We start from the raw sequence: 115,343 nt of genomic DNA, 5'->3' as shown, positions 1-115,343 counted from the left end.
CTACCGCTTTTACTAATGCCAATGCTTTTTTATTGGTTTCATCCCATTCTTTTTCTGGGACAGAATCAGCAACAACCCCTGCTCCAGCTTGAATATGTATCTCACCACGGCGCATCACCGCAGTACGGATAGCAATGGCCGTGTCCATATTACCATTCCAACCTAAATAACCTACTGAACCGCCAAACACCGTTCGACGTACTGGTTCTATCTCATCGATAATTTGCATAGCCCGGATTTTGGGTGCACCCGATAGCGTCCCAGCTGGGAAAGTAGCACAAAATACATCTAGTGCATCTTTGTCCGCTCGTATCGCACCCTCAACATTAGATGCAATATGCATCACTTGTGAGTAGCGCTCTATAAACATCTTTTCTGTGACTTTGACACTGCCATACTCGCAAACGCGGCCAATATCATTGCGACCCAAATCAATAAGCATCAAATGCTCGGCTGTTTCCTTCTCATCATTGAGCAGCTCTTGCTCAAGCGCGAGGTCTTCAGCCTCATCTTGGCCACGTTGCCGTGTCCCTGCTAGCGGTCTTACCGTCACTTTGCCATTTTCGATACGGGATAGGATTTCAGGAGAAGCACCGATAATATCAAAGCGTTTGTGATCGTCGAGTGTATAACCATGCACCAAGAACAGATACGGTGATGGGTTTAGGTAGCGAAGCGCACGATAGACGGCTAGAGAGTCGCCTGTATAGTCCGCTGTCAATCGCTGCGCTGGCACTACCTGCATGACGTCACCTGCAGCAATGTAATCCTTTATTTTATTGACATCGCTACAGTATTTTTCGGCACCTGTTTGCGATATAAATTTAGGCGTAGGCATTACAGGTGCGCGCAGGTTTGATGGCTCTGCTAGCTTTTCCTCGATTTGCTCTAGCTCACGAATAGCTGAACTGTAGCCATCCTCAGACTGGCAATCAGCATAGACGATGATTGCCAGCGTATTCTCTAAATTATCAAATACAATCACGCTCATCGAAAGCATCAGCCACATATCTGGCATCGACATTGGATTGGCCGCATCAGATAAGCCGACACTTGGCTCAATAACACGTACCATATCATATCCAAAGTAACCGACTAGACCGCCACTAAAGCTCGGCATCGTCGGCACATCTTCAGCGGTTGGCATATGATACTGCGCCATCAGCTCACGCAGGTAATCAAAGGGATTCTCTACTGACTCTATATCAATATGATCGTTTCGTTTAGTCGTCATATTGCCATCAGCGTACTGTAAAATCAGATCACTACCCAATCCAATCATGGAGTATCGTGCCCAGCGCTCACCGCCTACTACAGACTCAAACAGATAGGCAGAGCCATTTAGATCACGTACTTTGGAGAATACAGATACGGGAGTCTGCGCATCCATCAGACGCTTTTTTACTAGCGGTGCGTGACTAAAACCTCTATCTCTAAAAGCTTGGTATTCTTCAAAAGTCATCATAATAGCGCTCTCTTAGCACCTTATAGGCAATAACAAAACTATAAGCTGCTCTATAAAATATAGCGCCAATATTCGCTAAAATATCGACGCTATAATGAGTCATTTGTTTAAAAAACGGTACGCATAACAAGAGCCTCTGTCAAAAATTACGACAAAGACCTAGTGTAAAATTGAATTATGCACCGCCCATATTAAACAACCATAAGGCCAAACCGATAATTAGAATGGTCACAAATACCCATATGAACCAGCCGCCGCTCGCTTTTTTCTCTACATGACCTGCATGAGCAGGGTTGCTGATTTCTTGATCCATCGCATTATTGCCTTCGGTACCAAGATCGCGCGGCTGCCCTAAATTAGCCGTGCCTGAAAACTGGGCACTAGCTGCTTGTTTGGCTTTTAAAACTTCAGGGTCAGCTTCTTCTTGTAACTCTGTTTTTGTCGTTTTGTCGTGTTCGTCTTGGACTGCTGGCTCTTCATGCATTACTGGCTTTTCATGCATTACTGGCTCTTCATGCACTGCTGGCTGCTCTTCTACCACTGGCGCGCTATCAGTAGATGCTGCATGTGATGACTCTGTAGACGTCACAGCTTCTGTTTCAGTTGCTGTTGGTACAGATGTGTCATCTACCCCTTCTGTGGCAACTGGCGTTTCTTCTACAGGCGTAGGCGATGCCGCATCCGCGTCAGACAGTACTTCATCAATCCCTGTTTCTTTGACAACTGGCTCTGTAGCAACGGCTTCTTCAGTAGCTACCTCTTCAACAGCTGATTCTTCAAAAACCGGTTCTTCAACAACTGGTTCAACGGTTTCGTGCGTAGGGGTTACTGATTCTTCGGTCATATCTGAGCCGGCATCTACAGGTAAAGGCTCTACAGGTACAGTATCATCTGTAGCAGGTAACATTTCTTCGATGCCAGTTTCTTTGATCACTGGCTCGTTGCCTGTTTGCTCTATGATCGGCTCTTCTTCAATCAGAGTTTCTTTGCTCGCACTTTCTTCAAGAACGCTTTCTTCAACTATTTGCTCTTCAGTCACAGGCTCACTAGCAGGAGTTTCTGTCACGGCAGCAGCATCAACATTCTCATGTGTATCTGCTACTGGCTCTTCTGTGACTACTGGCGCTAGCGTGTCACTCTCCGACATTGTTATAGGTGCAGCAGATGCTTGTACTTGAAAGCTAAAACTTGCAAAGCCAAGCGTATCGTTTGCTTTTAGATGACTAGATTCATTGCCTGCAATACGTTGCTCATTGATAAACGTGCCGTTAGAAGAATCTAAGTCCTTCACATACAGCTGACCATCTAGCACACTGAGCACTGCATGGTTGCGAGAAACCTGCTTACTACCTAGCACTACGTCGTTATCACTACCACGACCTATAGATAAGCTATCACTAACTGTCAGTGTCAGGTCACCTAGCGCTTCCGTCAGTGCATTCAGCTGCCAAGTTGTACTTGCTGCCGTATTCATACTATCTGTCTCGTTTGTCATGTTATAACTCCTTATTTTTCTATTGAATATCCAATGATGCTAAAAATAATAACTCTAAAATATTACTGCCAATTTATGATAAGTATTGTCGCTATTTCTTTAATAATATTTGCCTAGCACAGTTTATTAAGTACTTTCCTCAAACACCATACAGTATTTACTTTGGTATAAAGTGAGGTTTTATAACTTTGTCGAGCTTGTTATAGGGGATATTAAGGACAGGCATACCGTAAGCATATGGGCCGATAGAATAATGCTGATAACGAATGCTAACGCCTGTATCTGTCAAGGTCACATTATCGCTTAACGTAAATGGCCAGTTTTTCTCATAACTGCTCACGTCTTCGGCAACCGTTTTAACCCACGTTTTATACGCATCATAGGCAAGCGCCTCAAAACGAGGTTTTTTACCTGAGATAAGCATGTCGTCAAGCGTGACTTGCTTCTTGGTACTTGGATCAAATATTAGGTACTCGCTGTAAGGCATGCCGTGAGCACCGCCAGTATAAACATAGGAGCTGATCTCAAACAGCTCAAAGTCATCGACATGACCTAGATAATTGGGCGCTACCATCAGACTATAACCCCATGACACATCATCAGGCATATCTTGAAATTGCGAGCTCACAAAGCTATCAAGAGCATCCGTAACTTCTTTTTCGCTGCTTTTACCCTTGATAGGTACTGACTCTGTCATTTGACTATTGACGACTAAGTTATCGATACGGGCATTGGCAATCTCATCTATCCAGTTTTGACTACTTTTGAGATATTTAACTTCAATCTCTGGACAGTTATCACGCTTGTCACATGTCTCTTGTATATTACTGGGTAGTTGATACGGTAGATATTCAGTGCTACTAAGAAAGCTTCCTGCATTTACCGACATACTAACGGCACTTAACAATAGGCTGCCAGTCAACATAGCAATTGAACGTCTCTGGCTTACCTTTATCGAAAATAGATTAGCCGATATAGATTTATCATCAGTTTGAGTCGTAGTGTGCATATGTCCTCTTTTACAAATATAAAATGCCATTCAATATTCTACCGTAACAATTGCAATGTATTGTAGGAAGACTGTTCACGTTTTTGAGGTGATGTAAGCAAACGGTTGTCTGACTTTTACTATTCGAGTCGTAAACACAGGCAATAAAAAAGACACGGCTGGCGTGTCTTAATCAATAAACGATATGAGCGTATAAATAAAATAAGCGTATAAATAAATTTAATGTTCGCGAGTGCTACTAAAAGTCACTTCTGGATAGCGGTCTTGCATCAGCTGTAAATTGACGCGTGATGGCGCAAGGTAAGTCAAATAACCACCACCATCTAATGATAATTGGTCATGGGCTTTTTTCTTGAACTTCGCCAATGCTACTTCATCATCGCAATGAATCCAGCGTACTGTAGCTATCGATACTGGCTCAAAGGTACACTGAACTTTATACTCTTCTTTTAGACGATGCGCGACTACTTCAAACTGTAGCACACCAACCGCGCCCAAAACCAAATCATTATTAATCTGCGGCATAAACACCTGCGTTGCACCCTCTTCACTCAACTGCTGTAGGCCTTTTTGCAGGGCTTTTGATTTAAGCGGATCTTTTAGTACCACACGGCGGAACAGTTCAGGGGCGAAATGCGGAATACCGGTAAAGCTCAACTCTTCGCCTTCAGTGAAGCTGTCACCGATGGAGATGGTGCCATGGTTATGCAAACCAATGATATCACCCGGATACGCTTCTTCTAGTGCCTCGCGGTCACCTGCTAAAAAGGTCAGCGCATCAGCAATACGTACGTCTTTACCCAGACGCACATGCTTCATTTTCATACCCTTCTCGTACTTACCAGAGCACACTCGCAAGAACGCAATACGGTCACGATGACGCGGATCCATATTGGCCTGAATTTTAAAAACGAAGCCCGTAAAATCTGTCTCGGTGGCTGATACTTCACGCTCAGTCGTTGGATGGGCTTTCGGTGGCGGGGCATATTTGACCAAGGTATCAAGTACCATGTTTACCCCAAAGTTACCCAATGCCGTGCCAAACAATACTGGCGTCATCTCGCCAGCCAAAAATGCTTCAACACTGAACTCTTCTAGCGCCATCTGTACCAGCTCAAGCGACTCTTCAAAAGCGTCAAACATTAGCTGTCCTAGACGTTCACGAATATCTGGATAATCGTAGCCTTCTCGGGTCTCAGAGACCGTCATCTTGCCGCCATTACCTTTTTCATAAAAGTAAGTTTTATTTTCAGTCAAATGATAGACGCCGATAAAGTCTTGCCCCATACCGATAGGCCAAGTCACTGGGATACATTTGATTTTCAATACTGCTTCGATTTCGCTAAGCAACTCAAGCGGCTCACGAATTTGACGATCTAGCTTGTTGACGAATGAGATGATAGGTGTATCGCGCATACGACACACTTCCATCAGCTTGATGGTTCGTTCTTCGACACCTTTTGCACCATCGACCATCATCAGCGCACTATCCACTGCGGTCAAAGTACGGTAAGTATCTTCACTAAAGTCGGCGTGACCTGGGGTGTCTAGTAGGTTGACCATATGGTCTTTATACGGAAACTGCATGACAGACGTCGTAATCGAGATACCACGCTCTTGCTCCATACTCATCCAATCTGAGGTTGCATGACGATCTGTCTTACGGCCTTTTACTTCACCCACTACCTGAATCGCTTGACCCCATAACAGGAGTTTTTCGGTCATAGTGGTCTTACCAGCATCGGGATGCGAGATAATGGCAAAGGTGCGGCGCTTAGCAACTTCTTTGTTTAATTTCTTTGGATCTACGCTCATAATTTTCAGCTTCAACAGTTATGTGATTTAGAAGTGACTCTAAATAAATAAAATAAATAATGGGCGTATTGTAGCGGATTTAGCATCAGGGTGCAGAATTAGCGTATAAAAAAAACACGCCTCGTTATTTAAACGAAGCGTGTTTTTGGGCTTTTAAATTGCGATCATTATGCTTAAGTAGCACGACTAATAGCCATCAATCCATCTCAATAGTAGCGTTCGATTTGCTCAGCTAAGAAGTCTCCAGCCACCTCATTGACGATTGTACAATCGACTACGTCAAAACGACTGTCCATATTCGGGTCAGTACTACCTTTGGCGACATAATTTGCCTCATAGACGTCCTTTCCGTACTCAACACCGCTATATTCATAAGCAGGCTGATCTTCGTACTCAAAAAACATAACTTGCGCGGCTTGTTGCTGATTGCCTACGCCCACTCCGAACTGAGAAGTTCTATGATCCCTATCTGCACTAAAGCGGGTTTTGGCCACTTCAATCCATCTCTCTATTGAAGCGTATCCAGTCTTGTTTTTCTCATTAAATGCCAAAAACGAACGCTCACTGGTTACCACAGGGATATAACAAACCGACCCTTCAGGAAAAGCAACATTGGTCGGAATTTCAGAATAGTTATTTAAGTCGGTAATAATACCGTATCTATTGTTCACGTTTGTACTAGCAACATAGCTGTTAGCACGCAAACCTGACAAATTGAGCGTCTTATAAGTGGTTTGGTAATCTAGCTGGTTGTTGGTGTTTTTTTCATAAATGGGGCGTTTGACCGTCCGATTATTAACCTCGATGTCTTTATTTTCAAGTCGACCCTCGAAGTCATCTGCCAGTACGGTTCTGTCTAAATCATTCAGGCTTTGATTGCTATAACTGTTGATAAGATTGGTTGTTTTGATCTCGCGCGCACCAGTACGGTACGTCTCATCAATTCGCGCAATCGCCGTAGCATTGGCTTTGCTATCATAACTATTAGCAAAACTTGTCAATGTAATCTCGCTACTAGCCGTCCCATAAGCGCCGTCTTCTTCCTCGCATCCTATCAAAGCAAGCGTCGTCAAAAAACAAACACTAGGTATCGCAATCCATCTATTCATCAAACAATGTCCTTATGATTCAGATTTCTATTATCCGTACTGATAACCTATATATGGCTCATTACCGCTATTGTACCTCTTCGACGGCTGTACGATAAGCTTGTAAATCTAAAAACGAATAAAACTGAGCTCGAAATCTCATTTACAAACTAGCAGTATATATTTACTCTCTATGCACTGAGCTGCGTGAGCGATTTGTTATGCTAGGTTTCATATTAAGATTTACCACTTAAATATAAACATAAAAACTCACAACAAAGGATGTGTCATGAAATCTCTATACTCTACCAAATCTACTGTTACTGGCGGCCGCATGGGTACAGCAACCTTAAGCGATAGCGATCTTGAAATCAACATGGTACCACCAGGCGCTAATGAAAAAGGTAATAACCCTGAGCAATTACTTGCTATGGGTTATGGTGCTTGTTTTGATGGCGCTTTGGGCGTAGTCAAAAAAATGGAAAGCGCAACATTTGGCTCAACTGTTGAGACCTCTGTAGACCTACTACAAGGTGACAATCACGAATATAAGCTTGCCGTAAAAATCCACGTCATCGCTGATAATACAGACCTATCTGCTGACGAGATCCAAAAATTGGTCGAAAAAGCGCATGAAGTATGCCCATATTCGAAAGCAACCAGCGGTAACATCGATGTTGAAGTCTCTTCAGAAGTAAAATAGCGCATCCAGAGACTCGTTATCAACGTCTATTAAATGACAAGTAGTCGATAGTCATCTAATACCAAAAGAACTCAGATTATCTGGGTTCTTTTTTTGTTTTTAGCAATTTATTTATCCTAGACATGAGATATCGAAAACTCCAATATAGATTTCAATAAAAAAGAACACGATAGAACATCTCGTAACGGTTAAGCAGTTCGGCACACGCTGATTTTATCGTTATAATAAGCGTATATATTTTTATCTAATAGCTGATAAGTGACTTTTATGACTGATGACATAGCTGACAATACCACCGATAACGACCACAACTCTCACCAAGCGCTTGACCCCAAAGCATTACCGAACTTCGATACCATGCCTAACGTGGCGCTGATGGATACCAGTCATGTAGACAAAGATCAGCCGCCTTTTATTTTGGTTGATGGCTCCTATTATCTGTTTCGAACTTATCATGCCCTACCAAAAACCATGCAAAACTCGCAGGGCCTAATCACCAATGCGATACGCGGTACACTCAACGCACTGCTCAAGCTGATGCGTCGCTATCACCCTACTCATATGGCTGTTTGCTTCGATACCAAATCACCGACTTTTCGCCATCATATGTCTGCTGATTACAAAGCTGCTCGTCCGCCCATCGATGTCGAGCTGGTAGAGCAAATTCCTTATATTCATCGTTTGGTTACTGCCTTAGGTATTCCACTGTTGCGTATCGAAGGTGCAGAGGCCGATGATATCATCGGTACACTTGCCCATCGCGCTGTCGAGCAAGGCCATCATGTGGTCATCTCAACGGGTGATAAAGACATGATGCAGCTGGTCAACGACTGCGTAATACTAGAAGACAGCTTTACGGGTAAAGTCACGGATACGCCAGCGGTAATCGATAAATTCGGTATTAACCCAAACCAAATGATCGATTTCTTAACGCTAATGGGTGATGCCTCTGATGGTATCAAAGGCGTACCTGGTATCGGTAAAAAGACCGCTAAAGACCTACTCGTTGAGTATGGTGATATCGAAAACATGCTCAAGCATATTGGCTTTATCAAAGGTCGCGGGGCGAAAGGTCTGATTGAACACGCTGATGATATTCCTTTTAATAGGAAGCTGGCTACCATCGTCACTAACTTAGCAATCGGTCAAGATTGGAATGACCTAAAAATCAATACTGACCCTTGTGCCCATATAGACGAATTGCGCGACTTATATAATGAGCTTGAGTTTAGAAATGAGCTGGCATCACTCGATCACCCGAATCACCCTGCCAATGGCTCTAAAAGTGTTGCTGATAGCCAAGCCAATACTGAGTCACAGGCACAGATGGCAAAATCGCTCCAATCCACCAAGAGCGACAACATCAAAGACAGTACTAACCATGATAAAGCGTGGCACACTGTACTCGACGAGCCAGCGTTTGATAGCTTGGTCGAATTGTTAGAAGCTGCTCCGCATTTTGTCATTGATACCGAAACCACTAGCGTTCATTGGCGTGATGCACAAATCGTTGGTTTATCCTTTGCGTTGCAAGCACATGAAGCCTATTACATTCCGCTTACGCATAGCCTAGAAGGTGATGAGCTGATAGCCAAGCAGCTTGATCGTGATACAGTATTAGCTCGCTTAAAACCTGTACTAGAGAATCCTAATATCGGTAAAATCGGTCAGCATCTAAAGTACGATGCGCACATCCTCGCTCACTACGATATCGACCTAGTTGGCGCCATACATGAGCAGCCAAATAACTGGGCAATGGATACGATGCTTGCCAGCTATGTCATCAATGCGGCAGCTACTCGCCACGGCATGGATGATTTGGCACGCCATTATCTGCAAACGCAAACCATCAGCTTTGAAGATGTAGCAGGTAAAGGCGCTAAACAAGTTACCTTTGACCAAGTGGCCATCGATATCGCGAGCGACTATGCTTGTGAAGATGCTGATATCACCTATCAATTATTTGACGTATTTAGCGTTGAGCTGGCTAACGATGCCAATAATGCCAAATTACTACACGAGTTAGAAATTCCAACGGCAGAGATACTTTGCCAAATGGAAGCGCATGGTATTTTGATTAAACGCTCCTTCTTAAACGAGCTATCAAAACGCTTTGATGAAGAAATTATCGCTCTAGAGAAGCGCGCCTATGAAGTCGCAGGGGAAGAATTTAACTTAGGCTCTCCTAAGCAGCTCGGTGAGATGCTGTTTGAAAAGCTAGGCGTTGCTGGTGGCAAAAAAACCAAGTCTGGTCAATACTCAACTGGTGAGGCGGTACTATCAAAAATCGATCATCCATTGGTCGACATTACCTTGGAATATCGCGGACTATCCAAGCTCAAAAGTACTTATACTGATGCGCTTGATAATGTCGCGGATAGCGAAACCGATCGCGTGCATACTAGCTACCATCAGGCATTAACGAGCACTGGGCGTTTGTCATCGACAGATCCTAACTTACAAAACATCCCAATTCGTACTGCGACTGGTCGTTTGATTCGTCAAGCCTTTATCGCCCCAGAAGGTCGAGTTATTTTAGCCGCCGATTATTCACAAATTGAATTGCGTTTAATGGCACATTTTTCAGGTGATAAAAACCTAACCCATGCCTTTAACGAAGGGTTAGATATTCATGCGGCCACCGCTGCCGAAGTACTTGGTAAGGATGTCGCAGACGTCACTTCGACTGAGCGTCGTAATGCTAAAGCCATTAACTTTGGTCTACTATACGGTATGAGCGCCTTTGGACTTGCCAAGCAGCTACAGATGAGTCGCGGCGAAGCACAAGACTATATTGATATGTACTTTGAGCGCTATCCAGGCGTCAAAAACTATATGATCAATACGCGTGCAAGTGCTTATGAGCAAGGTTATGTCGAAACAATATTGGGCCGTAAGCTCTATACGCCTGATATCAATCATAGTAACCGTATGGTCAAGCAAGGAGCTGAGCGCGCGGCGATTAACGCGCCACTACAAGGCTCTGCTGCCGATTTAATCAAGCTTGCTATGATTGCTGTTGATAAAGTGTTGCCAAAAGAACAAGCTAAAATGCTGCTACAGGTTCACGATGAATTGGTGTTTGAAGTAGATGCCGATAAAGTAGACGAAGTTAGCCAGCTAATTACTGATGCTATGCAAGATGTATTGACGACTACGGCAGTAGAAAAAGGCTGGAATGTCGACTTTGCAGTGCCATTATTGGTCGAGACCGATAGTGGTCAAAACTGGGATGAAGCACATTAATCACTCACTGCCATTTAATCAAGCATGTAAGGCACGATTATTTATATACCTTGCAGATATTAGAGTTTTTGATAACTGATACTACAATAAATCATTATATATTGTTTATATTAACAATCACTTATGACCAGTTAGTTATATTTCATAACAGTAATATCTAGGTACGGGGTTTATAATAGGTCATCTGTTAAACCCTAACTATTCGATATTTTTGCTTTAAAGTGAGCCTTTGGGCTCACTTTTTTGTTTTTAACACATTCTTTTTGATACGCAGGAGCCAGTTATTTTGAGTTCAGATGGCATCATTGAAGTCCCTGGCATTATACTTTTGATAATATGCCTATTGCGCAGTTCACAATATGTTATGAAAAGTCATGTCAAACAAATTAAGGCTTTTTGGCTAGCAGCCGTACTTATATTTGTCTCTGTCATTCGTCGAGAGTTGAACTATCTACCAGACTTACTGGTTCCAAGCGACTTTTCGATGCTTGGTCAATCTTATGACTGGTGGGAGGACAGCGTCCTTACCGTTATCTATCTCGTCGCGCTTGGTTTGCTGGTCTACTCAAGGCATTACCTATGGGCAGTGCTAAAAAACGTGCCCGTTTCGCTCTATCTTAGCGTTACTGTACTGGCTATCATTCAGTACATGGGCGAGAACGCTATTATGTTCCCGCATACATTTGGTGAAATTGTCGAAGAGCTGGCTGAGACTGCAATTTATGGTATTGCATTGACCTATTTATGGCGATTTAAACTGGCTGACTATGAGTCATGTCTGGTACAGAAGTTAAATTATAAGTTCGACCACGCCAATAATTAAAACTATAAGTTTGATTTCTTATGTAGCAATCTTGCTATCGTACAAAGACTTAGCAAAAATTTTATAAACAATTACGGCTACTCATCTTGAGTAGCCGTTTTGCGTTCTAATCATCGTCTTACATTTTTTGAACATCCTGTCACACCTTACTACTAGTGAAAAGTTGAATAAGCGTACAAACTGAGAAGCATATTATCCACGTTATCACGCACTATGCTCTGATAAATCAGTGCGATATTTTATTTCTAATGATGGCAACATCTAATAACTACAATAAGGAATTATTCATGGAAAACTCAAAAAACCCACTACCAGAAGAGATGGATCATATTAACGGTAATCGTCGTGACAATAATGACAACGTCGATAACTTAGATAATTTAGATAACAATAATCAGGATGAACAAGACAACCAATTGGTTGATTTGGACAATCCTATGCTGCATACCATTGATAACGATGATGTGATTGATAATAGTGCAGGATTTAATAACTCAGAAGTCGGTAGTGATGCGACCCAAGGACTAACACCTGCGCATCGTCAAAATATCGATGAGTCTCGTGTCGATGAGATTTTAGTTCAAGACAATCTTGATGACAGTGATTACCCAGATGCGATGGATATTGTTGATAGAGAAGCAGCCGAACGTAGCAACGATGATGATTTTTAGAACTTAATACGATTATTGTTCTACCCCTCTAAACCAGAAAAGTACGCTTAACTATATTAAGCGTGCTTTTTTATTCTACTATTCAACTCACCAATACAACTACGCTCGACTAACTAAACCCAGCCATCTAACGTGCCAGCCCAACCTTTTACCAAAGGCAAGCTCAACGCTTCAAGTAATTCAATATGTGTCTCATCAAGGTTTAATGCAGGGATATAATGATACTCTTGCCCGCCAGCATTAAGGAAGTTATCACGGTTTTCAATGGCTAGCTCTTCTAGTGTCTCTAGACAGTCTGCTGAAAACGCCGGACTGATTACCTGTACCGAGCGCACACCTGACTGACCCCAATCTTCCAACACCACATCGGTATACGGCTTGACCCACTCTTGCTTGCCAAAGCGTGATTGGAAACTAATAATCCATTCGTCATCGTTCAGGCCAAGTTCATGCGCCACTTGTGCAGCGGTACATTTACAGCGTTTAGGATACGGATCGCCTTTATCAGCATAAGGCTGCGGGATACCATGAAAACTAAACATCAATTTTTCAGGCTTGCCATGCTTCTCTTGAAAACGGCGAATAGAGTTGGCCAATGCTTGAATATATAGTGGATGGGCAAAGTAGTCTTTGACAATCGTATAATTTGGCAAGTTGCGTTGCTTGAGCGTCCACTTCGTCAGCGCATCATATACGGCACCGCCTGAAGAGGCGGAGTACTGCGGAAACAACGGCAGAATGACAAAGTGATCAACTCCTTCACCGCGTAGCGCATCCATGACATCAGGCAAACCAGGATTACCATAGCTCATCGCAGGATGCACAGAGACACGAAATGGTGCCACACTATCGGCTAAACGTGGTTCTAATAGCTCAACTTGGCTTTTTAGTATTTTACGAATCGGTGAATCACCTTCCCAGATACTGGCGTAAGCCTTTGCTACGCGCTTAGGACGACTTGGTAAGACAAATAGATTCAGAATAATAGCCCATAGGAATTTGGGAATCTCAATCACTCGTGGGTCTGACAAAAACTGTTTGAGGTAGCGACGTACGGCAGGGGCCGTTGGCTCATCTGGTGTACCAAGATTCACTAACAAAACGGCAATACGTGGGGGCAATTTAGGTTTCATAGCAGCACTTTATTAGCAGTAAGTTATTAAGGGTGAGGTCAAAATAATAAGAGACGATACTGTTAAGACACAGTTGAATAGACACCTCATTAGTGTAGCATTTTATCCATTAATGACGCGGGCTAAAAGCGCCGCTATACAATTTGATACGCAGTTGCTATTTATTAACTCTTGATTACTTGATGCTGGCAACGTATTCGTTATTCATTTATAAAGTATGTTCCATAAAAACTATGATCGATACGCTCGAAAGGCGCGCTCGATGGTTGTACTCCAACGCGCATCACCATACAATAGGCAGGCCCAGTTTATAAAAACCGTGTAGGTAAAATAGCCTTTTAGCAACGTGCCATTTTGCTTTTATTTTATTGATGATTGTAGTCTTGCGAGGTAGCTTTGAACGCACGCTCTGATAATACCAGTGACCAGCATCCTAATTCACAACCTCACCCTAATAGCTCAGCCAATATTGACAGTGCTATAGGGTCGGTGGGTGTCGTTACGCCTCAGAATTTTCATTTCGCTGAGCCCTTAACGTTAGAATGCAACCGTACCCTGCCCTCGTTTGACTTGATGGTAGAGACTTACGGTACGCTCAATAGCGACAAATCAAATGCAATTCTGATTTGCCACGCGTTATCGGGCAATCATCATGCAGCTGGCTTCCATAGCGCTGATGATAAAAAAGCAGGCTGGTGGGACAATATGATTGGCCCCAATAAAGCAATTGATACCAATCAGTTCTATGTGGTGTGTGTCAATAATATCGGCAGCTGTTTTGGTTCAACAGGGCCTACTACTATTAACCCCGATAACGTTGGTTCGGACAGCGTTGATTCAAATAGTAGCGATGAGCCGCAAGTGTATGGCCCTGATTTCCCGCTGATCACCATCAAAGACTGGGTAAAAACTCAAGCAATGCTCTCAGATCGTTTAGGCATCGACGTTTGGCACGCCATTGTCGGCGGCTCAATGGGCGGTATGCAAGCGCTACAATGGTCTGTTGATTATCCAGAGCGATTAAAACGCTGTGTGGTCATTGCCAGTACGCCAAAGCTATCTGCTCAAAATATCGCCTTTAACGAAGTGGCGCGCCAATCTATATTATCCGATCCTGACTTTAAAGACGGACGCTATATACAAGAAGGCACTTATCCTCGTCGCGGACTGATATTGGCGCGTATGGTTGGCCATATTACCTATCTAACTGATGACGCGATGAAAGCAAAATTTGGCCGTGATTTAAAATCAGGTAAATTCATGTATGGCTACGATGTCGAGTTTCAGGTCGAAAGCTACCTACGCTATCAAGGCGAGCGCTTTAGTGAAAACTTCGATGCCAATACTTATCTGCTCATGACCAAAGCCTTAGATTACTTTGATCCGACGCGCGACTACCCATCAACCGTAGTAAAAGACACTACAGAGTCGGCAGTGCAAATAGAAGACTCAATCGCGGCGTCAGTCGAATCTAGTAAAGCCAATGCACAGAGTGAGTTAGAAGATGCAGTAACGACGATTGAAGATATTGAGTCTGATCGTCAGCAAGAGCTCTCTGCGCTTAAAGCTGCCTTTGCTCATACACAATGCCAATATCTGGTCGTGTCATTCACCACTGATTGGCGCTTTGCACCTGAGCGCTCGCAAGAGATTGTCGATGCGCTAATGGCCACTGGCAAACCAGTCAGCTATATCAATATTGACGCGCCGCACGGACATGACTCCTTCTTGTTTGATATTCCTCGCTACATGGGTGCGGTTAAAGGATTTTTGACTGCGCCATTTATTACCCTTAGCCGCTCAGCCACAGGAGAACGCTCATGAGAATGGATCACCAACTGGCAGAGCGCTGGATTGCGCCGCAAGCACATGTACTGGACTTAGGTTGTGGTAATGGTGAGCTGCTTGCCCATTTACAGCAGAAACTAGGCGTGACAGGTTACGGACTAGAGATTGATGAAGACAAAATCAATGAAGCGATTGGTAATGGCTTATCAATTGTCGAGCAGGACCTCAACGATGGTCTAGCGCGTTTTGCTGATAACAGCTTTGACACGGTCGTCATGGCACGTGCCCTACAAGCAGTAAAAGCACCTGACGAGTTGTTGCTTGATATGCTGAGAGTTGCCCGTGAAGCAGTCATTACCTTCCCTAACTTTGCGCATTGGCAAAACCGTATTCATTTAGGGCTTAAAGGTATGATGCCTGTTTCTGAAGCGCTGCCTTACGAATGGTACAACACACCAAACATTCACCTATGTACTTTCAAAGATTTTGAGCTGTTATGTGCGCAGCATGATATTCATATTATTAATCGTTTTGCCGTTAGCGATTCTGAAAAAGGCCATACACCTTTGATGAAGGCGTTAATTAGGCAAGCGCCTAACTTGTTAGCAGACGTCGCTATCTATCGAGTGACCAAGAAATAGCCGCTAAATTCTCAGCTGTCTTTATATTTTATAGACTGCTAAACAGTGCCACATAAGTTGGTATCAACCTTAATAGATTGTTAACTTAATATAATTTTTTAGTAACTGTCTGATTTTGTTAAGGACAATCAGGTACAAACGTCTATGAGACCTTGTAATTAGTATTTGAGTTTCGTAAGTTTGGGTGTTAAGCTAGCAAAATATTGTCAGCCACCCCACTATTACGACCGTTTGTCTAATCAGTTAGGGTGAAATCTTTGATTTAGAGATGACAACCCCCTTTTGCTAATGATTAGGTAAGTTCATATCGCAAGAGTTCACCTAATTGTTATCGCCGTCTGACTGTCTTTAGCGAGACAATGTTTAGCGGTACAATTTTTTTGCTTATTAACTGCCTAATTTTGGAGCTGCTATGAAATTATTAAAAGCTGCGTTGTTTACTGCATTATTTTCTTGTGCTGGTTTAGCCAATGCTGAGTTAATATCAAACGTACCGCTTGATACCTCACGTTTTGAGCTTATGCCTGTGAGCGAGTTGTCTAGTCGTGCCGCTCAAGGTAACGATCACGCTCAGTTCTATTTGGCCAAGCGTTTGCAAAAAGGTGAAGGTATTGCTCAAAATACCCAACAAGCAATCCAGTGGTATACCAAAGCCGCTCAGCAAGGTGTTGCCCCTGCTCAGTTGAATCTTGCCATCATGTATTTGCGCGGTGAAGGTGTACAGCCTAACTTGCAACAAGCTCGTCTGTGGTTAGAAAAAGCTGCAATGCGTGGCGATAACCGTGCCAGTTACACGCTTGCGTTATTAGATGAAAAGCAAAAAAATCTGGTCGATGCCTATAAATGGTATGACTTGGCTGCCCGTGATGGCATGCTAGATGAAAAAGTCCGTAACAAAGCGCGCGGTAAAATTGGTCAGTTGGCATTAAACTTATCAAGTGATGATATCGCTAGTGCTCGTAGCAAAGCGGATACTTGGTTCCAGAGTAAATAGTATCTAACTTTCGTACTACGAATTGAATATAAAAAAAGCTCAGTATTTTACTGGGCTTTTTTATTTTTTATCATATTCATCAGTGGTCGAACGTTTTCCATAACATCAAGCCAAGCATTACAAACTATTCAAAACCCTAGCAAAATTTGCTACACTACGCGCGCATTAATCAATTCCACAATTGAGATAATGTTATACACCTATCTACTTTTTTATTATCATTGCACTAGGTTTGCGGCCTAGCCAGCAGGAGAAAGACATGAGCACCAACAAAGAAACTGCGATAACTGACAACAATTCAGCCCCTGTATACGATAGTGTAACTAATAATATCGTCGTTGCTGCACTATATAAGTTCACACGCTTTGCCGATTTTGAACAGTACCGTGAGCCTATCTTAAACACTATGCTCGATAACGATGTGAAAGGTACGTTGTTGCTTGCAAGCGAAGGTATTAACGGTACGATTTCTGGTACGCGTCAAGGTATCGATACCGTACTTGACTACCTGCGCAGTATTGAAGCAATTGGTACTTTTACCTTTAAAGAATCCTATACTGACGCACAGCCTTTTTATCGCACTAAGGTGAAATTGAAAAAAGAAATCGTCACCATGGGTGTCGAGAATATCGACCCATTGGAATCCGTTGGTCGCTATGTAAAACCAAGCGAGTGGAATGCGTTGATCTCAGATCCTGAAGTCACCTTGATCGACACGCGTAACGACTATGAAGTGCAAATCGGCACCTTCCAAAATGCAGTCAACCCAAACACTGAAACGTTCCGCGAGTTTCCAGAATACGTCTCAAAAGAGCTCGATCCAACCAAGCATAAAAAAGTCGCAATGTTCTGTACAGGTGGTATCCGCTGCGAAAAATCTACTGCCTATTTACGTGAGCAAGGGTTTGAAGAGGTCTATCATTTAGAAGGCGGCATCCTAAAATACCTCGAAGAAGTCCCTGCCAGTGATTCTATGTGGCAAGGTGACTGCTTTGTTTTTGATAATCGAGTTTCGGTCAACCACAACTTAGAAAAAGGCAGCTACGAGCAGTGTTTTGCTTGCCGTATGCCGATCACTGTCGATGATATGCAAAGCCCTGCTTATATCAAAGGTGAATCATGCCCACACTGTATCGACAAAGCGACTGATGAACAGAAAGCCCGTTTCCGTGAGCGCGAGCACCAAATGCAGCTAGCCAAAAAGCGTGGTGAAGCCCATATCGGTAGTGACGTGATGGATGTAATAGAAAAACGCAAAGCTGCTAAGACGGAAGCGCGTCTACAGGCAGAAGCTGCGAACAATACTAAAGCGGACTAAACTTAGCATTAGTACAATAAAAAAGAAGTGAAATAAAAAAGAGAGGCTCCAATCAATAGAGCCTCTCTTTTTTTATGACAAATCTTCAATGCGTATCAAAGCTATTAGCCCTGATAGTGTTAATCCAATTTTATAATGGATTAACTATATTAAAATAAGATACGTACGCGGATAGTCTCTTCTACATCTTTTAGTTGGTCTAGTGCAGCGGTCGAATCATTGTAATCGACATCCATCACTAGATAACCAACATCACCTTCTGTCATCAGGCTCTGCGCTAGGATGTTAATACCAGCTTCAGCAAATAGGCGGTTAATCTGAGACAGTACGCCTGGGACGTTTTTGTGAATGTGTAGTAGACGATGCGAGTTTTCTTTGAACGGAATAGAAACTTCTGGGAAGTTCACAGCCGTCGCCGTATCACCTTGGTCAGAGTATCTAACAAACTTATCTGCTACTTCCAGTCCGATATTGGCCTGTGCTTCTTGTGTTGAACCACCGATATGCGGCGTCAAAATCACATTATCAAACTTACGTAGTGGTGACTCAAACTCTTCGTCAGCTGATTTTGGCTCTTTCGGGAACACATCAATAGCCGCGCCCAAAATTTTACCAGACTCAAGCGCATCTGCCAGATCATCAATCTCAACACACGTACCGCGAGCCGCATTGATAAAGTAGCTGCCTTCTTTCATTTGAGCGAACTGCTCAGCTTTCATCATATAGCGAGTGCTTGGTACATCAGGTACATGCAATGTCACGATATCAGCCGTTGATAGTAGCTCTTCTAGGCTACCAACTTGTACCGCGTTGCCTAGCGGCAATTTGGTCACAACATCATGATAAATGACTTTCATACCGAAGCTTTCTGCTAAGACAGACAGCTGCGAGCCGATAGAGCCATAACCGACGATACCGATAGTCTTGCCACGTACTTCGTGTGAGTTGGTCGCAGACTTACCCCAGCCGCCGCGATGTACGGTTGCATTCTTTTCAGGAATACCGCGATACAGCATAATGGCTTCTGCCAATACTAGCTCAGCTACCGAACGAGTGTTCGAGAATGGCGCGTTAAAGACAGGGATACCAAGATCACGAGCGGCATCTAAATCTACTTGGTTGGTACCAATACAAAAGCAACCAATGCCGATAAGCTTGTGTGCGTGCTCAAGTACTTCACGCGTCAGCTGAGTACGCGAACGAATACCGATAAAGTGAGCATCTTTGATCTTTTCGATCAGCTCGTCTTGATCTAAGGCGTGACTGATATTCTCGATGTTGTGGTAACCAGCTCCTTCCAATACTTTTAGGGCATTGTCATGTAGACCTTCAAGCAATAAAAACCGGATTTTGTCTTTTTGTAGTGATAACGCCATATGAGAACTGTCCTATAATTGTTTTATAAGATTACCTGTTGGATAATCTATGATGGAGGAAACGAAAACAGTCCCGATATCTTACACAAAATTTGAGGTCGATGTTAGCAGATTAGATGAATTATTGGTTATCAAGCCTGAAAAATTTTTATGCTATAGTGAATTATTCTGTTTGAAACCGATCGAATCAATTATTTATTACTTACCTCTTCTTACAGGTAAAAATTATCATCCACTTATTACCTCTACGAGCTGACTCATCACTGAATTTATAGTTATTTCGCTATATAATAAGCAGTCCCAGCATCGTGCTTACGCCAATATTGAGATTTGACCATGACGCCAACTACCGCTCAGAACACATCCGAAACCAATGCCGTGCAAACCATCTTGAGCACGCTCACGGATACCCATGATTTCGACCCCAGCCAAATCAAAACCGATGCTGAGAGTTTAGAGCATTGGGGTAAAGACTGGACCAAACATTTTGCCCCTGCTGCTGCTGCCATCGTTTTTCCAAAGACCACTGAGCAAGTACAGACTATCGTACTGCTGGCCAATGAGCACAATGTTGTCCTGACGCCTAGTGGTGGTCGTACAGGACTCTCTGCTGGTGCTGTCGCTGCCAACGGTGAAATCGTCGTCAGCATGGATAAAATGAACTGCATCGGACAGTTTTATCCTGCCGATCGAATAGTTGAAGTCGAAGCCGGTGTGGTTACCCAACAGTTGCAAGAATTCGCTGAATCAAAAGACTTATACTACCCTGTCGACTTTGCCTCAGCAGGATCTAGTCAAATCGGCGGCAATATCGGTACCAATGCTGGCGGTATCAAAGTCATCCGCTACGGCATGACCCGTCAATGGATCATGGGTCTGACTGTCGTCACGGGTAAAGGCGATATCTTGCAGCTGAATCGCGGCATGGTAAAGAACGCCACCGGTTATGACCTGCGCCAATTATTCATCGGTAGTGAAGGCACGCTTGGCCTTGTTACTCATGCGCAAATCAAGCTTGAGCGTCAGCCACAAGACTTAAACGTCATGGTACTTGGCATGGACAGCTTTAACGATGTGATGAACGTACTCTCTGCCTTTCAAGCACAAATTGATTTGACGGCATTCGAGTTCTTTGACGATGTAGCGATTGATAAGCTGATGGCACATGGTCAAGTACAAGAGCCGTTTGAGTCACGTACCAAGTTTTATACGCTATTAGAGTTTGAAGCGCCTTATGAGCCAATCATGGACAAAGCCATGGCCATATTTGAGCATTGTATGGAGCAAGGTTGGGTCGTCGATGGGGTGATGAGCCAAAACCTCACACAAGCGGCAGAGCTGTGGAAGCTGCGCGAGTATATCTCAGAGACTATCTCGGTATTTACGCCTTATAAAAACGATGTCTCGGTGCTGATAAGCCACGTACCGACTTTTATCGAAGAGATTGATCACATTGTCAACAGTAACTATCCTGACTTTGAAGTCTGTTGGTTTGGTCATATCGGTGATGGCAATTTGCATCTGAATATTCTAAAGCCTGAGAATATGAGCAAAGATGATTTCTTTGCTGAGTGTCAGGTCGTCAATAAATATGTGTTTGAGACGGTACAGAAATATGGTGGTTCAGTGTCTGCTGAGCATGGGGTTGGTATGACAAAGAAACCGTACTTGCACTATAGCCGCAGTGAGACGGAGATTGATTATTTACGAGAAGTCAAAAAAGTATTCGATCCAAACAACATTATGAACCGTGGTAAGATTTTTGATATGTGATTAGATGTTTAACACTTATCTCAAATAAAAAGACGCTAAACCGAGAGGCTAGCGTCTTTTTTTTGGGTTTATAATTCGCAGAAACTACAATCTATAAATATAACAGTATTAGTGCAACGACCAGTAGTATGCTCAAAAACCCTTGAATAATCAGAAACGCCTGATGCGGTGCTGCGATATGACGCACCATATTACCCAATGCATTATAAGTAATACCTGCCGCCTTAATATGAGGTGGACTGTCGAAAGTTTTGATAATTTGCAAAAACTGTTCAGTCCGATCAGACGACCAGCCGTGCGGCGCAAATGGTAAAAACGGAGATAATTGTACGGCCTGTTTTTTGGTCGCGGGTGACCATAACCAACGCTCTAAAAACAGCAAGCGCATACGCCAGTCGGCAAAGCTGCGATGATTGATGACTTGTAATAGCAACACTTCTACATTTTTATGACGACTATCGACGAAGATTCGCTCTTGCAGAGCAAATACGTCTGACTTCTTACCTTCAATACATTGCAAGAAGTGACCATTGCCGTAGCATAGCGTGCCTGTGATGTTATGCTGCTGATTGTAGTTACGTGCATGACCTTCTACTTCATCAAAAATAGAGGTGCTCAAGCGCGAGCCAAGAGTCAGCGTACTGACATAAACCAACTGAACCAGAGCGGAGTCATCTATGTCATCCCACTTCATGATTCTATTGGTATGATTTAAAGGCATAATAAAATAATCCTAAGAAGCCGGTGAGATACGGCTAAACGAAACAAGCAACACAATACTATGCCTGAGTTGAACCAAAAAATTGACTCACAAAAACGTAGCAAATATTTACTACGTGAGACTGTTATTACCGTTACAGCTTGCTATGATAACAAGCAAAACAAAAGGTGCTGATAGATATTATTTAGATTCTATATTGAGATAATAAATAGCAAGACAGTCGCAGATACAATGATGATGCAGAGTTATGCGCTTATCGGTGTTTACAAACCTAATAGGTATAAAGTGATATAGAATGCGGCGTTCGCTATCCTTTAACCCTCTATGTTAGCCAAAATCATTACTAAATAGAGTGAGTAAAACGGCCCAAGATATCAACATAACCTATTGTAAACACGGCAATAAATTATTGTAACGACAATATCTTCCTATTGGAATGTTTTTATTACTTTTTTGCACAAAAATCGGCACATCAATGTGCTATGACCCCATTATTTGATACCACTACATTCAATAGCTATTTAAAACAGGAAACTTATGAGTAAGATGGAAAAACTAGATGACTTTCACCTCACGATTGCTGAGATTAAGAAAAAAGATTATCCACAATTAAAGGCTTTGATGGATCGTGTCTATGTAAACTTGGGTGGCGCATGGTCAAAGACAACCATTCATACTTTGATTGACGCGTTCCCGGAAGGTCAAATTGCTTTGTTTGATCATGATCAGCTGATTGGTATCGTGCTCTCTATGCGCGTTGACTATACCAAGTTTTCGAACCCGCATACCTATGACGATTTGATTGGGCAAAAAGAAATCATCAGAGACAACCCAGAAGGTGATGCCATTTATGGTTTAGATGCGCTCATCGACCCTGATTATCGTGGCTACCGCCTCGGTCGTCGTCTGTATGATGCACGCAAGGAGCTATGCCGACAGTTGAACTTCCGCGCTATTTTAGCTGGCGGACGTATACCTAACTATCATAACCATAAAGATCTGACTCCAGGCGAATATATTGATGCCGTTGAAAGCCGTGAAATTCACGATTCAGCTTTGTCGTTCCAGCTGTCTAATGGCTTTATCGTTAAGCGTATTTTGACCGCTTATCTGCCAGACGATAAACAGTCAAAAGGCTTTGCGACCTTGCTTGAGTGGGCAAACATTTACTATGAGCCTAAAGACTATAAGCCTAATACTCGCAAGTCTGAAGTGCGTATTGGTGGTATTCAGTGGCAGATGCGTGAAGTCGAATCACCTGAGGAGCTATTGCAACAGGTTGAGTTTTTTGTCGATATCATGGCTGACTACAACTCAGACTTTGCCTGCTTACCTGAGTTTTTCAATGCACCATTGATGGGTCTATGCGAAGAAACCGATCAAAATATTGCCATTCGATTTTTGGCGGGTTATACCGAGTGGTTCAAAAATGAAATCTCGCATTTAGCCGTCAGTTATAATGTCAACGTCATTACCGGTTCGATGCCGTTACTGGACGAAGACGATACCTTATACAACGTCAGCTATCTGTGCCGCCGCGATGGTACGGTTGAAGAGCAACGCAAAATTCATATTACTCCGCATGAGCGCAGCGCTTGGGTAATCGAAGGCGGCGATGAAGTCAAAGTATTCGACACAGATGCGGGTCGTATCGGTATCTTGGTCTGCTACGATGTTGAGTTCCCTGAGCTTGCACGTCTAATGGCACTTGATGACATGGATATCTTGTTTGTGCCTTTCTGGACTGACACCAAAAACGGCTATCTACGTGTCCGTCATTGCGCACAAGCCCGTGCTATCGAAAACGAATGCTATGTGATGATTTGTGGTTCAGTGGGCAATTTGCCGCAAGTTGAGAGTTTGGATATTCAGTACGCTCAGTCGTCGATTTTTTCACCGTCAGACTTTGCGTTCCCGCATGATGCGATTATGGCAGAGACCACTGCCAACACGGAGATGGTGTTCTTCTCTGATGTAAACTTGGACAAGCTGACTCACGTTCGTCACGAAGGCTCCGTACATAACCTGATTGACCGCCGTGATGATTTGTTCAGCTTAAAGTGGAAGCGCAAGGCCAAAGTGCCTGCGAGCAAGTTGACCGACGAGCAGCACCGTGAAAATTCAGGCAGCGTACTGATTGGCGATCCATTACAAAACCGAGCACAAAAGCCGTAGTTAATTGTAGTTAGTTATGGTCGGTTGACGTCGCACACTTATAGTAGACTTTATAAATAACACGGCTGATTTTCAGCCGTTTATTTTTATCTACTGTCTACTCTTTGTGCAATGATCATATAGGCAATCACGATAAGATAAGCAGTGACGATGAGCCATCATTTGAAAATAACTGAAAACAATATGCAAACTAAAAAGCGGATGTCATGACGACCGATATTGAGCAAACAGAAGTAAAGCCAAAGAAGCAGCCGAAGCGAAAGATCATTTCGATACTTAAAACGATAATGTTATATGGTCTCATGTTTGTCGTGATCTATAGCGTGGTCAATTGGTGGCGACAGCCTATTATGCCTGCCAACCCTCAATTGCAACTGACCGATTACCAAGGGCAAAGTATCGACCTAGCAGCGATGAGTCACGATCGGCCTACGCTGGTATACTTTTGGGGTACGTGGTGTTCAGTCTGTAGTTTTACTTCGCCAACCATCAATAAACTAGCAGCAGATAACTATCCCGTTGTCACTGTTGCTGTACAGTCCGGCTCAAATCAAGAGCTACGCAGCTACCTCGATCAGCATCAGTTTGATTTCACTACGATAAATGATCAACAAGGCGATATCTTTGCGGATTGGCAAGGACAAGTCACACCGTCCTATTTGGTATTAGAGAATGGCGAGATGACACAAGGGCTAACAGGGATTCAGCCATTATGGTCATTGAAACTGCGCTTATGGTTAGCATCTGTTTTTTAGCAGTTGAGCCGTACTTTATGTTTCAATAAATCATTATGTAAAAGGCCTATAGCTGTGTCTTCACCAATGATATATGACGCAGATAAACAATTGATATTGGACAAAATTGGGCCAACCTCGCACAGCTCTTTTTACCCTACCCTTTTTGTCATATAATAGCTGCCGATCTAAATATTTTTTTGAATTATTTTTACTGGCATATTTTATGTTGCAATCGTCTCGTTACCATTTATTATTGACGTAACTATTTACGGACTAATGAGCGACAATGGGTATTTATTGACATGATGGTTGATAAACCGACTATGATGAGCAATATACTTACTATTAGTAATTAAGCATTATCAATACCGCGTGACCCTCAGTAATATATTGAACTACATTGAACATCGAGCCTTGTATCCGGTTTTGAACCGACACACAAACCTACCTTTTAAAAAGATACCTTCTATGACTGATAAAAGCACTGACACACCAAGCCAAGATTACAAAGACACGCTGAACCTTGCGGATACGCCATTTGCGATGCGCGCAAACCTTGCCAAGCGCGAACCAGATTGGTTAGCTGCTTGGGAAGCGGATGACGTGTACGGTAAAATTCGTCAGGCGCGTGCTGGTGCAACCAAATATATTTTGCACGATGGCCCTCCATACGCCAACGGTCAGATTCACTTGGGTCACGCAGTCAATAAAGTACTAAAAGACATTATTGTAAAATCAAAAACCTTATCAGGATTTGATGCGCCTTACGTCCCTGGTTGGGATTGTCATGGTCTGCCAATCGAACAAAAAGTCGAAGCTAAGGTAGGTAAAGTCGGTCAAAAAGTTTCTGCTACCGAATTCCGTGGTCTATGCCGCGAATATGCGAGTACTCAAATTGAATTGCAAAAAGCAGACTTCAAGCGTCTAGGTGTGTTTGGTGATTGGGACAATCCTTATCTGACTATGAACTTTCATCAAGAAGCCAACATCGTGCGTGCGCTTGCCAAGATCTATGACAATGGTCATGTGACTCGCGGTATGAAGCCAGTCAACTGGTGCTTGGACTGTAGCTCTGCCCTAGCAGAAGCAGAAGTAGAATATCAAGACAAAGTCTCTGACGCGATCTATGTCAGCTTTGATGTGCTCGGTACGGATAAAGTAGCCGCATTGGCAGATATCGCAGATAACATCGCTGCTGTTATTTGGACAACTACGCCATGGACACTACCTGCCAACCAAGCTATCTCAGTACATCCAGAGCATAACTATAGCGTGGTTGCTACCGAAAAAGGCAACCTACTACTCGCAGCGGATCTTATCGAAACTGCGTTGAGTGAGCTAAAATTAGAAAATAACGGCATCCTAGCAACTGTATCAGGCAGCGAGCTTGAAGGCCTACATGCCCAGCATCCACTGATTGAAGACCGTCAAGTACCGCTCATCTTGGGCGATCATGTGACTACTGATAGTGGTACTGGTCTGGTACATACTGCACCTGGTCACGGTTTAGACGATTATATCGTTGGTTTAAAATACAACTTACCAGTGGAAAACCCAGTAAGCGGTACAGGCGTTTATTTAGATAGCGCTGCTGTATTTGCAGGCGAGCACATCTATAAAGCCAATCCAAAAATCATCGCTGCACTACATGACAATGGCCATCTAATCAGCCATACCAAAATTGAGCACAGCTATCCGCATTGCTGGCGTCATAAGTCGCCAATCATTTTCCGTGCTACGCCTCAGTGGTTTATCAATATGGAAACCAAAGGCCTACGTGCTCGCGCGCTTGCTGATATTCCTACAGTCAACTGGACACCAGCATGGGGACAAAATCGTATCGAAGCCATGATGACGGGTCGCCCTGACTGGTGTATCTCACGTCAACGTACGTGGGGCGTGCCGATTACTTTCTTTACGCACAAAGAAACAGGCGAGTTGCATCCAAACACCCTTGAGCTGATGGAAACTGCAGCGCAAAAAATCAATGAAGGCGGCGTTGAAGCGTGGTTCGATGCTAGCTGTGAAGACTTCTTAGGCAGTGAAGCTGCTGACTATGACAAAGCGACTGACACCTTAGACGTTTGGTTTGACTCAGGCACCACACATTTTGCGGTACTTGATCAACGTGATGAATTGACCAATCCAGCTGATATGTATCTAGAAGGCTCTGACCAACATCGCGGCTGGTTCCAGACGTCACTGCTAACGTCAGAAGCGATGTATGAGCGCCCACCGTTTAAGCAAGTATTAACGCATGGTTTTGTGGTCGATGAAAATGGTCGCAAGATGAGTAAGTCACTGGGCAATATCATCACGCCGCAAGAAGAGATTAATAAAACAGGCGCTGACATGCTGCGTCTGTGGATTGCGTCTAGCGATTACCGTTATGAGATGAGCGCAGGTAAGACGGTCTTTAAAGGTGCGATCGATATGTATCGCCGTATCCGTAATACGCTACGTTTCTTGCTTGCCAATACCGATGACTTTGATCCAGCGACTGATAGCATTGATATCAATGAATTGGTTAGCCTTGATAAATTCATCATTGAGCGCGCACAAACCGTACAAGCTCAAATCATTAGCGCTTACGATGCGATGGACTTTCACCAAGTCACTCAGCACGTGACAGCGTTTTGCTCGCAAGACTTGGGTAGCTTCTATCTAGATATTATCAAGGATCGCCAATACACCACGCAGGCAGATGGTCAGCCTCGTCGTTCTGCGCAGACGGCTATCTACCATATCACTCATGCATTGATTCGCTGGATTACACCAATCTTGTCATTCACGGCGCAAGAGGCTTGGGAAGTGCTGAACCAACGTGATGCGGATAAAGGCGGCTATGTATTCACTCAAGAGTGGTATGAGTTCCCAGCGTTTGAGCTAAGTGCTATCAGCAACGATGACTGGCAGCGTATTATGTTCGCAAAAGACATGGTAAACAAACATATCGAAACTGCACGTGGCGAAAAAATCATCAATGCCAACTTGTCTGCCGACGTGAGTCTATACGCTGACGGTCCAATGTATGAGAGCTTAGCCAAGCTTGATGAAGAGCTACGTTTTGTACTAATTACTAGCAACGCTGCATTGAAGCCAATGAGCGAAGCGCCTGCTGATAGCATCGCACAGACAAAAGAAGCGACCGACACCAATACCGAAGAGGCTGTCGATTTAGTGGTACAAGTAAGTGCGGCTACTGGTACTAAGTGCGTACGCTGCTGGCACATTCGTGATGACATCGGTACAGATAGCGCACACCCTGAGCTATGCGCGCGCTGCGTGACCAATGTCAGTGGCGATGGTGAGGTACGTCACTATGCCTAACCCAACAGACTCACCTGAAAGCCAGCATGACCAGTCGCCGCAGGTGAAGGTTGACCATTCGCCTAAGCCTGCTCATGCAACTACGGGTAGCTCGACTACACCTAGAAGTCGCCTGACCAAGTCAACAAATAGGACACCAAAGCTGGTGCCCAATGGTAGTCGTGCTTTTGTATGGTATATATTGGCATTGGTTATCGTCATTATCGATCAGTGGACCAAATGGTTGGCAGAAACTAAGCTGACCTTTCATGATCCAGTGCCAGTGATTGAGCCATTCCTCAATTGGACATTGGCTTATAACTATGGCGCGGCCTTTAGCTTCTTGGCGGACGCGGGTGGTTGGCAGAAGTGGTTTTTTTCAGGACTGGCTTTACTAATGTCGCTATTTCTAATCATCTATCTGATTAAAGCACCACGCAAAGCCACACTGTTATCTTTCGGTCTAGCCTTAGTATTAGGCGGTGCAGTTGGTAATTTAATCGACCGCTTATTACATGGTCATGTGATTGATTTTATCCATGTGCATTATGCTGATGTTTGGCATTATCCGATTTTTAATATCGCGGATATTGGTATTTCTATCGGTGTATTATTGATTGTCATCGATATGCTGTTTTTGGAAAAAAAGCGTGAAATGCCGCGGTCGTAACTGTATGTAGCTAGAGATCTTAATTTAATTGATAAATAAAAAAGGTGGGTTACGCAGTCGTAACCCACCTTTTTTTGTCGATCGTTTTAGTGCTTTCGTCATACACGTAGCAATACTGCTAATCGTGAATGCTATTATTTATAGCAACTCTGATAGTAAATCAGTCAAAGTCTCTAAGCCACCATCTGCCAATAAAAACAACAACCCTGCCATATTGACGACAACCGTCAAATAATAAGTAACTCGAAACTCGGGTTTTTGTGATTTGTGACGCAGATACGTTTGAGCCAATAGCGCACCTACCCAACCGCCAAGCGCGCTTAGTATATGCAGTGTAGACTCAGGCGTACGCCAGTCGCCACTTTGCGCAGCAGCTTTGTCTTTGGCATACATGCCATAAGTAATAATCCCTAGCAAGACGTACCAGCCGACCACTAGCCAGCTCAGTTTATCTGTCGCTGCTAATAAAACTAAGACACCATAAAAAGCCAGTCCAAGAAACGAGCGTTTTTTTTGACCCGCTTCAAACTCTGCCTGATGGCTACGTTTCTGATTGCGCTGACGGATCTGCTGATTTTTTTGTACTATCTTTTGCTGTACAAACCCAAGCTCTTGTACTTGTTTGGCCTGCCTGCGCCCTTCTGCATCCTGTCCAATGCTAAAGACCACTGCCTCACCGATATTAGGACGGCGCTGAGCCTTAAACTCACTCACATGAAAGAAGACAGACTCGCCCGCTTCATTTTCAATAAAGCCAAACCCTTTATCATCCTGCCATTTTTTGACAGTGCCTTGTTGTTTATTCACTACCGACACCTCATATCTTTTAGAATTGCCAATTATAGTACACCATCTGCGTTACATTATTGACGCTTACATCTGGCCTTAGATGGCTTATTATTTCTTACACTATAATACTGCAATTAAAAACACTGTAATCAAACGCATTATTTTCTATTCTTTTATTCTAGCAACCGATGGCTTTTTATTATGACTCAATCTCAATTTATTAACCCAAACGAAGACACTCGTATCGCTCATGGTAGCCTTGTGAAGTTGCACTTTGAAGTTTCACTAGAGAACGGCACCATCATCGACTCAACTTTTAATCGTGATTCACCTGTGTCTTTGACCATTGGTGATGAAAGCTTGTTACCTGGTTTTGAGCAGGTACTAATGAATCTACGCGCCGGTGATACTCGTACCGCACACCTTGAGCCAGAGCAAGCTTTTGGTGAGTGGAATCCTGAAAACATCCAACATTTTAGCCGTACTCAGTTTGCGCTAGTCGCTGACAATCCAGAGATTGGCATGATGGTTGAGTTCGAAGACAAAGGTAAAAACACGCTGCCCGGTACGATCAGTGCCATCGATGATGACCAAGTCGAAGTAGACTTTAACCACCCATTGGCAGGACAAGACGTATTATTCAAAGTGAAAATCTTTAAAGTCACACCACCCGGTGTCACTGGTATCAAATTGATGTAAACATCAATAAATACAACTCATCTAAAAATAAATATTGATAAAAAACAGTCAAAAGGGAGACTTATATGCAGTATCAAACGTTACCGCAACTCGATGAAAAAGTATCTAAAATCTGTCTAGGCACGATGACATGGGGACAGCAAAATACTGAGTCCGAAGCACATGAGCAAATGGACATGGCACTCAGTGAAGGTGTGAACTTTTGGGATACCGCCGAGATGTACCCGTCACCACCAGATAAAGACAAACAAGGCGATACTGAACGCTTTATGGGCACTTGGTTTAACAAGACCAAACAACGTGACAAAGTCATTCTTGCCAGCAAAATATCACCAATGAACTTTTTGCGTGATGGACAAACGCGCTTTAACGCCGAGCATATCAGCAGCGCTATCGATGGTAATTTGGAACGTCTACAGACAGACTATATTGATATCTATCAGCTGCATTGGCCAGAGCGTCAAGCCAACTTCTTTGGTCAGCGCGGCTATGATGAAGAGATGGCGGCACAGTCATTAGACGATTTAACCCCATTTTTAGAGACTATTCAGGCCTTAAATGATGAGATCAAAAAAGGTCGTATTCGTGCTTATGGTCTATCGAATGATACCGCGTGGGGACTGATGCGCTATCTATGGGAAGCAGATAAGAATGGCCTAATTCCACCACTTACCGTGCAAAACCCATATAGCCTATTGAACCGCTTATATGAGGTTGGTATGGCTGAGATAGCCCATCGTGAAAACGTTGGTCTACTTGCGTATTCTCCGCTTGGTTTTGGTGTATTGTCTGGCAAATACCTTGATGGTAAACGTCCTACTGGCGCACGTCTGACCATGTATGATCGTTTCGGTCGTTATGTAAATGAGCAGGCCAAATCAGCCACTGAACAATATGCCAAGATAGCTGCTGATGCAGGTTTGGACATGGCGCAGATGTCATTGGCTTTTGTAAACTCTCGTCACTTTGTCACCAGTAGCATTATTGGGGCAACGACGACCGAGCAACTCAAATCAAACATAGACAGTGTCAATGTGGAGCTAACAACAGATGTATTAGAAGCGATTGAAGCGGTGCACACACAGCAGCCTAATCCATCGCCATAGTTGGTCTTTTACAGAGAGTAAAGCTTAATAGAGCCTGCTGAATAAATGAAAGTATGCGTGCTCTATTAAATCTGCCAAAAAAAAGGGCGCAAATCGTTTCGATTTGCTCCCTTTTGTTGTCTGGCTGAGATTAGCTACACTAGCTTAACTCTAATTAGCTCAATTGTAGATAATCAGTCTTCAACTGGTGCGCTAAGAACTCTTGAATGTAGCTCAGCCAATCCTTCGTTCATGCGTGCTTGCAATAAATTGGTCAGCTCACTCTTGTTACGACCCTCTGGATCTATAGGCGCGAGTGGCAATACGTAAGCGGTCACGTTTTTGCTATCGAGCACTTTTTTCATGCTTTCTTTCATTGTCAGCTTACCATAGTATGGCAATGCGTCGCTTAGTGTGCCGTCTTTATTGACATAAGCGATGATGATCGGTCTGATAGGCACATCAGCATCAATGGCTGCTTGCAGCAATGTTCCATGGATGCGCTTTACTTTTTTACCACTGGTAGTGGTCGCCTCAGGGAAGAAAATAATCGAAAAACCTTTGGCTAAAAAGTCAGCAATCTGCGCCGATACTGAGCTTGCATCACCGGAACCACGCTCAATGAAAAGCGTCCCTGCGGCATGAGCAAGTTTGCCAAATACAGGCCATTCACCGATTTCAGCCTTTGATAAAAAGAACGCTGGGCTCACAGTACCAACGACAGGAATATCCATCCATGACACATGATTCGATACCCACAAACCATGGAACTGCTCTACAGGTTCCACTTCTACTACTTTTACCCCAAAAGAACCTGCCATCTTGCGGCAGAATGTCTGGATATAACGTGGTAGGGTTTCGCGTGGTGGCTGCTTAAAGGCACCGATACGCTTCGCCGCGCGTATGCCGCCGACCATAGTCGTAGTCATACCAGCAACCTGACGGCCTCGGCTCAACTGTCGTCTGAGTGAAAAGCTTGATTTAGCTTGGCTCATCTTCGCCCTCATGATTAAATAACGGGTGTTTAATAGTCAAAAAACGAGCCCAGTATAACAAAGTTCGCACACTCAGTGATAGCTTGTTCACTCAGTGAGTGCTGACTTTTATACAAACGGGTAATAAAGCAGATTTATAAAAAATTATCCGCAGCAAACGCTGTAACATAAAACCATCGCTAATTATGCTAATACGCTTTAATATCAAGTGATAAGACCATATATAGATAATCATATGAACGCTACGTTGAAGCTTATTGAGCTGATTATAGCGAGACATTTACTTTATTAAATAGGTGATACTCTTTGGATTATTTTGAAAGACATGAAGGTGGCGAACGCGCCATTTTAGTACATTTAGACATCCGCCAAATTCAAGATCCTGATGATCTTAGTGAATTTGAGCTGTTGGCTGATTCAGCAGGTGCCGATCGTTTGGCATTAGTCACTGGATCACGCTCACGCCCTGATGCCAAATACTTCGTTGGTAGCGGAAAAGCAGAAGAAATCGCAGAACTAGTGCGCGAACACGAAGCCGATATCGTACTGTTTAACCACAGCTTGTCGCCATCACAAGAGCGTAATATCGAAGCGTTAGTGAAGTGCCGCGTGTTGGATCGTACTGGTTTAATTTTGGATATTTTTGCGCAGCGTGCCCGTACCTATGAGGGTAAGTTACAAGTAGAGCTGGCTCAGCTTAACCATCTATCAACGCGTTTGGTACGTGGTTGGACGCATTTGGAACGTCAAAAAGGTGGTATTGGTTTACGTGGACCGGGTGAGACTCAGCTTGAGACCGATCGTCGTCTATTGCAGACTCGTGTCAATCAGCTAAAGAGCAAACTAGAAAAAGTCCGTCAGACCCGTGCGCAAGGTCGTGCCCGTCGCCAAAAATCTGATGTACCGACCATCTCACTGGTCGGCTACACCAATGCGGGTAAATCTACTTTGTTCAACCGTTTGGTCGATGAAAACATCTACGCTGCTGATAAGCTATTTGCGACGCTAGACCCTACTCTACGCCGTTTAGACTGGCAGGGAGTTGGTCGTGTCGTCTTGGTCGATACAGTTGGTTTCGTTCGTCATCTGCCGCATGAGCTGGTTGAGTCTTTTCATGCAACCCTAGAAGAAACGTTAGAAGCAGACTTGTTATTGCACGTCATTGACTCCTCTAGCGAGGACATGCACGAGCAGATTCAAGCGGTCAAAGAAGTATTGGCAGAAATCGATAACGACGTACCTGTGCTCAATGTCTACAACAAGATTGATCTGACTGATGAGCCTGCACATATCGGCTATGCTAGCGAAGGTCAGCCAAACCGCGTCTATGTCTCTTCTAGACAGAATCTCGGTATGGAAGAGCTAACGCTTGCCGTACAGCAACTGTTGACAGGTAAACTGACGACGTTTGATTTGACCTTGCCGTATGATGCTGGACAGTTCAAAAACACTCTATATGAACTGGGTGTTATTGAAGAAGAAAGCTATGACGATACAGGTCGTGAATGTCTGACGATTCGGTTGCCAAGTGACCGTCTAAGACAGCTACTGGGTCAAGCAAACTTGAAACCTATCGATGTGTTGCCGCTTGCACAAGCAACACTGCTGATGCCGGTACTCGAAGAGTTTGAAAAAGTTGATGACGTTGAAGAGCCAACCATGACAGAGGCTGAAGAAAAAGCGTTTGACGAGTTTGATGCATTACACTCAGAAACAGCTGATTCAGAAAAATAATCGTTGTTCCTGTAAAATAACAACTATTATGAAAGTGAATCATTTGCGGCAGTAATTGAATGAGCATTTGATTCATACTTTTAGCCCACAGACCCTTATATATTACGTTAAAATAGAATAGACGATATCCAGTGATATCGTCTATTTTTTTTGGATATGACGAGTCACGGTGCATAGGCTTTATTAGTTGCCTCACTCTCTATATAATCGCCTGTTATACATTCAACAAATATTGATAGATAGCGTTAATACTTTAAAAGTGAATCATTGCTACTATCAGTATGCATAGCATCATTTTCTACGTTGTGTTCTTGGTGCGATCACGCATTTTGTTTTGTACACCATCCATTTATATCTGACTTGGCCAGAATTGCTTATGAAGCCTGCTCACTCTCCCCATCTCCCACTATGGCTTGCGTTAATTCTAACGTTGACCATGGTCATCGTTGTTCGAGAAACGGCGGTTGTTCTCTGTCAAATGGCAGGCATCGAAAAAGCGGCCAATATTGTCGGCTTAGTTGCGATGTTTGTTATTTTGATGGCGTGGCGATTGCTCAAGGGATTACCGAGCTGGCTCACACAGGCCAGTAATACGTTACTAGTCGATAGTGGTTTTGCCTTTTTACCAGTTTCTGCTGGTGCAGGCCTGTTGCTATTTGCTCTAGGAGATGAGCTACTGGGTGTGATGATAACGATGATTATTAGTACGCTCATACCACTGTGGGGACTGGCATTACTGGCCAACCGCTGGCTCAACCACGCTGCAAACACTGATAGTACGACTACCACTGAGCAAAAGGGACAGCCGTGAGCTGCGGAGAGATATTATGACTTTTGACAGCGTATTTATGGCAACCCTAGCCGCAATATTATTGACATTAGCAGCACACGTAATTGCACGTGTATTGGCACGTAAATTATCATGGTTACCGATGGTCATTACCGCACTTGTCCTAGTACTTGTTTTCCTATTTGTACTGCAGTGGGATTACAACAACTATTACAGCGCGGCAAAACCTGTATTTGACCATCTGTTGGGATATGTGACAGTACTCTTGGCTGTGCCATTAGCGGCGATGAACTTTAAAGGCTTACCAGTCAAAAAACTCACTCTAATTGTCGCTATTGCTAGCGTCGTTGGTGCATTACTGCCCATGTCGTTGGCTTACTTATTTTCGCTCAGTCATGAGACCCTATTGGCTTTCGCTACCCGTTCTGTGACTACGCCGATTGGCTTGAGTGTCGCAGATTTAATCAAAGCACCATTGGCAATGGCTAACCTAATTATCATCGTCTCAGGTCTGATAGGTGGTACGGTCGCGCGCTTTTTGTTCCGCGGTATCAATGATGACCGTGCCAAAGGCCTAGCACTGGGGTTAGCGGCCCACGCATTTGGTACTGTAGAGGCATGGCAAATCAGTCACACAGCAGGACGTTACGCTGCATTTGGCTTAGCAGTGAACGGGTTGGTTACTGCGGTTTGGGTGCCTATCTTTATCAGCGCTATTGGTATCTAGTCATCACTGAAAGTCTACCTAAACTACTCTTATATTTTTAAAAACCTAACCATTAATAGGCTTATCTACTGTCAATTTAAGATTGAAAATCACCTCGACTATTCAAATGTCATTATTATTTCTTAAAAAATTGAGACACTTTATTTATCTGAATTCATAAACGAAAAAACCGACTACAAATGGCTCATTAAGTCACTTAGAAAATTTAGTATATTGATTTCTCTAAGATTATTTAATAATAGAAATCTGATTTTACAACTTAGTTTGTCAATCTGATGCGCCAAAAAGTTATTATATGTTATAGTAAGCAACTATTATTTTTTGTATCTATTGCAAGTGGTTCCTTATTGAAAGTGATAATTGCTAAGCTGCTGTCCTCACAGTGAGCTAAATAATTCAGCAAAATCAGTAACCGCTTAAGCGCCTAAATCAATGCATATGTAGGCAAAATAATTTGCTGTTATTCGATAAAAAGTGATTTTACTATGATAAATACGGCTACTTTGATGACTCGCTGCTTATCCCCCCTTTTACTAAGTGCAATTGCTCTTTCGACCTTTTCTGTCGCTGCCAATGCAGGCAACATGTATATCTACAAAGACAAAGGTGGGCAAGTACTGTTGACCAATGTCAATCCTAGTGGAAATTTTGATAAGTTTACGAAAAAAGTAAAAGTCACTTATTATAAAGACTCCAAGATGTATGACGGAAGCAGCGATAGCTATGGTAGCAGTGCCGCTAGCAATAGCGGAAGTCGCAACTCTTACGACAGCTACATTCGTGCGTCCGCTGAGCGCAACGGTGTGGACCCTGCCCTTATGAAAGCGATGATGCATACCGAATCAGCTTTTAATCCAAACGCACGCTCACCAGTGGGTGCACAAGGCCTTATGCAGTTAATGCCAGCGACTGCGCGCCGTTTCAATGTCAGCAATCCTTGGAACCCTGCAGATAATATCGAAGGATCAGCCAAATATATCGCGTGGCTCATGCGCCGCTTCAACAATAATGTCGAACATGCTGTCGCAGGCTACAATGCAGGTGAAGGCAATGTCGATAAATACGGTGGCATCCCTCCGTTCAAAGAAACACGTAACTATGTTCAAAGAGTGATGAGCCGTTATCATAGCTTGTATAAGAACGATACAGGACTGTTTGGTGCGAGTATCAGTGCTAACAATCAAACCAGTAGCACCAGTACAAGTAATGGCTTACAAAATGTCAGTTATGGCACTAGCAGCAATGTGAATAGTGCCAGCTATGCCAACTCAGCCTATGCGGCTTTACGCTAAGCCAATTATCTAAAAGTCAGGCATAAAAAAGCCCATTAACGAATTAATGGGCTTTTTTATGTTTGGATGCTTTATATCTTGATGCATTAAGAGTAATAAAGCCAAACTATGAGCCACAATTAAGGACTCACAGCCTATTCCAACACTATTTGATACTTACTTGTTAGCGGCCTGAGTTGCAGCAACTTCAGCAGCGAAGTCTTCTTGCTTCTTCTCGATGCCTTCACCAACTTCTAGACGTTTGAAGCCAAGTACTTTTACGCCTTCAGCTTTTAGGACTTCACCAACTTTCTTGTCGTTGTCCATAACGTATGGCTGACGTAGTAAAGTTACTTCGTCTAGGTACTTACGTAGGCCACCTTCGATCATTTTTTCAACGATGTTGTCAGGCTTGCCAGACTCACGAGCTTTTGCTTCGATGATGTCTTTTTCGCGTGCCAATACGTCAGCAGCAACATCTTCGTCATCTACAGCAACAGGGTTAAATGCAGCGATATGCATAGCAAGGTTTTTACCAGTGTCAGCGTCGCCGCCTTCAAAAGATACAACTACACCGATACGTAGACCATGACGGTATGCAGCGATGTTAGCACCTTCAAGTGTTTCAACACGGCGAATCTGGATATTTTCACCGATTTTTTGTACTAGAGATACACGTGCTTCTTCAACAGTCTGACCTTCGCCATAAGACAATTCAGAGATAGCAGCAACGTCAGTTACGTTGTTTTCTAGTGCAAGGTTAGCAACTTTTTCTGCAAATGCAGTGAAGCTGTCATCTTTTGCAACGAAATCAGTCTGGCAGTTAACTTCTAACAAGAATGCTTTGTTTTCGCCTTGAGCGATGATGATAGCGCCGTCAGCTGCGATGTTACCCGCTTTTTTAGCTGCTTTAGCTTGACCAGATTTACGTAGGTTATCAATGGCAACTTCAACATCACCGTTTGATTCTTCTAACGCTTTTTTACATTCCATCATGCCAAGACCAGTACGGTCACGCAATTCTTTTACCATTTTGGCAGATACTTTTACTTCTGTCATAAGAGTCACCTTAGTATAGTTATGTATAGGAGTGCTGTATTTCTAAATGCTGTATTTCTATTCGATATCTTAGTCTTACTTAAAATCTAGCAGACAGCTCGTTCTGAACGATTACTAATATAGCCATAGATGATGTCAAACAAATAACATCTCTATAATATAGCGATATGACTAGTAGGAGCGATAATACTCGCCCGATAGCTGCTCGCTCTACGAATGGCATATTAATAAGGTTTTATTCAATAACAAGGCATGACGAGTAAAACTACATCATGCCTATTATGAGCTTATACGCTGTTCAAAACATTATATGAATGCTGATAAATACACTATCAAGGCATCCTTACAAAGTTAAACTTTTTAAGTCAGCTACTTATTCTGCTGGAGTTGCAGCAGCTTCTTCTGCAGCTGGCGCTTCTTCAGTTGCAGCAGGTGCTTGCTCAGCTTTACCACCAGCTTGAGTTTGTGCGTATTCTTTACCAGCGATGATAGCATCAGCCATAGAAGTTACGTACAAAGTCACAGCACGGATAGCATCATCGTTAGCTGGGATGATGTAGTCAACGTTGTCTGGGCTAGAGTTAGTATCAACGATACCGATAACTGGGATACCCAGGTTTTTGGCTTCTTTGATAGCGATAGCTTCGTGATCTACGTCTACTACGAAGATAGCGTCAGGTAGGCCGCCCATGTCTTTGATACCACCTAGTGAACGCTCAAGTTTTTCCATATCGCGAGTACGCTCTAGCGCTTCACGCTTAGTTAGCTTAGCGAAAGTACCGTCTTCTGCTTGCTTTTCTAGCTCTTTTAGACGGTTGATTGACTGACGTAGAGTTTTCCAGTTAGTCAACATACCACCTAACCAGCGATGGTCAACGTATGGCATACCAGCGCGAGCTGCTTGCTCACGTACGATACCGCTTGCAGCGCGTTTAGTACCAACAAATAATACTTTGTTTTTCTTAGCAGCTAGGCCGTTTACGTAAGTCAACGCTTCGTTGAACGCTTTTACAGTGTGCTCTAAGTTGATGATATGGATTTTGTTACGTGCGCCAAAGATGTATGGACCCATTTTTGGGTTCCAAAAACGTGTTTGGTGACCAAAGTGAGCGCCTGCTTGTAGTAAGTCGCGCATTTCGATTTTGGTTGGATTCTTTGTAGCCATGAGAATATATCCTATTGGTTGGGTTATGCCTCCACATCACAAAAACAGCCTATTTAGCGACACGCATCTGCTACCAGTTAGTTTTCATTAGTAAAGCACTAACAGATCACAAATTAATCAAGTCGCCAAACACCCAGCAATTTTTTGCCATGATGTGTGTGTCATTGGTTGGTTTAAAAAAAGAAGCTATCGCTAGATCGAAGCAAATGCCTAAATCTAAACTATAAAGTGAATTATAAAAAATAGCTGCGCTGTATTTTATCACATAACGTCTTGGAATCTCCAGCAGTTTGTTTGTAGCGTATCAATAAGATAAAAACAAAATATGGCGATAATAAAACAAAAAAAGCGACACATTTGCATCGCTTTTTTCATGATTGTCTTTTTAATAGCTATTTTTCAAGCAGGGTTACCGCCGTCACTCTTTTATAGTTATCACTCGTTTACAGAGGATTGACTATAATTTATGCAATGCAAATACCAATGACCGCCTTGTAACCACGCCACGTAAATGGTGTGATATAGCTTTGACGATCTTTAGGCAAATAAGACACGCTTGGCGCACTCTCCACAATGTGCGGCGGAGAGATAATAAACTCTGAACCAAACTCTGTCCGAGCATTACCTGAGATTGTATTGGCCATTTCACCCAATAAATCTTTCATCATAGTAATTGAAGAGTCAGGCTCGCCCATCACTTTGATGACTTCTCGCAACATCACGCTTGGTGCACTGACATAGACGCAGCCTTCCAAAGGCCCTGATATCTTAATGACACCGCTATAATCAAAGCCAATCGCGCTTTTGTTGTTCAAGTAAGGGGTATCAATTGACACTTCTGAGCCATCGATTTGCGCAAAAAACGCATTGATCGAGCTTAGAAATACACCCAATTTTTCTACTTTAACCATAATATATTAATATCCATCTGTATTACGTGGCAGCATTAATCTTGCAAACAAACCACAATCTCGCCTACTTGAGAATGCCAAGTGATGGGGATGATAAAAGAACGCTCATCGTTCGGCAATACAATACTTTGCGGTGCACCTTTGAACACAAATGGTACAGAGATATGGAATTCTGAGCCAAACTCTTTGCGTGCATTGCCTGCGATGGTATTGGCCACTTCCCCAGCCAGGTCTACATAGTTCTCTTCACTTTTATCGGTTTCGCCCATGCTGTCTAATATTGAAGACAGCAAGTCACGCGTCGCCGAAAAATATACCACTCCTTTTTGGCCACCAGATATACCAATCACGCCCGTATAATCGTGGACTTTTGGCTGTTTGTTTTCTAGTAAGTAAGGGGTATCAGCAATTAGCTCTTCTCCCCCAAACTGGTCAAAATAATTACTAATAATACTTAAAAAAATCTGTAGCTTTTGCTCTTTCATAATGACATCTGCTTTGGTCGATGAATGGTATTAGTCTTGCATCAGCTCATACAAAGACTCTACAAGCTCCTCTTCCGAAAAAGGTTTGCACAAAAACCCGCTGGCACCTAGTGACAATGCTTCGATGCCGGTGGCTTTGTCCGATAACGCTGATACCACTAAAATGCGTACTTCAGGATCAATCGCTATGATTTTTTCAATGCATTCTAGCCCATCCATTTGTGGCATGGTTAGGTCCATGGTGATTACATCAGGACGATGGACATTGAACTTTTCGATAGCTTGAACACCGCTAGTCGCTGTCGCAACCAACATGAACTTTCCTGAATCGTATGCGCGCTGAATACGGTTTCTAATAATATTTGAATCATCAACAATCATTAACTTATGCATAACTTATCTACTACCTTTAATGAAGTGCTTGTCGTCCCTGACAATATAATTACTATTTTAATTAAGCTTTAGGTAAAGTAATGACAAAACGTGTCATCTGACCTAGCTCGCTATTTACGTTAAGCTTGCCATCATACTCTTTTACTTTTGCTTTGATGATATCAAGTCCAACACCGCGGCCACCGTCTTCATCTGCGTGCTCTTTAGTAGAGAATCCAGAAGAGAACAGCTGTTTGAGTAAGTCGCCTTTGCTAAGCTGATTTGCCTCTTCTGCACCGAAACGACCTTCTTCAATCAGCTTATTACGGATGTTGTCGTAGTTGATACCTTGTCCGTCATCTTGCACAACCAGCATAAAGTTTGAACCGTTGTCTTGCACTTCCAGATCAATAGTCCCAATGTCAGTTTTGCCAGTAGTATGACGCACACTTGGTGACTCGATACCATGTACCACCGCGTTACGCAGCAACTGGATACTGATTTCTTTGATTGGCTTTGCAAGATGCGCCGGAATGCTCGTTTGGGTCAGCGTCGTACTTTTTAGCTGTACTAGCTTGCCTTGTCTTGCAGCAATCTCTTTTGTAAACTCATTGTAAAAAGACAATAAATCGTCATCTGCTTCATTGTCTAAGTCGATATCTAGCCCACCATCGAAGTCAGCATTGCCAGCTGTATGATCTGCTACTGGATTTTGAGTAGCGACTGGTGCTTGTACGGTTGACGACTTAGCTACTGTCGGTGCTGAGCGGTTGATACGTTCGCCCAACGTCGCAATCGTGTTCGATAAGCTGAGCAAGTCATCCAAATGTACTGCCAATGGTAAGAAGTCATTACCAGACAACTGACCTTGGTTTTGTAATGCATGTAACTTGTCTTCAGCATCAGAAGCAATCTTCGTAAAGCTATGTAGTTTTAGTGCTGATGCTTCACCTTTTAAGCTGTGCATTTCACGATAAATAGCTTTCAATTTACCTTCAAGCTCATACTGCGAGCTACCAGGATTTTTCAAGATGTTATTCATCTTCTCGATATGTGCTTGGGTATTACCAATAAACTCATTAATAATCTTTGGATTTACATTCAAGATAGTCGTTAACATCTCAATCTGCATATCGTTTTGCGAACGCTCTTTTTCTAGGCGCTGTTCTAAATAGACTGCATCTGATACATCATTCACATTGACCAAGATACGGGCAATGTCTTTATTATCATAAACACGTGAGAATTTAAAATCCAAGAAGCGATTATCAAGACTCTTGTCGTCAGACAGATTATGCAGCATGACTTTGTTTAACGGGTTAAGTGAATCTACCAGCTTTTCTTTAACTCGAGGGTTATAGAGCTGCTCAATGAATTGCTGTGTGGTCTTGAGGTCTTTATCAGAGATACGACCACGCAAGACATTGGTGAAGTTTTCCCCTGCCAAGCGATCAGAGCCGATAATATTATTCAGCGCGCGAGAATGCTGTTGACCAATATTCAAGTCTTTATCCAGCAGGAAAAGACCCGTATTTACCGTTTCCATAATTTCTTGCGTTTCTTGGCGAGCGGCAAGAGCTTCAGCATCCGTCTCACGTAGACGACGTACAAAGAAGAATACGAAGATTAGGAAGTAGGTAAAGATAGCGGCAACACCAAGTACCTGAATAAGACGAATGGTAGTTGCTTGACGCTTTGTTTCTTCGTAAACTTCATTAGTCAGCTCATCAAGCGCATCGTTCATACTCAAGCTAGAAGTTTTTGCCTGTTCATATGCTAATGCCAACTCGTCTGAAGAATCTATCCGAATATCACCAGCACCTTCAAGGTAATTTGCAATTAGTGGTTTTAGCTCACTCCAATCTTGCTGTGCTCTTTCTAAGGCTGCCAATTCAGTTGATGTTTTAATACTTGGAATTTTATGAGCATTTCCAGAATCGTCAATGTACTCCGAACCTTCGCGCATACTAGAAAGTAATTGATCAATACCTTGGGTATTATTGTCTAGTCTTTCTCTTACACGCTTCTGGTGAGGAGAATTAATATGTTCACCAATACTACCTTGTAAGTCGAACAAGTCTTTGATGATAGCTTGAGCGTTATTAGCTGTTTTATTAGATATATTTACCAATGTGGTGTTACGTTCAAGAACACTTGAAGTATAAAACGTAAATGCAAGCAGTATCCCAATCAATGCCAAGAAGGCAGCAATCGACAAGATCAAACCACGATAACGCGAGTTACCGTTTTGAGTTGATATAGTCATAGCATAGTCCTTTCAATGTATAGATAAATTTATATTTATGGTTGTTTAAAAATAATACGTTCCATAACTACTACGCTTAGGGTTACTGCAACATTTCCTGTTGCTGCAAAGATGCTTTTGTCAAATCTGTACCAAACCATTTGGTCGTTAACTTTGCGTAAGTACCGTCTTCTTTTAACCCTTTTAACCCTGTATTCACTTTTTTCAGCAGGTCAGGCTGAGCTTTATCTACTAGAAATACTTTGCGAGCACCGTCCGCTCTAATGCTTTCATAGTCAAAGTATTGTGGCTGCAGACTGGGTAGATCATTTAATGTATAACGGAGTACACCAGAATCATCTACGACAGCATCAACTTTGTCTTGTGCCATCGCTTCTACCGCTGCAAATGTAGTCGGATATTGCTCTAAAGAACCTAATTTATATTTACCTTGTGCGAAGTATTCATAAGGTTCTGAACTGGTCAATACACCTACTCTTAAAGTACCTAAATCATCTAATGACTTAATATTTAATGACTCGTCTAAATATACAAGGCTAGTAGGAAGAGGCGCATAAGCATCTGAAAGCAGATATTTGCTAGCACGCTCGCTACTGTAAGTAAGACCTGCTGCTACCATATCTCGGCTTTTATTATCCAAGTTATCAAACAATCCTTCCCAAGGATCATTATAAACTTCAACTTTAAAACCTTGATTTTCACCAATATATTGCATCAGTTCTATATCGAAGCCTGTTACATTTCCATATTCATCTTTAAATTCATAAGGAGCATAATTGGCTTCAGTACCGACCTTAATAACTGGAGCCGTATCAGGCAAATTACTCACAAAGCTATCTGTGTTTTCCTTTACTGGGGCGCTTGCATTTTCTTGAGTAGCAGAATTACCACAGCCAAATAGGCCAACACTCAACAAAATCGGTAACGCTCGATATAACTGCTTCATAATCTATCCTTGAAACCTAACGTTGTTTTACATTTTAATTAATTGACAATCTAGCAAGGTTAAGCAATGTCTATACATATTCACTTACAGAAAGTTACGTTAGATAATACTTACCTAATTTTGCGATTGCAATAATTATGTTTGGGCATTATTTAGAGTTAGTTATATATAAAAAATACAGCATATAATTCGGAACAACTTATGTTTACTAAAGTCTGATAACCGTTGCTACTTAAAGTCTCTATAAGACTTGATTCTTAACTGAATAAGTATTCAACATAAAAAAGCACTCATACGCTGTGAACGTATGAGTGCTTTTTAAAATACAGCTAACTTAAAATAGAGGCGCTGTTACTCTGCATCGTCCAAATTTAGATCACGATCAATTTTCCAAATCAGGAAAGAACCGAAACTCATTAGTGAGAACAGGGCAATACCAACTTTGAGAACTGGATTGACTGGAAATAGGTTCAATAACAAACCGCCAAAGATACCGACTGAAAACATTAGCGAACCTTGTAGCGCACTTGCCATACCAGCACGGCGTTTCTGAAAAGCGAGCGCAATTGCAGAAGCATTGGGCTGGGTCAGACCCAATCCTGCGATACAAAAGAAAATACAAGCCAGCACCAGTGGTAACCAAGCGTCCGTCCCTAGAAGCAAGCCGATCGCGAATAGCAAACCCGCAGAGATAACCTGCATCATCGCCCCAAATCGCAAAATACTTAGTATTCGAAAGCGATTGGTAAGCCATTGGTTTAACTGAGTCAAACCTACAAAACCTGCCGCATTCATTCCGAACAACCAAGCGAAATGTGTCGCTGAGACGCCATAAGTATCCATAATTAGCTCAGAAGCCGAGCTGATATAGACAAACATTGCTCCCATTAACAAACCGCCACCAATTGCTGGATAGTTAAAAGTCGGGTCTTTTAATAAATCCCAATATTGACTGAGCACTTCTCTTGCAGGGCGTACATTGCGATTTTCTTCGGTCAAAGTTTCAAAAAAGAAAAACTTGGTAAGTAGCAAGTTTAGAGCGCCAAATGCAGCTAAAAACCAAAAGATAGAATGCCAATCAAAAAACTGTAAGAATAGCGCGCCAAGCGACGGTGCCAATATGGGCGCTAACCCCATCACTAAAATCATAATGGAGAAAGCTTTTGCCGTTTGTTTGGCAGTGAGGCGATCTCGAATCGCAGCGCGAGTAACTACTGCACCGACACATGCGCCCAGAGCTTGTAGGGTCCGGCCTGCAAACAGTACGTACTCATTATCAGTAGTCGCACAAAGAATAGAAGCGATAACATACAGCGTCATACCTATATATAAAGGTTTGACACGGCCAACACGGTCACTAAAAGGTCCGTAAAATAGTTGCCCAAATACCAAACCTAAAAAGTATGCAGGGACAGAGTTGGCCATAAAGGCCGTTGAGACACCGAAATCATCGGCCATCGATGGCAATGCTGGCAGATACATATCAATCGATAATGGCCCTACCGCAACCATCAGCCCAAGCATCATAATCCATGCAACAGGCAAATCAGCAGAGCGCACTCGCTCAGAAGCGATAGGTTTGTTTGGAAGGGAGGGTTTTGAAGCAGACATATTTAGACCGTTTTATATAGTGGCTATTATTTTTAATATTTTATTTTTCGACGTTTAATTGCTTGCATGTGTTGTTAGGTAGGCTTTCATCATTTCACAGGCTTATCCAGTAATCAAAATAGATACCTTTAACAACAATAGTGCATCTTTACCCACATCGGTGCAAGCAGACAATGCTATATCGTGCTATCTGCTTGCATTTCAATGGCTATAAGATATTGGTGAAACAACCGCTAACAATTAAACCTGTTAAAATAATTTACCAAAATATATCTGGTTTTTTTAGATGGCAATTTCTTTTATCAGAATGAATCAAACGAAAATAACACTAGAAAGTTTACTGATAGCAAAAATTTAGCGGAATTGACGTTTGCCAAATAAAGTGCTGGCCTGCTTTGCTTTTCTGAGGGCAAGCTTACGATTGCGACCAAGCATCATTTTAAGCTGCCATGCTTTTTCTTTATATAAAGTCTTGGCAGGTTGATCATACATCGCATTTATCACACGTTTGCTTGCTAGCACCGCATCAGGAGAGCGCTCTGCAAACTCGGCAGCAAGCTTTTGTGCTTGTTCAAGAGGCGCCTCACTACAGTGGCTAATCAAGCCTAACTCTTTGCCTTCATTAGCATCGATGATACGAGCGCTCATGGCGAGTTCTTTTAGAGTATCTTCTCGTAGGACCCCAAATGCCGATTGAGTCAGTCCCATATCTGGCACTAACCCCCATTTAGCTTCCATAATAGATAATTGACAATCAGGATGACTGATACGTACGTCACAAGCCAACGCCAACTGTAACCCAGCGCCGATACAATATCCTTCTAATACGGCTATGACAGGTACTGGCAGATCACGCCATACCAAGCACACCCGTTGGAACGCACTTTGCCATGGCTTAATCAATTCCCAAAGCGCAAATGCTGTGTTTTTTGGATGATTTAAGTCTCCTAAATCAATACCTGCACAAAACGTTCCCTCTGCCCCATTTAGAATGACTGCTCGTATGGTTCTATCCTTACTAATGCGACCTGCCAGCTTAATCAGCTCATTGATTACCTGAAAACTCATGGCATTTTTTTTATGTGGACGATTTAAGGTAACCGTCAGTATGTTGTCTGTAATACTAACTTGTAAGGTCTCATACTGGTAACTTGCAATCGCGTTCATAACAATCCTTATTAATGAATAAAATAAATATGGTGCTGATATTCACAATATTAGCAGGCTTGTCTTTGTTGTACCGTAGTAATAACTGACTGCCACGATACTATAGTCAATTTCATATACAGCAGACACAGAGCACCTAGCTAACAGCGATAAGCAAATCTAACAAGATTACCTATCGCTCTCTGAACCTGAATGATTTTGTCTGTTTTGCCTTACCCTCAACTTATATCATTTTCCACGTCATATCATTTTCGCTTAAGCGATGATAATTAAGCTGCGGATAAGAAGATAAATCTACCTTTTGCAAGTTGTCTAGCGCCGTTAATAATGCCTCATAATATGGCTCAATCATTGCAAATTGCACAGGTGTTGTATGCTGTACATTCAGCAAGCACTTATCTTCTAAATCTTGGCTAGCCTGACGCAATTGTGGTACACCTGTATATCGACTCCCACCCAGTATACGATGGGCAATCTGTGCCAGCATATTGCGGTCATGCGCTTCCCATGCCTGAATGAGTGCCTGTTTTTCATCATTGATAGTATCGATCATCATGATAATAAGCTTGGCCGCCAATTCAGGTTTGTTCGCTGAACGAGTGAGCGCATCTTGCCAATCTAAAATGTTTGAGGTATCACTTTTGCTGATATTATTGTTGCTAAGGTCATTATTGATTTGCTCGTGTAAAATCGAGTTAGAATTAGCTGTCCTATCTTGAAAGCTTTGGTCTTGAGGGCTTTCATCTTGAGATTTGTCGATAGACTTTGTTGTTGATTGTAGTAGTGGCGACTGACCTTGTTTTTGTAGACGTAAGCTCTCATAGCGCGGTTGAATATCACGCGCAGCATCTCGTCTATAGTTTTCACGAGGCTGGCTATCACGCAAATAATCATCACGGATTTTTTTCAAGGATAATGGACGGGTAATTTTTGGCTCGCTACTGACAGAAGTACTATTACGATCTACCCCGTCTCCTCTTATTATTGGATAAGTAGCGGTTGAGTCATCTGAAGACATACCTGAACTGGCTTGAGACTCTTTATTATTTACCTTGTTAGGGAGTAAGTCGTTCGATAAACCATTATCGTTGATTGAGTAACCGCGCAGCGAGTCTATAGCAGTTAGTTCAGCCTCTGATGAGTCGGTAGCCCGTACATTAGCATCCTGTACATTAGCACCTTGTAAGTTATCACCCTGTAAGTCAGGATGCTGTAAGCCAAAGCTCTGCAAATCTGTATCGGGCAACGCGGTCAATTGTGGTATGGTACTCTTACGACCAAGCCATTTCTGTAGCACTTGCAATAACTGAGGTTGGCTAATAGGTTTGCCGACATAGTCATTGATACCGCTGGCTATAAGTTTGTCACGTTCATCTGCTAACCCGTGAGCTGTCAGAGCGATAATAGGGATACGACTATCCGCATTTTCGATATTTCGAATCTGCTTAGCTGCCTCATGACCTGACATACGCGGCATTTGAATATCCATAAATATCAAATCAATATTGTCTTTGTCTTTGTCTTGCGTAGCTGCTTTATCTTCAGCGCTCGTGTCCTCATGATAGAACGCGCTATTTGTTTTCTTGTTTATCTCATCACGTGTTTCTGCTTTAGAGAGTTGCGTTTTATTCGATAGACTTTGCTTATCGCTCTTAGCAGTTTTGATGTTTTTGGTTTGTTGTTTACTGATTATCTCAATAGCATCAAACCCACTGCTCGCAGTAACTACCTGAATCCCTAGCTCGCTCAGTAGAGCATCAAGCACTAGTAAATTGGGCAAATGGTCATCAACTGCCAGTACCGTGACCCCTTTCCAGCGTGGTTCCTGCAGGCTTTGCGGCGTACTACGGCTTTGAGTATCGAGCATTGCATATAGCTGTCTTTTGTCTAATGGCTCATACAGTATGTTGGCATGATAGCGGTTGAGTAGCGCTTGATCGGCCGCCACTTGGTAGCCAAACACAGCAAGCTTACCTTGATAATGCAGACGAATTTGCTTGAGGAGCGCCATCATATCGTCTTGGGTATCATCATCAACGATGACCCAATCCCAATAATTACCGTGCTCTTTTAATGACTCAAGTACACCCGGTAATGAGTTGGCTTGAGTCAATTTAATTGGTAAATACTGCAAGCTGGCCTTGAGTACCTGTATCGAAGCGGTATGATTGATCCAAACCAGTACATTAAATTCATCGGTCTCGCTTGCCAGTGGCGCCAATACTGGCAATTCAATCGTCTGCCCTGTGGCTGCCTCTAACACATCAACATGGGCTGGCATGCGAAACCAAAATGTCGCACCTTGATTGGCAATATTCTCTTGAGCATTATCATGAAACCCAATATCACCGCCCATCAAGCGTGTTAACTGTTTGGAGATGACCAGACCCAACCCTGTACCGCCATACTGACGCGTGATTGATGGATCGCCTTGGCTAAAGCTTTGGAACAGCATTTTTTGATCTGCCAGAGAAATACCTTTTCCACTATCTTGCACGCTAATCATCAGATAATTATCACGGTGGTCATCTAAGCTCACACGCACCACCACATCACCACTATCGGTAAACTTAATGGCATTACCAACGATATTGGTCAATACTTGCTTGAGACGTAACGCATCGCCGTTGATACGCATCGGCACATCATTGTAAAAAAGCACCGCCATGCGTAAACCCTTCTCCGCAGAGACAGGAGATAGCATATCGACCACATCATAAATGGTGTCATAGAGATCGAACTCATGGCGATCCAATACCAGCTTGCCTGCTTCAATCTTAGAAAAATCTAAGACATCATTTACCAAAGCGAGCAAGTGTGCTGAGGACTTACGTATGGTCTGTACATACAAGTCCTGCTCGGGATTAAGCTCACCGTGACGTGCCAGCAAGTTAATAAAACCATCGATACTATTCAATGGTGTACGCAGTTCATGACTGATATTGGCTAAAAATGCAGACTTTGCTTGGCTGGTTGAAATTGCTGCATCACGTGCATTTCGAATAGAAATGTTTTGCATCTCCATCTCATCAAATGCCAACCGTAAATCATCCTCAGTCTGCTCGGCATGGTCTTTGAGCTCTTGAAAGCTTCTATGTAAGCGGCGCAATGTTCTGACCAGATCTTGCTGTAATAAATTCAGCTCACCATCTGACTCAACGGGTACAGGTTGGTATAAATTATCAACATGGGTACGTTGCAACTGCAACCGCAGCTCATAAATGGGGGCAATCCAACGTTTTGAATAGATATTTAGGCTCAGTAGTAGAATCAGGATAGTAAATAAACCAGTAATCACTAACGCCATCGCAATACGGTAGCGTGCAATATAGAGCGGCTCATTATCCATATCGACGAGCAGCCACAATGTCTGCCCTTCAAATTCTCCCAATACACTGCCATACGCTGTACCTACAGGTGTTGGTCGTTGTGACAAAAAGCTTGCGGAATCACTGATTAGCGGCCATTCTTCATTGAGACCATAACCGACTGTTGCCAGTATTTGATTGCCTTCATTAATAATAGCAATGCGCTGTACATGCTGCTCAGACTGCATACGTCCAAGCTTATCTTGGATACCCTCTAGCGTCGTCATTGCCGCTTGCTGGGTCCTCTCAGCACTACTCCCTACTTGTTGGCGCTCTTGTTCTAGCAGCTCAGGAATCAGTTCAGCTATGACTGGTGTGTAGCGAATAAGTACTGCTTCAGCCAATACTTCTTGCTCCGAGTCACTCGCACGCATGGTTTCGTGAAATACCAAGATGCCGCCTACTGCTGCCAACACACAGATAGGCAAAAACACCAGTATGATCAGCTGACCATAAGCACTACTGGTATCGAAACGTTTTTTATATGCCATGCTGGGTTTACTCTCTACTAAGGTTCTTGCCGTGAATTTTTGTGATAATGTCAGTATTCGTGATACTTGTAGCGTGTCGTATTAGAGCATCTGGGTAAGGCGCTACTCTTAATGAAGCTATTAATCGTTAATAAATTAACTGATTTTGACGGGGCAACTACTGTACAGCTCAAGATTATCTTAACAGGATTCTCTAAGTTCTGGTTAGGCATTCCATGTGATGAACAACGTTATAATTAAAGTGCCCACCACTCTATGTTAAAGAGAATATGGCTTTAAGCTATCAACTCTACTTTTGCAACCCTCAACGTAATATTGACATTGACCTGATACAGTGACTATTAATCCTTGATGCGATAAGCGCAGCTGAAAACAAAATGATATAATAAAGCCACTTTTTATTTACCACAATATATCGCTCATAGTCATAACATATGAGAGCGCACTCTAATGCCTTTCGTTTTTAGCTCGCTTATCACCGTAAACCTATAACCCAAGCGACTGTCTAAAATTATGATCAAACAATAAAAACAGCGCTTCCATCAAAAACAAGCCATTAAAAACATATTTAAAAAATAGAAAAGGATACTTTATGTCCACTACGGCCATGTCAAATGCTAACTTCATTACTCAAATCACTACCCTCGCTGATTGCGTTGGTCAAACGCCATTGGTGAAACTTCAACGCCTGCCTGAGCAAGAGCACATTGCCAATGGTGCCACAGTACTAGCTAAGCTTGAAGGCAATAATCCAGCGGGTTCTGTAAAGGATCGCCCTGCTTTTAATATGATTTATCAAGCAGAACAACGCGGTGATATTAAGCCTGGCGACATGTTGATTGAAGCCACTAGTGGCAATACTGGTATTGCATTGGCCATGGTCGCTGCAATGCGTGGCTACCCAATAACATTGCTGATGCCAACCAACTCTACCCAAGAACGTAAAGATGCCATGATTGCTTATGGCGCAACGCTGATTGAAGTAGACGAAGGTATGGAAGCTGCGCGTGATTTGGCATTACAGATGCAAGCAGATGGCAAAGGGGTTGTATTAGATCAGTTTAATAATCCTGACAATAGCCAAGCACATTACCTGACTACAGGCCCTGAGCTATGGGCACAGACAGAAGGTAAAATTACGCATTTTATTAGCTCGATGGGCACGACAGGTACGATTACCGGTGTGTCACGTTATTTAAAAGAGCAAAATCCAGACGTCAAAATCATTGGCCTACAGCCTGACGAAGAAGCCTCTATTGCTGGCATTCGCCGTTGGCCTGCTGCCTATATGCCAGGTATTTTTGATGCAGACTTGATTGATGAAATGATGGATATCGATCAGCGTATTGCCGAAGTCTATATGCGTAAATTGGCGAAGACTGAAGGTATCTTTGCTGGAGTATCTTCGGGCGCAGCTGCGTGGGCAGCGACCCAAGTGGCAAAAGCAAATCCTAATGCTGTTATTGCTTTTATTGTCTGCGATCGTGGCGATCGTTATTTATCAACGGGTTTATATAACGTTGACGATAGCAATACAGATAACAGCAGTGCAGAAGTTAATTAATGCATAAGAAATACCATTTAGTATCGTTAATTTAAAAAAGTGCAAAGCGACCAAGTGCAGATGTAAACGTAATACTTCAAGCAATGTTAACGCTGTTATTCTTTTATAATGAATTAACTATAAGCTCATAAATAGTCAGGATTATCTATGTCACAAGCGCTACCATCCGACCCTATATTGGTTTTTGATATCGAGACTGTCGCCGATGTCGATGCAGCACGCCGTATCTATCCGCAATTGGCCGATCTTAACGATGCGGATGCATTAAGTGCGCTGACAGCGATACGTACACAAGAGGCAGGGCACGACTTTATGCGCTTGCCACTACAGCGCATCGTCTGTATCTCAGCTCTGTATATCAAGGATGGGAAGTTATCGCTATTTTCTTTGACTGCCGATAAATTTAGTGAAAAAGAAATCCTAGCCAAATTCTTTAGAGCATTTAACGACATTGAGACACTGCCGCAACTTATTAGCTGGAATGGCTCAGGCTTTGACATACCTGTACTGATATATCGTGCCATGCAATATGATTTGTCAGCACCATGGCTGTTCGAAGAAGGCGAGCGTATTAAAAACATGCGCTTTGACAATTATGTTAATCGCTTTCATACGCGTCATCTAGACTTGATGGATCGATTTAGCCAGTACGGTGCTAGTCGCCGTGAAGCGATGGATATCGTCGCAAGTCTGTACGGATTACCCGGTAAAACTGATGTAGATGGCAGCATGGTCGGCGCGCTTGTTAGTAGCGGTGACTGGCAGACCTTATCTATATACTGTGAGTCTGATGTTATGAACACTTGGCTTATTTATTTACGCTGGTTACGTCTGACAGGACAATTATCTTCACAAGATTTTGATGCTTGGCAGCAGCAGAGCTATGACTATCTGGCAAAGTATACCCAAGCTGACGGTAGTCCGCGACATCAAGAGTTTATCGCTGACTGGTCATCGGCACCCGAATTATAGAATTCGCATTATTAGTAGTTTTTTATTCCCCTCTTCTAGTTATTTATTATTAAGGCAGGTTTATGCAACCCACCGATTCAAAAACATCTACAGCATCTGATACGGCAGCGCAAAACAGCAACGTTCAAACGAATGAAGCTCAAACCAACGACATCCAAACGATTGTCATTCCGCCTAGTAAGAAAAAATCAAAGCCATCATCAAAGACACGTCGTCGTCTAAAAGATGCAGAGCCAATCCCATTTAATATTGATGGCTTATCACATGATGGTCGCGGTGTTGCTGTGTATGGTAATGGTTTTGACGTTGCGGAAGGCCATGCTGAAGACAAACACGGCAAAAAAATCTTTGTTAGCTTTGCTCTACCAGGTGAAAGCGCCTTAGTAAAAATAACCAACAGCCGTGCTAGCTTTGAAGAAGGCGATGCTATTAGTATCACTGCCAACCCAAACCCTGAACGTGCTGTACCACCCTGCCCGCATTTCGGTACTTGTGGTGGTTGTAACTTGCAGCACTGGCAGCCAGATGGACAAATAAACTTCAAGCAGTCGGTACTGGCTGAAATGCTAATGCACCAAGCCAACGCGGAACCTGACAATTGGCTCCCTCCTGTGGTCGGCGATCGTCTTGGTTATCGTACCAAAGCACGTTTGGGCGTGCGCTATGTCGTCAAAAAAGAAACTGCGCTTGTCGGCTTCCGCGAGCGTTCAAGTAACTTCTTGGCAGAGCTAAATGAATGTCATATCTTAGATCCGCGTATTGGTTTCGAGATTGAAAACCTAAAAACGCTTATTAGTACCCTAGAGAGCCGTGACAAAATTGCCCAGCTTGAGCTTGCAATGGGTGAGCAACTGCCAGAACTACCTGATGGCAATCAGCCAGTTGCGCTCATCGTACGTAATTTAGAACCATTGTCAGACGCTGATATAGACAAACTAAAAGTCTTTTTCGCAGCGCGTAATTGGCAGCTATATTTGCAGTCGAAAGGCGTTGATAGCATCCAACGTATTGCTTTGACAGACGCTGATGATTTGAGCAAGCAATTTGGGCGTTTATATTATCAATTGCCAGAGTATGATCTGACTTTTGAATTTATCCCTACTGACTTTACTCAAGTAAATCTATCTGTGAACCGTCAGATGACCAAGCTTGCTTGTGACTTGTTGGACTTAAAAGCAGGCGAACGCGTATTAGATTTATTCAGTGGCTTGGGTAACTTCAGCTTACCGCTAGCGCGCCTCGTTGGCGAGACAGGCTCAGTAGTCGGTGTCGAAGGCAGTGAAGCCATGACCGAACGTGCTGCTGACAACGCTCGTCGCAACGGTATCAACAATACTGAGTTTTATAGTCAAGATTTGACTCAAGACTGTACTGATAAGCCATGGGCCAACCAAGGTTTTGATGCACTGTTGATTGATCCACCGCGCTCTGGTGCTTGGGAAATTATGCAATATTTGCCAAAATTTAATGCTGAGCGCATTGTTTATGTCTCTTGTAATCCAGCCACCCTTGCTCGTGATACAAAAGCATTGTTAGAACAAGGCTATCGTCTGACTCATGCCGGCGTAATGGATATGTTCTGCCATACGGGTCATGTTGAATCTATCGCTCGTTTCGAGAAGGTAGCGGTTTAACGTTATTAATTTTCAAAAATGATTAACAGCTGAGAATGACTAACAGTTAAACCTGATTAAAGAGACAATTAAGCGTTATTACAATTATCTAAGTTAACTTAAAGCTTTGATAAGTTTGTGCTAATAAATAGCCATTATTTAGCGTAATTGACCACAGCCGTACAGAGGCTCGCTTGATTTGTCACTTTAAAATGAGATAATAGTAAACAATCTTCCTATGTTTTTGATGATGTTTCCAATCGCTACATAGCAAGCATTTGCACTCATAGCTTTATATATTTTACGCGCATTTTATAGCTGCTAAAAATAACATTTTTAGCAGTTGTATTGGTTTATAGCTGACACTTTATGGATCGTTAATTCAGAGTGTGTGCATAGTAGATGAGGTTATAATCAATTCAAAATAGCTAAGAGGAGTCGGCTATGGTAAAAATTCGTGAAGGATTACCGCTGGTGGATGGACAGACCACGCAGGCCGATAGTGCAACACTTGCGGCGCAACTGGTGGCGAGCCAACGCTCTCACCAGTCAGCCAATAGCTATGCCCAAATTCCCCTCGACATCAAATACCAGTTGGCAACCCACAAGCTACATACTACTTTTGATCGTTCAGCTGCACACACTTATCATTTGCATGACCCTCACACTGAAGACAAGTATTTGGATGATACCAATCCGCTATCAAACGAAGAGCTTGAGGCAGTCGACTTAGACCAAGCCAATATCGACGTACCTACTTGGCTAGATAATGTGGCCAAGCGTATTGGACAAGAGTCAGTACCCAACCTAAGTGCAGCTTGCGAGTTTATTCGTAGTCATATGAATACCAGTGAATCTGAGCGTTCAGGCGCTTATGTGACCGGTATTGGTATGACTGATATCTTGACCTATCTTTACCAAGATGAAGACGCATTGGTCGCGGCCATGCTGTATCGCAGTGCGCGCAAATCAATCATTAGTCTCGCTGAAGTTGAAAAAAACTTTGGTCCAGATATTTTGACGCTTGTTAAAGACACCCTTGCAATGGGTAAGCTGTCGGAGATTATTGAGAGTAACAAGCGCTTAGAAGACCATTTCGTCAATAATCAACGTGATCAGCTATCAAATATTTATAGCATGCTCATCTCTGTCACCAACGACGTGCGTGTGGTACTGATAAAACTGGCTGAACGTACTTTCGCCATGCGTGAGTTGACGTTTTCTAGGCCAGAACGTCAAACGCGTGTCGCACGTGAAGTCATGACTATTTATGCGCCATTAGCGCATCGCCTAGGCATTGCACAGCTAAAATGGGAGCTCGAAGATCTGGCTTTCCGTTATTTAGCGCCTGACCGCTATAAAGAAATTGCTAAGCTGCTGTCAGAAAAACGTAGCGAACGCGAGTCCTATATTCAGCGCGTACAAGACAAATTAAATGAATCACTAGCAGATGCCAGTATTGAAGGCGAAGTATCTGGTCGCGTCAAACATATCTACTCTATCTATCGAAAAATGAAGCTCAAAGGCTTATCTTTCGATCAGCTTTATGACATTCGCGCTTTACGTGTCTTGGTTAATAGCCCTTCTGACTGTTATCACGTTTTAGGCCTAGTACATGGCTTATGGCGTTATATTCCTGAGCAGTTTGATGACTATATTACCAACCCTAAGTCTAATGGCTATCGCTCACTACATACTGCTGTAATCGCGGAAAACAAATCACTTGAAGTCCAAATTCGTACTCATGAGATGCACTTTGAGGCCGAGCTTGGCATGTGTGCGCACGTTAATTACAAAGAAGGACTAAAGAACAAGAAAGACAATTATCTGAATCAAAGAATCAGCTCATTACGCCAATTATTATCTATCAATAATGAGACACGTAATCAGCCACGCTCAGCTGTTGTAGCGGGCGAAGAGATAGACGATATCGAGTTTGACGAAGAAGAGCAACTCGTTGATTTTGATGAGCTAGAACGTATTTATATCTTTAGTCGTGATGGCGACATTACCGAACTACCAAAAGGCGCGACCGTTCTCGATTTTGCCTACTATGTGCATACTCAAGTTGGCAACCGTGCGCAGGCAGCCCGTGTCAATCAGCGCTATGTGCCACTGACCTATCAGTTGAAAACAGGTGAGCAAGTTGAGATTATCACTAAGGCATCGCGTGAGCCCAATCGTGATTGGTTGGTAGCCTCGTTAGGTTATATTCATACCAATCGCGCCCGTTCAAAACTGCGCCAGTGGTTTAATAAGCAAGACCGTGATAAGAATATTGAAATAGGTCGCCAAATGCTTAGTAAAGAGCTTGAGCGCCTATCTGTGCATCCTAATAGTATTGATCTAAACGACTATATTCAGCATTTTCATGTCAATACGACCGATGATATTATCGTGGGTCTAGTGACAGGCGATATCGGCCTGAATCAATTGACCAGTCATATCTCACGTCAGCTGCATCTTGAACCTGAGATACCACCAGAGAGCTTTGTACCGCATGTAGATAACCGAGATACAGGTAAGCTCGATGCGTATAAAATCCATATTGATGGCTTGGATAATATCGAAATCAATTTGGCAGGTTGTTGCCATCCTGTGCATGGCGAACCGATAGCTGGCTACATCACTTTATCGCGTGGCGTTAGCGTGCATAATCGAGGCTGCCCAGAGTACTTACGTCTGGTCGAGCGCGATCCTGAGCGCAAGATAGAAGCCGCTTGGCAAGTACAGACTGGTCGTTATCAGCCTGTTGATATTCATGTCGAAGCATATGACAGACGCGGTTTGCTACGTGATTTGACTCAGATAATTGATAAAGAAAACGTCAATATTCGCCAAGTTCAAACGTTAAGTAATGACGACAATATTGCTTTTTTAAAGTTCCATATTGAAGTCTCAGGATTAGCGCATTTGTCTAAGTTACTCGCAAAATTAGAACAGCAACATGGTATTTTGCACGCGCGCCGTGCAGTCGTGTAAATAAAACGTTAAGTCAGTCGTTGTTTATTCCATAATAGAGTTGTCAAAAAATACTATGCCTGAATTACCTGAAGTAGAAACCACTAAAGCCAGTCTTGCTCCATTATTGGGGCAACAGGTAGTTGATGTTAAAGTATTTCAACCAAAGCTGCGATGGATGATGCCAGATAACTTAGACGAGCTGGTTAATTACACATTAGATAGTGTTGAGCGCCGAGCAAAGTATCTGATTCTTAATTTTCTGCCAGCAGTTGCACAGAATAACGCTCCCATGTCAGCCAGCAAAGTTGAACCGCGTCAACTTCTTATTCACTTAGGAATGTCAGGTAGCTTACAGCAACATAACTACGGTACTGATAAGCGTAAACATGACCATTTGGTCGTCGTTTTTAATGATACTGCTAACAAAAAATCTCAGTTACACTACTATGATCCAAGACGTTTTGGTTCAGTACTATGGCATGAAGATTACGGCAATAAACTACTAGACCATCTAGGTCCTGAACCACTTTCAAAAGATTTTACCGCAGACTATTTATACAGCTTAATCCAGCGTATTGATTTATCTAGTCAAGATAGCAATGGGTCATCGTCAGATAATACTAAAACGAATAAGCGACTAAAACCCATTTCCCGAGCGATTAAATCTGTCATCATGGAACAAGAAGTCGTAGTCGGTGTTGGCAATATCTATGCGACTGAAAGTCTGTACTTGTCCGGCATCTACCCTGCTACGCCAGCCAATCAACTTTCATACGATCAGATTGTCATTTTAGTGAATCATATTAAAGAAATTCTAAAGAAAGCGATAAAATTGGGCGGTTCGACACTACGAGATTTCACAGTAGCCAGTGGTCAAACTGGTTACTTTCAGCAAACCCTAAATGTGTACGGTAGACAAGGAGAAAGCTGTCTACATTGCAGTACGACACTAGAAAACATCAAGCTTACTGGTAGAGCTAGTGTTTATTGTCCAAGTTGTCAGCCGTTAAAATAGCTAATAACTGATATCTATTTGCTTATAGTATATTTAGATTAAATGAAGCTAATATCTAGACAGCGTATCTATTTTTAAAAGTATCGAATATTGCCAAAGCTATACCTAGATTATTCTCATTTTTGTTGCTTATTAGCGCACATCTTGCTTTAATAGTGCTAGCGCTTACATAAATAGTGCGTATCATTTATTTTTCTGTAATATTTAGCCTAACTATTGTTGCCGCAAGATTCCTGTGTGAAGATAGCAGCAGCCATTAATCATACTACTATGAGTTTCAGGATATCGTTATGACTGTTAAAGCAAAAACTCAACGCACAGTTAAGCAGAGATTTTTTACTGTATTGGCAACTTTAGGATTGGTAGTTGCGACCATTCAGCCTACTTTTGCAGCTATAGAAATTGATGAAACGGATTTCGGTCCTTCATACGAGACGATGGTAGTCGATACGATTGTTGGTAAGCCACTGCAACTCGTGAATGCTGTTGCTGGTACGGCAGCTTATATCGTTAGCTTACCTTTTTCACTTATTGGTGGTAATGCAGATCAAGCACAGCAGAAGCTATTTGTTGAACCTTGGGATGCTATGGGACGTTGTTTAGGCTGCACAGTTGCAGAAGACAACTATTACAAATCTCAAGTCGTTGATAATAACGTGGTACGTATCGTTGTCGATCAACCATCAGAAATTCTGATTAACACCAATGACTATGTAGTGGTCACTCCATAACAATTTGCTTTTAGTAGGCACATCAAATAGTTCACAAAAAATGACTGTGACTACTTCATAGCAAAAAGGCTAACGAGAAGTTAGCCTTTTTTATTGTCAACGAGTTGATAATTTATTTCATAATACTGGTATTACTTAATTTGGCACTGATTTCACGCAGCAACTTCACTTCTTCTGATGGCTCTTCTATTGCTTCTTCTATAACTTCCTCTACTTCTTCAGCACGGCGCATTTTATTGACACCTCTAACCATCATAAAGATGATGAAAGCTAAGATTAGGAAGTTAATAAGTACGGTAATAAAACTACCGTAAGCCAATACAGGTACACCTGCTTCTTTGAGCGCATCATAAGTCATAGCAATACCGTCAGGTACATCGCCTAAAACTAAGAACATGTTTTCAAAATTAATCTCGCCGCCAAAAATAAAAGCGACAATCGGCATAATAATATCATCTACCAAAGATTTTGTGATGGTAGCAAAAGCCCCGCCGATGATGACACCGACTGCCAAATCCATCACATTACCTTTGACAGCGAACTCTTTAAACTCTGAAACCATACTCATTGTTTTTTCCTCAAAATTTATCTATATACAAATGGATATTTATATAATTAGTATCACATCTAGCTTGCATGTTAATAATTGAATGCATTAATACCACTATTCATTCTGTCTGTATTTTTCCAAGATTACAACACAAAAAAAAGCAGTATAAAGTGAACCACTAATAGCTCACCTTATACTGCTCATTTCTTAACCGCTTAGTGCCAGTAAAACTACTGACACTAAGTGTTTGCGTCAAACATCAATATCATGAATTACTCAGTAACTCACTTATTGATATTAAGCACCTTTTTTACCACGGCCGTGACGCTTACGCTCACTTTCAGTCAAGTAGCGCTTACGAATACGTACCGCTTTTGGCGTTACTTCGACTAGCTCATCGTCTTGAATAAATTCAAGCGCTTGCTCAAGAGTGAACTTCACTGCTGGCGTCAACGTCAATGCTTCGTCAGTACCACTAGCACGTACGTTGGTTAGCTGTTTAGCAGTCGTTGGGTTAACAGTCATATCATCGTTACGAGAGTTAAGACCAACAATCATACCTTCATAAACTTCAAGCTGTGGTTCAGCAAACAACTTACCACGTTTCTGTAGGTTAAATAGAGCAAAACCTAGGCAAGTACCATTTGCCATAGAAACTAATACGCCGTTAGAACGACCACCAACATCACCAATCTTCTGTGGACCGTAATGTGAGAAGCTCGAGGTCATGATACCACTACCTGAAGTCAGGGTTAGGAACTCAGAACGGAAACCGATCAAGCCACGCGCTGGTATGGTCGCCTCGATACGCATACGGCCTTTACCGTCCAGCTCCATGTTAGTCATCTCGCCTTTACGTAGACCAACTTGCTCCATGATAGAACCTTGATGCTCTTCTTCGATATCGAAGACAACGTTTTCATACGGCTCTTGTAGCTTACCATCAACTTCTTTAACGATAACTTCTGGACCAGAAACACCTAGCTCGAAACCTTCACGGCGCATGTTTTCGATAAGTACTGATAAATGAAGCTCACCACGGCCTGATACTTTAAATTTGTCAGGAGACTCAGTGTCTTCTACACGTAATGCTACGTTATGAATCAACTCACGCTCAAGACGCTCACGAATGTTACGTGAAGTCACAAACTTACCTTCACGACCAGCAAATGGTGAGTTATTTACTTGGAAGTTCATAGATACTGTAGGTTGATCTACCGTTAGTGCTGGTAGCGCTTCAACATTGTTAGGATCACAAATAGTATCAGAGATGTTTAGCGCATCGATACCTGTGATACAAACGATATCACCTGCTTGCGCATCTTCAACGTCAATACGATCAAGACCATGGTAACCCATGATTTTTAAGATACGGCCGTTACGCGTCTTGCCATGTTTGTCAATGACAGTTACTGGCGTGTTAAGTTTAACTTTACCACGCTGAATACGGCCAATACCGATAACACCAACAAAGCTGTTGTAGTCAAGGCTTGAGATTTGCATACGGAACGGAGCGTCAGCATCAACCTGTGGAGGCTGAACAACGTCAACGATAGTTTTGAACAATGGGGTCATGTCGTCAGCTAAATCATCTGCTTCTAGACCTGCGATACCGTTCAATGCTGAAGCATAAACAACTGGGAAATCAAGCTGCTCATCGTTTGCACCTAGGTTGTCAAACAAATCAAAGATTTGATCCATTACCCAATCAGGACGTGAGCCAGGACGGTCAATTTTGTTAATAACAACGATCGGCTTTAGACCTTGTTCGAATGCTTTTTGCGTCACAAAACGAGTCTGAGGCATTGGCCCATCAACAGCGTCAACAACCAAAAGTACGCAGTCAACCATAGACATTACACGCTCAACTTCACCACCGAAATCGGCGTGACCTGGGGTATCCACAATGTTGATACGGTATTCGGTTTCTGAAGTTTTATCTGTCCAGCGGATAGCTGTGTTTTTAGCCAAAATGGTAATACCACGTTCTTGCTCAATATCACCTGAGTCCATTGCACGTTCAGCAATGTTTGCACGGTCGCCAAAAGTACCAGACTGATGTAATAACTTATCAACCAAAGTTGTCTTACCGTGGTCAACGTGGGCAATAATTGCAATGTTACGCAGGTGTTTGATATCGTTCGCCATATAAAATGCTCGTTTCGTCTTAAAAAAATGCAGTAGCAGTAAGCGCTGCTGAATAAACTTTCATCATCAATCAGATAGATATTGAATCTAAGATGACGCAAAAAAGAATGCTATCAAATAAAAAAGTTCAATACAATCAAATATCTATACTGACGAATTCATCATACAGATTGCTATGCTAATGTACATACTGTTAATTTACAGAATGTTTGGGTGGCTAGTATAACATTATTGATTCATAAATTTATGTAATAACTCACTTTTCTCAATACATAAATAAAAAAAAGCCACCCATTGGGTGGCTTTTTTTGTAACTGTATATTTAACTATAAGGTTATTTTGCTAATACTTACTGAACAACCATATCTTTAGTTTGTTCAACAGTCATTGTTTTGTCACCAGTGATGATGGCATAAACACGACGGTTCATAGCACGACCTTCTTCAGTGTCGTTTGAAGCGATTGGGTTGTCATAACCATAGCCTACAGTTGATAGACGGTTTGGAGCAATACCGAATTCGTTAGTTAGCATAGATTTAACAGCAACGGCACGAGCTTCAGATAGACGTTGGTTATAACGTGCTGAAGGACCAGTCTTAGAAGCATGACCTTCTACACGAGCTGTAGAGTTAGGATACTCACGCATCTTCTCTGCTACTTTAGCGATTTCTGGCTTGTACTGGTTTTTGATAGCTGACTTGTCGTTATCAAAGAATACACGTAGTTCCATTTTTAGTTCGTCAGTAATGTCTACTGGTACTGGGCAACCGCGCTCATCAACTACAACGTTCATTGGAGTGCCTGGGCATGCATCGATGCTATCAGGTACGCCATCACCGTCAGAATCAAGATCAGCTTCAACAACGACTACTGGAGTGTTGTCAACTACTGGCTCTTGCATAGGAGGTACTGCTACTGTAGGTGCTAAATGGCCACCTAGTACTACTTCTAGACCGGCCAAAGCCATGCCTTCCCACCAGTTGTTGTCAAAGTTATGAATCGCACGAGCTTCACCACGTAGGCTTAGCGCGTCATTGATGCGATACATAGCACCTAGACCTAGGTTACCGATAGTGTCTGTAGAGTTTGCAACTTTGTCACCAGCGCGGTTCTCAATATCAAGCTTTGAGCGACCCGCACCAACTAGTACATAAGGCTTCAATGCATTATCAGTGTAACCAGTAAATTCTTCAGTACCAATTAAGAAGTTACCAGAAATCATTTCTTGCTCTGCATCAAAAGAGTCAGAGCCATCCTGACGAATAGCATCAGTATTTGAAACACCATATTCTACTTGGAACTGAGTTGAAGGAGTAAGCTCGATACCTAGCGCAGCACCAGTATATAAACCATCTTCTTTGTAATAGCTATCACCATTGCCGCTATAATCTTTTAACAAGTCAGCTTGATCGTCATCAGCACCTTCGCTGTAATGATAACCTAGTAATAATGGACTGATAGTAACACCAGCATTAGCTGCTAAAGGAGCCGCTGTTACAGCGAACAGGGCTAGAGCGATTTTATTCAATTTCATGGACTTCCTCCAAAGGATAATTTTAGTGATGCATTAAGCAAAACCGATTCTCAAGACGTACTAAGATAGACATCTCTTACGCATTTTAAGTTACAAAGCAAAACCAATTAGAGAGTAGCTTAGCGATTATTAATTCAGTTTACAACTTTTTTCGTTAACGAGCTACACATTATTACACGATAATGTTGTAACTAAAACACAATAAACAGGCTAAGTTACCCAGAACTAACACACCTTACGCTTCTTATCTTTTACATTGCAATTTGCGATAGATGAATAGTTCATTAACAGCTATTTCTTGAAGCATTTTATTACAATTAGAATTTTTTCTCTATTGGTAATATCGTTCTTTCACTAATTGAAACATTTTTTGACAGTCGCTATATATTACATATATATTGTAAAAAACCAATATTCTTCTGAAAATCAATTAATTAGCAATTGGATCTGTCTTATATAAAGTTAAGTCAGAGAAAATTGAAAGAATCTGGACAATTGGTGTGCTTGAAAGATAGTCAACACAAGGATGTGTGAGACGTTGTTTTTTACTTGAATGACAAACAGCTATAGGATGTAGCGCATTATGAACTTACTTAATAAGGTACTAGCCAGTTATAGAAGAATAGTAACTTTTGTTCTTTATATATCTATTCACAGAAAAGACAGATATAGAGTTGGTAAGTTTTTAACCATTGCATATAGGTTACTTGATGAACTACTGAAGTTAGTCAGTTATAGGAAATCATTCCTTCAGAACAATAACATTCTCAGTACTAAGCAATCAAACGGCTTTACTCTCGTTGAGCTAATTGTGACGACAATGGTATTAGGAATTATCGCAGCTATTGCAGCGCCAAGCATCTTAACGCACTTAGCACGAATGGAGGCGCAACGTGTCAAGCATCAGTTAGAGAACACTTTATCCTTAGCAAAGGCCGAAAGTTATATAAGTCGGCAGGATGTCTTGGTTTGTTTATCGAATGATGCACAGCAATGTCATAGGAATAGCGATAAAACGCTTCTGCTATTCGTAGATAAAAATAACAATAAGCATTTTGATTCTCAAGTAGATACCTTATTAACACAGCAATCCTTAAACCTAAGATATAGTACAGTGAAATTAAGAGTTGGCGGTAGGCGTCACTATACTAAATTTTGGGGTGATAGTGGCAGACCGCGAGGACACTTCGGCCATATAAAATACTGCCCTACCTCTTCTTATAACAAGTCAATGTACCAAATTTCTTTTAACCAATCCGGTATCGTCAAACATAAACTTAATGCAGACCACCCTACGAAATGTAATGGTTAACAGATATGCAAACCTATTTATACATAGCCTCTTTCATCATTGTCACAGCGCTTTCTAACCCTACAAACACCGCATCTGCAATAAGTGCATGACCGATATTTAATTCATATATACCATCAATCTTTGCAATGGCATTAACATTGTCACACGTTAAGCCATGACCCGCGTTAATAAGCAACTTATCATCTAGGCTCTGTGCTGTAGCTACTGCATGTTCAATTCTTTTAAGCTCAGCTAACTGTGCGTCAGTATCATTTGCTAAGCCTGCTTCGGCATAAGCACCTGTATGCAATTCTATTGCATCTGCACCACACTCTATTGCGGCTGCAATCTGCTTGTCATCAGGATCAATAAATAAAGAAACCTTAATATTAGAATCTTGCAGTTTATAAACATACTCTTTTAGAGATATGACTTGCCCTGCAACATTAAGACCGCCTTCTGTCGTTAACTCTGCACGCTTTTCAGGTACTAGACATACCCAAAAAGGTTTAACTTCGCAGGCAATTGCAAGCATCTCATCCGTTGCCGCCATCTCTAAGTTCATTCTTGTCGACAACTGCCCTGCCATTTCATAAACATCCGCATCTTGTATATGACGACGATCTTCACGTAAATGTATAGTGATACCATCTGCCCCTGCCTTTTCGCACAATAATGCAGCAGCTAAAGGACTCGGATAATTTACACCGCGTGCTTGACGCAATGTTGCCACGTGATCAATATTCACGCCTAGCAAAGGTTTTTTTGAATTGTTTTCAGATGAGGTAGATACAGAGATACTCATAAAAAATCCTTTGGGCAATTAAGCCTAACTTATATAGTTAATACTACGATAATATTTGAGACTTTATTGATAGCGCTGCTGCTGCTGCCATAATAGACGGCTTTGTAGCGGCTGATAATCAAGCAAATGATCAATAAGATGTCGATGTAGTTTTGACCAATGGCTCAGCGTTTGCTCAGTAATACCTAAACGTGCCATTTCTATGATATCCGCACCCTTAAAAACAGTCTGTCCAGACTCACTGGCTAAATGCTCAGACTCTTCATTATGTACTAATATAGGGAGCAAACCTACATCCGGTAAAAAGCGGTAAGTACAATCATACTCGATGGGATCTTCAACGTTGTCATGCGTTAACGTTAAAGTGAATCCTAATTCGGTAAATAGATACTGCTCAAACTGACGTAGACAGAGACGAAGCTCGCTATTACTCAAGGGCTGCTTGAGTTGTTGTAGACTGATTTGATAATGCTGCCACAATATAGGCATTGGGTCTTCAGTAGGTAACAGCCGCCACAGAATCTCGTTTATATATAGTGCGGCATACTGATGTTGGCCGCTGATATTGGCGTAAGGTACGGCTTCCAAGACAGCAGATGTACTATCTTTTTGAACACTGTCTTTTTGAACACTGTCTTTTTGAACACTGTCTTTTTGAACACTGTCAGCTTGAGTCGTATCTTGCGAGGCAATATTAATTTGACTAAAGGTTTTTAGATCACGTTTACCAGTAGCAAAAAGCTGTAACGGCATAAATAGTGGCGCGCCTTTTTTCCCAACACCATGTATCACACCGTGTTGTTGAGAAAAAAGATAATACAAAGCGCGTTTTTCCTGATAAGGACGCTGATGCAATAAATACCCGACGAGCGCTTCATTACGCATTTTTTATTACCTAAATAGCTAAAAGGCAGACAGTGCTTTTGAAGCGTTCGTTTTTAACCGCTATCAATAGCCCAAACTGGTCAACGCACGCTCATCATCAGACCAGCCACGTTTCACTTTAACCCACAAAGTTAACATAATTTTTTTACCGAACAACTGCTCCATATCTTTACGAGCATCCATACCAACTTGTTTGATACGCTGACCTTTGTCACCGATAACGATGGCTTTTTGACCACCGCGTTCAACATAGATAGTCGCATCGATGAAAGTACAAGCTTTGCGTGGACGCCCTGTTTTTGGATCAGTATGGGCAGGTTCGTCTTTAAACTCATCAATCTGTACGGTTAAATCATATGGCACTTCATCACCCGCACTACGCATGATTTTTTCGCGAATGATTTCGCTGGCCAAAAATCGCTCAGAGCGATCTGTGATTTGTTCTGTATCGTAAATAGGCGCAGCGACTGGTAAATGTGAGGCAATCACTTCTTGCAAACGATCTAAGTTTTGATTTTTTAGTGCAGATACAGGAACGATATCAGCAAAATCGAAACTATCGTTGAAAGTTTCGATAAGTGGTAGCACGCTGCCTTTATCTTTTAGAGTATCTGACTTATTGATAACCAAGACGACCGTTAAATTGGTCTCACCGAGCTTTTGCAAGGTCAATAAATCATCGTCACGCCATTGATCTGAATCAACAACAAACAGTACTAAATCTACATCTACTAACGCCGATACCGCCGCTTTATTCATACGTTCATTGATAGCACGTACTTCGTTACGGTGAATACCTGGTGTATCAACAAACACCGCTTGCATTTCATGGTTTGATAAAATGCCATGGATACGATGACGGGTAGTTTGCGGTTTGCGTGAAGTGATAGACAGCTTTTGACCTAATAAGTGATTCATCAAAGTTGACTTGCCCACATTTGGACGTCCAACAATGGCCACATAACCTGCTCTAAAATCATCAGCCATACGAGCATTACCACTTGGCGCGAAAAATTCTTCAATAGCCATATCATTGTCTAATGCAATACCTTCTGCATCAATACCATGAGTCTCTTCAGTAACTTCAATATTATTTTGGCTTAAATCAATATCTGTATTTTCACCCAAATTTTGGGTGCTATCTTCATTGTTTGATGGCAAATCAGTATGATTGCTCATAAGTTAATCCTATAGGGTTTGTGTCTAGCCGAACAGTCGTTGATGCCAAATTTATTCAGTCACCATTAAAAACAGGCTAGAGACATTTAAAGTTTTAAAATAAATAATATGTGAGGTAGTTTTAATGTATGTTTTGCAAGCTACAACCAATCTAAGCTAATACTCTGCATCTAAAAATGCATTAATAGACATCGGCTATACACGTTTTTTGGCAGATCCTGGCAATTTATGTAATTGGTTAATCATAAGCTCTGCTGCTTTCTGTTCAGCGATACGGCGGCTCTCACCAGATTCAGTAATATCAGGGCAGTTATTGATATTTACATGGCAACGTACAACGAAGATTTGATGCGGTGCATTACCACGCGTTTCCATGAGCTCGTAATTAGGCAAGTCAAACTGTTTAGATTGTAGCCACTCTTGTAACCGACTCTTGGCGTCCTTTAGCGCTTTTTGGTCATTGACATTATCAATCAGATCGCCATACCAAGAGAGAACACATTTACGAGTAATATCCATATCTTGACTGTCTAAATAGATCGCACCGATCAGAGATTCTACCGCATCGGCCAGTATGGAAGCACGATTGCGACCGCCACCTTTTCGCTCACCTACTCCTAATATAAGATGGTTAGACAGCTCTAAGTTTTGAGCGATAATTACCAACGATTCTTGGCGTACCAATGTCGCACGCATACGCGTTAAGCGCCCTTCATTTTGACTAGGATAACGATGATATAAAGCTTCACCCACAATCATCCCTAACAGTGCATCACCTAAAAACTCTAGGCGCTCATAGTTTTTTTTGCTATCAAATGAGCGATGCGTTAACGCAAGTTTAGGTAGACTCAAGTCATTGAACTCGTAGCCTAACTTACGCGTTAATACTGCTAACCGCTGAATAAATTCTGAGCTAACAACAAGCGTGTCAACAGACGTACTATTTTTTTGGGAAGTAGGAACCGCTTGGGAATGGTGCGAAGTTGGTTTCATGCGTGGTTTGTGGTTATCCCTTCTGCTTGACAGATTTAGTTTAATAATATTATTTGATACATTTTATGAAATAATGAAGGTGCTATGTCGTACTATGATGGCTTACTCTGCTGTTGCCATTTCAATGTTACCTTCGAAACGGTTTATGATGTCGACATTGCTAAAAAAGTTATTAGTTACTGCATATTCTTTATAAATAGCCAATTGACCTGTTTTTTTATCCGTAAAGGTAAATACATCTTCGGCTTTAGTATCGTAATCTGCGTTAATTGATAACTGTTTGTTGACACGTTCAACGAATTGCTTAGCTGTCTCGTTATTATTATTGGCTTCTTTTAGCTGTGCACTTAATACCTTGGTCAATTGATAATCACCAATCTGAGCCGGTACGATAGCTACTGTCAACTTAGTCGCAATACCCAAAAGCATAATAATGAGAACAATGTTTGTCACACTGGCACCGCGCTGCATAGCCAAACCAGATAGTTGCTGCATTATGATATCCTTCTAAAGATAAACGACTATTTTGAATAAGTGTATAAATAATAAATAGCTAGTGATTATTTATCAACGATATTAGCATAAAACCATTATCAACCAATCAATCTCTAGACAATCTCATAATCTTAATTGATAGTACCATTACGCTCAAAGGTCGGTAGGTTAAGACCAGGTGGCTTATGCATCCAAATATAAACTGCCTTACCTGCTAGGTTTTCATCAGGAACGAATCCCCAAAATCTACCATCTGCACTGCGATCTCGGTTATCACCCATCACAAAATACTGATCTTCTGGTACGTCAATGCGCCACTCAGTACCCTCTGACTCAACCACTTCTGGTGATTGTTGCTGCAAAAATGGCGCGTACTGTGAACTGTTCATACCGTCTAAATAGCGCACGAGGTGCTTGTTGTCACCTTGTACTTCTTCAAAATATTGTGCCGCATCTTCTTCTTGCTGACCCATTGCAGAAGCACTCTCCTCAGTCAGTACTTGACCTGGACCGACCTGACCTGGTAAGTATAGCTGTGAAGTCAATTCAGCATTTGCCGCGAAATCTACAGACTTAGTCTCAATAGGTATGTCATTGATAGACAGCGTGCCTTGGCTATAGCTTACGGTGTCACCAGGCAAACCGATAACGCGTTTAATATAATAAATGCTCGGGTTTTCAGGATAGCGAAACACCGCCACATCACCATGCTCAGGTTCACCAGTATCTAGTACCTTATTATAAGTTAGCGGCAGGCGCACGCCATATGCATACTTATTGACAGCAATAAAGTCACCCGTATATAGCGTCGGCACCATAGACGATGATGGGATATTAAATGGCTCAATTAAAAATGAGCGTACTATCAATACCACTGCTAACACAGGAAAAAAGTCATAAGCCCAGCGCACTAGTAAGCCTTCTTGACCTCGACCACGAGTTTTGCGCTGTTTGAGCGCTAGCTTATCTAACAGCCAAACAGTTCCTAGGACTATAGTTAACGGCACTAAAATTAAATTAAAATCAAAATCCATACCAAATTGCCTATTAACGAGCGGCTTATCTAACACCTTTACGATAAGACTCACTACATTTGACTGTTATCTACAATGACTATCTTGAGTTACGTTTAGCAATTAGCTATCAACTTGCAACACAGCTAAGAAGGCTTCCTGCGGGATTTCCACATTACCTACTTGTTTCATACGTTTTTTACCAGCTTTTTGCTTAGACAATAGCTTTTTCTTACGTGACACATCGCCGCCATAGCATTTTGCTAGTACATCTTTACGCATGGCTTTTACCGTACTACGACCAATGATTTGGCTACCGATAGCGGCTTGAATGGCAACATCAAACATTTGGCGCGGAATCAACTCTTTCATCTTCGTAACCAGTGCATTACCACGATAACGTGATTGGGTTTCGTGCACAATCATCGCTAAGGCATCAACTTTATCGCCATTGATTAGTACATCAACTCTCACCAACTTATCGGCTTGATAACGTTCAAAGTTATAGTCTAGCGATGCAAAACCACGTGAGACTGACTTTAGGCGATCAAAGAAATCCATGACCACTTCGCCCATTGGGATATCAAATATCAGCTGTACTTGTCGACCCATAAAACGCATATCAACCTGAACGCCACGACGCTCAATACATAGCGTCATTACATTGCCTAAGAATTCTTGCGGTACTAAAATCTGACAGCGGGCAATTGGCTCACGGAATTCTTCAATGTTGTTTGGCTCAGGTAGATGTGATGGATTATCTACATAGATTACATCACCGTTCTTTTTCTCAATTTCGTAAATAACTGAGGGCGCTGTAGTAATCAAATCTAGATCATATTCACGCTCTAGACGCTCTTGGATAATCTCCATGTGCAGCATACCCAAGAAGCCACAGCGGAAACCAAAGCCAAGCGCATCCGACGTATCTGGCTCAAAAAACAGTGACGCATCGTTGATTTGCAGTTTTTGCAAAGCTTCACGGAATTTTTCGAAATCACTCGAATCTACTGGGAACATACCAGAATAGACTTGTGGCGTGACTTGTTTAAAGCCTGGGATACGATCCACATCAGGGGTCTTAGCATGAGTGATAGTATCGCCTACTGGTGCTCCGGCAATATCCTTAATACCCGCAATAACAAATCCGACTTCCCCTGCTTCTAAAACACCCGTATCTACAGGCTTAGGCGTAAAGACACCAATCGAGCCAACCAGATGTGCCTCTTGAGTCGATTTGATATATAATTTATCACCTTTACGTATAGTACCTTCACGCACCCGTACCAATGAGACTACGCCCAAATAATTATCGAACCAAGAGTCAATAATTAGTGCTTGCAGTGGTGCTTCACGATCACCAGTTGGTGCCGGAATAAACTCTACTAGCGCTTCTAGCAGCTTATCAACACCAAGACCAGATTTGGCTGATACTCGCGGTGCATCAACTGCATCGATACCGATAATATCTTCAATTTCTTGGATGACGCGCTCAGGCTCAACTTGCGGCAGATCAATCTTATTTAACACCGCCATGACCTCTAAGCCTTGATCAACGGCTGTATAGCAATTGGCTACTGACTGCGCTTCTACGCCTTGAGCGGCATCAACAACCAATAGCGCACCTTCACAAGCTGCTAATGAACGCGAAACTTCATATGAAAAATCGACGTGACCAGGGGTATCAATAAAGTTAAGCTGATAGCGCTCACCATTTGGATGATCATAAAACAGTGTTACTGACTGTGCTTTGATAGTGATACCGCGCTCACGCTCAATATCCATTGAGTCGAGCACCTGCGCCTGCATCTCGCGATCTTGCAAGGCACCGCACATTTGAATAAAACGATCGGCAAGGGTCGACTTGCCATGATCAATGTGGGCAATGATTGAAAAGTTACGAATATTGGCTAATGCAGTCACAAAGCGCCTACTAAATTAAGGGTGATAGAATAATAAAACTAAAAAATAAATACTGTCAGATGCAATTGATAACGTGCTTGTACTTCTTTGAAGGTTAAACGTTATAACAAGCCGATTGGGCTCATACCACCGTCTAAAACCTATAGCCAAGCACATTAACTCTAATGCGCAGACATAAAAGAGTATTCTAGCAGTTTTCCACTGCAAAGTAAGGCGATTTTGTTAGAAGAGATGTGACTTACAGATGAAATGAAAAAAACTTAATACTTATAGAGGATGTCTAGTATATCAAGAACTGATAGAAAATCTTGAGAAGATTATTTATCCTAGCCAAAAAAAAACCAATCTCGATAGATTGGTTTTTTTCGTACTGCTATATATGGTGGCGATGAAGAGACTTGAACTCTTGACCTCACGATTATGAGTCATGCGCTCTAACCAGCTGAGCTACATCGCCGTTTTAGGCTGCACATTATGCCCAAGCTGTTGACTGCCGTCAACCCCTAATAAGCATTTTTTGCAAAAAAACGGATTTAATTCAGATTAATTGCAACTATTACTACAACAAACGATAAAAAAGGTTTGGTAAACCGATAAGCCGGGTTCTGTCGTGGACGATCATTCCTCTAGGCGTATCATCGCTAATACGCTCAAGCAACCTACCCGCATCGAACGCGGGCCGCGCCATGCCGATGCCTATTTGGTCTTGCTACGCGTGGAGTTTACCATGCCGTGAGATGTTGCCATTCACGCGGTGCGCTCTTACCGCACCCTTTCACCCTTACCGATAATACCCTAAGATACTAAAGGCGGTCTACTCTCTGCTGCACTGGTCGTCAAGTTACCCTGCCCAGCCGTTAGCTGGCACGCTGCCCTATGTAGCCCGGACTTTCCTCCCCTGCTCATCTGTTGCCAGTGTGCAGCGGCGATCGCCTAGTCTACCAAGCGCGCTAGTATAGCAAACTTATGACTGCCTGCGAATGTCTTTTGGATTTATTTTTGTGGACAACATAAATAAGCTAAACAAAATTTTCTGGGAGTGTTTCAATATTACCGATCACATTATCTTTTAGATATGGTATCTGTAGCCAATGCGATTTGGGATAATGATTGTCTAAATATTTTCTTAGAAACTCAATAGTGCTATTTGCGATCTCAGTATCCGTTTGTTCAGCATCATCATGAATATGATTATAAATTATGCTATGTACCATTAATCCGCGCGATTTTATGGCTTCTAAACTCAGCAAAGTATGATTGATGCTGCCCAATCGACCAGAGGTGACCAAGACGATAGGATAACCTTGCTCAGCAATATAGTCTAATATCAGTAGATTCTCTGTAATCGGCACAAGTAAGCCACCTGCACCTTCTAGTAGTACCAGCTCATACTCAGATTGCAGTCGCTTGGTAGCGTTAGTAATCATATCAGGATCAAGTATCTCTCCTGATAACTTAGTAGCCAGATGAGGAGACGCAGGCTTCTTATAACGATGAGCACAAGTCGTAAAATCGAGGTCACATGGCTGCAGAGGTATGTCCATTAATTGACGATGCGTAATAATATCATCAGCGATATTCATCTCACCATTATCTGGATTTATCGATACGCCCGTTTGTACTAGCTTTTGAGTGATGACATTTAAGCCTTGCTGCATAAGGGCTTTAGCAAGCAGCCCAGTAGCATAAGTTTTACCGATATCGGTATCGATACCAGAAACAAATAGAACACTCATGATTGACCTCGGTCTTCTAAATACGTACGCACTACTTTTAGGAGCGCTTGGCATAAGGTGGTCAGTTCATCATCAGTAATTACGTAAGGTGGCATAATATACACCAACTTACCAAAGGGTCTGACCCAGATACCGTTATCAATCAATAAAGACTGAAAAATGGGCATATCAACGGCGTCATCTAACTCAATCACAGCAACTGCCCCCAAACAACGCACCTCGGCAACACCGTCTAATAACTCAGCAGGCGCTAGTTGTTGCGCCATAATGCGTTGCATATTTGCGGTACGCGCTTCGATATCATAAGACATAATCAAATCAATCGATGCGCATGCAACTGCACAGGCCAGTGGATTGCCCATAAAAGTTGGGCCATGCATCAGCGCTGGATAGTCACTATTATGAATGGTATCGGCAATTTTGCGGGTACATAGCGTGGCGGCAAAAGTCATATAGCCACCCGTTAGCGCCTTGCCAATGGTCATGATATCAGGGCTAATAGCTGCATGTTCACACGCAAATAATTTACCACTACGACCAAACCCAGTGGCGATTTCATCCGCAATCAATAGTACATCATGCTCATCGCACAGTTGACGCAGCAATTGTAGATATTCAGGACTATAAAAACGCATCCCGCCTGCGCCCTGAATAATCGGCTCAATGATAAACCCCGCCAGCTGCTCGCCATACTTTACAAAAAACTGAGCCAACGATTCACGCTCATCTACTGTCAAGGCGCGATCAAAGCCAAGTGGCGGCGCAGGGACGAAATGCTGCATCGGTAATTGCTTGCCATATAAGCTATGCATTCCATTAACAGGATCACAGACACTCATCGCATGCCATGTATCTCCGTAATACCCTGAATGGGTTGATGCAAACTGCTGCTTAATTGGACGCTTGGACGCTACTTGATATTGCAGCGCCATTTTTAGTGCCACTTCTACCGCGATACTGCCACTGTCCGCATAAAAAATTGCATCAAGTCCCGTAGGTACAATGTCGAGCAGTTTTTTACCCAAATCTATCGCTGGTTGATGAGTCAATCCACCAAACATGACATGCGCCATTTTACCCAACTGTTTAGTCAGTGCGTCATTTAGTTTTGGATGGTTATAACCATGAACGCTCGCCCACCATGATGACATACCATCGATCAGGCGCGTGCCATCTTCGGTGATGATATAAATACCTTCAGCTCGATCGATTACGATATTAGAATAAGTGGGGGGCAGGCTAGCATAAGGGTGCCAAAGATGTTGCTGATCAAAGTCGTTTGTGACTTGGATAGATTGCGTGGTTGTTGCTTGCGTGGTTATTGTTTCCATGGTCATCGTGTTGTCCCTAAAACGTTGTAAATCCAAACGTCATCAATCGCTTATAGATACTTTATTGACCCGTAATACGTTTGTATTTAGATAGCAGGTCGCTTTCAGTCTCGACGTGATTGGGATCATGAGGAATACAGTCAACTGGACAAATCACAACGCATTGCGGCTCGTCAAAATGTCCGACACATTCTGTACATAGATCAGGGTCGATGACATAGATATCATCCCCTTCTGAGATGGCTTCATTAGGGCAAGCAGGCTCGCACACATCACAGTTGATGCACTCATCAGTGATTAATAGTGCCATGAACTGTTCCTTATATTTTTGCTTATATCAGTCATATATGGCTGCTCCTTACTGTTTTAGCAAGTGCTAGCAGCATATCTTTGATACAGCATCTTTTATTTAATATTTAGCTTTTTGTCGAATGCTTGCAAAACACAGGGTGGAACGAATTTATTGACGTCACCGCCAAGCTTGGCAATTTCGCGAATCATGGTAGATGAGATAAATGAGTAATTTTGAGATGGGGTCAAAAATACCGCCTCAAAGTTTTCATCAAGCTCACGATTCATATTGGCTAGCTGAAACTCGTACTCAAAATCTGACATTGCACGCAAGCCACGCAAAACTGCCGTGGCGTTTTTTTCACGCATAAAATCAACAAGCAGCCCTTCAAAACCAATGACAGATACTTGCGGTAAATCAGCAAATACGGTTTCGACCAAAGCAACGCGTTCTTCAAAATTAAACAAGGGTTTTTTATGATGGCCTGAGGCAACCGCGATAACGACCTCATCAAATAGCTTGACGGCGCGTGTGACCAAATCTACATGACCGTTGGTAATAGGATCAAAGGTACCAGGGTATAGAATTTTGGTATGTAGCTTTGAGGAATTGGGAGAAATAGAGTGGCTCATAGCATGACTGATATAATCGGTGATATTAGGCCATATGCTAGCAAATTTTGCTCAAACTTAATACTTATCTGCTACATTTGTCCTAACAGCTGATTTACCTTTTCATCAGAGGCTTTGATACAATAGGCAGTTCGACTCATCCATCTCATAATCGAAATAAAAAACAAGACTAGTTATTGGATTAGGATGAGGAATTAGTGGGACTGATTAAATAAGGAGCCTGTGTCTTAGGTCATCCTTATGGAGAAATTATGTCAAAAAAATCAAAAAAGCCAGATAATCAGATTTGCGCCAATAAAAAGGCGCGTCATGAGTATTTTATCGAAGAAACCTTTGAGGCAGGACTGGCATTACAAGGTTGGGAAGTAAAAGCCATTCGTGCAGGAAAAATGACGATTACTGAAGCGTACGTCATATTCCGTAATAACGAAGCCTTCTTGTTTGGGGCGCACATTCAGCCATTGCTATCGAGCTCAACGCACGTTAGTCCAGACAGTATTCGTACCCGTAAACTGCTGCTGAACCGTCGTGAGATCGAAAAACTATCTGGGGCAATCAACCAGAAAGGCTACGCTTGTGTACCGTTGTCTTGTTACTGGAAAAACTCACTGGTGAAATGCCAAATTGGCCTAGCCTTGGGTAAAAAGCAACATGATAAGCGTAAAACACTAAAAGATCGTGACTGGGAACGTGATAAGCAGCGCGGTTTCAAACAGCATTTAGATTAAGCACTATTTAATCTATATAAAAAAGGACGGCTCAATATTTACTGAGCCGTCCTTTTTTGTTGTTTACAACATTTTATCAATAACTATTTTAAACGCTAGTTGGTAAAAATAGACTTTGCAAAATAGCCATCTTTATAGCATCTAGCCAGTGGCTTTCTATGCCATTTGCTCTTCTAGAGATGCTGCTGTCTTTCTACTAGCCTGACGCAATTGTCTAACACCATGTGCAATCAAACACCCAATACCTAGCCAAATCAGACCATAGCTATAGATCATCGCTGACTCAAATGGGTTACCTAGTACGGTCACTGCCAAGATAAATAGCAACGCAGGCTCCAAATAGCTCATCATGCCATAGACATTGACTGGTAGCATTTGACTGGCATCAATATTGGTCTTCATCGCCAAGACACTGAGCACACCTAAACCTACTAGCATCATGATAAAGAAACCAGAGCCGCTAACCAATGCCAAACTGCTTGGGGCAAAGAAGAACAAGTAAGCAAGAGCAAAAGGCGAAAATATCGTTAAATCAACCAATAATCCAGTTACTGCGCCAATTCCCTGCAGTCGGCGTAAAATGTAGTAAATAGGATACGTACCGCATACCCATAGCGTCGCCCAAGAGACACTTTGCGTACGGATAACTTCGCTACCTACGCTCAATGCAGCAAAGGCCACTGCCAACCATTGCAAACGGCTGAGTTTTTCGCCAAAGAGGACACAACCAAACACCACCATCATTAATGGGAATAAGAAGTACCCCATTGCGGTTTGCACACCTTGCCCATTCACTGGCGCCCACATAAATAACCAAAACTGGCTGAGAAATATCGGTGTAGGTAATAGCAGCCAAGCCCACTGCTTAGCGCCTTTTATCACTTTCAATTTATCAATGTGCAATCCCAGACGTCCACTTACCATCAGGTATCCGACCAACGCTGCCCACATCGCGAGCATGCGCCAGATAAAAACTTGCGTCCCTGATAATGGCGACAAAAAACTGCTATACGCATAGAGTACGCCAAATAGAACATTGGATAATATGGCAAAAGACACCCCTAGTATTAATGTGCGTTGTTGTGCGCTACCTGTCGTCCAAATCGCAGGTAGTGGCAAACGTGCAGCAGTCGTTGCTAGCGTATTAGCGAATACATTGGAGAGCAGTGAGATAGACATGATAAGCACCGTAGCTATTAATAGATGATAGAAAACCAATTGCTAGATTTTTTTTTAAAGCAGCTCTGATTGGTATGGTCTATTTTACTAGGGTGCTTTGATATATTATCTCTATATAAATGTCTTTATGAATAAAAATATCAAATAGTTGTCGTATAAATGATTATTTTCTTATATTAGTATTTTTAGTGATAATATTTATAAAAACAGATAGAAGACTCTACTATTAAGGATGTCCTGATATGAGCCATACTTTAGATAATATTGATAAAGCCATTTTGAACTTGCTGCAAGATGATGCGACATTACCGCTTAAAACTGTCGCAGAGCAAGTGCATGTATCTATCGCGACGGCGCAGCGGCGCATACAGGCGCTGATAGATAGTGATGTGATTACCAAACAAGTGGCCATCGTCAATCCTGACAAAGTGGGCTATGGCCTGACAGCCGTAGTGATGATAGAAATGGAGCGCTCTAACACTTCAATGCAGCATCGGTTTGAGCGCTTGATGGATGCGCAATCACGTATCATGAGCTGCTATGAAGTATCAGGCGATTTTGATTTTATGCTGATGGTCAATGCAAAGAATATGAGCGACTATCATCAGTTCACTCGCAGCTTACTGACTTACGAAAATAATGTGCGCAACTTCAAAAGCCAGTTTGTGATGAACTTCACTAAGAGTGGAACTAAAATCACCCTAGATTAATTATAATTAATCCATCTCAGCTAAACTTACAGATCATATGACAATGGATGATGAGTAGCTAAGTTACCTCTAAACCCTGTACGATATTCACTAGACATCCGAGAAGAAATAAAAACTCGATAGTTAGTTTCGTAAGCCCATTTATTAGACAAGGAAGCCTAATCATGACTGACCACACAAATGCTGCTAACAAGAATATGAAAGCGTCACTAAAACTGTTAGACCTAAAACCATTAAATCCAAAAAAGGTGATAGCAGGCGCTTTGTTTGCTACGGTACTAGCCAGCTCAGGCTGTGCGACTAGCTCATTGTTAGACAATAGCGGGCATGTCACTACGAACACAACGAAGCAAATACTGTCTGAAGATCAAATTGTTGCTTTTGGTCGTCCTGCGCAGGCGTTACCAAAAATGCCAAACGCGTCAATGGTTATCGTAGGAGAAAAAAACAGCTACGTCCTTACCCAAGGTGGGACAGAGATGGTGAACTTACTGAGTAACCTCACGCAAAAAAATATTCAAGTGGATAACGACATGAGCTTTCATGTACCCAATAATGATGGGTACTTCCAAGGTGAGATGAAATTGTCTTATGCCAAATTAAAAGATGAGTTTGGGCGCTCAGACTATCAGTTCTTTTTGCAAAATAACGGTCAAGAGTGTACCTCCGCGAGCGATCAACGTATCAATGCTCAGCGTTTTTGTTTTAGCGTTCCTGTCAAAGGCGCTATCTATCCGCAAGTTAGTAACTTGGGGTTAATTCAGTCAAACTATCGCGCACTGACTAAACCATATACGGTGAGTTTTTATACACAAACTCAGCAGGATGTCTTCACTCGTAGCGGTCCAAATGGCGCACAAAAGCTAGTACTGCTACCCTTTGCCCTCGCCTTTGACGTGGTTACTTTCCCACTTCAGCTATTGGACTAGATAGCTAAATACTATTAGACCGCTCATCGACTAGTATCAAGTTTCAAGGTACGCCATGAAAGCTACATCTTGAAAGCTACGTTATAAAAGCTACGTTATAAAAGCCCCTTTATATAAGGCACGTTATCGGAAAGTATTCCGCACCCAACCGTAACGTGCCTACTCAACATTTCAGAATAACTTTTCGACCAATGTTTTCGGGTAGTTTTGTTTTGCTTTCTCTGCCGCTCGAAACATCATCTCATCTGCTTCGACAGGGCCTGCAACATCACATAAGCATACATAAGCCAACTGCATCAAATTATTTAACAGGTGCTCATTATCAGGTACAGACGGCCGATTGCCTTCTAAAAATTGACTAATGTTAAGACTATGCCCTTTGAAGGTGCGTTCTTGCGAAACAGTTTGGTGCATGGTCAGAAATAGGTTGCGACTTTCTGTTTCTGATAGCTGACTGCGCAGCGCTTCTATGACGGTATAAAACGCCAGAACCAACTCAGAGACAGGGACTGGCACTTTAACTGTTTCATTATGACCATTATGACTATTAGCCTCAACTGTTTGCTGACTGTCCGCTTGCAACGTAGCCCAAAAGCCTTTCCTAATATCAGACTTATAAGCTTGCAGCTCAGGATAGCGCCTTGTCGCATCCAAGACGCACTGTTGCATCATTTTTACGGAGACCGTCGAGTAACGCTGCCACTGTGATTTAAGCAGTCGCACCTCTTCAGGATGTAGATAGTCGGCAAGTACTTCTGCCATCGCAGTCACAGCTTGGTCTACGGATTGAGTATCAATATTCATCAGCTCTCTCCTATAAATGCCGCTCGGTTAAACTCTTGGAATCAAACATTTGCTTCTGAAATTCAGGGTAACCAAGCTCTGCATGCTCGGTATAATCAAGGCCGCGCTGCTCATGTAAGCGGCTTGCTTTTAACCCGAAGCTTAGATCAATCAGCTTATACATCACTAGCCCCAATCCCAGTCCCCAGCCTAACGCTACACCGACGCCCAGCGCTTGCACGCCTAGCCGCGATAAGTTAAACAAATCTCCTGTATAAAACAATCCTGCGGCGAGCGTACCCCATGCCCCGCCAAAACCATGTACTGCCACTGCCGAGACCACATCGTCTACTTTGAATTTTAATAGCGCTTGCGATGATAAGATATACACCACTGAAGCGACCGCACCGATAATAATGGCAAATACAGGCGTTGTGGTCGCACAGCCTGCAGTAATCGATACCAGACCAATCAAACTGGCATTGACACTATCGCTCAGCAAAATGGCTTTGTTGAGCGATCGGGAGATCAACATATAGCTCACCACCGCACTCACTGCAGCGACAAAAGTATTGACTGCGATTAAACCAATATTGCCAGTGATAGATAACGTCGACCCAGCATTGAAGCCGAACCAGCCAAACCATAGGATAAATCCGCCTAACGCCAGCAACGTCATGTTATGCCCTGCGATGAGTCTTGGGGTACCATCAGGTGCAAAGCGGCCTAGCCTTGGGCCAATAACCAAAATACCTGCCAATGCCAACCAGCCACCGATAGAATGCACAACAGTAGACCCAGCAAAATCAATAAAGCCAAGCTCAGCTAGCCAGCCTGTACCGCCGAAATAACCGCCCCATACCCAACTGGCAAACACGGGATAAATAAACAAACAAATCAAACAGGCCGCCACCGCATAGCCGATAAAGGAAACGCGCTCTGCCATCGCACCGCTTGCAATCGTCACCGCTGTCGCTGCAAACATCATCTGAAAGAACATCAACGCCCAGTCCATATTGGACAACGCGACTGGCATAAAATGATCCGTACCGACAAAGCCTGAATTATTAGTACCCATCATCAGCCCAAAACCAACTAAGTAGAACGCCAGACCACCGATGCACATATCGGTATAGTTTTTCATCATCACGTTTAACGCGTTTTTCGCTCGTACTGATCCGCTCTCAAGTAGAGCAAAACCTGCCTGCATAAAGAACACCAATACCCCGCCCCAGATTATCCAAGCGATATTTTGATATTCGAGCAGCTGTGCTACTGTCAATGTGTCGGTCCCAGCGGCTTGGGCGCTACCCATCATTGCAAACAATACTGTACTTAGCACCAGCCTATTACTTAGCAATAGTTTTGATGGTTGTAATAGTTTTAATAATGTCTTTATCGTGTCCAGTCCAACAGATGATGTTCTCATTTTATCTCCAAACACTTATCTATCCGTTCAAATTTTATCGGTGCACTATTTTTACTCATCAATGCACACAAATAAGCCCTAACAAGGGTGGAGCAAAACCTGTGCCAAAACCTCTTATTAGAAATTGAAGGAAGTCATAAATATAAGAAAACAAATGACCAGTAGCAGCCAAGTCGGTATTTTGACTACTACGTTTGCGAGAATGTAGCTATAAATTGAACTAGGGTAGAGAATGATTGTTGGAAGTAAGTTTGATTGAACTAATAATGTGACTGTTCTGTCTAGACTGTTTTTGCCATTATTTTGCTGTGCGGATAGCTTACTTTGCATGAGCAGTTTATCTCACGCTATCAATAACTTATCGGCAATCGTCCCTAATAGAATAGGTCGCATAGTGAAGGCGATTCATGTTAAAATGAGCGCTTTTAAATTCGCCTTTATTATCATTGGGTAATAAGGGCTGTATTTTTAGTGCCATTTTTCTAATTAACAGGTCCGCCCATGTCTGCCGATACCATCGCCCGCACTGCCTTTAAACAAGGCACCAAGCCACTTTATGATTATGACAAACACTGGGCGAGCTGCTACGAGCCAGCGCCTTATCTGCCGATGAGCCGCAAAGAGATGGATGATCTGGGCTGGGATGCTTGTGACGTCATCATCATCTCAGGTGATGCTTATGTCGATCATCCAAGCTTTGGTATGGCGATTATTGGTCGCCTATTAGAATCTCAAGGCTTCCGTGTTGGTATCATTGCTCAGCCAGATTGGAAGAGCAAAGACGCCTTTATGGAACTGGGCAAACCTGTCTATGCTTATGGCGTGACCGCGGGCAACATGGATAGCATGATCAACCGCTACACGGCAGATCGTAAAATCCGCAGCGATGACGCTTACTCTCCAGGCAACGTGGCAAACAAACGCCCTGACCGCGCCGCTATCGTCTATAGCCAGCGCTGCCGTGAAGCCTATCCTGATGTGCCTATTATTTTAGGCGGTATCGAGGGCAGTCTGCGCCGTATCGCCCATTATGATTACTGGTCAGACAAAGTCCGCCGTAGTATCTTGTTGGATGCGCGTGCTGATGTCTTACTGTATGGTAATGCTGAGCGTGCGATCGTCGACGTGGTACATGGTCTGTCTAAAGGCTATAGCTTTGAGCAGATGAGCAAACTGCGTGGTACGGCTTACTTATTGACCCCGACCCGTCGCCATTGGCAAGAAGATATGACCGAGGTCGCGAGTAACGATGTCGATACCGTTGGCCGTGTCGATCCAATCATCAACCCTTATGTAATGACCGAAGACGTTGATAGCTGTTCAATTGAGCAGAACAAACCATCGGACTCGCCTGTTGGCCAAGCCATGCCTTCATCTATGTCATCGCAATATCAGGGCTTTGTTGCAGAACCAGTTGCCAATAAAGTCATCAACGCTGAACAAGTCGATGAAGAGACGCAAGTGGTACAAATGCGCGGCTTTGATAAGCCAATGACCGCACGTAAGCATAAGCTAAAAATGCCACCACGTGAAAAAACTGTTATTCGTCTGCCTGATTACGAGCATGTCAAATCTGACCCTGTGCTTTATGCTCATGCAAGTCGTATCCTGCATTTAGAGACCAATCCAGGTAACGCCCGTGCGCTTGTGCAGCGTCATAGTAGCGGTGCTGGTAACTCGCATACTTCTATCGACGTTTGGCTCAATCCACCACCAGTCCCACTCTCAACAGAGGAGATGGATTATGTGTTTGACTTGCCGTACGCACGCCTGCCGCATCCAAGCTATGGCGATGCGCGTATCCCTGCTTATGACATGATTAAATTTTCGGTCAATATCATGCGCGGCTGTTTTGGCGGTTGTACCTTCTGCTCGATCACTGAGCACGAAGGCCGTATTATCCAGAGCCGTTCAGAAGATTCAATCTTGCGCGAAGTAGAAGCAATTCGTGATACCGCACCGAACTTTACTGGTGTGATATCTGACCTTGGTGGCCCAACAGCCAATATGTACCGCCTCAGCTGTAAAGATGAGACAATTGAAAAGAACTGCCGTAAGCCGTCTTGTGTCTATCCTGACGTCTGTGAAAATTTGATTACCGATCATAGTAATTTGACTAAGCTATATCGTAAAGCACGTGATATCAAAGGCGTGAAAAAAATCCTGATTGCTTCAGGCTTACGTTATGATTTGGCAGTGAAAGATCCTGAATATGTCAAAGAATTGGTCAGTCATCACGTCGGTGGTTACCTTAAGATTGCGCCTGAGCACTCTGAAGAAGGCGTGCTATCGAAGATGATGAAACCTGGCATGGGCAGCTATGATCAATTCAAAGCCATGTTTGAGCAGTTCAGCCAGGAAGCGGGCAAAGAGCAATATCTGATTCCTTACTTCATCGCCGCCCATCCGGGTACCAAGGATGAAGATATGATGAACCTTGCCCTTTGGCTCAAAAGTAATGGCTACCGCGCTGACCAAGTACAGGCGTTTTATCCAAGCCCAATGGCGACCGCGACTACCATGTATCACACGCACAAAGATCCGCTACATAAAGTCAGTCGTGATGAAGGTGACATGGATATCGTCAAGTCTGGCAAGCAGCGCAAATTGCATAAAGCATTCTTACGCTATCATGATCCAAAAAACTGGGTATTATTACGTAAAGCCTTACAAGACATGGGTCGTAGTGACTTGATTGGTAAAAACCGGGGTTGTTTGATTCCACCATTTAACGCCAGTTTAGAAGGGCGTGATGCCGCGCAAGATACTTATCAGTCAGCGCGCAAAAAGAATAGCCGTGTTGGCAATGACTCAGTGAAGCGCAGTAATGGCTCGTCAAACAACAGTGCGTCAGCTAAAGGTGCAGCAGGTAAAAACAGTAAGAAGAAAGTTAGCAAAGGCAATTTCCAGACTCAGCATACTGGTCTGCCACCACGTAAAACCAAGTAGTGTTTATAATATAAAAGTACACGCTCAATCTAGAGCATGTTAAGTAAAACAAAAAAGCGTCTATCAGCCACTCGGTGATAGGCGCTTTTTTATGCACCGAGTTTATAGACGCAGATTTCATAATTAATCCTGCTTACTTTTCACCCTGTCTCAGATTACAAGTTACATTAGACAGCGGTTGGGTAACGAAGCTAACAGGCAACGAACAATTTCTAACATTGAAATGGTTCGTTTTCGCTACTATAACCCTCATATGTTAAACGCATCATTAAGAACAAGTAAATGACAACAGCGAAAAGCTTTGGAGAGCACTATGAAAATGATAACTAAAATTGTAACCACTCTACCAGTCCTTGCCCTATTGAGCGCTTGTGCGACTACCGCACCAACTACCTCAGATGCAACTGATACGCCAGTTCCAGAAAAAGTAACCGCCGCCTATGATCGTATGGCACCAGCACCATACACCTGCACCGATGACAGCAAAATCATGGCAAAGCAATCTATCAATAAAGAACAAGTGATGCTCAACGCTACCCTACCAAAAGTAAAATGGGCCGAGCAGCCAATCATCCTAAACGGTAAAGTGAAAGGCGAAGTCGCAAGCTACGTAAACGACTCAAACCCAGAGGTCGTCTATGCATGGCACATGAAAGGCGACAAAGGTATCTTTGCGATGAAATGGGCTGATGGTAAAGAATACCAAGTAAACTGCCAAATCTAATCAGTTAGAGATACGCTCATATCGTAATAGACAAAAAGCAGTCATTATATAGTGGCTGCTTTTTTATGCGTGGTCGTTTGATATGTGTATAAAGATGGCTATAAAAAATAGTATCAGATAGATAGTTGTATAGTCAGTTTAATATAATTTTGATACAAGGAAACCGAGTGTAAGTTATACATTAGTATGCTTAGCGAGGATGACGCTGTCATTCTTTTATAGAGAATTAGGCTATATCAAAACTTACCATCTGATGTATTTCGCTAGAGAAGCACAAAGAAAGCTGTCAAAATAGCAGATAGAGCGAATCAATCATGACCAACAATCAAAAGGGTAACTCGATGGCAAAGCGTCTGATAAGTATGATGGTAATTGCAACGGCAAGCATGTGGGCGCTGACAGGCTGCGATAACGCTACCGATTCTGTCGATGCCACTGAGCAAACTGCGGAGACAGCAGCAGATCCATCTGCATCGACAGCCGATACCATCGACTGGTCACTGGTAGATAGCGGTGCAAAGCCTGCTGACCCTACCAATTATAAATATCCGTTTGCGATCGATAGTCAAAACGTCCGAGACTATGCAGATTACTTCAAAGTGGACGCTGCAACCGCTCAGCATAATCTGACGGTGAGCATGGCAAGTAACGAAGCGCTATCGAAAGCATTAGACCAACTCAGCGAAACCTATGTCTCACACGAGCTAACCGATGGCAATGAGATGACGCTTATCATTCATACCACGCCCGATGTCGCTGCCAGTCGCTATGATTATGTGCTGTCTGATGACTTTGCCAAAGGATTGGTATTACCTATCGTGATTCAGCCAGATGGTAAGAAAGGTGATGTGAAGACACATGGAGAGATGGCGGAGTAGAAGTTAATAGTTAATAGCGTGTGTTTTGATTTATGTGACACACGCTACTATTTTATTACGAAGTTTGGCGGTAAGGATTGTTAGAGAGTTCGATTTTAACATCAGTATCGCAAAGTAACTTTGCTAAATAAGGCTGATACTGGGTAGCTGCTGGTGCAATATAGATTTTATCAAGATTATCTTTAATATCCGTTTCATATTCTATATATAAAGCTTGTCCATATACCATCTGAACTTTCGAATTATCGATTGTAGTTATATACATCATTCTGCATTCTTGCTCTTCTTGAAATGCAGAATTTTTGATTAGATATTTTAGAGGCAGTAAAATTTCATCTCGAAGAACCTCTAAATCCTTACCTAGCTTAGGGTTTTCTTCAAGAGTCTGATTTTTAGCATTAGTAATACCTAAATAGCTATTTTTTAAATCAGTAAGCAAGCTTTGAACCTTATCAGTTTTAGAATCTATTTCTTTCTGATAAGTTTCCCAACGCTGTTGAGCATCTTGCTTATCGCTGAATTCACGATAAAACGTTAGCTTATCTCTTTGAGCTAATCTAATATAACCACTATTAGGCTCAAGATATACACAGCGCAATAAAATTTGTTTTGAAAGAAAAGAATTATCTTTACTATTATTCTTAACTTCGAGAGAATCATTCAACCTTCGAGGCAATTCAAAGTTGCTGACTTCATTATAGTAGTCAGTTCGAAAATAACTATTTTTAAAAATTAAACTAACACCTGATGCTTCTTTGTTATTTTCTTTACCATATAATCGAAACTGGTTGAGACTATCATGATTGAAAGTAAAGCAACTTACGAATACTTGGTTATTCTTTTCAAATTTCAGAGTATTTATATTACCTTGAGTTAAATAGTTGGAAAGCACTAATCCTTCACTTGGGTCATTAACATTATTGATAGTATTTAATCGAAATTTACTTCCTAACTTGCAACTGTGATCTTTATAATCATGTTTCAAAAGTAAATCAGTTACATAGGTACTAGTATAGTGCGCAAACTTACGTTCAGGGGCTTTTGTAATACTATCGAGATATTTTGAATAGATATCTAGAACTAGCATAAAAGATATAAGAAAGCCATTGCCTATTTCTGAATTTATATCCAATTTAAATAAATCGTTAATTTTTCTAAAGCAGTCTATCTTAAATGAATACTCACCGAACTTAACGCTTCCACTAAGTTCTTTCCATATGCTAACTGCTTTATTAATTTCACCTTTTTTAAAATAGCACATTCCGATATTACGTTTAGCAGTTAAATAATGTTCATAAGAATATTGTAATTTTATATTTTTCCAGAATTTAATTGCTGTATCAGTATCATTTTGACTAGCATATAAGTCAGCTATATGTAGTTGAGCCTTACTATATGCTTCTTCATTATCTTCAATCCTTATATTTCCTAGTATATTCAATGCATCTTCTTTTTTTCCTAGTTCGAGGTGTACGATTCCTATATTAAACTGTGCTTCTGCATAAAATGTAGAATCGTCTTCACGTATTATCGAATGCCAAGCATTCAAAGCGCTATCTACCTCCTGTCTTTTTTCAAGAATTGTCAGACCCAGATGAAAAGCTGCTGAACTAAAAACCACAGGAGAATACTCTCGTTTGACTCTAGAGAAATATCGTATTGATTTTTCAATTAAATTTAATTTGTAACATATAATCCCTAAACGTAACTGTGCCTCTGCATATACTTCCAAACCATCTTTTAAATCAACGCTTTCGAGTATACTAATAGCTCTATCTACATCGCCTTTTTTATAATAAGCAACACCTATATGAATCTGTAAATCAATATAGGTTTTAAAATCATCAGTCTTTTTTATCTTATCCCAAGCCTTTAAAGCTTCATCATAATTTTCCATTTGAGCATAGACTGTTCCTAAGTTAAACTTTGAATCTACGAACGTTTCTTTACCCCACTTACGTTTCACTTTATTCCAAAAAAATATAGCCTGTGTTCTATCTTCCAACATTGCAGACGCTAAACCCTGACTGTATAAAGCCTTGTTATAAATTTCAGGATCATCATTTTTTTGTATATTTGCCCAAGCCTTTTTTGCTTCCAACAGGAAATTTTTAGTGGCACAAATCTTTCCAATGCTATATTGAGATTTTGCATAATCTTGATCTCCATCTTCTTCACGTGTCACTTTCTGAAACTCTTCAATTTCTTTCCGAGCTTCTTCGTCCAAACCTTCCATGTCATCAATATTCATAATCTACGCCCCAATCATCGTCAAAAACTCTTCCTCACCTACCACTTTAACGCCCAATTTTTCAGCTTTGATCAGTTTAGAGCCAGCCTTATCCCCTGCCAGTAGCGCAGTGGTTTTTGCCGAGATGCTGCCCGAGACTTTTGCACCCAGCGCTTGTAGTTTGGCTTTGGCTTCATCACGCGCCATGCTATCGAGCGCTCCCGTGATGACCCACGTTTGCCCATCGAGTGGTAGCTCGTCTGATGCGACTTGCTCGACCTTATCCCAATATACACCAGCTTCAAGCAACGAATTAATCACTTCGATATTGTGCGGTGCACGGAAGAATTTATAGGTCAGCTCGGCGGTAATTTCTCCGACATCTGGCGTTTTTATCAAGGTCTCGATACTGGCCGACATTAAACTATCTAAATCACCAAATTGCTGTGCAAAGTTCTGTGCTGTGCCTTCGCCGACACCGCGGATGCCGAGTGCATAGATAAAGCGAGCCAATGTCGTATGCTTGCTGGCTTCGATAGCGTTGATGATATTTTGTACCGATTTTTCACCCAGTTTCTCAAAGGTGACCATCTCATCCACATGGTTGTGCAACCGATAGATATCAGCGACGGTTTTGACCAGACCATGCTCAAAGAAGCTAATCAGCCAACTCGCACCAAGCCCATCGATATCCATCGCACGACGTGAGACAAAGTGAATAAGCGCTTCTTGCTGCTGCGCTGGGCAAAACAATCCGCCCGTACAGCGCGCCAATGCTTCATCTTCTGGCAGCACGACGGGAGAGTCGCAGACAGGGCAAGTCGAAGGTAGCGTGACTGGCTCGCTATCGGCTGGGCGCTGATCGTGCCAGACACGAGTGACTTTTGGGATGACATCGCCCGCCCGATGGACACTGACCATATCGCCTGCGCGCACATCTAAACGCTGAATCTCACCAAAGTTATGCAAGGTGACATTGCTGACGGTGACACCGCCGACTTTGACAGGCTCAAGCTTACCGACTGGTGTGATTTGACCCGTACGGCCGACTTGCCATTCGATATCGTTTAGACGTGTCATGACGGTTTCGGCAGGGAATTTATAGGCAGTTGCCCAGCGTGGCTCGCGTGATAGGTAGCCAAGTTGCTGCTGTAACGCAAGGCTGTTTACCTTAATCACCATGCCATCGATTTCAAACGGCAGATCGCTACGCCCTTCTATCACTGACTCATAATAGGTCTGCGCGGCGCGTGGATTTGCGACTACTTCTACGGCGCTGACTGTAAATCCAAGCTCGGTAAGCCATGCCAACGCTCCTGATTGGGTGTCGATAGTATCTGGCAAACCCTGATTGACCGAATAGCCATAGAACGCCAGTGGACGACTAGCAGCAATGGCTGGATCTAACTGACGTAAGCTACCAGCAGCGGCATTGCGCGGATTAGCAAAGGTTTTGCCCTCATTCTCTTCTGCCAATCGATTAAGACGCTCAAAGCCTGCCTTGGGCATCAACACTTCACCACGTACTTCTAGCAACTCAATATCAGCAGCATCAGCTATCCATAGTGGCAAATTACGAATGGTTTTGGCATTTTGAGTAATATCCTCGCCTGTCTGCCCATCACCGCGCGTAACCGCTTGGACAAATTTTCCGTGCTCATACTTCAGTGAGACCGCCAGCCCATCGAGCTTTAGCTCCATCTCATATTCAGGGTTTTGCTGCGAGTCACTTAGGCGATCATTGACGCGGCGCATAAAATCGCGCAAATCATCATATTCAAATACATTGCCTAGCGATAGCATCGGAATATCATGCGTGACTTGGGTAAAGGCTGATAGCGGCATATCGCCGACTTGATTAATTGGGCTATCAGGCTGCACCAAATCTGGATATTCTTCTTCGATCTCAAGCAACGAGCGACGTAATTGGTCGTATTCGCTGTCTTCTAATATTGGATTATCGAGCACATAATAGGCATAGTTATGCGTCTTAATCGCTTCAATAAGCGCACGCATTTTTGAGACAATCTCTGCACTATTATTGATACTACTGTCGGTCAAACTAGGTACATTAGATGTCGCAGGTGCTTGGTTTTCTACTTGAGCAGATAGGTTTTTAGAATTATTTGATGAGGTAGAGTCAGTCATAGTCGGCGTCTTTTTCGCAATTCAAGATGTCGATATGATAACAAGTTTGTAGGAAGCTCGGTATAGTCAATCCTATATAAATCAAATACTATGTCAGGCTTGCTCAGTCTACTATGATTAGCACTTTGCGGAAACTATAGCCCATTAAAAAAGGCAAATAACGTTAATCGCTATTTGCCCTTTTTATGATTTCTGCTATTAATCAGCTTTTAGCCTTTACACTGCTAGCCCTCATAATCACGGACTTGGTTACGTAGCTGTTGCTTGTATTCAGGCGTGATTGGTTCGTTCTCTTCATCCAGCATAATCGCGTCAAGGTCGCTTGCCATCATGTAAGCAATGCTCATCATACTATCAAAGCTGCGTACGGCTTGTGGATGCGGCAGTGACAAGAATACGACGACACCATTATAAGTGTTGGTCGCGACACTATGCGGATCAAACGGCGCAATACCGCTATCGGTGATGCCCATCATGCTAAACCACAGCATACCCGTACCGTCTTTTTGCTCGTAGCGATGGAACATATTCATCGCGCCATAACGTAGGCCATATTTATCAATCAACGCTAATAGGTCACGGCCACGGATAATCGCCGCTGGACGGTCACGATATTGGTGCGGCAAGATGGTGATATTGATATTGTCTTTGGCATTGATCAATGGACCGTTTTGCGCGTCATCACCTGACTCTGATAGATGTTGATCCAGTATCGGGCTGTTGTCATCGAAGCTTGGCTCTTCTGCCGTATCAATGGTTGGCATCAGGCTATCGGTCGCTGACATTAGGCTAGAGAACGCATCAGGCTCTTGCTCGATATGCATCTGATCTGCGACTTCTACAAACTCAGCACTATTGGCACGGCGCTGCTCTTCTTGCCAGCGCGCGTAGTCCGCTTCATCGATGACGTCATGATCGTCAGCTGCTACATGGCCACGCTCAGCCGTTAGTTGAGCATCAACGTTGGTATGCGTTTGCGTCAATGGCTCTTCTTCAACGACGGCATCCAAGTAGCTACGATCTGGACCGATGCTCGTCTCGCCTGCGACCGTATCATCAAGATCTGGCTGATCGACGATATTGCGCTCGTGACGCGGTATGATCGGAATACCATTTTTATCATAATTGACCGCAGCAGCTTCGGTAGCACCGCGGCGCTTAAAGCTACGAATGACCATAAACAGCCCTGCGAGCACGATAAACGCGGCAATGGCAATCAATATAAACTGAATAACGGTCATGATAAATACATCCTAGTATATATAACAAAAGGGAATACACAAACGAGCATAAATGGCAATATTCTAGCATGGCTGACCTATATCGTCACCACATTGTGTACTTTATAACCAGTATGCTGGACTGAGGTCAAGCTTATTTGCATTTATGCCAATTGATTGATTATATTTGCATCGCGCTGATTCTCATAGCACTTTTAGTATCGACTATTTCACGCTTAGCTCTCTACGTAGCGTGCGGCTTCATCGAGCGACACACTGACGAGTGTAGAAATGCCCGCACTTGGCATGGTAATACCTTTTAGCTCATCAGCAATTTGCATCGTTAATTTATTATGGCTGATAAAGATAAACTGTAAATCATCTGCTAGCTCATGGATGAGACTGGTAAAGCGCGCAACGTTTGCATCATCAAGCGGTGCATCGACCTCGTCAAGCACACAGAACGGTGCAGGATTCTGCTTAAATATCGCAAAAATCAAACTCAGCGCTGTAAGGGTTTTTTCACCGCCCGATAATACCGCTAAGCGACTATTACGTTTGCCCTTGGGCTGCGCCATCAAGGTAAGCCCTGCTCGCCACTGCTCTGACTTTGGCGTATTGGCTGGCATCTCGTCAGTGTTCAACGTCAGACTAGCCTGTCCACCGCCAAAGACTTTGGCAAATAAACTGGCCAGCTCATTATTGACCGCATCAAGCGTCTGCATAAATAGCGTCTTGGTCGTCTCATCAATAGAGGCAATCGCTTCGGTCAATGTCTGCATACTGGCCGCGATATCTGCCGTTTGCTGTGCGAGTGGCTCTAGGCGTTCGTTTACCTCGGCCAATTCTGCGACCGCTGCTAAATTGACTGGCCCAATCTTGCTCAACTGCTGGGTCAACTTGGCTCGCTCAGATTCAAGCTCAGCGATTTTGTCTGGACGGACGCGGCGATCATGAGCGATGAAATCTGCTAGCAAGTTTGAGACGCTCATGCTTTGTTGCGGTTGCTCTGCTTGCACTTTATATTTATGACTTACACGATAATAAGCATCTAAAGCGCTCTGCGTGTGTGTGCTAGCATCCTCTAACCGTGCAGCGCTTAATGCCAACTCAGTAGCATGACGGGCAAGCTCGCTTTGCTGCGTTTGTAATGTATTTTGCAACGTATCAAATGCTGTCTGTTGCTCACCGTACGTTTGTTTTAATGCCATTAGCGCAGTATCGCGCTCGTTCAATAGCACTTGCTGCTCATCGCGCGTTACCTGTGCAGACTGCAAAGCTGCTTGTAGCTCTGGCAATTTAGTCTGCTGCTGCTCGTGACGCGTCTGTAGACTTTGCTCATTCTCTAACGACTTATCATGTTGCTCAGTCGTACGAGCTAGACTACTAACACTATGTTCTAAACGCATCTCGTATTGCTGAATACGCAGCTGCAATGCTTGCCATGCGTCATCATCAGCTTGACGCGCACGGTTTAGCTCGCTGCGCTCAGCTTGCAGTTGCTGAGTTGTCGCTCGTGCTTCTACTATTTGCGGCGTTAGCGTAGCAATCTCGCTTTCAATGTGCTGTTGTTCTTGCTCAAGGGTTTGTTGCTCTTGCGCCAGTTCTTGCTTTTCCTGCTCAAGCGCTACTTTATCAGCGTTTAGCCGTTGGCTATCCGCTTGCAAGCGCTCAGCGTTGGCTCGCTCGGTCGTCAGCTGCTGCTGGTATTTGTGCTTATCACGGGTTAACTGCTCAGCTTGCGCACGCGTTTCTTCCAAGCTAACTAACAACGCATCATAATCGCGCTGGTCTTTTGCAATAGATTTTTGCTGATCTTGTATTTTGGTTTCAAACTCATCAAGCAAGTCTTCTAACGCTTGTAGACGCGTACGCTGTTGCAGACGCTGCGTGAGGAATTGGCTATTGCTATCGTTTTGCTCATCCTGTGCCCCAGCAAATTTGCTTAAGTTAATCGTCCCATGACGACTGATCAGCCAACCATCTTCGGTAAGTAAAATAGCGGACGGCGGTAATGACCTTAGTACGTTAGTAAGTGTGTCAATTTCATGCTGCTGACTGGTCTCAAGCTGCGCTGTATATATATAGCACTGCTGCCATAGCGAGAGTAGTGGCTGAGTAATCAACTGCGTTACCGGCAATACTCTATCAATTAAACTATCTGGCAATTCGCTGACAAACTCTTGGTCACTAATAGCACTTTGCGCCGCGGGCAACCATAGGCTATGACCTGTCTCTATTAGAGCTTTATCATTTGCACTGGCAGGTGTATTTTGTGCCGTTTGATAAGTCAGTAAATCTGCAACGTCATGCTCAAGCACTTGCCATAGGCTATTCGCTTGTTGAGAAATGCTGTTAGCATTATTAGCGTCTGATTGCTTGATTTGATTCGCTTGTTGGTTAGCTTGTGGAATAGATGTCAGCACATGGCTGTCTAGCCATAATGCTAAGATACTATCGAGTAGCGACGCATACTCCTGTCCTTTCGCACTTAGCTCAATCTGCTCACGTAACGTCGCGATGGCTAACGGCTGATGATGTATGCCATCGTTATCTGCATTATCCGTCGCAGTAGTTTGGGTCTTTGCTGATTGCTGTTGTGTAGGTTTCGGATGCAGTATCTGATGCAGAGTATCGTATTCGCCTGCCAGCAGCGCATGACGCTTTTCATAATCACTCAACTCACTCTGTTGTGAGCTTAATTTCTGTTGCAAGCTATTCGCTTGCGGTTGTATCTCGGATAATCGTTCATCGACGGCTTCGCGTTGACGCTCAATCTGCTGCAACTGCGTGTTTAGCTCAGTGACTTGCTGTCCTAGCACCTGACTAAGATCTTGCATCTTATCCGTCTTACTCACATCAGTACTGTCAGATGCAGATGGCGCTATAGACTGCTGTAATTGCTGCCACAGGTTTTGCCAGTTTTGCTCGCGGCGTTGCCATTTATCATGGCTTTGCTGATGGCGTTTTTGTGCTTGAGCGTTAATAGCTTGCTGCTGTTCAAGCGAACGGGCTTTATCTTGTAAGCGTGACAGATTGTTTTGCGCTTCATGCCACGCGCGTTGTAGTGGCTGCTCATTGCGCTTATAGTTATCGCGTTTATCAGTTAGCTCAGTCAGCTGCGGACGCAACGATTCTAGCGCTTGATTCTGCTCAGCTTGTTCAGCGTTGAGCCGTTCGATATCAGCGAGTGATTGCGCACGCTGCTGAGCCAAGCCAGACAGTTGCTGCTCGATAGTAGCCAGCTGTGAATTAGCATCGCTCAATTGATGTTCCGCTTGTTGATAGCCGAGCTGCTGCTGATAGTGAGCGCTCTGGGCATCGTCTTTGAGCCATTGCTCTTGGTTAATACGCGCAGTGAGCTTGTCTTGCTGAGCTTTGAGCATGTCGTAGTCAGCTTGAAGTGTCGACACCTCAGTAGCACTACGTTCATGCGCTACTTTCTGCTGTTGATGCGTTTGCTTGGCTTGATAAAGCTGCTGAATAGCAAGCTGCTGCTCGATATCAGCTAGTGTTAACGCCAATTCTTCGTAACGCTGCGCACTAGCCGCCTGTTTAGACAGTGATTTTTGTTGGCGTAGTAGTTCGCTTTGCATATCGTGCAGACGCGCTAGATTGTCCCTTGTCTTCTCTAACTTCTTCTGCGTTTCTTCACGGCGAGCCTGATAGCGCGAGACACCTGCCGCCTCTTCAATAAACTCACGCAGCTGCATGGGACTAGACTCAACGATGCGACCAATCATGCCTTGCTCAATCACCGCATAGCTACGTGCACCCAGTCCGGTACCTAGAAACACATCGACTACATCGCGGCGACGACAACGCGTACCATTGATAAAATAATCTGAGCGGCCATCCTTATTTACCTGACGGCGAACCGATAGCTCTTGGTACAAGTTAAACTCGTGGCGAATGCCAGTCTGCTCATCTTGGGTATGCTCAAATGTCAGTTCAACACTGGCGACACTTTTGGCTGTCTTATCTTGCGTACCGGCAAAGATAACATCACTCATCGCCCCACCGCGTAACTGTTTGGCTGAGGTTTCGCCCAGCACCCAGCGGATGGCATCAATCACGTTGGATTTGCCACAGCCGTTCGGCCCGACGATGGCGGTGATACCATGACGAAAAGTAAAGGTTGTTGGATTGGCAAAGGATTTGAAGCCTGCCAGCTTTAGAGATTTTAAACGCATGAAGAGTCAATAAACTTAGCAAAAACAGGCGGCTATTCTACCTGAAATTGTAGTAGGTTTTTAGGGTTAAACGGCTAACTGCATAAACGATTTTGATTCAAGGCTTTGATGGAACCCTCGTAGCAGTTTTTGCTCCACTTGGCAGACGCTATTTTCTGCTAAATAGCGATTATTAAACTCGATAAAGGCTGACCAAGAGATACTTGCCACTGCTAAATGATCGACTATTTCTAACAGCTCTGGTCTTAGTAGATGCTGATACTTCCTTGGCCGTTTATGACACAGAGCCAGCTCCCGATCTACGAGCGTTTGCTTGTTTTGCTTTAGCGCGTCACCACCGATAAACAACAGCAAAAACTTTGCCCCTTTATCGATAAAGCCTTTTTCTAATAAGTGCTCATACATCAAGCAGTACTTTAGGATTTGGTCTGGGTTTTTACGGCCAGCGAGTTTTAGCTCATTTGCTATCAGCACATTTGCCTGATGGTTATAGGCTAGGTTGTCCATGTACATTGCTTTTAGCTCTGTACTGTTTTCAAACATGCCGCTATTACCATGTGTCGACCATGATTCACTCAGCTCAAAGCTAATAAATTGCTGATAAAATAAGTTTAGATAAACATCACTGCACAAACTCAAAAAGATATCGAATTCTTTATTGAGATAGTCTTCAGAAAAGAATGTTACGCGGCGCACGGCTTCTCTCGCATTACAGATACCCATCTTTTGCGTTGAATACGTCTCTAGCTGCTCAGTTTCATTCATTTTTGTATTGAGCTTTTTGATGACTGATTGCTCAATCTCTTCTATATTTTTGTCCTTTAACTCTGGGTGGGCCGCCCACTCGATGATTTGGCGTACGTATTGCTTTTTAGTGATGCCTAAAATACGCTGCGGCTCCCATGCCAAAAACTCTACCATATTAGAGAGACCCGTCGTCCATGATAACTGGTCTTTTAGATGATTCATTGAGCCGAAAACACGGCGGTATTTTTCTGCAGCTTTCATACTAATAATGTCTCACGGTTTGCATACTAATTTTATAAAAACTCATTATTGCTATAAAACACCTAATCCACTTAATAACAACTGTCCTCCAGCAAATATTAGCAATACGCCAAACGCGCGCTTAAGCATCAGCGCAGGTAAAATATGGGCGAGCTTGGCGCCAACTTTTGCCATCGCAAAGCTGGCAACTGAAATAAACAAGAATCCTATGACATGGACAAATCCTATTGTGCCCTCAGGTAGATTGACCACGTCTTGACCGAACCAAGCAAAGCCTGCTGCTCCAGCCAAGGCAATTGGTAGACCGCATGCTGCTGACGTGCCGACCGATTGTTTCATCGGAAGCCCTGCCCAGTTCAAGAACGGTACGGTCAAGCTGCCGCCGCCAATGCCAAAAATAGAGGACGCCATACCAATGCCAGTACCTGCACCAAACTGGATGCCGGCCGATGGTAACGGCTTGCCCACTTGTTCTTTATTCGAAAAGAACAGCATTTTTAGCGCAACCAATAGCGCACCGAAACCAATGATAGCCTGTAGCGCTTGCCCATCAATCATATCCGCGATACCAGCGCCAATCAAACTACCGATGACCAATCCAAGCGCCATCTTGCGCCATACTTCCCAGCGCACGCCGCCGCGCTTGTTATGTGCAGTCAGTGAGCTGATTGAGGTCACAACGATGGTCGCCAGTGACGTCCCGATGGCCAAATGGGTGATTACTTCTGGCGAAAAGTCATAAGCGGTAAAAATCCAGACCAATGCAGGCACGATAATCATGCCACCGCCGACGCCAAACAAGCCCGCGCTGACACCCGCAAACGCGCCTGCAATCACAAACCACACATATAACATCATAGAACGAACCTTTTATAATACTGACTGGCGCTAAGTACTCACTAGCGCTTAGGCGTGCTTAATTGTATTTGCCAAATCTCAACGTGACCTTTATGCTGTTTACTCGGTACTGTCTGACCGCAACAATCGCTCAGTATATCAAAGTTTCCTTTAACCACATCGACTAAACTTATGCCGCCACTCACTAGTTTTTCTACCTATTTATCCGAGCTCAATCACCGTCATGTGGCTAGTAGCGCCTCGACCAATAGCGAGCTGATAGAAGCCTTGCAAAACGGGTCGTTAGATGTCGCCACCGTACACGTTTTGACCGCGGAAACCCAAAGCGCAGGTCGTGGTCAGCACGGGCGCTCGTGGCAATCACCGCGTGGTAATGTCTATCTGTCGCTATATCATCCTGTGCATATGCCAATTAGTGGCTTGCTATCGCTCATCATTGGTCTTGAGCTGGCAAAAATGCCCGTCATTCAAATGTTGAACGAGCAACTGCAAGCGCAAGAGATGACGCCAATCGGTGTAAAATGGGCAAATGACTTGGGTTTTTATCAGCAAGCTCAGAGCCAATCTAAAGAGCTATCTAAAGAACAGTCCATAACGGACAGCTCGGTATTAGACTCAGCATTAGACTCAGCATTGAATAGTGATGTAGCAAATCAGCGTACGCTACCATTTAATAAACTGGCTGGAATTTTGATAGAGCCAGTGACGAAAGCTGGCAGGTTGATCGGTGTGGTGCTAGGTATTGGCCTAAACGTACAAGCAACACCAAAACTCACTACGCAAACGTCTGAGGGTATGAGCTACCAAGCGATTAGCTTACAAGACATTAATGAGAGGCTGCCTTTAGAGACACGATCCGCCAGCCTACTAGACCTACCAATGCTCTATCAGCAGATGTGCAAAGCATTGATGGCGGCGATGACACGCTTTGAGCATTTGGGCATAGAGCAGCCAACGGGTCATACTTATTATTTGGATAGTTTTTTGGAGCAGTTTGCGACAATGGATGCGCTATCAGGTCTGCGCTTACGCGTCACCCAAGACTATAATAACGAAGAAAAAGTCGTAACAGGAGTTGCTTGCGGTGTCGACACACATGGCTGTTTGCAATTACGCCAAGATAGCGGTAAGATTTCTACGCTTTTTACTGGACGCATCGACGTTATTTATTAGGCTTAGACAACTATATTGATGAACACCATCATTAACGAGCACTATATAAAGGGACTTTTATGCTCTGGCTTGATCTTGGAAATACCCGCCTAAAATACTGGCTAACCGATGATATCGGACAAATAGTCGCACATGATGCCAAGCAGCATTTGCAAGCGCCTGCCGAACTACTTATGGGTCTGACGGATCGCTTTGAACGTTACGCGCCTGATTTTATTGGTATCTCATCGGTATTGGGCGACAATCTAAATGCCAAAGTATCAGAAACACTCAGTCGTTTGAATATTCCGTTTGAGTTTGTCCATGTCGATGCCGCACACGCGCTGATGAAAAGTGCTTACAATGATCAGCAGCTCGGCTGTGATCGCTGGCTACAGATGCTGGGCGCGGTCGATAAGAAAAAACGTCAATGTGTGATTGGTTGCGGTACAGCGGTGACTATTGATTTGATTGATCATGCTGAGCATTTGGGCGGTTATATTTTCCCCAGCATCTACCTGCAACGTGAATCACTGTTCTCTGGTACTAAGCAAATCACTATCTCGAACGGTACTTTTGATAGCGTCAACCAAGGCTTAACCACTCAAGACGCAGTGCATCGCGGTATTTTGCTCTCTATCGTCGGCGCGATTAATGAGATTAGCCATCGTCACCCTAATTTTGAATTGATTATGACAGGTGGAGATGCAGCCATTATCTCCCAGCATGTTAATCGCCCAGTGCGCTTACGTGATGATTTATTATTAAATGGTTTGGCAAGATACTTTGATTATCGCAATAAGTCTTAACCGCTTATAGATAATTCGGTTTAACGTTGACATGAAAAAAGCAGCACGTTTTGAACGTGCTGCTTTTTTATTTTACTATCAAAAAATAGCTAACGTATGCTAGCTATTCCCCCAATACTTTCCTATTTGGTCTCGTTAAACAGCTCACGACCGACTAGCATACGGCGGATTTCACTGGTACCTGCGCCAATCTCATACAGCTTGGCATCACGCCAGTAGCGACCAAGTGGATACTCATTAGTGTAGCCATTTCCGCCAAATATTTGAATGCCCTCACCTGCCATCCACGTCGCTTTTTCGGCACACCATAGAATTACACTGGCGCAATCTTTACGCACTTCTCGACTATGACCGGCACCGCGTGCGTCCAACATATCGAGGTTTTTCCCGACCGTATATAAGAAGCTACGACCTGCTTGCAGTATTGTATACATGTCCGCAACTTTACCTTGGATAAGCTGGAACTCACCAATCGCTTGACCAAACTGTTTACGGTCGTGGATATAAGGCACCACATTGTCCATTACTGCTTGCATGATACCGATAGGACCTGCGGCCAATACAGCGCGCTCATAATCTAGGCCACTCATCAATACTTTAACACCCTCATTGAGACCGCCTAAAATATTTTCGTTTGGCACTTTTACATTATTAAAAGTCATCTCGCCAGTATGGCTACCGCGCATGCCGAGCTTGTCTAGCTTTTGTGCGGTACCAAAACCTTCCATACCTTTTTCAACGATAAAGGCCGTCATGCCTTTAGCACCTAATTCAGGATTGGTCTTGGCATAGACTACCATTACGTCCGCATCAGGACCATTGGTGATCCACATTTTGCTACCGTTTAGAATATAGCTGCCGTCTTTTTCTTCAGCCTTTAGCTTCATACTGACGACGTCTGAGCCAGCGCCTGTCTCACTCATTGCCAATGCACCGATGAATTCACCACTGATTAGCTTTGGCAAATACTTTTGTTTTTGCGCTTCACTACCATTACGTTTGATTTGGTTAATACATAGGTTAGAGTGTGCGCCATAGCTCAGTGCTACCGATGCCGAAGCACGGCTAATCTCTTCCATTGCGACCATATGGGCAACGTAGCCCATGTTGGAGCCGCCGTACTCTTCAGGAACGGTAATACCATGTAGACCGAGGTCACCCATCTTTTGCCATAAATCCATTGGGAACTCATCACTGCTATCAATCTCGGCAGCACGTGGAGCGATCTCGTTTGCCGCAAACTGCTGTACGACATCACGTAGGGCGTCAATATCTTCGCCAAGTTGAAAATTTAATCCAGGTAAACTCATAACCATTCCTTGTATATAAATATTTAATTTTCGAATTTTAATCTGTTTTTTAAAGCTAATGTAACTGTATTTTTGATACCGTTTTTAATGTCATAGTCAACTTAATGTGAAACTGTGACAAGGCAACCGAGTATAGATGTAAATACTTCAAACGAGGTTAACGCTGTCATACCTTCACAGTAGATTGACTATACTAATTAAGACTGACGTTTATTAATGGCGTTTATTAATGATGGCACGTGCTACGTTTGAACCATTTGGTCGCTTTAAGAACTCACTGATACGCTCGCCTGCCACGACCAATTTATCCAAATCGATACCTGTGCTGATACCCATACCATGCAGCATATACACCACATCTTCAGTAGCGACATTGCCCGTTGCGCCTTTAGCATAAGGACAACCGCCCAAGCCAGCGACAGAGGTATCAAACTCACTAACACCCATTTGTAGTGCGGTTAGCGTATTGCTCAATGCTTGACCATAAGTATCATGAAAATGACCCGATAGCATAGAGATATCAGCATACTCAAGTGCAGCTTGCAACGCTCGTTGTACTTTGAGTGGTGTACCCACACCGATCGTATCGGCAATGCCAATCTGCTCTGAACCGATCTCAATCAATCGCTTGGTCACATAAGCTACTTGGCTAGGGGCAATCTCGCCTTCATAAGGACAACCGACCGTACAAGAGATCACGCCTCGTACTTTGATGCCTTGTGCTTTTGCCGCAGCAGCTACTGGCGCAAAACGTTCGATACTCTCATCGATACTACAGTTGATGTTTTTTTGACTAAAGGTTTCGCTGGCTGAGCCAAAGATGACGATTTCATCAGGGCGATGCAAGATAGCATTTTCAAAGCCACGCATATTGGGCACGAGTACCGAATAGCAAACGTCCGTCTGCCGCGTAGGCGCGAGTGCGTCGAGCAACTCGCTGTTATCACCCATTTGTGGCACCCACTTTGGCGAGACAAAACTGGTCGCCTCTAATTTTTTGACACCCGCCGCGATTAAATCATTAATGAGCGTTTGCTTAACTTCAGTCGGTACCATCATGGACTCATTTTGCAAGCCATCACGCGGGCTGACATCAACGATGCTGACATGGCTTGGATACGAATGGCTCATACTTGTCGTCCTTTTTGCTATTTGGCTGTTAATTATCAGCCTTTATTAACCTTCAGCATCAATGCGCAGTAGCTCATCACCATCAGCGACCAAGTCACCTGCTGCAAATAATAGCTCTGCTACCACACCATCTGTCGGTGCGGTAATGGTATGTTCGATTTTCATGGCTTCGATGACGGCAAGTGGCTCGCCTTTTTTCACAGTATCACCAACAGCTACTTTGAATGCAACCACTTGTCCTGGCATTGGTGATTTCAAACTACCAACCGCTGCTGTGTCTTCGCCCACATGTGCCATGATATCAATAAGCGTAATTTCATCACGACCACCGTCTGTGAATACGTAGACCTTCTCGTTATTTACCCAGCTTTGGGCACTGATACGTGCACCATCTAACCATAAGGTATGATTGTGCGCGTCACTGCTATCATAGCTGATCTGACCTTCATAAACCGTTTCGGTCTGAGCCGCTACATTGATATTGCTATCATCCTGCGTATTCGCGATTTCTTTACCAATGACGAGCGTAAAACTACTGAGATTATCGCCGCCTTTTTTGCTATCAGCACAACTCGCATTATGCCAATTACTGATGCGAGCACTGTAGGCTTGCTCATCATAAACCAAGCTAAATGAACGAGTATAATCACTATAAGCACGGAAACCCGTTGGCTTGCTAAACGGATCTGAGCCCTGCGTGGTCGCTTCACTCGCAAGCTGCTGGGTAATAGCAGTCACCACAAGCGTCGATAATCCAAGCGGATGCTGATCAAAAAGCTTATCCTGCTCACGCTCTATCAATGCCGTATCAAGATTGGCTTTGCTAAATGAATCGGTATTTAAAATATAACGCAAAAATGCCACGTTGTTTGGTAGACCAACGATACGCGTCTGTGCCAATGCACGGTCTAGTCTCGCCAACGCTTGCTCGCGCGTAGGAGCATGGACGATAAGCTTGGCAATCATAGAATCGTAAAAAGGACTGATCACATCACCCTCACGTACGCCATCATCGATACGTACATCGGTAATGTTAAAGGTACTATGCTCAGGCTTTTGATAAGTGAATAAAGTGCCTGTCGCTGGCAAGAAATTGTTGTCAGGGTTTTCAGCACAGATACGCGCCTCAATTGCATGACCATTGATAGCCAAATCATCTTGTGTTTTTGGCAATGGCTGACCCGCAGCAACCAACAGCTGCCACTCGACCAAATCGACACCAGTAATCGCTTCACTAACGGGATGCTCAACTTGCAAGCGCGTGTTCATTTCCATGAAATAAAAATTCATAGAGTCTTCACGCTGCTCCACAATAAACTCAACCGTACCTGCACCCACGTAATCGACCGCACGTGCTGCTTCGATTGCCGCTGTGCCCATCGCTTCACGCATCGCAGTGTCGACACCCGGTGCTGGCGCTTCTTCTAATACTTTTTGGTGGCGACGCTGTACTGAGCAATCACGCTCAAATAGATGTACATAATTACCATGCGTATCACCGAATACTTGGATTTCGATATGACGTGGTTTTAGCGCATATTTTTCGACCAACACTTGATCATTGCCAAAACTGGTAATCGCTTCGCGACGGCACGAGTCTAATAAATCAATAAAGTCGCTGCTTTGCTCAACGATACGCATGCCTTTACCGCCGCCACCTGCACTGGCTTTAATCAAGACAGGATAGCCAATATTATCTGCCTGCTGCTGCAAAAACTGTGCATCTTGATTGTCACCATGATATCCCGGTATCAACGGCACGCCAGCCGACTCCATCAAGCGCTTAGACTCAGACTTGCCGCCCATGGCGCGGATAGCATCCGCTGATGGACCGATAAACACTAGACCAGCATTTTGGCAGGCTTGCGCAAAATCTGCATTTTCACTTAAAAACCCATATCCTGGATGAATCGCCTGAGCACCCGTTTGCTTAGCGATAGCAATAATAGCATCGCCTTTGAGATAACTGTCTTTTGGTGCCGAACCGCCTAAATAGATAGCCTCATCACAGACAGCCACATGTTTGGCCTCACGATCCGCATCGGAATAAACAGCAACGGTACTGACGCCAAGACGCTTAGCAGTCGCAGCCACTCGGCAAGCAATTTCACCACGGTTGGCGATTAGAATTTTAGAAAACATAACTATCCCTGTGTCTTGTCATTATTATTTGACGTCTTGTCTATTTGCCCATTTGCCTATCATTGTTCTACTACTAGTTAGTCTGCCATTAGCCAATCAGGTTTACGCTTTTGCAAAAAAGCTTGTACCCCCTCGCGGCCTTGCTTTGATGAGCGGATATCAGCAATACCTTTGACCGTGTCAGCAATCAGCTCATCTGTAATAGGCGCACCAGCGACATCATGTAGTAGTTGCTTGCAGGTTTTTACCGCGTCAGGGCTGTTCTTAACTACTTTATTACAGAACGCAGCCACTTCATCGCCTAGCCACTCTTCGCTAACACGCTCATGGATAAAGCCAAGCTGACGTGCCTTTTTGGCATCAAATACTTCAGCACTTAAAAAATAACGCTGCGACGCTCTAGCGCCTAGCGCGCGGATAACATAAGGACTGATAGTGGCAGGCGCCAACCCTAAACGGACTTCACTGAGGCAAAAGTTTGCAATTTTGACCGCAATGGCTACGTCACAAGCAGCGACCAGACCCATGCCACCTGCGTACACATCGCCTTGAATAGCCGCAACTGTCGGCTTAGGACATTCATAAATAGTCTTAAGCATTTGCGCCAATTTATCAGCATCCGCTAAATTTTCTTCATAGCTGTAATCCGCCATGGCACGCATCCAATTGAGGTCAGCACCTGCACAGAACGCTTTGCCAGCTGCTGCTAGCACAATGACACGTACATTATCATCAGCACCAAGTGTACTGAATGCATCGGTCAGCTCAGCTATCATTTCATCGTTAAAGGCATTACGTATCTCAGGACGATTTAACGTCACTGTCGCCACGTGCTGCTCCACTTTAACCAATAGGCTTTTATAATTTTTATTACTGTCTTTTTGCATAACTTTCTCTATATTTTTTATGTAAATTCTTAAATAAACTCTTGGTCAATCCATAATAATGTTAATACAAGGAAACCAAGTACAAAGACTAAGCGTAGATGTACAAACCGTACTTCAAATGAGGTTAACGCAGTAGTCGCTTATTATGAGAAGACCTTAGAACGCTTACATTCTAAAGACCCCAAATGTCGTCTCTTCAATCGGCGCGTTATATGCAGCGCTTAGTCCTAAAGCCAATACATTACGAGTATCAGCAGGATCAATCACGCCGTCATCCCACATACGTGCGGTGGCATAATACGGATGACCTTGCTCTTCATACATGTCACGAATCGGTGCTTTAAATGCCGCTTCGTCCTTATCGCTCCACGCTTCACCTTTACGATCAAAGTTATCACGTTTGACCGTTGCCAATACTGACGCTGCTTGCTCGCCGCCCATGACAGAGATACGCGCATTTGGCCACATCCATAAGAAACGCGGGCTGTAAGCGCGGCCACACATACCGTAGTTACCAGCGCCAAACGAGCCACCAACGATAACTGTGAACTTTGGCACTTTTGCATTGGCCACTGCCATTACCATCTTGGCACCATGACGGGCAATACCTTCGTTTTCGTATTTACGTCCCACCATGAAGCCAGTAATGTTCTGCAGGAATACTAATGGGATTTTGCGCTTACAGCACAGCTCGATGAAATGCGTGCCTTTTTGTGCTGATTCACTGAACAAGATGCCGTTATTGGCGATAATACCAACAGGCATCCCTTCGATATGAGCAAATCCACAGACAAGCGTCGTACCAAAGCGTGCTTTAAACTCATCAAAGGCACTGTCATCAACAATACGGGCGATGATTTCTCTGATATCAAACGGCTTGCGCTTATCCGTTGGAATCACACCATAGAGTTCTTTGGCATCGTAACGTGGTGGACGCGGTGTGATTTGATTAGGAATACTTTTTGTAGGGCGATTGAGATGACTGACGATATTACGGGCAATCGATAACGCGTGGGTATCGTTTTGGGCTAGATGATCAACCACACCTGATAGTCTAGTATGTACATCGCCGCCGCCCAAGTCTTCTGCCGTGACCTCTTCACCCGTCGCTGCTTTGACTAGTGGTGGACCACCCAAAAAGATCGTACCTTGTTCTTTGACAATAATAGACTCATCGCTCATGGCAGGCACATACGCACCGCCAGCCGTACAGCTACCCATAACCACAGCAATCTGTGGAATACCTGCCGCACTCAGATTTGCTTGATTAAAAAAGATACGGCCGAAATGCTCTTTATCAGGGAATACATCATCTTGGTTCGGTAAGTTTGCACCACCTGAATCAACCAGATAAACGCACGGCAGATGGTTTTCTTGCGCGATTTCTTGGGCACGTAGGTGTTTTTTGACCGTCATTGGGTAGTATGTGCCGCCTTTTACCGTGGCATCATTACAGACAATCATACACTCGATGCCATTGATACGACCAATACCTGCAATTACGCCAGCCGCTGGAATCTCTTCGCCATACATATCATGTGCGGCCATTGGTGCCACTTCTAGGAACGGTGTACCTACATCCAATAAACGCTCGACGCGCTCACGTGGTAACAACTTGCCACGCGCTAAATGCTTGGCACGTGCGCGCTCTGAGCCACCTTGGGCAACTTTACGCAAGTGTACATACAGGTCATCGACTATCTCTTGCATCGCGGCACTGTTTTGCTGAAAATCGCTTGAGTTTGGACTCAGTTTACTGGTTATGATAGCGCTCATGATACCCCTTTTTTTCTTATACATAGATAGATAGATACGTAGATGTGAGTAGCTTTTTATATAAATGATACTAACTACTATTTTTAAGCGTTGCTCACATATAGTCGATTCAATTTAAAAGTAGTACAAGGCAACCGAGTGCAGATGTATGTGTGATACTTCAAGCGAGGTTAACGCTGTAATACTTTTACAGTGAAATGAATATGGTTAGTCTTTTATTTTTTAGAGCAGATAAGCAAGCTTACTACAAACCCAACTCTTCTTTCATTTGCTCAATGATTTTATATTTTTGAATTTTGCCAGTGATGGTCATTGGATATTCAGTCACGAAGCGATAGTAAGTCGGCACTTTATAGTGAGCGATATGCTCGCTACAGAACTCGCGTACTTCCTGTTCAGTCAAGCAGCCAGGCTCTTTCGGAATAATCCACGCCGCGAGTACTTCACCATAACGCTCATCTGGTATACCCACGATTTGCACATCACGAATCTTTGGATGACGATAGAGATAATTTTCAATTTCTACTGGATAGATATTCTCGCCGCCGCGAATCACCATGTCTTTACTACGCCCGACAATTTTGACATAGCCGTCTTCATCCATTGTGGCCAAGTCACCCGTATGCATCCAACCATCTTGGATCGCCTCACGCGTTTTAAAGCGGCTGCCCCAATAGCCTTTCATCACTGAATAGCCTCGTGTAAGCAACTCACCTGTCTCACCCAGCGGGACAATTTCACCTGTCTCTGTATCGACGACTTTCACCTCAAGTGCAGGCTGTACCAGTCCTACCGTTGAGACCTGTTTATCAAGTGGCGTGTGCTCATTGGTCTGGCAAGATACAGGACTGGTCTCTGTCATGCCATAGGCAATGGTGACTTCGCTCATATGCATCTTATCGATGACACGGCGCATCACTTCAATCGGACAGCTAGAGCCAGCCATGATACCCGTGCGCAGGGTAGACAAATCAAAGTTTTCAAATTCAGGATGGTCAAGCTCGGCGATAAACATCGTTGGCACACCATGTAGACCGGTACATTTCTCTTCTTCTACTGCTTGCAATACCGTCAACGGCTCAAAGCCATCGTTTGGATATACGATACAACCGCCATGCGTGAGAATCGCTAGATTGCCAAGCACCATGCCAAAGCAATGATACAAAGGTACTGGAATACACAGCCTATCCTCTTCGGTAAGGTTCATGGCCTCACCAATGAAATAGCCATTATTTAAGATATTGCGATGGCTTAAGGTAGCACCTTTTGGTGTGCCTGTCGTGCCACTTGTGAACTGTACATTAATAGCATCAGTGTTCTTAAGCTGCGCCTGACGCTCGGCAACACGCGGATCGTTAGCATCGCCCTCGCTCATCCACGTAGAGAATTTTTGCATAAAGCCGAATGTCTCGTCCGACTCTGGCTCATCAATCCAGATGATGCGCTCAATCGTCGGAATCTCAACCAAATCAAGCTGAGTGTAGTCTTTATGGTAAATCTCAGGACACAGCTCACGGATTAAACTGGCGTAGTCACTGGTTTTGAAATGACGCATCAGTACCAGCGCTGAGCAGCCCAGTTTATTTAAGGCATATTGCAATTCAAAAGTACGGTAGGCAGGATTGATATTAACGAGGATAACGCCGACTTTTGCCGTGGCCAATTGCATGAGCAACCATTCAGCATTGTTGTGTGACCATATACCGATACGATCACCAATCTCTAATCCCATTTCAATCATGCTACTGGCTAGCTGATTCACTTGCTGCTGTAGCTCACGATATGTCCAGCGGATATTTTGATGGCGGACGACCAGTGCTTCGCGCTCAGGATATTTAGAAACAATAGCATCAAAAAAGTCACCGATTGTCGCTTCAATCAGCGGTACATCAGGACCTTTGTCATAGCTTTGCGTAAGTGGTGCATTGGCTGAGCGTGCGCCCATATTGATACTAGGAATGTTGTTTAAAATAGTGTCGAAGTCAACGCGAGTCGAATCGAAATCAGGAGTTTGAGTCATAACGAGTCCTTTCGTTTTACTTTTTATATTATTTATAAATAGCACTTATCAATAGCCTGCGTGCAAACCTTCTTCCTTGGGCAGGTCTTACATAGCATTCAGCTACTATAACGCCATCAATGAAAGCCTGTCAACAATATCAATACATTATGTATCATTTAATTAGTCAGTCTGCCTTTCTATTTATTAAAAGGTAACATAGAATCATGGCAAGTTTTTGACACAAAAAAGCCAGCCACATTATAAGTAATGGGCTAGCTCAATCATCAATATTGTCTTTTAACTGAATCTTCTTGAAAGGAATCTAATAAAGGACATTATTTATAAATGATGTCCTTTATTAGTTTTTCGAAAAACGGTATTGCAATCATCATGCTTTAGGAACTGCAGGCGCCTTAATCGTTACCGTTGCGCTAACGACTTCATCATCATCGAGCAAATCCATGATTAGCTCATCATCACTCTCAGTCTTTACTTGCCAATTGCCCGACGCTTGCGGTACGCCCGTCACCATCACAGAGATGGCTTTATTTTTTAGGCGAATCATTGGCGGCTTATGATCATAACCGCTGTGCTCGTGACCTAAAATATCATCAGCGATAGTCGCAGCCTGCGCGCGTAATGGCGCAACATAACGACAAGCGACCCCATTGATAGACATACAGTCGCCGATGGCATAGATATTCGCTGCATTGGTACGCAACGTCGTTGCATCCACCACGATACCCGTACGGCGATCGAATTCCACACCAGCCGCCGCAGGTAATTGCTCATCGACTGTCAGACCTGTACTGGCAATCACATGATCTACAATCAGTGGTTCGAGCGGCTGAGTATCAGCATTGTCTGCATCCGATGATAATGGGGCATAGTCTACTTGTAGTTTCTCAGCATCTTCGCTGTCGTCGTCATTACTGCCAACACGAGTGACAGCTGATACTTGATAACCACCTAAGAATTGAATGCCCTGTGATTCGATTGCTTTGGCGATACGTGCGGTTGCTTTGGCTGGTAGCATCTGCGAAAGCGGTGCATCATTTAAATCAATAAGCGTTACTTTATGACCAGCTTTAAGTAGGTCTTCTGCGATTTCTGTACCCACCATACCAGCACCGACGATCGCAACGTGCTGGCTACCTGCTGCTAGCTTTTCTTGTAGCTGACTAAAGCGCTCAATATGATTGACATGCCAGACCAAATCTTGTGGCAGACTTTTAGGAAAGATAGGATGCGCGCCCATCGCCAGTACCATTTTCTCATAGCCAATAGTCGTCAGTGCGTCATCTGACTGCGCAGTAGAGCGCACCTGTACAGTTTGGCTCACTGGATCAATATCTGTCACTTGTGTATTGGCTAACAACGTCACTTCTGCTGTGTTCGCCGCTTCGCTACCAGATGCCCGTACCAAATCTGATGCTCGTTTGTTTTGGCTGATTGCCATCGTCAACATCGGCTTATGATAACGGTCGCCACTATCAGCTGTGATTAATGTGATTGGAATCTCTGTGTCTTTGGCACGAATGGCATCAATGACATGCCAGCCTGCCAGTCCTGCACCAATAATAACCACACCTTTTTTTGCTGCTGTGCTCGATGCTACAGATAGGTTTTCTACGCTCATATAAACTCCAAGATGGTTTATGAATTATTTTAATTATCAAAAATATTGACCGCTATTGTATCAGTAAACAGCCATTCACTCACCTATCTAGCAATTCACTTAGTCAATATCGAACTCCATGCGATGCGCTGTTGCACGCATGGTTTCACTATCTATTAATTTTTCTATACAGTATAGACTTGCATGGATGCCTGCACTTATCCCCGCTGATGTGACAATATTACCAGTATCATCACTGGCATCTACAAAACGCGTATGCGAGATCACATCGATATCAGGATAAGATGCTAAATTATCCAAATCCATCCAGTGCGTGGTTGCTGACTTACCAGTTAGCAAACCTGCCTTAGCCAACAGCAATGCTCCTGTACACACTGAAAGCGTCAGCTCTGCCAAACTTGCTTGAGTGTTAATCCAATCAATTACCACCTTATTATATATTTCTGTTTTTTCGGCACCGTACCCACCGGGGACGATTAAGACATCAATATCTGGATGATTGGCAAAACTATAGTCAGGAATGACTTGTAGACCGTTTCTAGCGGATATTGGAGCTTGGTTCTCAGCTATAGTAATAACATCGAAGTACTTATCATCACTAGCAGGGGCAGCATTTTCAGCCAACGAAAACACCTCAAAAGGTCCTGCAAAATCCAATACTTCTACTTCATTGAACAGTAGTATGCCGACGGTTCGTTTTAGCGTCATATTCAATCCTAATTCAGTTGATCGCATTAAATAAAATTAAACTCATCTATATTATGACTACTATCTTTTCAAACTTGTTTGATTAAGTAGATGAACCATTTCATCTGCCTTTGCCGTTTGCGATTTCTCTAATCCTGCGACTATTCCCACTCTATTTTCAGCGGCTTTATAGTCTCAAAGCTATCTTATTCAAATTCCTTGTGTGTAAACATCATAGGCTCTAAATCGTTTTTCAAATAGTTATACAAAAGAAACTGAATACAAAGCGCCCTATTAAAGATAGCGTTTAACTGTCTTTAATAAGGCGCTTTGTATAATTATTAGCAGTAGAAAGAAAAATAAGCTTTAGAACATGTCTTTATCTTAGAAAAACTGCTATACACAATCGTAAATCAAAGTGTATTTAATGATTTAAAATCTTCGATAAGAACATCTGCGCACGGTCACTTTTCGCGCCTTCAAAAAACTCATCTTTACTACAGTTTTCTACGATATGTCCTTCATCCATAAAGATAATACGATTGGCTACCTGACTGGCAAAGCCCATTTCATGTGTCACACACATCATGGTCATACCATCACGAGTCAGCTCGACCATCACATCTAGCACCTCTTGAATCATCTCAGGATCAAGCGCGGAGGTTGGTTCATCAAATAGCATTGCGACGGGATCCATGGCCAACGCTCGTGCAATTGCAACACGCTGCTGCTGACCACCAGAGAGCTCCGCTGGATATTTTGCCGCTTGTACTGTCAGACCAACACGGTCGAGATAAGCCATCGCTTTTTGTTTGGCCTCAGACTCTTTACGGCCCAACACTTTGATTTGTGCCACGGTTAAATTATCAATAATAGTCAAATGGGGAAACAACTCAAAATGCTGAAATACCATGCCGACACGACTGCGTAACTTGGGTAAATTAGTCTTTGGGTCACCGACAGAGATGCCATTGACCATGATGTCACCCTTTTGAAAAGGCTCAAGTCCATTAACTGTCTTAATCAAAGTTGATTTACCACTACCCGATGGACCACAAACAACAACGACATCACCTTTATGTACATGCGCCGTACAGTCAGTCAGTACTTGAAAGTCTCCATACCACTTACTGACATTAGATATCTCGATGACCATCTCATCACTAGCATGACCACTATTGGTAACCAGCCCGCCAAAGGCATTTAAGTACGTATCAGCATTGCTCATCACTGGCTCCTAACCACATTATTTTCGATAATCATTATTTAAAAAAGGTAAATCAAATACTCAAACTCTCAACACTCAAAAGCACAAGCGATAGCCGTATCAGAATACGCTATATTAAAACCGCAAACGCTTCTGTAATTGTTGCACACCAATAGAAGCACTTAAGCTAATCACAAAATAGACAGCACCAGCACCTAAGATATACGGCGTGAGTAAGCCCATTAGCTCACCGCGAACGTAAGCTGCGCGGAAAAAGTCGGTCAAACCAATGGCAAATACCAGCGTCGTATCTTGGAATAAAATAATACATTGCTGCAAAATCAATGGCAGCATCTTACGAAAGGCTTGTGGCAAGATGACCAGACGCATGGTCTGCCCATAAGTCATGCCGAGCGCTTTTGCCGCATTGACCTGCCCGCTACCAATCGATTGAATACCAGCACGCACCACTTCTGAGAAGTAAGCCGCCTCAAACATCATAAATGCGACCACACAAGAGGCAAATGCCGCATCGAGTTGCAGGTACTTACCCGCTACCCAAAGATAAATCATCGGTACAGCAAAGTAGAACCATAGCAGTACCAGTAGCAGCGGCACGGAGCGAAAGTAATTGACGTATAGTTTAGCTGGAATCTCAAGCGCTTTGATACCTGACAAGCGCATTAATGCCAGTATGGTACCTAAGCTGATACCGCCCAAAATAGCCAAAAACAGCACTTTTAAGGTGGTAAGCATGCCGCCCATCAAACCAGGATAGGCTGTTGCCAATTCGGTCATATTCATTTCTGACCTCCCGCAATAAGCCCAGGCACACGCAATTTACGTTCAATCAATCCCATAATAGCGATCAAGGATAAGTTGAAAACCAAATAAATAATCGTCGCGTAAGTATATATCTCGATACTATTTTGAGTATATTCGCTGATGGTTTTGGTTTGGCTAATCAGCTCCATTACCCCCACTAGCGAGGCCACAGAAGCGTTTTTGAAACAGTTGGTTAACTCAGAGCTGAGCGGTGGCAAGATAATACGAAATGCTTGCGGTAGCAGTACTTCTTTATAGACTTGTGGAATACTAAACCCTAACGCGTAGGCTGCGTTAATCTGTCCATCTGGTAATGACTCAATACCTGTCCGTACCTGTTCAACGATACGAGCAGCGGTAAATAAGCCCAAACCAATACTGGCTGATAACATGGCTGAAGTATTCGGAGACAAATCCTTATACCACCATTCTTGTATCGTCGGCGTGAGCCAGCCAGGCGCGATATAAAACCAAAAAAACAGTTGAACAAGCAGTGGAATATTACGAAAAAATGTCACATAAGCCGTACCGATTGCACGAGCAGTCTTGTTGGGCAAGGTGCGCATGATACCGAAAATAGTACCGACGACCATAGCGATGGCCCAAGCGATACTGCCAATTAATAGCAGCCAGCCAAGACCTGTAATCATCCAATGGATGTAGAGCTCGTTGCCAATACCAGTCTGCTCAAAGAGCACACCCCAGTTCCAGCTATAATTCATGGTTGTCTCTCCGAGCAACGATTGATAAGCCTATACGTCAAATAAAATTACTGGCTATCTGAACGTATAGGCAAGCTATGTTGAGGGACAATGAGCGTTACTGCGCTGCTGCTTCTTTAGGCTGAGCGCTGTCATGCGGATTGGCAATCAATGCCTTTAAGTTGTCTGACATCTCAAAGTTTAGATTGACGTTCTTTGGTGGGATTGGGTTCAAGAACCACTTATCATAAATGCTATTGATTTCGCCTGAACTAAACACATTAGCAAGTGCTTCATCGACCACAGCTTTGAATTCAGGATCATCTTTACGCATCATACAACCATAGATTTCAAACGATTGCGGCGTACCGACGATGACCCACTCATCAGGATTTTTTGCTTTGGCTTTTTCGCCCGCGAGCAATACATCATCCATCATAAAGGCATCAGCGCGACCATTTTCTAGCATTAGGAAGCCTTCGCCATGATCTTTTGCTGAGATGATATTGGTATCCATTTTATTATCATCGTTGTACTGACGGATATAACGCTCTGAAGT

General features: G+C 43.2%; 89 protein-coding genes, 1 tRNA gene and 1 other RNA gene (2 of these 91 only partly in view). 34 read left to right on the top strand and 57 right to left on the bottom strand.

All coding sequences use genetic code 11. The annotated features are described in order from the left end of the window. The 5 genes from trpE to QL886_RS06915 all read right to left on the bottom strand — a co-directional run. A protein-coding gene (trpE, locus tag QL886_RS06935; protein ID WP_290178127.1) for an anthranilate synthase component I crosses the window boundary here: on the bottom strand, positions 1–1,465 show its 5' portion. Its footprint begins 32 nt before the window's first position; the window shows 1,465 of its 1,497 coding nt (coding positions 1–1,465); its start codon is at positions 1,463–1,465; its stop codon lies beyond the left edge, outside the window. 175 nt (positions 1,466–1,640) lie between these two features. Then, entirely contained in the window at positions 1,641–2,960 is a 1,320-nt protein-coding gene (locus tag QL886_RS06930) for an FHA domain-containing protein (protein ID WP_290178126.1), read from the bottom strand. Between the two features lie 157 nt (positions 2,961–3,117). Then, a complete protein-coding gene (locus tag QL886_RS06925) occupies positions 3,118–3,969 on the bottom strand; it encodes an RsiV family protein (RefSeq protein ID WP_290178125.1) in 852 nt (283 codons plus the stop codon). A 219-nt stretch (positions 3,970–4,188) separates the two neighbouring features. Further along, entirely contained in the window at positions 4,189–5,784 is a 1,596-nt protein-coding gene (locus QL886_RS06920; protein ID WP_057758477.1) for a peptide chain release factor 3, read from the bottom strand. A 206-nt stretch (positions 5,785–5,990) separates the two neighbouring features. Next, positions 5,991–6,893, bottom strand: a complete 903-nt coding sequence (locus QL886_RS06915; protein ID WP_290178124.1) for a hypothetical protein — start codon at positions 6,891–6,893, stop codon at positions 5,991–5,993. 268 nt (positions 6,894–7,161) lie between these two features. Here QL886_RS06915 and QL886_RS06910 point away from each other — a divergent pair, with 268 nt between their 5' ends. The 4 genes from QL886_RS06910 (at position 7,162) to QL886_RS06895 (ending at position 12,315) form a co-directional block, all read left to right on the top strand. Then, a complete protein-coding gene (locus tag QL886_RS06910) occupies positions 7,162–7,575 on the top strand; it encodes an Ohr family peroxiredoxin (RefSeq protein ID WP_191114742.1) in 414 nt (137 codons plus the stop codon). A 267-nt stretch (positions 7,576–7,842) separates the two neighbouring features. Then, entirely contained in the window at positions 7,843–10,821 is a 2,979-nt protein-coding gene (gene polA / locus QL886_RS06905) for a DNA polymerase I (RefSeq protein WP_290178123.1), read from the top strand. 364 nt (positions 10,822–11,185) lie between these two features. Continuing rightward, a complete protein-coding gene (locus QL886_RS06900) occupies positions 11,186–11,644 on the top strand; it encodes a hypothetical protein (RefSeq protein WP_290178122.1) in 459 nt (152 codons plus the stop codon). Positions 11,645–11,931: 287 nt separating this feature from the next. Then, on the top strand, positions 11,932–12,315 hold the full coding sequence (locus QL886_RS06895; RefSeq protein ID WP_290178121.1) for a hypothetical protein: 384 nt from the start codon (positions 11,932–11,934) through the stop codon (positions 12,313–12,315). A gap of 113 nt (positions 12,316–12,428) precedes the next feature. Here the strand turns inward: QL886_RS06895 and hemH are convergent, their stop codons facing one another. Further along, positions 12,429–13,448, bottom strand: a complete 1,020-nt coding sequence (hemH, locus tag QL886_RS06890) for a ferrochelatase (RefSeq protein ID WP_201568529.1) — start codon at positions 13,446–13,448, stop codon at positions 12,429–12,431. A gap of 468 nt (positions 13,449–13,916) precedes the next feature. Between hemH and QL886_RS06885 the strand changes: the two genes are divergently transcribed. The 4 genes from QL886_RS06885 (at position 13,917) to QL886_RS06870 (ending at position 18,189) form a co-directional block, all read left to right on the top strand. Further along, positions 13,917–15,272: a homoserine O-acetyltransferase gene (locus QL886_RS06885; RefSeq protein WP_290178138.1), complete on the top strand. Its 1,356-nt coding sequence runs from the start codon at positions 13,917–13,919 to the stop codon at positions 15,270–15,272. Further along, complete coding sequence (metW, locus tag QL886_RS06880) at positions 15,269–15,877, top strand: methionine biosynthesis protein MetW (RefSeq protein ID WP_057758464.1); 609 nt, start codon at positions 15,269–15,271, stop codon at positions 15,875–15,877. Before QL886_RS06885 ends, metW begins: the two co-directional genes overlap by 4 nt. Before the next feature lie 412 nt (positions 15,878–16,289). Further along, complete coding sequence (locus QL886_RS06875) at positions 16,290–16,871, top strand: tetratricopeptide repeat protein (protein ID WP_057758462.1); 582 nt, start codon at positions 16,290–16,292, stop codon at positions 16,869–16,871. A gap of 259 nt (positions 16,872–17,130) precedes the next feature. After that, positions 17,131–18,189 (top strand): rhodanese-related sulfurtransferase, encoded by a 1,059-nt coding sequence (locus QL886_RS06870; RefSeq protein WP_290178118.1) that lies wholly within the window; start codon positions 17,131–17,133, stop codon positions 18,187–18,189. A 149-nt stretch (positions 18,190–18,338) separates the two neighbouring features. Here QL886_RS06870 and serA read toward each other — a convergent pair whose 3' ends face one another. Continuing rightward, positions 18,339–19,565 (bottom strand): phosphoglycerate dehydrogenase, encoded by a 1,227-nt coding sequence (gene serA / locus QL886_RS06865; protein WP_290178117.1) that lies wholly within the window; start codon positions 19,563–19,565, stop codon positions 18,339–18,341. Positions 19,566–19,901: 336 nt separating this feature from the next. Here serA and QL886_RS06860 point away from each other — a divergent pair, with 336 nt between their 5' ends. After that, positions 19,902–21,338, top strand: coding sequence for an FAD-binding oxidoreductase (locus QL886_RS06860; RefSeq protein ID WP_290178116.1), 1,437 nt, complete (start codon positions 19,902–19,904; stop codon positions 21,336–21,338). A gap of 91 nt (positions 21,339–21,429) precedes the next feature. Here QL886_RS06860 and QL886_RS06855 read toward each other — a convergent pair whose 3' ends face one another. Further along, a complete protein-coding gene (locus tag QL886_RS06855; protein ID WP_201568524.1) occupies positions 21,430–22,059 on the bottom strand; it encodes a BLUF domain-containing protein in 630 nt (209 codons plus the stop codon). Positions 22,060–22,596: 537 nt separating this feature from the next. Here QL886_RS06855 and QL886_RS06850 point away from each other — a divergent pair. The 4 genes from QL886_RS06850 to lspA all read left to right on the top strand — a co-directional run bounded on the left by QL886_RS06850 (position 22,597) and on the right by lspA (position 28,950). Beyond that, positions 22,597–24,234 (top strand): carbon-nitrogen hydrolase family protein, encoded by a 1,638-nt coding sequence (locus tag QL886_RS06850; RefSeq protein ID WP_290178115.1) that lies wholly within the window; start codon positions 22,597–22,599, stop codon positions 24,232–24,234. A gap of 206 nt (positions 24,235–24,440) precedes the next feature. Beyond that, a complete protein-coding gene (locus QL886_RS06845; protein ID WP_290178114.1) occupies positions 24,441–24,989 on the top strand; it encodes a protein disulfide oxidoreductase in 549 nt (182 codons plus the stop codon). A 450-nt stretch (positions 24,990–25,439) separates the two neighbouring features. After that, positions 25,440–28,301, top strand: a complete 2,862-nt coding sequence (gene ileS / locus QL886_RS06840; protein ID WP_290178113.1) for an isoleucine--tRNA ligase — start codon at positions 25,440–25,442, stop codon at positions 28,299–28,301. Beyond that, positions 28,294–28,950 carry a signal peptidase II gene (gene lspA, locus QL886_RS06835; protein ID WP_290178111.1) on the top strand — a complete coding sequence of 219 codons (657 nt, stop codon included), beginning with the start codon at positions 28,294–28,296 and terminating at the stop codon, positions 28,948–28,950. The genes ileS and lspA overlap by 8 nt, the downstream gene beginning before the upstream one ends. Before the next feature lie 138 nt (positions 28,951–29,088). Here the strand turns inward: lspA and QL886_RS06830 are convergent, their stop codons facing one another. Beyond that, positions 29,089–29,757 carry a cold shock and DUF1294 domain-containing protein gene (locus QL886_RS06830; RefSeq protein WP_290178110.1) on the bottom strand — a complete coding sequence of 223 codons (669 nt, stop codon included), beginning with the start codon at positions 29,755–29,757 and terminating at the stop codon, positions 29,089–29,091. Positions 29,758–29,940: 183 nt separating this feature from the next. Here QL886_RS06830 and QL886_RS06825 point away from each other — a divergent pair, with 183 nt between their 5' ends. Next, complete coding sequence (locus QL886_RS06825) at positions 29,941–30,438, top strand: peptidylprolyl isomerase (RefSeq protein WP_290178109.1); 498 nt, start codon at positions 29,941–29,943, stop codon at positions 30,436–30,438. Between the two features lie 65 nt (positions 30,439–30,503). Next, positions 30,504–31,544: an aldo/keto reductase gene (locus tag QL886_RS06820; protein ID WP_290178108.1), complete on the top strand. Its 1,041-nt coding sequence runs from the start codon at positions 30,504–30,506 to the stop codon at positions 31,542–31,544. A 173-nt stretch (positions 31,545–31,717) separates the two neighbouring features. Here QL886_RS06820 and QL886_RS06815 read toward each other — a convergent pair whose 3' ends face one another. After that, complete coding sequence (locus QL886_RS06815) at positions 31,718–32,518, bottom strand: lysophospholipid acyltransferase family protein (RefSeq protein ID WP_057758444.1); 801 nt, start codon at positions 32,516–32,518, stop codon at positions 31,718–31,720. Between the two features lie 306 nt (positions 32,519–32,824). Here QL886_RS06815 and hflX point away from each other — a divergent pair, with 306 nt between their 5' ends. The 4 genes from hflX (at position 32,825) to QL886_RS06795 (ending at position 37,061) form a co-directional block, all read left to right on the top strand. Then, on the top strand, positions 32,825–34,252 hold the full coding sequence (gene hflX / locus QL886_RS06810) for a ribosome rescue GTPase HflX (protein WP_057758442.1): 1,428 nt from the start codon (positions 32,825–32,827) through the stop codon (positions 34,250–34,252). Positions 34,253–34,628: 376 nt separating this feature from the next. Continuing rightward, positions 34,629–35,063 (top strand): CidA/LrgA family protein, encoded by a 435-nt coding sequence (locus QL886_RS06805; protein WP_290178107.1) that lies wholly within the window; start codon positions 34,629–34,631, stop codon positions 35,061–35,063. Between the two features lie 16 nt (positions 35,064–35,079). Then, the gene (locus QL886_RS06800) at positions 35,080–35,769 is read left to right on the top strand and encodes an LrgB family protein (protein ID WP_101204237.1); all 690 of its coding nucleotides are present in this window, start codon (positions 35,080–35,082) and stop codon (positions 35,767–35,769) included. Between the two features lie 485 nt (positions 35,770–36,254). After that, complete coding sequence (locus QL886_RS06795) at positions 36,255–37,061, top strand: lytic transglycosylase domain-containing protein (RefSeq protein ID WP_290178106.1); 807 nt, start codon at positions 36,255–36,257, stop codon at positions 37,059–37,061. A 156-nt stretch (positions 37,062–37,217) separates the two neighbouring features. Here the strand turns inward: QL886_RS06795 and tsf are convergent, their stop codons facing one another. The 10 genes from tsf to QL886_RS06745 form a co-directional block, all read right to left on the bottom strand. After that, positions 37,218–38,099, bottom strand: coding sequence for a translation elongation factor Ts (tsf, locus tag QL886_RS06790; protein WP_057758434.1), 882 nt, complete (start codon positions 38,097–38,099; stop codon positions 37,218–37,220). Positions 38,100–38,472: 373 nt separating this feature from the next. After that, positions 38,473–39,264, bottom strand: coding sequence for a 30S ribosomal protein S2 (gene rpsB, locus QL886_RS06785; protein WP_057758431.1), 792 nt, complete (start codon positions 39,262–39,264; stop codon positions 38,473–38,475). Positions 39,265–39,728: 464 nt separating this feature from the next. Further along, on the bottom strand, positions 39,729–40,175 hold the full coding sequence (locus QL886_RS06780) for a chemotaxis protein CheX (protein ID WP_290178105.1): 447 nt from the start codon (positions 40,173–40,175) through the stop codon (positions 39,729–39,731). 35 nt (positions 40,176–40,210) lie between these two features. Then, the gene (locus QL886_RS06775) at positions 40,211–40,660 is read right to left on the bottom strand and encodes a chemotaxis protein CheX (protein WP_057758427.1); all 450 of its coding nucleotides are present in this window, start codon (positions 40,658–40,660) and stop codon (positions 40,211–40,213) included. Between the two features lie 30 nt (positions 40,661–40,690). Beyond that, positions 40,691–41,053, bottom strand: coding sequence for a response regulator (locus tag QL886_RS06770; RefSeq protein ID WP_057758425.1), 363 nt, complete (start codon positions 41,051–41,053; stop codon positions 40,691–40,693). A 61-nt stretch (positions 41,054–41,114) separates the two neighbouring features. After that, entirely contained in the window at positions 41,115–43,298 is a 2,184-nt protein-coding gene (locus tag QL886_RS06765) for an ATP-binding protein (protein WP_290178103.1), read from the bottom strand. 82 nt (positions 43,299–43,380) lie between these two features. Beyond that, on the bottom strand, positions 43,381–44,244 hold the full coding sequence (locus tag QL886_RS06760) for a transporter substrate-binding domain-containing protein (RefSeq protein WP_290178102.1): 864 nt from the start codon (positions 44,242–44,244) through the stop codon (positions 43,381–43,383). A gap of 351 nt (positions 44,245–44,595) precedes the next feature. Then, complete coding sequence (locus QL886_RS06755) at positions 44,596–45,855, bottom strand: multidrug effflux MFS transporter (protein ID WP_290178100.1); 1,260 nt, start codon at positions 45,853–45,855, stop codon at positions 44,596–44,598. 354 nt (positions 45,856–46,209) lie between these two features. Beyond that, positions 46,210–47,022, bottom strand: coding sequence for a crotonase/enoyl-CoA hydratase family protein (locus QL886_RS06750; RefSeq protein WP_101204229.1), 813 nt, complete (start codon positions 47,020–47,022; stop codon positions 46,210–46,212). A 223-nt stretch (positions 47,023–47,245) separates the two neighbouring features. Beyond that, a complete protein-coding gene (locus QL886_RS06745; protein WP_290178099.1) occupies positions 47,246–50,881 on the bottom strand; it encodes an ATP-binding protein in 3,636 nt (1,211 codons plus the stop codon). Between the two features lie 607 nt (positions 50,882–51,488). Between QL886_RS06745 and cysM the strand changes: the two genes are divergently transcribed. The 6 genes from cysM (at position 51,489) to QL886_RS06715 (ending at position 59,740) form a co-directional block, all read left to right on the top strand. Beyond that, complete coding sequence (cysM, locus tag QL886_RS06740) at positions 51,489–52,445, top strand: cysteine synthase CysM (protein WP_201508138.1); 957 nt, start codon at positions 51,489–51,491, stop codon at positions 52,443–52,445. A gap of 147 nt (positions 52,446–52,592) precedes the next feature. Further along, positions 52,593–53,417 (top strand): 3'-5' exonuclease, encoded by an 825-nt coding sequence (locus QL886_RS06735; RefSeq protein WP_057758412.1) that lies wholly within the window; start codon positions 52,593–52,595, stop codon positions 53,415–53,417. A gap of 62 nt (positions 53,418–53,479) precedes the next feature. Next, positions 53,480–55,051 (top strand): 23S rRNA (uracil(1939)-C(5))-methyltransferase RlmD, encoded by a 1,572-nt coding sequence (gene rlmD, locus QL886_RS06730; RefSeq protein ID WP_290178098.1) that lies wholly within the window; start codon positions 53,480–53,482, stop codon positions 55,049–55,051. A 423-nt stretch (positions 55,052–55,474) separates the two neighbouring features. Then, a complete protein-coding gene (locus QL886_RS06725) occupies positions 55,475–58,012 on the top strand; it encodes a bifunctional (p)ppGpp synthetase/guanosine-3',5'-bis(diphosphate) 3'-pyrophosphohydrolase (RefSeq protein ID WP_290178097.1) in 2,538 nt (845 codons plus the stop codon). 55 nt (positions 58,013–58,067) lie between these two features. Continuing rightward, a complete protein-coding gene (gene mutM, locus QL886_RS06720; protein ID WP_290178096.1) occupies positions 58,068–59,009 on the top strand; it encodes a bifunctional DNA-formamidopyrimidine glycosylase/DNA-(apurinic or apyrimidinic site) lyase in 942 nt (313 codons plus the stop codon). 290 nt (positions 59,010–59,299) lie between these two features. Further along, positions 59,300–59,740, top strand: a complete 441-nt coding sequence (locus QL886_RS06715) for a hypothetical protein (RefSeq protein WP_290178095.1) — start codon at positions 59,300–59,302, stop codon at positions 59,738–59,740. Between the two features lie 112 nt (positions 59,741–59,852). Here QL886_RS06715 and mscL read toward each other — a convergent pair whose 3' ends face one another. The 3 genes from mscL to QL886_RS06700 all read right to left on the bottom strand — a co-directional run bounded on the left by mscL (position 59,853) and on the right by QL886_RS06700 (position 63,972). Further along, on the bottom strand, positions 59,853–60,308 hold the full coding sequence (gene mscL / locus QL886_RS06710) for a large conductance mechanosensitive channel protein MscL (RefSeq protein ID WP_290178094.1): 456 nt from the start codon (positions 60,306–60,308) through the stop codon (positions 59,853–59,855). 279 nt (positions 60,309–60,587) lie between these two features. Continuing rightward, positions 60,588–62,438, bottom strand: coding sequence for a translational GTPase TypA (gene typA, locus QL886_RS06705; RefSeq protein ID WP_057758402.1), 1,851 nt, complete (start codon positions 62,436–62,438; stop codon positions 60,588–60,590). Positions 62,439–62,787: 349 nt separating this feature from the next. Further along, complete coding sequence (locus QL886_RS06700) at positions 62,788–63,972, bottom strand: OmpA family protein (RefSeq protein ID WP_290178093.1); 1,185 nt, start codon at positions 63,970–63,972, stop codon at positions 62,788–62,790. 583 nt (positions 63,973–64,555) lie between these two features. Between QL886_RS06700 and QL886_RS06695 the strand changes: the two genes are divergently transcribed. Continuing rightward, positions 64,556–65,284 carry a GspH/FimT family pseudopilin gene (locus tag QL886_RS06695; protein ID WP_290178092.1) on the top strand — a complete coding sequence of 243 codons (729 nt, stop codon included), beginning with the start codon at positions 64,556–64,558 and terminating at the stop codon, positions 65,282–65,284. Positions 65,285–65,297: 13 nt separating this feature from the next. Here the strand turns inward: QL886_RS06695 and QL886_RS06690 are convergent, their stop codons facing one another. The 13 genes from QL886_RS06690 to coaD all read right to left on the bottom strand — a co-directional run bounded on the left by QL886_RS06690 (position 65,298) and on the right by coaD (position 76,550). Next, entirely contained in the window at positions 65,298–66,071 is a 774-nt protein-coding gene (locus QL886_RS06690) for a pyridoxine 5'-phosphate synthase (RefSeq protein WP_290178091.1), read from the bottom strand. A 63-nt stretch (positions 66,072–66,134) separates the two neighbouring features. Next, positions 66,135–66,956, bottom strand: coding sequence for a DNA repair protein RecO C-terminal domain-containing protein (locus QL886_RS06685; RefSeq protein WP_290178090.1), 822 nt, complete (start codon positions 66,954–66,956; stop codon positions 66,135–66,137). 63 nt (positions 66,957–67,019) lie between these two features. Continuing rightward, on the bottom strand, positions 67,020–67,985 hold the full coding sequence (era, locus tag QL886_RS06680; RefSeq protein ID WP_057762330.1) for a GTPase Era: 966 nt from the start codon (positions 67,983–67,985) through the stop codon (positions 67,020–67,022). A gap of 345 nt (positions 67,986–68,330) precedes the next feature. Beyond that, entirely contained in the window at positions 68,331–69,128 is a 798-nt protein-coding gene (gene rnc, locus QL886_RS06675) for a ribonuclease III (RefSeq protein ID WP_057758394.1), read from the bottom strand. A gap of 102 nt (positions 69,129–69,230) precedes the next feature. Next, positions 69,231–69,623 carry a DUF4845 domain-containing protein gene (locus tag QL886_RS06670; RefSeq protein WP_290178089.1) on the bottom strand — a complete coding sequence of 131 codons (393 nt, stop codon included), beginning with the start codon at positions 69,621–69,623 and terminating at the stop codon, positions 69,231–69,233. Between the two features lie 131 nt (positions 69,624–69,754). After that, positions 69,755–70,657 (bottom strand): signal peptidase I, encoded by a 903-nt coding sequence (lepB, locus tag QL886_RS06665; RefSeq protein WP_290178088.1) that lies wholly within the window; start codon positions 70,655–70,657, stop codon positions 69,755–69,757. Positions 70,658–70,759: 102 nt separating this feature from the next. Further along, positions 70,760–72,559, bottom strand: coding sequence for a translation elongation factor 4 (lepA, locus tag QL886_RS06660; RefSeq protein ID WP_101204270.1), 1,800 nt, complete (start codon positions 72,557–72,559; stop codon positions 70,760–70,762). 380 nt (positions 72,560–72,939) lie between these two features. After that, positions 72,940–73,016, bottom strand: a tRNA-Met gene (locus QL886_RS06655). 121 nt (positions 73,017–73,137) lie between these two features. After that, positions 73,138–73,504, bottom strand: an RNA gene (gene rnpB / locus QL886_RS06650) — RNase P RNA component class A. A 74-nt stretch (positions 73,505–73,578) separates the two neighbouring features. Further along, complete coding sequence (gene bioD / locus QL886_RS06645; RefSeq protein WP_356625861.1) at positions 73,579–74,295, bottom strand: dethiobiotin synthase; 717 nt, start codon at positions 74,293–74,295, stop codon at positions 73,579–73,581. Next, on the bottom strand, positions 74,292–75,632 hold the full coding sequence (gene bioA, locus QL886_RS06640) for an adenosylmethionine--8-amino-7-oxononanoate transaminase (protein ID WP_290178087.1): 1,341 nt from the start codon (positions 75,630–75,632) through the stop codon (positions 74,292–74,294). The genes bioD and bioA overlap by 4 nt, the downstream gene beginning before the upstream one ends. A gap of 55 nt (positions 75,633–75,687) precedes the next feature. Further along, the gene (locus QL886_RS06635; protein WP_021814308.1) at positions 75,688–75,936 is read right to left on the bottom strand and encodes a YfhL family 4Fe-4S dicluster ferredoxin; all 249 of its coding nucleotides are present in this window, start codon (positions 75,934–75,936) and stop codon (positions 75,688–75,690) included. A gap of 95 nt (positions 75,937–76,031) precedes the next feature. Then, positions 76,032–76,550 carry a pantetheine-phosphate adenylyltransferase gene (coaD, locus tag QL886_RS06630; protein WP_102078894.1) on the bottom strand — a complete coding sequence of 173 codons (519 nt, stop codon included), beginning with the start codon at positions 76,548–76,550 and terminating at the stop codon, positions 76,032–76,034. A 251-nt stretch (positions 76,551–76,801) separates the two neighbouring features. Here coaD and smpB point away from each other — a divergent pair, with 251 nt between their 5' ends. Then, the gene (smpB, locus tag QL886_RS06625; protein WP_057758370.1) at positions 76,802–77,278 is read left to right on the top strand and encodes an SsrA-binding protein SmpB; all 477 of its coding nucleotides are present in this window, start codon (positions 76,802–76,804) and stop codon (positions 77,276–77,278) included. A 156-nt stretch (positions 77,279–77,434) separates the two neighbouring features. Here the strand turns inward: smpB and QL886_RS06620 are convergent, their stop codons facing one another. After that, positions 77,435–78,457, bottom strand: coding sequence for an EamA family transporter RarD (locus tag QL886_RS06620; RefSeq protein ID WP_290178086.1), 1,023 nt, complete (start codon positions 78,455–78,457; stop codon positions 77,435–77,437). Positions 78,458–78,699: 242 nt separating this feature from the next. Between QL886_RS06620 and QL886_RS06615 the strand changes: the two genes are divergently transcribed. Both QL886_RS06615 and QL886_RS06610 read left to right on the top strand, forming a co-directional pair. Then, positions 78,700–79,167, top strand: a complete 468-nt coding sequence (locus QL886_RS06615) for an Lrp/AsnC family transcriptional regulator (protein WP_114701186.1) — start codon at positions 78,700–78,702, stop codon at positions 79,165–79,167. A gap of 164 nt (positions 79,168–79,331) precedes the next feature. Next, entirely contained in the window at positions 79,332–80,096 is a 765-nt protein-coding gene (locus tag QL886_RS06610) for a hypothetical protein (protein ID WP_290178085.1), read from the top strand. Positions 80,097–80,267: 171 nt separating this feature from the next. Here QL886_RS06610 and QL886_RS06605 read toward each other — a convergent pair whose 3' ends face one another. Then, entirely contained in the window at positions 80,268–80,900 is a 633-nt protein-coding gene (locus tag QL886_RS06605; RefSeq protein WP_290178083.1) for a hypothetical protein, read from the bottom strand. 10 nt (positions 80,901–80,910) lie between these two features. Next, positions 80,911–82,308, bottom strand: a complete 1,398-nt coding sequence (locus QL886_RS06600; protein ID WP_290178082.1) for an ammonium transporter — start codon at positions 82,306–82,308, stop codon at positions 80,911–80,913. A gap of 501 nt (positions 82,309–82,809) precedes the next feature. On the opposite strand from QL886_RS06600, the gene QL886_RS06595 reads away from it, so the two are divergent. The 3 genes from QL886_RS06595 to QL886_RS06585 all read left to right on the top strand — a co-directional run bounded on the left by QL886_RS06595 (position 82,810) and on the right by QL886_RS06585 (position 86,859). Next, positions 82,810–85,257 carry a YgiQ family radical SAM protein gene (locus tag QL886_RS06595; protein ID WP_290178081.1) on the top strand — a complete coding sequence of 816 codons (2,448 nt, stop codon included), beginning with the start codon at positions 82,810–82,812 and terminating at the stop codon, positions 85,255–85,257. Positions 85,258–85,570: 313 nt separating this feature from the next. Beyond that, positions 85,571–85,981 carry a hypothetical protein gene (locus QL886_RS06590; protein ID WP_290178080.1) on the top strand — a complete coding sequence of 137 codons (411 nt, stop codon included), beginning with the start codon at positions 85,571–85,573 and terminating at the stop codon, positions 85,979–85,981. A gap of 314 nt (positions 85,982–86,295) precedes the next feature. After that, positions 86,296–86,859: a hypothetical protein gene (locus tag QL886_RS06585; RefSeq protein ID WP_290178079.1), complete on the top strand. Its 564-nt coding sequence runs from the start codon at positions 86,296–86,298 to the stop codon at positions 86,857–86,859. 55 nt (positions 86,860–86,914) lie between these two features. Here the strand turns inward: QL886_RS06585 and QL886_RS06580 are convergent, their stop codons facing one another. From QL886_RS06580 to QL886_RS06555, 6 genes are all read right to left on the bottom strand, one after another. Beyond that, a complete protein-coding gene (locus QL886_RS06580; protein ID WP_290178078.1) occupies positions 86,915–89,110 on the bottom strand; it encodes a DUF2971 domain-containing protein in 2,196 nt (731 codons plus the stop codon). Positions 89,111–89,113: 3 nt separating this feature from the next. Continuing rightward, the gene (ligA, locus tag QL886_RS06575; RefSeq protein WP_290178136.1) at positions 89,114–91,105 is read right to left on the bottom strand and encodes an NAD-dependent DNA ligase LigA; all 1,992 of its coding nucleotides are present in this window, start codon (positions 91,103–91,105) and stop codon (positions 89,114–89,116) included. Between the two features lie 356 nt (positions 91,106–91,461). Further along, entirely contained in the window at positions 91,462–92,478 is a 1,017-nt protein-coding gene (locus QL886_RS06570; protein WP_290178077.1) for a cell division protein ZipA C-terminal FtsZ-binding domain-containing protein, read from the bottom strand. 215 nt (positions 92,479–92,693) lie between these two features. Continuing rightward, the gene (locus QL886_RS06565; protein ID WP_290178076.1) at positions 92,694–96,650 is read right to left on the bottom strand and encodes an AAA family ATPase; all 3,957 of its coding nucleotides are present in this window, start codon (positions 96,648–96,650) and stop codon (positions 92,694–92,696) included. Positions 96,651–96,716: 66 nt separating this feature from the next. Beyond that, on the bottom strand, positions 96,717–97,658 hold the full coding sequence (locus QL886_RS06560; RefSeq protein WP_290178074.1) for a hypothetical protein: 942 nt from the start codon (positions 97,656–97,658) through the stop codon (positions 96,717–96,719). A 51-nt stretch (positions 97,659–97,709) separates the two neighbouring features. Further along, positions 97,710–98,513, bottom strand: a complete 804-nt coding sequence (locus tag QL886_RS06555; RefSeq protein ID WP_290178135.1) for a sulfite exporter TauE/SafE family protein — start codon at positions 98,511–98,513, stop codon at positions 97,710–97,712. A 174-nt stretch (positions 98,514–98,687) separates the two neighbouring features. Here QL886_RS06555 and QL886_RS06550 point away from each other — a divergent pair, with 174 nt between their 5' ends. After that, positions 98,688–99,689, top strand: coding sequence for a biotin--[acetyl-CoA-carboxylase] ligase (locus QL886_RS06550; protein ID WP_290178073.1), 1,002 nt, complete (start codon positions 98,688–98,690; stop codon positions 99,687–99,689). 59 nt (positions 99,690–99,748) lie between these two features. Beyond that, a complete protein-coding gene (locus QL886_RS06545; protein ID WP_165598299.1) occupies positions 99,749–100,477 on the top strand; it encodes a pantothenate kinase in 729 nt (242 codons plus the stop codon). A 122-nt stretch (positions 100,478–100,599) separates the two neighbouring features. On the opposite strand, the gene QL886_RS06540 is transcribed toward QL886_RS06545, so the two are convergent. The 12 genes from QL886_RS06540 to QL886_RS06485 form a co-directional block, all read right to left on the bottom strand. Beyond that, complete coding sequence (locus tag QL886_RS06540; RefSeq protein WP_290178071.1) at positions 100,600–101,787, bottom strand: isovaleryl-CoA dehydrogenase; 1,188 nt, start codon at positions 101,785–101,787, stop codon at positions 100,600–100,602. Positions 101,788–102,000: 213 nt separating this feature from the next. Beyond that, positions 102,001–102,918 carry a hydroxymethylglutaryl-CoA lyase gene (locus tag QL886_RS06535; RefSeq protein ID WP_290178070.1) on the bottom strand — a complete coding sequence of 306 codons (918 nt, stop codon included), beginning with the start codon at positions 102,916–102,918 and terminating at the stop codon, positions 102,001–102,003. A gap of 45 nt (positions 102,919–102,963) precedes the next feature. Beyond that, positions 102,964–105,060, bottom strand: coding sequence for an acetyl/propionyl/methylcrotonyl-CoA carboxylase subunit alpha (locus tag QL886_RS06530; protein WP_290178069.1), 2,097 nt, complete (start codon positions 105,058–105,060; stop codon positions 102,964–102,966). Positions 105,061–105,137: 77 nt separating this feature from the next. Beyond that, positions 105,138–105,947: an enoyl-CoA hydratase/isomerase family protein gene (locus QL886_RS06525; protein ID WP_290178068.1), complete on the bottom strand. Its 810-nt coding sequence runs from the start codon at positions 105,945–105,947 to the stop codon at positions 105,138–105,140. Positions 105,948–106,112: 165 nt separating this feature from the next. Then, the gene (locus QL886_RS06520) at positions 106,113–107,723 is read right to left on the bottom strand and encodes a carboxyl transferase domain-containing protein (RefSeq protein WP_290178067.1); all 1,611 of its coding nucleotides are present in this window, start codon (positions 107,721–107,723) and stop codon (positions 106,113–106,115) included. A gap of 244 nt (positions 107,724–107,967) precedes the next feature. Then, positions 107,968–109,743 carry an AMP-binding protein gene (locus QL886_RS06515; RefSeq protein ID WP_290178066.1) on the bottom strand — a complete coding sequence of 592 codons (1,776 nt, stop codon included), beginning with the start codon at positions 109,741–109,743 and terminating at the stop codon, positions 107,968–107,970. A 370-nt stretch (positions 109,744–110,113) separates the two neighbouring features. After that, the gene (locus QL886_RS06510) at positions 110,114–111,364 is read right to left on the bottom strand and encodes an FAD-dependent oxidoreductase (protein ID WP_290178065.1); all 1,251 of its coding nucleotides are present in this window, start codon (positions 111,362–111,364) and stop codon (positions 110,114–110,116) included. 99 nt (positions 111,365–111,463) lie between these two features. Further along, positions 111,464–112,072 carry a DJ-1/PfpI family protein gene (locus tag QL886_RS06505; protein WP_290178063.1) on the bottom strand — a complete coding sequence of 203 codons (609 nt, stop codon included), beginning with the start codon at positions 112,070–112,072 and terminating at the stop codon, positions 111,464–111,466. A 403-nt stretch (positions 112,073–112,475) separates the two neighbouring features. After that, on the bottom strand, positions 112,476–113,207 hold the full coding sequence (locus QL886_RS06500) for an amino acid ABC transporter ATP-binding protein (RefSeq protein WP_057762314.1): 732 nt from the start codon (positions 113,205–113,207) through the stop codon (positions 112,476–112,478). A 186-nt stretch (positions 113,208–113,393) separates the two neighbouring features. After that, positions 113,394–114,062, bottom strand: coding sequence for an ABC transporter permease subunit (locus tag QL886_RS06495; protein ID WP_102091653.1), 669 nt, complete (start codon positions 114,060–114,062; stop codon positions 113,394–113,396). Beyond that, positions 114,059–114,805 (bottom strand): amino acid ABC transporter permease, encoded by a 747-nt coding sequence (locus tag QL886_RS06490; protein ID WP_057758328.1) that lies wholly within the window; start codon positions 114,803–114,805, stop codon positions 114,059–114,061. Before QL886_RS06490 ends, QL886_RS06495 begins: the two co-directional genes overlap by 4 nt. 97 nt (positions 114,806–114,902) lie before the next feature. Further along, positions 114,903–115,343: the 3' end of a glutamate/aspartate ABC transporter substrate-binding protein gene (locus QL886_RS06485; protein ID WP_290178062.1), read on the bottom strand. It continues 534 nt past the right edge of the window; the window shows 441 of its 975 coding nt (coding positions 535–975); the start codon falls outside the window, past its right edge; it ends in the stop codon at positions 114,903–114,905.

Source organism: Psychrobacter sp. APC 3281, from assembly GCF_030407815.1.
Taxonomy (GTDB): Bacteria; Pseudomonadota; Gammaproteobacteria; order Pseudomonadales; family Moraxellaceae; genus Psychrobacter.
The sequence above is the reverse complement of the archived record's forward strand: the minus strand, read 5'-3'. Positions and strand labels throughout refer to the sequence as shown.

Excerpts from the sequence above, each read along its gene's own strand:
- QL886_RS06930 (WP_290178126.1), bottom strand. The coding sequence starts at position 2,960 with ATGACAAACGAGACAGATAGTATGAATACGGCAGCAAGTACAACTTGG.
- QL886_RS06925 (WP_290178125.1), bottom strand. The coding sequence starts at position 3,969 with ATGCACACTACGACTCAAACTGATGATAAATCTATATCGGCTAATCTA.
- QL886_RS06920 (WP_057758477.1), bottom strand. The coding sequence starts at position 5,784 with ATGAGCGTAGATCCAAAGAAATTAAACAAAGAAGTTGCTAAGCGCCGC.
- QL886_RS06915 (WP_290178124.1), bottom strand. The coding sequence starts at position 6,893 with ATGAATAGATGGATTGCGATACCTAGTGTTTGTTTTTTGACGACGCTT.
- QL886_RS06910 (WP_191114742.1), top strand. The coding sequence starts at position 7,162 with ATGAAATCTCTATACTCTACCAAATCTACTGTTACTGGCGGCCGCATG.
- polA (WP_290178123.1), top strand. The coding sequence starts at position 7,843 with ATGACTGATGACATAGCTGACAATACCACCGATAACGACCACAACTCT.
- QL886_RS06900 (WP_290178122.1), top strand. The coding sequence starts at position 11,186 with ATGAAAAGTCATGTCAAACAAATTAAGGCTTTTTGGCTAGCAGCCGTA.
- QL886_RS06895 (WP_290178121.1), top strand. The coding sequence starts at position 11,932 with ATGGAAAACTCAAAAAACCCACTACCAGAAGAGATGGATCATATTAAC.
- hemH (WP_201568529.1), bottom strand. The coding sequence starts at position 13,448 with ATGAAACCTAAATTGCCCCCACGTATTGCCGTTTTGTTAGTGAATCTT.
- metW (WP_057758464.1), top strand. The coding sequence starts at position 15,269 with ATGAGAATGGATCACCAACTGGCAGAGCGCTGGATTGCGCCGCAAGCA.
- QL886_RS06875 (WP_057758462.1), top strand. The coding sequence starts at position 16,290 with ATGAAATTATTAAAAGCTGCGTTGTTTACTGCATTATTTTCTTGTGCT.
- QL886_RS06870 (WP_290178118.1), top strand. The coding sequence starts at position 17,131 with ATGAGCACCAACAAAGAAACTGCGATAACTGACAACAATTCAGCCCCT.
- serA (WP_290178117.1), bottom strand. The coding sequence starts at position 19,565 with ATGGCGTTATCACTACAAAAAGACAAAATCCGGTTTTTATTGCTTGAA.
- QL886_RS06860 (WP_290178116.1), top strand. The coding sequence starts at position 19,902 with ATGACGCCAACTACCGCTCAGAACACATCCGAAACCAATGCCGTGCAA.
- QL886_RS06855 (WP_201568524.1), bottom strand. The coding sequence starts at position 22,059 with ATGCCTTTAAATCATACCAATAGAATCATGAAGTGGGATGACATAGAT.
- QL886_RS06850 (WP_290178115.1), top strand. The coding sequence starts at position 22,597 with ATGAGTAAGATGGAAAAACTAGATGACTTTCACCTCACGATTGCTGAG.
- QL886_RS06845 (WP_290178114.1), top strand. The coding sequence starts at position 24,441 with ATGACGACCGATATTGAGCAAACAGAAGTAAAGCCAAAGAAGCAGCCG.
- ileS (WP_290178113.1), top strand. The coding sequence starts at position 25,440 with ATGACTGATAAAAGCACTGACACACCAAGCCAAGATTACAAAGACACG.
- lspA (WP_290178111.1), top strand. The coding sequence starts at position 28,294 with ATGCCTAACCCAACAGACTCACCTGAAAGCCAGCATGACCAGTCGCCG.
- QL886_RS06825 (WP_290178109.1), top strand. The coding sequence starts at position 29,941 with ATGACTCAATCTCAATTTATTAACCCAAACGAAGACACTCGTATCGCT.
- QL886_RS06820 (WP_290178108.1), top strand. The coding sequence starts at position 30,504 with ATGCAGTATCAAACGTTACCGCAACTCGATGAAAAAGTATCTAAAATC.
- QL886_RS06815 (WP_057758444.1), bottom strand. The coding sequence starts at position 32,518 with ATGAGCCAAGCTAAATCAAGCTTTTCACTCAGACGACAGTTGAGCCGA.
- QL886_RS06805 (WP_290178107.1), top strand. The coding sequence starts at position 34,629 with ATGAAGCCTGCTCACTCTCCCCATCTCCCACTATGGCTTGCGTTAATT.
- QL886_RS06800 (WP_101204237.1), top strand. The coding sequence starts at position 35,080 with ATGACTTTTGACAGCGTATTTATGGCAACCCTAGCCGCAATATTATTG.
- QL886_RS06795 (WP_290178106.1), top strand. The coding sequence starts at position 36,255 with ATGATAAATACGGCTACTTTGATGACTCGCTGCTTATCCCCCCTTTTA.
- tsf (WP_057758434.1), bottom strand. The coding sequence starts at position 38,099 with ATGACAGAAGTAAAAGTATCTGCCAAAATGGTAAAAGAATTGCGTGAC.
- rpsB (WP_057758431.1), bottom strand. The coding sequence starts at position 39,264 with ATGGCTACAAAGAATCCAACCAAAATCGAAATGCGCGACTTACTACAA.
- QL886_RS06780 (WP_290178105.1), bottom strand. The coding sequence starts at position 40,175 with ATGGTTAAAGTAGAAAAATTGGGTGTATTTCTAAGCTCGATCAATGCG.
- QL886_RS06775 (WP_057758427.1), bottom strand. The coding sequence starts at position 40,660 with ATGAAAGAGCAAAAGCTACAGATTTTTTTAAGTATTATTAGTAATTAT.
- QL886_RS06770 (WP_057758425.1), bottom strand. The coding sequence starts at position 41,053 with ATGCATAAGTTAATGATTGTTGATGATTCAAATATTATTAGAAACCGT.
- QL886_RS06765 (WP_290178103.1), bottom strand. The coding sequence starts at position 43,298 with ATGACTATATCAACTCAAAACGGTAACTCGCGTTATCGTGGTTTGATC.
- QL886_RS06760 (WP_290178102.1), bottom strand. The coding sequence starts at position 44,244 with ATGAAGCAGTTATATCGAGCGTTACCGATTTTGTTGAGTGTTGGCCTA.
- QL886_RS06755 (WP_290178100.1), bottom strand. The coding sequence starts at position 45,855 with ATGTCTGCTTCAAAACCCTCCCTTCCAAACAAACCTATCGCTTCTGAG.
- QL886_RS06750 (WP_101204229.1), bottom strand. The coding sequence starts at position 47,022 with ATGAACGCGATTGCAAGTTACCAGTATGAGACCTTACAAGTTAGTATT.
- QL886_RS06745 (WP_290178099.1), bottom strand. The coding sequence starts at position 50,881 with ATGGCATATAAAAAACGTTTCGATACCAGTAGTGCTTATGGTCAGCTG.
- cysM (WP_201508138.1), top strand. The coding sequence starts at position 51,489 with ATGTCAAATGCTAACTTCATTACTCAAATCACTACCCTCGCTGATTGC.
- QL886_RS06735 (WP_057758412.1), top strand. The coding sequence starts at position 52,593 with ATGTCACAAGCGCTACCATCCGACCCTATATTGGTTTTTGATATCGAG.
- rlmD (WP_290178098.1), top strand. The coding sequence starts at position 53,480 with ATGCAACCCACCGATTCAAAAACATCTACAGCATCTGATACGGCAGCG.
- QL886_RS06725 (WP_290178097.1), top strand. The coding sequence starts at position 55,475 with ATGGTAAAAATTCGTGAAGGATTACCGCTGGTGGATGGACAGACCACG.
- mutM (WP_290178096.1), top strand. The coding sequence starts at position 58,068 with ATGCCTGAATTACCTGAAGTAGAAACCACTAAAGCCAGTCTTGCTCCA.
- QL886_RS06715 (WP_290178095.1), top strand. The coding sequence starts at position 59,300 with ATGACTGTTAAAGCAAAAACTCAACGCACAGTTAAGCAGAGATTTTTT.
- mscL (WP_290178094.1), bottom strand. The coding sequence starts at position 60,308 with ATGAGTATGGTTTCAGAGTTTAAAGAGTTCGCTGTCAAAGGTAATGTG.
- typA (WP_057758402.1), bottom strand. The coding sequence starts at position 62,438 with ATGGCGAACGATATCAAACACCTGCGTAACATTGCAATTATTGCCCAC.
- QL886_RS06700 (WP_290178093.1), bottom strand. The coding sequence starts at position 63,972 with ATGAAATTGAATAAAATCGCTCTAGCCCTGTTCGCTGTAACAGCGGCT.
- QL886_RS06695 (WP_290178092.1), top strand. The coding sequence starts at position 64,556 with ATGAACTTACTTAATAAGGTACTAGCCAGTTATAGAAGAATAGTAACT.
- QL886_RS06690 (WP_290178091.1), bottom strand. The coding sequence starts at position 66,071 with ATGAGTATCTCTGTATCTACCTCATCTGAAAACAATTCAAAAAAACCT.
- QL886_RS06685 (WP_290178090.1), bottom strand. The coding sequence starts at position 66,956 with ATGCGTAATGAAGCGCTCGTCGGGTATTTATTGCATCAGCGTCCTTAT.
- era (WP_057762330.1), bottom strand. The coding sequence starts at position 67,985 with ATGGCTATTGAAGAATTTTTCGCGCCAAGTGGTAATGCTCGTATGGCT.
- rnc (WP_057758394.1), bottom strand. The coding sequence starts at position 69,128 with ATGAAACCAACTTCGCACCATTCCCAAGCGGTTCCTACTTCCCAAAAA.
- QL886_RS06670 (WP_290178089.1), bottom strand. The coding sequence starts at position 69,623 with ATGCAGCAACTATCTGGTTTGGCTATGCAGCGCGGTGCCAGTGTGACA.
- lepB (WP_290178088.1), bottom strand. The coding sequence starts at position 70,657 with ATGGATTTTGATTTTAATTTAATTTTAGTGCCGTTAACTATAGTCCTA.
- bioD (WP_356625861.1), bottom strand. The coding sequence starts at position 74,295 with ATGAGTGTTCTATTTGTTTCTGGTATCGATACCGATATCGGTAAAACT.
- bioA (WP_290178087.1), bottom strand. The coding sequence starts at position 75,632 with ATGACCATGGAAACAATAACCACGCAAGCAACAACCACGCAATCTATC.
- QL886_RS06635 (WP_021814308.1), bottom strand. The coding sequence starts at position 75,936 with ATGGCACTATTAATCACTGATGAGTGCATCAACTGTGATGTGTGCGAG.
- coaD (WP_102078894.1), bottom strand. The coding sequence starts at position 76,550 with ATGAGCCACTCTATTTCTCCCAATTCCTCAAAGCTACATACCAAAATT.
- smpB (WP_057758370.1), top strand. The coding sequence starts at position 76,802 with ATGTCAAAAAAATCAAAAAAGCCAGATAATCAGATTTGCGCCAATAAA.
- QL886_RS06620 (WP_290178086.1), bottom strand. The coding sequence starts at position 78,457 with ATGTCTATCTCACTGCTCTCCAATGTATTCGCTAATACGCTAGCAACG.
- QL886_RS06615 (WP_114701186.1), top strand. The coding sequence starts at position 78,700 with ATGAGCCATACTTTAGATAATATTGATAAAGCCATTTTGAACTTGCTG.
- QL886_RS06610 (WP_290178085.1), top strand. The coding sequence starts at position 79,332 with ATGACTGACCACACAAATGCTGCTAACAAGAATATGAAAGCGTCACTA.
- QL886_RS06605 (WP_290178083.1), bottom strand. The coding sequence starts at position 80,900 with ATGAATATTGATACTCAATCCGTAGACCAAGCTGTGACTGCGATGGCA.
- QL886_RS06600 (WP_290178082.1), bottom strand. The coding sequence starts at position 82,308 with ATGAGAACATCATCTGTTGGACTGGACACGATAAAGACATTATTAAAA.
- QL886_RS06595 (WP_290178081.1), top strand. The coding sequence starts at position 82,810 with ATGTCTGCCGATACCATCGCCCGCACTGCCTTTAAACAAGGCACCAAG.
- QL886_RS06590 (WP_290178080.1), top strand. The coding sequence starts at position 85,571 with ATGAAAATGATAACTAAAATTGTAACCACTCTACCAGTCCTTGCCCTA.
- QL886_RS06585 (WP_290178079.1), top strand. The coding sequence starts at position 86,296 with ATGACCAACAATCAAAAGGGTAACTCGATGGCAAAGCGTCTGATAAGT.
- QL886_RS06580 (WP_290178078.1), bottom strand. The coding sequence starts at position 89,110 with ATGAATATTGATGACATGGAAGGTTTGGACGAAGAAGCTCGGAAAGAA.
- ligA (WP_290178136.1), bottom strand. The coding sequence starts at position 91,105 with ATGCGTGCGCTTATTGAAGCGATTAAGACGCATAACTATGCCTATTAT.
- QL886_RS06570 (WP_290178077.1), bottom strand. The coding sequence starts at position 92,478 with ATGACCGTTATTCAGTTTATATTGATTGCCATTGCCGCGTTTATCGTG.
- QL886_RS06565 (WP_290178076.1), bottom strand. The coding sequence starts at position 96,650 with ATGCGTTTAAAATCTCTAAAGCTGGCAGGCTTCAAATCCTTTGCCAAT.
- QL886_RS06560 (WP_290178074.1), bottom strand. The coding sequence starts at position 97,658 with ATGAAAGCTGCAGAAAAATACCGCCGTGTTTTCGGCTCAATGAATCAT.
- QL886_RS06555 (WP_290178135.1), bottom strand. The coding sequence starts at position 98,513 with ATGTTATATGTGTGGTTTGTGATTGCAGGCGCGTTTGCGGGTGTCAGC.
- QL886_RS06550 (WP_290178073.1), top strand. The coding sequence starts at position 98,688 with ATGCCGCCACTCACTAGTTTTTCTACCTATTTATCCGAGCTCAATCAC.
- QL886_RS06545 (WP_165598299.1), top strand. The coding sequence starts at position 99,749 with ATGCTCTGGCTTGATCTTGGAAATACCCGCCTAAAATACTGGCTAACC.
- QL886_RS06540 (WP_290178071.1), bottom strand. The coding sequence starts at position 101,787 with ATGAGTTTACCTGGATTAAATTTTCAACTTGGCGAAGATATTGACGCC.
- QL886_RS06535 (WP_290178070.1), bottom strand. The coding sequence starts at position 102,918 with ATGAGCCATTCGTATCCAAGCCATGTCAGCATCGTTGATGTCAGCCCG.
- QL886_RS06530 (WP_290178069.1), bottom strand. The coding sequence starts at position 105,060 with ATGTTTTCTAAAATTCTAATCGCCAACCGTGGTGAAATTGCTTGCCGA.
- QL886_RS06525 (WP_290178068.1), bottom strand. The coding sequence starts at position 105,947 with ATGCAAAAAGACAGTAATAAAAATTATAAAAGCCTATTGGTTAAAGTG.
- QL886_RS06520 (WP_290178067.1), bottom strand. The coding sequence starts at position 107,723 with ATGAGCGCTATCATAACCAGTAAACTGAGTCCAAACTCAAGCGATTTT.
- QL886_RS06515 (WP_290178066.1), bottom strand. The coding sequence starts at position 109,743 with ATGACTCAAACTCCTGATTTCGATTCGACTCGCGTTGACTTCGACACT.
- QL886_RS06510 (WP_290178065.1), bottom strand. The coding sequence starts at position 111,364 with ATGAGCGTAGAAAACCTATCTGTAGCATCGAGCACAGCAGCAAAAAAA.
- QL886_RS06505 (WP_290178063.1), bottom strand. The coding sequence starts at position 112,072 with ATGACGCTAAAACGAACCGTCGGCATACTACTGTTCAATGAAGTAGAA.
- QL886_RS06500 (WP_057762314.1), bottom strand. The coding sequence starts at position 113,207 with ATGGTCATCGAGATATCTAATGTCAGTAAGTGGTATGGAGACTTTCAA.
- QL886_RS06495 (WP_102091653.1), bottom strand. The coding sequence starts at position 114,062 with ATGAATATGACCGAATTGGCAACAGCCTATCCTGGTTTGATGGGCGGC.
- QL886_RS06490 (WP_057758328.1), bottom strand. The coding sequence starts at position 114,805 with ATGAATTATAGCTGGAACTGGGGTGTGCTCTTTGAGCAGACTGGTATT.